General features: G+C 63.6%; 100 protein-coding genes, 1 tRNA gene and 1 other RNA gene (1 of these 102 cut by a window edge). 51 read left to right on the top strand and 51 right to left on the bottom strand.

Annotated elements, in window-relative coordinates:
* A partial coding sequence (locus C5L14_RS30550; RefSeq protein ID WP_210203226.1) for a hypothetical protein occupies nucleotides 1-184 on the top strand: 184 nt, incomplete at its 5' end.
* Nucleotides 185-605: 421 nt separating this feature from the next.
* Complete coding sequence (locus tag C5L14_RS10385; RefSeq protein ID WP_146126882.1) at nucleotides 606-1,316, top strand: hypothetical protein; 711 nt, start codon at nucleotides 606-608, stop codon at nucleotides 1,314-1,316.
* 68 nt (nucleotides 1,317-1,384) lie between these two features.
* Here the strand turns inward: C5L14_RS10385 and C5L14_RS10390 are convergent.
* Nucleotides 1,385-1,460, bottom strand: a tRNA-Thr gene (locus C5L14_RS10390).
* Nucleotides 1,461-1,607: 147 nt separating this feature from the next.
* On the opposite strand from C5L14_RS10390, the gene C5L14_RS10395 reads away from it, so the two are divergent.
* From C5L14_RS10395 to C5L14_RS10430, 8 genes are all read left to right on the top strand, one after another.
* Complete coding sequence (locus tag C5L14_RS10395) at nucleotides 1,608-2,972, top strand: L-serine ammonia-lyase (protein ID WP_105862001.1); 1,365 nt, start codon at nucleotides 1,608-1,610, stop codon at nucleotides 2,970-2,972.
* A 118-nt stretch (nucleotides 2,973-3,090) separates the two neighbouring features.
* A complete protein-coding gene (locus C5L14_RS10400) occupies nucleotides 3,091-3,900 on the top strand; it encodes a site-2 protease family protein (protein WP_181161115.1) in 810 nt (269 codons plus the stop codon).
* Nucleotides 3,900-4,439, top strand: a complete 540-nt coding sequence (locus tag C5L14_RS10405; RefSeq protein ID WP_105862003.1) for an AAA family ATPase — start codon at nucleotides 3,900-3,902, stop codon at nucleotides 4,437-4,439. The genes C5L14_RS10400 and C5L14_RS10405 overlap by 1 nt, the downstream gene beginning before the upstream one ends.
* 245 nt (nucleotides 4,440-4,684) lie before the next feature.
* A complete protein-coding gene (plsX, locus tag C5L14_RS10410) occupies nucleotides 4,685-5,758 on the top strand; it encodes a phosphate acyltransferase PlsX (protein WP_105862004.1) in 1,074 nt (357 codons plus the stop codon).
* The gene (locus C5L14_RS10415) at nucleotides 5,758-6,735 is read left to right on the top strand and encodes a beta-ketoacyl-ACP synthase III (protein ID WP_105862005.1); all 978 of its coding nucleotides are present in this window, start codon (nucleotides 5,758-5,760) and stop codon (nucleotides 6,733-6,735) included. Before plsX ends, C5L14_RS10415 begins: the two co-directional genes overlap by 1 nt.
* 255 nt (nucleotides 6,736-6,990) lie before the next feature.
* Complete coding sequence (locus C5L14_RS10420; RefSeq protein WP_105862006.1) at nucleotides 6,991-7,308, top strand: integration host factor subunit alpha; 318 nt, start codon at nucleotides 6,991-6,993, stop codon at nucleotides 7,306-7,308.
* A 304-nt stretch (nucleotides 7,309-7,612) separates the two neighbouring features.
* Nucleotides 7,613-8,269 carry a MerR family transcriptional regulator gene (locus tag C5L14_RS10425; RefSeq protein ID WP_105862007.1) on the top strand — a complete coding sequence of 219 codons (657 nt, stop codon included), beginning with the start codon at nucleotides 7,613-7,615 and terminating at the stop codon, nucleotides 8,267-8,269.
* Nucleotides 8,270-8,412: 143 nt separating this feature from the next.
* Nucleotides 8,413-10,044 carry a phytoene desaturase family protein gene (locus tag C5L14_RS10430; protein ID WP_105862008.1) on the top strand — a complete coding sequence of 544 codons (1,632 nt, stop codon included), beginning with the start codon at nucleotides 8,413-8,415 and terminating at the stop codon, nucleotides 10,042-10,044.
* A gap of 141 nt (nucleotides 10,045-10,185) precedes the next feature.
* Here the strand turns inward: C5L14_RS10430 and C5L14_RS10435 are convergent, their stop codons facing one another.
* Genes C5L14_RS10435 through C5L14_RS10445 form a run of 3 tightly spaced genes read right to left on the bottom strand, consistent with a single transcriptional unit; the run spans nucleotide 10,186 to nucleotide 13,995 of the window.
* Complete coding sequence (locus tag C5L14_RS10435; protein ID WP_105862009.1) at nucleotides 10,186-12,450, bottom strand: xanthine dehydrogenase family protein molybdopterin-binding subunit; 2,265 nt, start codon at nucleotides 12,448-12,450, stop codon at nucleotides 10,186-10,188.
* Complete coding sequence (locus C5L14_RS10440) at nucleotides 12,443-13,501, bottom strand: FAD binding domain-containing protein (protein ID WP_105862010.1); 1,059 nt, start codon at nucleotides 13,499-13,501, stop codon at nucleotides 12,443-12,445. Before C5L14_RS10440 ends, C5L14_RS10435 begins: the two co-directional genes overlap by 8 nt.
* Nucleotides 13,498-13,995, bottom strand: a complete 498-nt coding sequence (locus C5L14_RS10445) for a (2Fe-2S)-binding protein (RefSeq protein WP_105862011.1) — start codon at nucleotides 13,993-13,995, stop codon at nucleotides 13,498-13,500. The genes C5L14_RS10440 and C5L14_RS10445 overlap by 4 nt, the downstream gene beginning before the upstream one ends.
* Before the next feature lie 308 nt (nucleotides 13,996-14,303).
* On the opposite strand from C5L14_RS10445, the gene C5L14_RS10450 reads away from it, so the two are divergent.
* Nucleotides 14,304-14,897 carry a TetR/AcrR family transcriptional regulator gene (locus C5L14_RS10450; protein WP_105862012.1) on the top strand — a complete coding sequence of 198 codons (594 nt, stop codon included), beginning with the start codon at nucleotides 14,304-14,306 and terminating at the stop codon, nucleotides 14,895-14,897.
* A 24-nt stretch (nucleotides 14,898-14,921) separates the two neighbouring features.
* On the opposite strand, the gene C5L14_RS10455 is transcribed toward C5L14_RS10450, so the two are convergent.
* The 4 genes from C5L14_RS10455 to C5L14_RS10470 all read right to left on the bottom strand — a co-directional run bounded on the left by C5L14_RS10455 (nucleotide 14,922) and on the right by C5L14_RS10470 (nucleotide 21,216).
* A complete protein-coding gene (locus C5L14_RS10455) occupies nucleotides 14,922-17,195 on the bottom strand; it encodes an FdhF/YdeP family oxidoreductase (RefSeq protein ID WP_105862013.1) in 2,274 nt (757 codons plus the stop codon).
* 344 nt (nucleotides 17,196-17,539) lie between these two features.
* The gene (locus tag C5L14_RS10460) at nucleotides 17,540-17,866 is read right to left on the bottom strand and encodes an NIPSNAP family protein (RefSeq protein ID WP_105862014.1); all 327 of its coding nucleotides are present in this window, start codon (nucleotides 17,864-17,866) and stop codon (nucleotides 17,540-17,542) included.
* A gap of 196 nt (nucleotides 17,867-18,062) precedes the next feature.
* Nucleotides 18,063-18,974, bottom strand: coding sequence for a LysR substrate-binding domain-containing protein (locus C5L14_RS10465; protein ID WP_105862015.1), 912 nt, complete (start codon nucleotides 18,972-18,974; stop codon nucleotides 18,063-18,065).
* 91 nt (nucleotides 18,975-19,065) lie between these two features.
* Complete coding sequence (locus C5L14_RS10470; protein WP_105862016.1) at nucleotides 19,066-21,216, bottom strand: sodium-translocating pyrophosphatase; 2,151 nt, start codon at nucleotides 21,214-21,216, stop codon at nucleotides 19,066-19,068.
* Between the two features lie 409 nt (nucleotides 21,217-21,625).
* Here C5L14_RS10470 and C5L14_RS10475 point away from each other — a divergent pair, with 409 nt between their 5' ends.
* Nucleotides 21,626-23,173, top strand: coding sequence for an esterase-like activity of phytase family protein (locus C5L14_RS10475; protein ID WP_105862017.1), 1,548 nt, complete (start codon nucleotides 21,626-21,628; stop codon nucleotides 23,171-23,173).
* Nucleotides 23,174-23,247: 74 nt separating this feature from the next.
* Here the strand turns inward: C5L14_RS10475 and thiL are convergent, their stop codons facing one another.
* From thiL to C5L14_RS10520, 9 genes are all read right to left on the bottom strand, one after another.
* Nucleotides 23,248-24,234, bottom strand: coding sequence for a thiamine-phosphate kinase (gene thiL / locus C5L14_RS10480; RefSeq protein WP_105862018.1), 987 nt, complete (start codon nucleotides 24,232-24,234; stop codon nucleotides 23,248-23,250).
* A gap of 14 nt (nucleotides 24,235-24,248) precedes the next feature.
* Nucleotides 24,249-24,710 carry a transcription antitermination factor NusB gene (gene nusB, locus C5L14_RS10485; protein WP_105862019.1) on the bottom strand — a complete coding sequence of 154 codons (462 nt, stop codon included), beginning with the start codon at nucleotides 24,708-24,710 and terminating at the stop codon, nucleotides 24,249-24,251.
* Nucleotides 24,707-25,234: a 6,7-dimethyl-8-ribityllumazine synthase gene (locus tag C5L14_RS10490; protein ID WP_105862020.1), complete on the bottom strand. Its 528-nt coding sequence runs from the start codon at nucleotides 25,232-25,234 to the stop codon at nucleotides 24,707-24,709. Before C5L14_RS10490 ends, nusB begins: the two co-directional genes overlap by 4 nt.
* 157 nt (nucleotides 25,235-25,391) lie before the next feature.
* On the bottom strand, nucleotides 25,392-26,021 hold the full coding sequence (locus C5L14_RS10495) for a riboflavin synthase (RefSeq protein WP_105862021.1): 630 nt from the start codon (nucleotides 26,019-26,021) through the stop codon (nucleotides 25,392-25,394).
* A gap of 10 nt (nucleotides 26,022-26,031) precedes the next feature.
* The gene (gene ribD, locus C5L14_RS10500) at nucleotides 26,032-27,171 is read right to left on the bottom strand and encodes a bifunctional diaminohydroxyphosphoribosylaminopyrimidine deaminase/5-amino-6-(5-phosphoribosylamino)uracil reductase RibD (RefSeq protein ID WP_105862022.1); all 1,140 of its coding nucleotides are present in this window, start codon (nucleotides 27,169-27,171) and stop codon (nucleotides 26,032-26,034) included.
* Nucleotides 27,172-27,290: 119 nt separating this feature from the next.
* On the bottom strand, nucleotides 27,291-27,767 hold the full coding sequence (nrdR, locus tag C5L14_RS10505; RefSeq protein ID WP_105862023.1) for a transcriptional regulator NrdR: 477 nt from the start codon (nucleotides 27,765-27,767) through the stop codon (nucleotides 27,291-27,293).
* A gap of 97 nt (nucleotides 27,768-27,864) precedes the next feature.
* Nucleotides 27,865-29,160: a serine hydroxymethyltransferase gene (gene glyA / locus C5L14_RS10510; protein WP_105862024.1), complete on the bottom strand. Its 1,296-nt coding sequence runs from the start codon at nucleotides 29,158-29,160 to the stop codon at nucleotides 27,865-27,867.
* Nucleotides 29,161-29,342: 182 nt separating this feature from the next.
* Nucleotides 29,343-30,587: a L,D-transpeptidase family protein gene (locus C5L14_RS10515; protein ID WP_105862553.1), complete on the bottom strand. Its 1,245-nt coding sequence runs from the start codon at nucleotides 30,585-30,587 to the stop codon at nucleotides 29,343-29,345.
* A 293-nt stretch (nucleotides 30,588-30,880) separates the two neighbouring features.
* A complete protein-coding gene (locus C5L14_RS10520; RefSeq protein ID WP_105862025.1) occupies nucleotides 30,881-31,288 on the bottom strand; it encodes a DUF6163 family protein in 408 nt (135 codons plus the stop codon).
* 247 nt (nucleotides 31,289-31,535) lie between these two features.
* Here C5L14_RS10520 and hemB point away from each other — a divergent pair, with 247 nt between their 5' ends.
* Nucleotides 31,536-32,573 (top strand): porphobilinogen synthase, encoded by a 1,038-nt coding sequence (gene hemB, locus C5L14_RS10525; protein WP_105862026.1) that lies wholly within the window; start codon nucleotides 31,536-31,538, stop codon nucleotides 32,571-32,573.
* Nucleotides 32,574-32,592: 19 nt separating this feature from the next.
* Here the strand turns inward: hemB and C5L14_RS10530 are convergent, their stop codons facing one another.
* A complete protein-coding gene (locus tag C5L14_RS10530; RefSeq protein ID WP_068298899.1) occupies nucleotides 32,593-32,874 on the bottom strand; it encodes a SelT/SelW/SelH family protein in 282 nt (93 codons plus the stop codon).
* Between the two features lie 196 nt (nucleotides 32,875-33,070).
* On the opposite strand from C5L14_RS10530, the gene C5L14_RS10535 reads away from it, so the two are divergent.
* The 3 genes from C5L14_RS10535 (at nucleotide 33,071) to C5L14_RS10545 (ending at nucleotide 35,808) form a co-directional block, all read left to right on the top strand.
* Nucleotides 33,071-34,408, top strand: coding sequence for a branched-chain amino acid ABC transporter permease (locus C5L14_RS10535; RefSeq protein WP_105862027.1), 1,338 nt, complete (start codon nucleotides 33,071-33,073; stop codon nucleotides 34,406-34,408).
* A gap of 114 nt (nucleotides 34,409-34,522) precedes the next feature.
* Nucleotides 34,523-35,272 carry an arginyltransferase gene (locus tag C5L14_RS10540; RefSeq protein WP_105862028.1) on the top strand — a complete coding sequence of 250 codons (750 nt, stop codon included), beginning with the start codon at nucleotides 34,523-34,525 and terminating at the stop codon, nucleotides 35,270-35,272.
* Between the two features lie 194 nt (nucleotides 35,273-35,466).
* Nucleotides 35,467-35,808 carry a GCG_CRPN prefix-to-repeats domain-containing protein gene (locus C5L14_RS10545; RefSeq protein ID WP_342588405.1) on the top strand — a complete coding sequence of 114 codons (342 nt, stop codon included), beginning with the start codon at nucleotides 35,467-35,469 and terminating at the stop codon, nucleotides 35,806-35,808.
* A gap of 270 nt (nucleotides 35,809-36,078) precedes the next feature.
* On the opposite strand, the gene C5L14_RS10550 is transcribed toward C5L14_RS10545, so the two are convergent.
* Nucleotides 36,079-37,005 (bottom strand): PfkB family carbohydrate kinase, encoded by a 927-nt coding sequence (locus C5L14_RS10550; RefSeq protein ID WP_181161116.1) that lies wholly within the window; start codon nucleotides 37,003-37,005, stop codon nucleotides 36,079-36,081.
* Between the two features lie 479 nt (nucleotides 37,006-37,484).
* Between C5L14_RS10550 and C5L14_RS29965 the strand changes: the two genes are divergently transcribed.
* The 3 genes from C5L14_RS29965 (at nucleotide 37,485) to C5L14_RS10560 (ending at nucleotide 39,147) form a co-directional block, all read left to right on the top strand.
* Complete coding sequence (locus tag C5L14_RS29965; RefSeq protein ID WP_146126883.1) at nucleotides 37,485-37,670, top strand: hypothetical protein; 186 nt, start codon at nucleotides 37,485-37,487, stop codon at nucleotides 37,668-37,670.
* A gap of 95 nt (nucleotides 37,671-37,765) precedes the next feature.
* On the top strand, nucleotides 37,766-38,404 hold the full coding sequence (locus tag C5L14_RS10555; RefSeq protein WP_181161117.1) for a GNAT family N-acetyltransferase: 639 nt from the start codon (nucleotides 37,766-37,768) through the stop codon (nucleotides 38,402-38,404).
* Between the two features lie 287 nt (nucleotides 38,405-38,691).
* Entirely contained in the window at nucleotides 38,692-39,147 is a 456-nt protein-coding gene (locus tag C5L14_RS10560) for a hypothetical protein (protein WP_428832616.1), read from the top strand.
* 70 nt (nucleotides 39,148-39,217) lie between these two features.
* Here C5L14_RS10560 and C5L14_RS10565 read toward each other — a convergent pair whose 3' ends face one another.
* Entirely contained in the window at nucleotides 39,218-40,360 is a 1,143-nt protein-coding gene (locus tag C5L14_RS10565; protein WP_105862556.1) for a Gfo/Idh/MocA family protein, read from the bottom strand.
* A 173-nt stretch (nucleotides 40,361-40,533) separates the two neighbouring features.
* On the opposite strand from C5L14_RS10565, the gene C5L14_RS10570 reads away from it, so the two are divergent.
* Both C5L14_RS10570 and C5L14_RS10575 read left to right on the top strand, forming a co-directional pair.
* Nucleotides 40,534-40,731, top strand: coding sequence for a hypothetical protein (locus tag C5L14_RS10570; protein ID WP_105862031.1), 198 nt, complete (start codon nucleotides 40,534-40,536; stop codon nucleotides 40,729-40,731).
* Between the two features lie 180 nt (nucleotides 40,732-40,911).
* Entirely contained in the window at nucleotides 40,912-41,739 is an 828-nt protein-coding gene (locus C5L14_RS10575; protein ID WP_181161118.1) for a MurR/RpiR family transcriptional regulator, read from the top strand.
* A gap of 137 nt (nucleotides 41,740-41,876) precedes the next feature.
* On the opposite strand, the gene iolG is transcribed toward C5L14_RS10575, so the two are convergent.
* Entirely contained in the window at nucleotides 41,877-42,863 is a 987-nt protein-coding gene (gene iolG, locus C5L14_RS10580) for an inositol 2-dehydrogenase (RefSeq protein WP_105862033.1), read from the bottom strand.
* A gap of 375 nt (nucleotides 42,864-43,238) precedes the next feature.
* On the opposite strand from iolG, the gene C5L14_RS10585 reads away from it, so the two are divergent.
* From C5L14_RS10585 to C5L14_RS10615, 7 genes are all read left to right on the top strand, one after another.
* A complete protein-coding gene (locus C5L14_RS10585; protein WP_105862034.1) occupies nucleotides 43,239-45,158 on the top strand; it encodes a bifunctional 5-dehydro-2-deoxygluconokinase/5-dehydro-2-deoxyphosphogluconate aldolase in 1,920 nt (639 codons plus the stop codon).
* A gap of 166 nt (nucleotides 45,159-45,324) precedes the next feature.
* Nucleotides 45,325-47,151 carry a 3D-(3,5/4)-trihydroxycyclohexane-1,2-dione acylhydrolase (decyclizing) gene (gene iolD / locus C5L14_RS10590; protein WP_105862035.1) on the top strand — a complete coding sequence of 609 codons (1,827 nt, stop codon included), beginning with the start codon at nucleotides 45,325-45,327 and terminating at the stop codon, nucleotides 47,149-47,151.
* Between the two features lie 115 nt (nucleotides 47,152-47,266).
* A complete protein-coding gene (gene iolE, locus C5L14_RS10595) occupies nucleotides 47,267-48,157 on the top strand; it encodes a myo-inosose-2 dehydratase (protein ID WP_105862036.1) in 891 nt (296 codons plus the stop codon).
* Between the two features lie 305 nt (nucleotides 48,158-48,462).
* Nucleotides 48,463-49,257 carry a 5-deoxy-glucuronate isomerase gene (gene iolB, locus C5L14_RS10600; RefSeq protein WP_105862037.1) on the top strand — a complete coding sequence of 265 codons (795 nt, stop codon included), beginning with the start codon at nucleotides 48,463-48,465 and terminating at the stop codon, nucleotides 49,255-49,257.
* A 416-nt stretch (nucleotides 49,258-49,673) separates the two neighbouring features.
* Complete coding sequence (locus C5L14_RS10605) at nucleotides 49,674-50,417, top strand: outer membrane protein (RefSeq protein WP_181161119.1); 744 nt, start codon at nucleotides 49,674-49,676, stop codon at nucleotides 50,415-50,417.
* Nucleotides 50,418-50,742: 325 nt separating this feature from the next.
* Nucleotides 50,743-51,579 (top strand): methyltransferase, TIGR04325 family, encoded by an 837-nt coding sequence (locus C5L14_RS10610; protein ID WP_105862039.1) that lies wholly within the window; start codon nucleotides 50,743-50,745, stop codon nucleotides 51,577-51,579.
* Between the two features lie 390 nt (nucleotides 51,580-51,969).
* Nucleotides 51,970-52,866, top strand: a complete 897-nt coding sequence (locus C5L14_RS10615) for a hypothetical protein (RefSeq protein ID WP_105862040.1) — start codon at nucleotides 51,970-51,972, stop codon at nucleotides 52,864-52,866.
* A gap of 27 nt (nucleotides 52,867-52,893) precedes the next feature.
* Here C5L14_RS10615 and C5L14_RS10620 read toward each other — a convergent pair whose 3' ends face one another.
* Nucleotides 52,894-53,904, bottom strand: a complete 1,011-nt coding sequence (locus C5L14_RS10620; RefSeq protein ID WP_428832621.1) for a S1C family serine protease — start codon at nucleotides 53,902-53,904, stop codon at nucleotides 52,894-52,896.
* A gap of 237 nt (nucleotides 53,905-54,141) precedes the next feature.
* Between C5L14_RS10620 and pdxY the strand changes: the two genes are divergently transcribed.
* From pdxY to C5L14_RS10635, 3 genes are all read left to right on the top strand, one after another.
* On the top strand, nucleotides 54,142-54,990 hold the full coding sequence (gene pdxY / locus C5L14_RS10625) for a pyridoxal kinase PdxY (protein WP_105862042.1): 849 nt from the start codon (nucleotides 54,142-54,144) through the stop codon (nucleotides 54,988-54,990).
* An 80-nt stretch (nucleotides 54,991-55,070) separates the two neighbouring features.
* Nucleotides 55,071-55,973, top strand: a complete 903-nt coding sequence (locus tag C5L14_RS10630) for a PhzF family phenazine biosynthesis protein (RefSeq protein WP_105862043.1) — start codon at nucleotides 55,071-55,073, stop codon at nucleotides 55,971-55,973.
* Nucleotides 55,966-56,694, top strand: a complete 729-nt coding sequence (locus tag C5L14_RS10635) for an NUDIX hydrolase (protein ID WP_105862044.1) — start codon at nucleotides 55,966-55,968, stop codon at nucleotides 56,692-56,694. The genes C5L14_RS10630 and C5L14_RS10635 overlap by 8 nt, the downstream gene beginning before the upstream one ends.
* Here the strand turns inward: C5L14_RS10635 and C5L14_RS10640 are convergent.
* Nucleotides 56,679-56,936: a hypothetical protein gene (locus C5L14_RS10640; protein ID WP_105862045.1), complete on the bottom strand. Its 258-nt coding sequence runs from the start codon at nucleotides 56,934-56,936 to the stop codon at nucleotides 56,679-56,681. The genes C5L14_RS10635 and C5L14_RS10640 overlap by 16 nt on opposite strands.
* Before the next feature lie 457 nt (nucleotides 56,937-57,393).
* Here C5L14_RS10640 and leuA point away from each other — a divergent pair, with 457 nt between their 5' ends.
* Nucleotides 57,394-59,100 carry a 2-isopropylmalate synthase gene (gene leuA / locus C5L14_RS10645; protein WP_105862046.1) on the top strand — a complete coding sequence of 569 codons (1,707 nt, stop codon included), beginning with the start codon at nucleotides 57,394-57,396 and terminating at the stop codon, nucleotides 59,098-59,100.
* Nucleotides 59,101-59,178: 78 nt separating this feature from the next.
* Here leuA and C5L14_RS10650 read toward each other — a convergent pair whose 3' ends face one another.
* From C5L14_RS10650 to C5L14_RS10665, 4 genes are all read right to left on the bottom strand, one after another.
* Complete coding sequence (locus tag C5L14_RS10650; protein ID WP_280870024.1) at nucleotides 59,179-59,397, bottom strand: putative hemolysin; 219 nt, start codon at nucleotides 59,395-59,397, stop codon at nucleotides 59,179-59,181.
* Nucleotides 59,398-59,770: 373 nt separating this feature from the next.
* Nucleotides 59,771-60,814 carry an ABC transporter permease gene (locus tag C5L14_RS10655; RefSeq protein WP_105862047.1) on the bottom strand — a complete coding sequence of 348 codons (1,044 nt, stop codon included), beginning with the start codon at nucleotides 60,812-60,814 and terminating at the stop codon, nucleotides 59,771-59,773.
* A 41-nt stretch (nucleotides 60,815-60,855) separates the two neighbouring features.
* The gene (locus tag C5L14_RS10660) at nucleotides 60,856-62,382 is read right to left on the bottom strand and encodes a sugar ABC transporter ATP-binding protein (RefSeq protein WP_428832617.1); all 1,527 of its coding nucleotides are present in this window, start codon (nucleotides 62,380-62,382) and stop codon (nucleotides 60,856-60,858) included.
* A 378-nt stretch (nucleotides 62,383-62,760) separates the two neighbouring features.
* Nucleotides 62,761-63,798 (bottom strand): sugar ABC transporter substrate-binding protein, encoded by a 1,038-nt coding sequence (locus C5L14_RS10665; RefSeq protein WP_105862048.1) that lies wholly within the window; start codon nucleotides 63,796-63,798, stop codon nucleotides 62,761-62,763.
* A 321-nt stretch (nucleotides 63,799-64,119) separates the two neighbouring features.
* Here C5L14_RS10665 and C5L14_RS10670 point away from each other — a divergent pair, with 321 nt between their 5' ends.
* Nucleotides 64,120-65,346 (top strand): FAD-dependent oxidoreductase, encoded by a 1,227-nt coding sequence (locus tag C5L14_RS10670; RefSeq protein ID WP_181161120.1) that lies wholly within the window; start codon nucleotides 64,120-64,122, stop codon nucleotides 65,344-65,346.
* 174 nt (nucleotides 65,347-65,520) lie between these two features.
* Here the strand turns inward: C5L14_RS10670 and C5L14_RS10675 are convergent, their stop codons facing one another.
* From C5L14_RS10675 to serB, 10 genes are all read right to left on the bottom strand, one after another.
* The gene (locus tag C5L14_RS10675; protein ID WP_105862050.1) at nucleotides 65,521-66,828 is read right to left on the bottom strand and encodes a class I SAM-dependent methyltransferase; all 1,308 of its coding nucleotides are present in this window, start codon (nucleotides 66,826-66,828) and stop codon (nucleotides 65,521-65,523) included.
* A 57-nt stretch (nucleotides 66,829-66,885) separates the two neighbouring features.
* Complete coding sequence (locus C5L14_RS10680; protein ID WP_105862051.1) at nucleotides 66,886-67,155, bottom strand: usg protein; 270 nt, start codon at nucleotides 67,153-67,155, stop codon at nucleotides 66,886-66,888.
* A gap of 305 nt (nucleotides 67,156-67,460) precedes the next feature.
* Entirely contained in the window at nucleotides 67,461-68,756 is a 1,296-nt protein-coding gene (locus C5L14_RS10685) for an MFS transporter (RefSeq protein ID WP_105862052.1), read from the bottom strand.
* 213 nt (nucleotides 68,757-68,969) lie between these two features.
* Complete coding sequence (gene ilvC, locus C5L14_RS10690; protein WP_105862053.1) at nucleotides 68,970-69,989, bottom strand: ketol-acid reductoisomerase; 1,020 nt, start codon at nucleotides 69,987-69,989, stop codon at nucleotides 68,970-68,972.
* A gap of 149 nt (nucleotides 69,990-70,138) precedes the next feature.
* Nucleotides 70,139-70,675: an acetolactate synthase small subunit gene (gene ilvN, locus C5L14_RS10695; RefSeq protein ID WP_105862559.1), complete on the bottom strand. Its 537-nt coding sequence runs from the start codon at nucleotides 70,673-70,675 to the stop codon at nucleotides 70,139-70,141.
* Between the two features lie 117 nt (nucleotides 70,676-70,792).
* Nucleotides 70,793-72,556 carry an acetolactate synthase 3 large subunit gene (locus C5L14_RS10700; protein ID WP_105862054.1) on the bottom strand — a complete coding sequence of 588 codons (1,764 nt, stop codon included), beginning with the start codon at nucleotides 72,554-72,556 and terminating at the stop codon, nucleotides 70,793-70,795.
* 278 nt (nucleotides 72,557-72,834) lie between these two features.
* Nucleotides 72,835-73,344 carry a dihydrofolate reductase gene (locus C5L14_RS10705; protein WP_105862055.1) on the bottom strand — a complete coding sequence of 170 codons (510 nt, stop codon included), beginning with the start codon at nucleotides 73,342-73,344 and terminating at the stop codon, nucleotides 72,835-72,837.
* Between the two features lie 30 nt (nucleotides 73,345-73,374).
* Nucleotides 73,375-74,328, bottom strand: coding sequence for a thymidylate synthase (locus tag C5L14_RS10710; RefSeq protein WP_105862056.1), 954 nt, complete (start codon nucleotides 74,326-74,328; stop codon nucleotides 73,375-73,377).
* Nucleotides 74,329-74,468: 140 nt separating this feature from the next.
* Entirely contained in the window at nucleotides 74,469-75,017 is a 549-nt protein-coding gene (locus C5L14_RS10715) for a DUF4256 domain-containing protein (protein ID WP_105862057.1), read from the bottom strand.
* Nucleotides 75,018-75,066: 49 nt separating this feature from the next.
* On the bottom strand, nucleotides 75,067-75,957 hold the full coding sequence (serB, locus tag C5L14_RS10720) for a phosphoserine phosphatase SerB (protein WP_105862058.1): 891 nt from the start codon (nucleotides 75,955-75,957) through the stop codon (nucleotides 75,067-75,069).
* 17 nt (nucleotides 75,958-75,974) lie between these two features.
* Here serB and miaA point away from each other — a divergent pair, with 17 nt between their 5' ends.
* The 5 genes from miaA to C5L14_RS10745 all read left to right on the top strand — a co-directional run bounded on the left by miaA (nucleotide 75,975) and on the right by C5L14_RS10745 (nucleotide 81,278).
* Nucleotides 75,975-76,907, top strand: a complete 933-nt coding sequence (gene miaA / locus C5L14_RS10725) for a tRNA (adenosine(37)-N6)-dimethylallyltransferase MiaA (protein WP_105862059.1) — start codon at nucleotides 75,975-75,977, stop codon at nucleotides 76,905-76,907.
* A gap of 270 nt (nucleotides 76,908-77,177) precedes the next feature.
* Entirely contained in the window at nucleotides 77,178-78,308 is a 1,131-nt protein-coding gene (hflK, locus tag C5L14_RS10730; RefSeq protein WP_105862560.1) for an FtsH protease activity modulator HflK, read from the top strand.
* On the top strand, nucleotides 78,305-79,225 hold the full coding sequence (gene hflC, locus C5L14_RS10735; protein ID WP_105862060.1) for a protease modulator HflC: 921 nt from the start codon (nucleotides 78,305-78,307) through the stop codon (nucleotides 79,223-79,225). The genes hflK and hflC overlap by 4 nt, the downstream gene beginning before the upstream one ends.
* 155 nt (nucleotides 79,226-79,380) lie before the next feature.
* Nucleotides 79,381-79,584, top strand: a complete 204-nt coding sequence (locus C5L14_RS10740) for a DUF2065 domain-containing protein (RefSeq protein ID WP_105862061.1) — start codon at nucleotides 79,381-79,383, stop codon at nucleotides 79,582-79,584.
* Nucleotides 79,585-79,772: 188 nt separating this feature from the next.
* Nucleotides 79,773-81,278, top strand: a complete 1,506-nt coding sequence (locus tag C5L14_RS10745; protein ID WP_105862062.1) for a Do family serine endopeptidase — start codon at nucleotides 79,773-79,775, stop codon at nucleotides 81,276-81,278.
* Between the two features lie 217 nt (nucleotides 81,279-81,495).
* Here the strand turns inward: C5L14_RS10745 and C5L14_RS10750 are convergent, their stop codons facing one another.
* Together C5L14_RS10750 and ssrA are read right to left on the bottom strand one after the other, a co-directional pair.
* On the bottom strand, nucleotides 81,496-82,110 hold the full coding sequence (locus tag C5L14_RS10750) for an SspB family protein (RefSeq protein WP_105862063.1): 615 nt from the start codon (nucleotides 82,108-82,110) through the stop codon (nucleotides 81,496-81,498).
* A gap of 101 nt (nucleotides 82,111-82,211) precedes the next feature.
* Nucleotides 82,212-82,562: a transfer-messenger RNA gene (gene ssrA, locus C5L14_RS10755) on the bottom strand.
* A 197-nt stretch (nucleotides 82,563-82,759) separates the two neighbouring features.
* On the opposite strand from ssrA, the gene fumC reads away from it, so the two are divergent.
* The 3 genes from fumC to C5L14_RS10770 all read left to right on the top strand — a co-directional run bounded on the left by fumC (nucleotide 82,760) and on the right by C5L14_RS10770 (nucleotide 84,691).
* Entirely contained in the window at nucleotides 82,760-84,166 is a 1,407-nt protein-coding gene (fumC, locus tag C5L14_RS10760) for a class II fumarate hydratase (protein WP_105862064.1), read from the top strand.
* 111 nt (nucleotides 84,167-84,277) lie between these two features.
* On the top strand, nucleotides 84,278-84,466 hold the full coding sequence (locus C5L14_RS10765) for a DUF4169 family protein (protein WP_105862561.1): 189 nt from the start codon (nucleotides 84,278-84,280) through the stop codon (nucleotides 84,464-84,466).
* Between the two features lie 9 nt (nucleotides 84,467-84,475).
* Nucleotides 84,476-84,691, top strand: a complete 216-nt coding sequence (locus tag C5L14_RS10770; protein ID WP_068282176.1) for a ribbon-helix-helix domain-containing protein — start codon at nucleotides 84,476-84,478, stop codon at nucleotides 84,689-84,691.
* 307 nt (nucleotides 84,692-84,998) lie between these two features.
* Here the strand turns inward: C5L14_RS10770 and C5L14_RS10775 are convergent, their stop codons facing one another.
* A complete protein-coding gene (locus C5L14_RS10775) occupies nucleotides 84,999-88,664 on the bottom strand; it encodes an AsmA family protein (RefSeq protein ID WP_105862065.1) in 3,666 nt (1,221 codons plus the stop codon).
* A gap of 730 nt (nucleotides 88,665-89,394) precedes the next feature.
* Here C5L14_RS10775 and C5L14_RS30320 point away from each other — a divergent pair.
* Nucleotides 89,395-89,556: a hypothetical protein gene (locus C5L14_RS30320; RefSeq protein WP_156771335.1), complete on the top strand. Its 162-nt coding sequence runs from the start codon at nucleotides 89,395-89,397 to the stop codon at nucleotides 89,554-89,556.
* Nucleotides 89,557-89,876: 320 nt separating this feature from the next.
* On the opposite strand, the gene C5L14_RS10785 is transcribed toward C5L14_RS30320, so the two are convergent.
* Entirely contained in the window at nucleotides 89,877-91,289 is a 1,413-nt protein-coding gene (locus tag C5L14_RS10785) for an FAD-binding oxidoreductase (protein ID WP_105862066.1), read from the bottom strand.
* A 313-nt stretch (nucleotides 91,290-91,602) separates the two neighbouring features.
* On the opposite strand from C5L14_RS10785, the gene C5L14_RS10790 reads away from it, so the two are divergent.
* Nucleotides 91,603-92,121 (top strand): thioesterase family protein, encoded by a 519-nt coding sequence (locus C5L14_RS10790; protein ID WP_105862067.1) that lies wholly within the window; start codon nucleotides 91,603-91,605, stop codon nucleotides 92,119-92,121.
* Here C5L14_RS10790 and C5L14_RS10795 read toward each other — a convergent pair.
* Nucleotides 92,108-92,920 carry a DUF817 domain-containing protein gene (locus C5L14_RS10795; protein WP_105862068.1) on the bottom strand — a complete coding sequence of 271 codons (813 nt, stop codon included), beginning with the start codon at nucleotides 92,918-92,920 and terminating at the stop codon, nucleotides 92,108-92,110. The genes C5L14_RS10790 and C5L14_RS10795 overlap by 14 nt on opposite strands.
* A gap of 318 nt (nucleotides 92,921-93,238) precedes the next feature.
* Here C5L14_RS10795 and C5L14_RS10800 point away from each other — a divergent pair, with 318 nt between their 5' ends.
* The 3 genes from C5L14_RS10800 (at nucleotide 93,239) to C5L14_RS10810 (ending at nucleotide 97,378) form a co-directional block, all read left to right on the top strand.
* Nucleotides 93,239-94,210 carry an ABC transporter substrate-binding protein gene (locus C5L14_RS10800; RefSeq protein ID WP_105862069.1) on the top strand — a complete coding sequence of 324 codons (972 nt, stop codon included), beginning with the start codon at nucleotides 93,239-93,241 and terminating at the stop codon, nucleotides 94,208-94,210.
* Between the two features lie 115 nt (nucleotides 94,211-94,325).
* Nucleotides 94,326-95,402, top strand: a complete 1,077-nt coding sequence (locus tag C5L14_RS10805; RefSeq protein ID WP_105862070.1) for a quaternary amine ABC transporter ATP-binding protein — start codon at nucleotides 94,326-94,328, stop codon at nucleotides 95,400-95,402.
* Nucleotides 95,399-97,378, top strand: coding sequence for an ABC transporter permease (locus C5L14_RS10810; RefSeq protein ID WP_245443342.1), 1,980 nt, complete (start codon nucleotides 95,399-95,401; stop codon nucleotides 97,376-97,378). The genes C5L14_RS10805 and C5L14_RS10810 overlap by 4 nt, the downstream gene beginning before the upstream one ends.
* A 206-nt stretch (nucleotides 97,379-97,584) precedes the next feature.
* On the opposite strand, the gene C5L14_RS10815 is transcribed toward C5L14_RS10810, so the two are convergent.
* Complete coding sequence (locus C5L14_RS10815) at nucleotides 97,585-98,226, bottom strand: LysE family translocator (protein ID WP_105862071.1); 642 nt, start codon at nucleotides 98,224-98,226, stop codon at nucleotides 97,585-97,587.
* Between the two features lie 104 nt (nucleotides 98,227-98,330).
* Between C5L14_RS10815 and C5L14_RS10820 the strand changes: the two genes are divergently transcribed.
* Complete coding sequence (locus tag C5L14_RS10820) at nucleotides 98,331-99,224, top strand: DMT family transporter (RefSeq protein WP_105862072.1); 894 nt, start codon at nucleotides 98,331-98,333, stop codon at nucleotides 99,222-99,224.
* Between the two features lie 118 nt (nucleotides 99,225-99,342).
* On the top strand, nucleotides 99,343-101,703 hold the full coding sequence (locus C5L14_RS10825) for an ATP-dependent helicase (protein ID WP_245443343.1): 2,361 nt from the start codon (nucleotides 99,343-99,345) through the stop codon (nucleotides 101,701-101,703).
* 178 nt (nucleotides 101,704-101,881) lie between these two features.
* Here the strand turns inward: C5L14_RS10825 and C5L14_RS10830 are convergent, their stop codons facing one another.
* Nucleotides 101,882-103,243, bottom strand: coding sequence for a dicarboxylate/amino acid:cation symporter (locus tag C5L14_RS10830; RefSeq protein ID WP_181161121.1), 1,362 nt, complete (start codon nucleotides 103,241-103,243; stop codon nucleotides 101,882-101,884).
* 230 nt (nucleotides 103,244-103,473) lie between these two features.
* Nucleotides 103,474-104,709 carry a cytochrome P450 gene (locus C5L14_RS10835; protein ID WP_105862073.1) on the bottom strand — a complete coding sequence of 412 codons (1,236 nt, stop codon included), beginning with the start codon at nucleotides 104,707-104,709 and terminating at the stop codon, nucleotides 103,474-103,476.
* A gap of 94 nt (nucleotides 104,710-104,803) precedes the next feature.
* Between C5L14_RS10835 and C5L14_RS10840 the strand changes: the two genes are divergently transcribed.
* The 3 genes from C5L14_RS10840 (at nucleotide 104,804) to C5L14_RS10850 (ending at nucleotide 109,059) form a co-directional block, all read left to right on the top strand.
* The gene (locus C5L14_RS10840) at nucleotides 104,804-105,973 is read left to right on the top strand and encodes an aminotransferase (protein ID WP_105862074.1); all 1,170 of its coding nucleotides are present in this window, start codon (nucleotides 104,804-104,806) and stop codon (nucleotides 105,971-105,973) included.
* 164 nt (nucleotides 105,974-106,137) lie between these two features.
* Nucleotides 106,138-107,061 carry a 50S ribosomal protein L11 methyltransferase gene (locus tag C5L14_RS10845; RefSeq protein ID WP_105862075.1) on the top strand — a complete coding sequence of 308 codons (924 nt, stop codon included), beginning with the start codon at nucleotides 106,138-106,140 and terminating at the stop codon, nucleotides 107,059-107,061.
* A gap of 186 nt (nucleotides 107,062-107,247) precedes the next feature.
* Nucleotides 107,248-109,059 carry an aminopeptidase P family protein gene (locus C5L14_RS10850; RefSeq protein ID WP_105862076.1) on the top strand — a complete coding sequence of 604 codons (1,812 nt, stop codon included), beginning with the start codon at nucleotides 107,248-107,250 and terminating at the stop codon, nucleotides 109,057-109,059.
* Between the two features lie 266 nt (nucleotides 109,060-109,325).
* On the opposite strand, the gene C5L14_RS10855 is transcribed toward C5L14_RS10850, so the two are convergent.
* The 6 genes from C5L14_RS10855 to C5L14_RS10880 all read right to left on the bottom strand — a co-directional run.
* The gene (locus C5L14_RS10855) at nucleotides 109,326-109,628 is read right to left on the bottom strand and encodes an AzlD family protein (protein ID WP_105862077.1); all 303 of its coding nucleotides are present in this window, start codon (nucleotides 109,626-109,628) and stop codon (nucleotides 109,326-109,328) included.
* Nucleotides 109,618-110,337 (bottom strand): AzlC family ABC transporter permease, encoded by a 720-nt coding sequence (locus C5L14_RS10860; protein ID WP_245443344.1) that lies wholly within the window; start codon nucleotides 110,335-110,337, stop codon nucleotides 109,618-109,620. The genes C5L14_RS10855 and C5L14_RS10860 overlap by 11 nt, the downstream gene beginning before the upstream one ends.
* Before the next feature lie 76 nt (nucleotides 110,338-110,413).
* Nucleotides 110,414-111,313 carry an AraC family transcriptional regulator gene (locus C5L14_RS10865; RefSeq protein ID WP_105862079.1) on the bottom strand — a complete coding sequence of 300 codons (900 nt, stop codon included), beginning with the start codon at nucleotides 111,311-111,313 and terminating at the stop codon, nucleotides 110,414-110,416.
* 67 nt (nucleotides 111,314-111,380) lie between these two features.
* On the bottom strand, nucleotides 111,381-111,887 hold the full coding sequence (locus tag C5L14_RS10870) for a DUF3828 domain-containing protein (RefSeq protein WP_105862080.1): 507 nt from the start codon (nucleotides 111,885-111,887) through the stop codon (nucleotides 111,381-111,383).
* Complete coding sequence (gene ligA / locus C5L14_RS10875; protein WP_105862081.1) at nucleotides 111,853-113,988, bottom strand: NAD-dependent DNA ligase LigA; 2,136 nt, start codon at nucleotides 113,986-113,988, stop codon at nucleotides 111,853-111,855. Before ligA ends, C5L14_RS10870 begins: the two co-directional genes overlap by 35 nt.
* A gap of 102 nt (nucleotides 113,989-114,090) precedes the next feature.
* Nucleotides 114,091-114,205, bottom strand: the end of a protein-coding gene (locus C5L14_RS10880) for an REP-associated tyrosine transposase (protein ID WP_181161122.1). It continues 518 nt past the right edge of the window; only the last 115 of its 633 coding nucleotides appear in the window; its start codon lies beyond the right edge, outside the window; the stop codon is at nucleotides 114,091-114,093.

A 114,205-nucleotide genomic window follows, 5' to 3' on the forward strand; every position in this document is an offset into this window, starting at 1 on the left:
GGGGGGGGCGCTCAGTAACGTCGTGAACGAGAGCAATCAGCGGGATAACATTCAAATTCTCCCCAAGATAGGTTCCATCAGCCGCCAAAGGAAAGGCTCGGCATATCTCTGTTGTTTCCGCAACCCGACACAAAAAGGTTTAGCCCAAAATTTTACGGACCTGATGTCGGATCGTGATGGCTGAAGAAGGACGAAATCTTTGTTATAGCATATTGTTCTATCAGGCGGAATGATAGGTCTTCAACTCCGCCATCCGAATTATGAAGAGCTTAAATATTCTCACGTCCATAAAGGAGTTTTTCTCCCGCTCATCTTATCGCAGCCGCCAGGGTCAGTCTGCGAAGGGGTAAGCGTAAGCCCAGGCCTTGGCGAATAGTGGCTGCTGCCTAGTCAAAATAAGAGGCAGTCCAAAGTTCGCCCAAACCGGCCAAATTCACTCGGTCGAGAACCAGTCAGCTGGCCGTTCGGGGCCCGAACAGCGGCCGACGGCAGGCGCTTGCTTTGATTTTCCATGACTCCCGCAGAGCTTCGACACTCCTGGTACTACAAGCTTGCTCATCGTCGCGATATCTCCCGACTGACACGGCCTCAACGCGTCCGAGATCTTGGTAACGGTCGATAGGAGACTTCCGGCACTGCTCGCGCTTATCGCCCTCGTCACGGTCATCGCTCTCGTCGGCCTGCTGCCGACAAGCCTTGCTTGCTTTCTGATGTATGTCGCCTGTCGTGCCTGGCGAAAGCCTCCGCGGGGGCGGACGGCCAGGCGCGTTACGGTCGCGATATCGGCCGTTGTTCTAATTGGTCTACCCATCCTCGCCATCGAGGCCTGCGACCGCCAGATGCTGCTCGATCGCGTACCTCAGCCACTCCAGGTCGCCGCGGTGGAATATCGGCTCGAGGAGTCGTGGGGCCTGGGTTTCATGCCCGGCGACAATGAAACCGGCTTCGTCGTCTACCGTCTGACCGGACAAAGTGCGAAATGGGCAAGAGACCAAGGCAGCCGGCTCGGCGGCAGGCTTCCGGGCGGCACCGCCCAGTGGCACCGGACACCCGTCGGCGATACCGGCGACGAGCGCTGGTATCCCCATGACGACACCCTTCAAATGAAGGGAGCCGCCCCGGGGTCCCTTCATTCTCCCAGCATCGCGGAATATCTGGGACGATACGGCTTTTTCATATCCATCGAGAAAAAACGCGCTACAGAAGCCGACCAAGCCATTCAGGCGGGAGGCTCATTCTATGCCTATGCCCGCGGCGGGCGCGTCACGATCGTCGATCCGGCACGGGGAAAGGTCTATTTCGCCTATGCGGGTTGATGTCCGGATCCCGGGAACGGCCATCGCCCCGCCCAGGTGGTCAACAAACATTCAAGTTTGAAGGCGTTTGGTGCCGGTTGCGGGACTTGAACTCGCGACCTACCGCTTACAAGGCGGTTGCTCTACCAGCTGAGCTAAACCGGCGTCGGTTTTGGGGTAGCAATTCGGGCCCCATCGCGCAAGTTTCCTGTGCAATGAAAGTTGGTGTAACATCCGTTACGCTCCACTGAGTGGTGGCGTGTTTCGATTGTGAGGGTCCAGCTGCGACACTTTGATGGGAACTCAGAGCCGATGATCAGTGTCTTCGACATCTTCAAAATCGGCATCGGCCCCTCGTCTTCGCACACTGTCGGCCCCATGCGTGCCGCCAATCGTTTCGTGCAGTCGCTCCGCAAGCAAGGCCGTTTCATCCACACCCACCGGGTCGAAACCGTGCTTTACGGTTCGCTGGCCTGGACCGGCCACGGGCATGCCAGCGATATCGCCGTGATCCTGGGTCTCGCGGGCGAGGAACCCGAGACCGTCGATCCCGAAACCGTCGCCGCAATCGTCGAAGACGCCACCAGCAAGGGGATGCTCGCGCTGGGCGGACGCCGCGCCATGAGCTTCGAGCGCAACCGCGACATCGTCTTCGATCGCAAAACGCAGCCCAAAGGCCATCCCAATACCCTCTCCTTCACGGCCTGGCACGAGGATGGCACCGCCCTCGCCACGGAATTCTACTATTCCGTCGGCGGCGGCTTCGTGCTGGCGGAGGGGGAAAACGCCGCGGCCCGAGCGACGGCGAACGTCCCCTACCCGTTCCGCAGCAGCGCCGACCTGCTGCGCCTGGGGAGCGAGCACAGTCTGAGCATCGGCGGCATCGTGCTCGCCAATGAGACCGCGAGCCAGCCCGAAGCCGCCGTCCGCGAGCGGCTCGCCGGCATCCGCTCGGTGATGAATGCCGCCATCGACCGCGGCATCAGCCAGGAGGGCGAATTGCCGGGCGGTCTGCGGGTGAAGCGCCGGGCCAAGGCCCTGCATGACCGCCTGCTCAGCGATATCGGCCGCAATGTCCGCGCCCCGCATGAGGTGATGGACTGGGTCTCCCTCTTCGCCATCGCCGTGAACGAGGAGAACGCCGCCGGCGGCCGCGTGGTGACGGCTCCCACGAACGGTGCGGCGGGCATCGTGCCGGCGGTACTAAGATACTACCATGATTTTTGCGACTATTCGGAAGCCGGCGCCGACGAGTTCCTGCTCACGGCTGCGGCAATCGGCATGCTGTTCAAGATGAACGCCTCGATCTCGGGCGCGGAGGTCGGCTGCCAGGGCGAGGTCGGCGTTGCCGCCTCGATGGCGGCGGGCGGGCTCGCAGCGGCGCTCGGCGGCAGCATTGGCCAGGTCGAGAACGCGGCCGAGATCGGCATGGAGCATCACCTCGGCATGACCTGCGACCCGATCGGCGGCCTGGTGCAGATCCCCTGCATCGAGCGCAACGCCTTCGGCGCCAACAAGGCGATCGCCGCCGCCTCTCTCGCCCTGCGGGGGGACGGCACCCACAAGGTCAGCCTCGACCAGGTGATCACCACGATGCGCGTCACCGGCGCGGACATGCAGTCCAAATACAAGGAAACCTCGCAAGGCGGCCTCGCCGTGAATGCGGTGGAATGCTGACGCTCTGCGCGCAATCTTTACTTCGGCATCTTTGATCAAGGGCAAGGCGAAGGCAACCGTTCCTCTTGCCAGTACGACAGGCCCATCGCATCTTACGCCTCCGATGGCGGATGGGCGGATGCGGTTGAGGCACAAGATCTATGGTGGCGGCGATGAGATTCACCTGCCCGGCCTACCTCCGATCTGGGTTCAGGCTTGGCTAATTCTTCCGATACTGGCACTGATCTCGCCCTTTCTCAGAAAGGCAACCCTATCCGGCTTGATCGAGAGCGTCTTCATTGCCCTCGGTATCATGCTCTCCATCCTCGCCCACGAATTGGGCCATGCTCGAATGGGGCAGCGCTTCGGCTTGAGACCAACACTGATCCGCCTGCATGCCGGCGGCGGGGAAGTTGAGTTCGACGAAGGCGCACCGACCCGGCGCGAATATCGTCTGGTTATTCTCGCCGGACCGGCAGTTAACCTCCTGATTTTCATCCTATGTCTTTCCAGCTGCGAATTGGTGAAGACATTCTTGGCTTCTCCCCCTCCGCCCGACAGCGAATCGTTCTTGTTCATACGCGAACTGTCCGCCGAGAGCCGCCAATTCTTGTTGTCGATGCGCCCTGACCCGGCACCTCTGGTCGTCTTGAGATGGCTTGGCTGGTTCAATCTCGCCTTGGCCTTTCTCAATCTCCTGCCCGCCTATCCACTCGACGGAGGCCATCTGTTCCATGATTACCTCGAAGCTCGCCTAGGACGAAGGCGAGCTCAATTGTGGACGGGCCTCATCGGCCTGGTACTGGCAATCCTCGTCAAAGGACTGATGATCGCTGCCCTCACCTTCGGCATGTTGATATGGTCACCCCCCTATCTTACGCCCAACTGGCGCGCATTCCGCCAAGCTTTGAATAAGCGCGCCTCCCTTTCGCATCCCGACAGGCCCTAATGCCCGACCTTGCAGGCCATATCCTCATTCTCACCGGCCCTCCGGGTTCGGGAAAGACGACGACGGCACAGGCCCTCGCCCCCGAGCCCGGTGCGCCGGCCGTGCATCTGCACGCCGACGATTTCTGGCATTTCATCAAGAATGGCGCGATCGCGCCCTATCTGCCTGAAGCCCATCATCAGAATGCGGTCGTGATCGATGTCCTCGTCGGTGCCGCTCGGGCCTATGCCCGTGGCGGCTATTTCGTGATCCTGGACGGCATTGTCGGTCCCTGGTTCCTCTCGCCATTCAAGACGCTCGCCATGCCCGTCCATTATGTGGTGCTGCGCCCTCCTCTGGCGGCGGCGATCGAACGCTGCCGCCTGCGCGGCGGCGACACTCTCAGCGATCCCGGGCCGATCACGGCGCTGCACCAGCAATTCTCCGATTTGGGGCCACTCGAACATCATGCCATCGCAACGGAAGGGCAGGCTCCTGCGGCCACGCTGGCGGCCGTCCGAAAGGCCGCCGCCCGCGGAAGCTTTTGGCTGAAGCCCTGATGTGCCCGAGAAAGCATCCGCCAAGGTGTCGCGAGGCAGCTATGCATTTTCTTGCAATCGCGCCTTTCCTCACCATGATTTTGACGTGAGAATCGGCCAATCGACGGCTTCTACATCCTGGCCGTGCCTAAATTCCGGCCATCAACCTTCGCTACACTCTTGTGGTGCATGGTCTTTTGCTGCAAAACGCAGCGCCTCCCCCGCCGTACGCAGCGGCCAGACGCAACAGGGCAACCGAACACTTCATGGCTTCCGACAATCGGGCTTCGAAAATTCGTATCGCTCTCGACGCGATGGGGGGCGACCACGGCCCCACGGTCGTGATTCCGGCCGCCGAGTTGGCCCTCACCCGCCATCCCGATCTGAGCTTTTCCTTCTATGGCGATGAGGCGGTCATCGCCCCGCTGCTCGCCACCCGCCCGCGCCTTCAGGCCGTTTCCAGCGTCCATCACACCGATGTCGCCATCCGCATGGACGACAAGCCGAGCCATGCCCTGCGCTATGGTCGCAAGAAATCCTCGATGTGGCTGGCCATCGACGCCATCAACAAGGGCGAGGCGGATGCCACTGTTTCGGCCGGCAACACAGGCGCGCTGATGGCGATGGCGCGCTTTTGCCTGCGCACGCTCGCCGAGATCGACCGCCCTGCCATCGCCGCCCTGTGGCCGACCCTGCGAGGCGAATCGATCGTGCTCGATGTCGGTGCCTCAATCGGTGCCGATTCCAATGCCCTGATCGACATGGCGGTCATGGGCGCGGCCATGGCCCGCATCGTGCTGGGGGTGGAAAGGCCCACCGTCGGCCTGCTCAATGTCGGCGTCGAGGAGGTCAAGGGTCTCGAAATGGTGCGCGAGGCCGGCCGTATCCTGCGCGAGACCAGCCTGCCCGACCTGACCTACCATGGATTCGTCGAGGGCGACGATCTCGGCAAGGGCACCGTCGACGTGGTGGTGACGGAGGGTTTTGCCGGAAATATCGCGCTCAAGACCGCCGAAGGCACGGCCAAGCAGATTGCTTCCTATTTGCGTTCGGCCATGTCGCGCACCCTGATGGCGCGCATCGGTTACCTCTTCGCCCGCGGCGCCTTCCAGGCTTTGCGCGAAAAGCTCGATCCCAACCGGGTCAATGGCGGCGTCTTCCTCGGCCTCAACGGCATCGTGATCAAGAGCCATGGGGGCGCCAATGCCGAAGGCTACGCTGCCGCCATCGATTTGGCCTATGATATGGTTAAACAAGAACTCATGACGAAAATCACCGAAAGCCTGAGCTTCGACCACCGCGCCGTGATGGCCGCCGCCAGCAATCCGGACGCTGCATAATGGCGACAATTCGTTCTGTCATCAGGGGCATCGGCTCCTATCTGCCGGAAAAGCGCGTCACCAATGACGATCTGTCCAAGCTCGTCGACACCTCTGACGAGTGGATCGTGCAGCGTACCGGCATCCGTGCCCGCCACCAGGCGGCGGAGGGCGAATTCACCTCGGATCTCGCCACCAAAGCGGCCGAACGCGCTTTGGCGGATGCCGGTCTGAAAGGTTCCGACATCGATCTGATTGTGCTGGCGACCTCGACGCCCGACAACACCTTCCCAGCAACGGCCACCACCGTGCAGGCCAATATCGGCATGACCGGCGGCGCCGCCTTTGACGTCCAGGCCGTGTGTACCGGTTTCGTCTATGGCCTTTCCATTGCCGATAATTTCCTGCGCTCGGGCTCGGCCAAGCATGCGCTCGTCATCGGCGCCGAGACCTATTCGCGCATTCTGGACTGGTCGGATCGTACCACCTGCGTGCTGTTCGGCGACGGTGCCGGCGCGGTGGTGGTCGAAGCCACGATGAACGACGGTTCCATCCACGATCAGGGCGTCCTGGCCACCAAGCTGCGCTCGGACGGGCGCCATAAGTCGAAGCTGTATGTGGATGGCGGTGCCTCCACCACGGGCACTGTCGGCAAGCTGCGCATGGACGGCAAGGAAGTCTTCAAGCTGGCGGTCGGCATGGTGCCGCAGATCATCATCGACACCATGGATGATCTCGGTTTGCCCTATGACGCAGTGGATTGGTTCGTGCCGCACCAGGCCAATGCCCGCATCATCCACGCCACCGCCGAAAAGCTCGGCCTGCCGCCGGAGAAGGTGGTGCTCACTGTTTCCGAGCATGCCAACACCTCCTCGGCCTCGATTCCCCTGGCGCTCGACACCGCCGTCAAGGACGGACGCATCAAGCGGGGAGACCTCGTCCTGCTGGAGGCCATGGGCGGTGGCTTCACCTGGGGCGCGTCCCTGATCCGCTGGTAGTCTGACGAATTTGACGGTTGCCTGACCGAGGCGGAAGCGAACACCGGTTTCGATTGGTGGTTGACCTTGACCGATTTCGTCAATAGCTTCGCGTTTTCAGTGACATAGAGTCGGGACTTCAGTGCCGGCCCTGCTGGGATGATTTGCGGGGCGGATTCGTGGCGGGACAGGCTTCCCGCGGTTCCGGGCTGCATCGAACGGATAACAGACAGGTGGCCTCTTCATGGAGCCTGTCCAACGTGGGGCATGAAAGCGATGGCGGGAAATACCGTCACAAGAGCAGATCTTTGCGAAGCGGTTTACCAAAAAGTGGGCCTGTCGCGGACCGAGTCCTCGGAACTGGTCGAGATGGTCCTGCATGAAATCTCCAGTTGCCTCGAGCGGGGCGAGACGGTGAAGCTGTCGTCCTTTGGCTCCTTCGTGGTGCGCTCCAAGGGCGAGCGTATCGGCCGCAATCCCAAGACCGGCAAGGAAGTGCCGATCTCCCCTCGCCGCGTCATGGTCTTCAAGCCTTCCAACATTCTCAAGGCCCAGATCAACGGCGAGAATGTCGATGGCGTCACCGACGACTAGTCGGACTTCGGCCTTGCTGGCAAATTCATAATTGATTGATCAGTCCAAGTTTGCGCGAGAGAGGGCAATTCCGGTGAATTCGCGCCATCCGTGCGCATGACGAGCATCTCCCAAACCATCCGTCGTTGCGGCCGCCCCCACCCGCCGGGAATGGCCATTTCCTTTCCCTCCAACGGTTTCAAGCTACCATCCGATGATGTTTTGGGTTGGAAACAAGTGATAAACGCTTGTCTTTCATTACAGAATCGGACGAGTGATAGGGGAAAGGCACGATTCGCCGCTTTCCGCTCGGGAGTCCGGCAGCATGGAAAAAGCACCTGACGCGTTTCGCACGATCAGCGAGGTCGCCGAGGATCTCGACCTGCCCCAGCATGTCCTGCGCTTCTGGGAAACACGCTTCAGCCAAATCAAGCCGCTGAAGCGCGGTGGCGGGCGCCGCTATTATCGCCCTGACGACATCGACCTGCTCAAGGGCATTCGCTACTATCTCTATGGCGAGGGCTACACCATCAAGGGTGTGCAGCGCATCCTCAAGGAGCGTGGCAATCGGCATGTCATCGAGATCGGCCGGGCTCAGAACGAGGACTATGTGCCGCCTGTCGCGGTGATCCCACGGGCCGACGAGGAAGAGCGCCGCCGTGAGCGGGCCGAGTGGCCCGAGGCAGAGGCCCCTGCGCCGGGTGGTCGCGCGAGCGACTACGACGAGGGCGATGATCGGATCGAGCCGGTCTTCGACGAAGAGCCCGAAACCTATGAGCCGCCGCCGGCGCAGGCTTCGCTGCCGCTGTCATCCCTGGCAGGCCCGCCCATGCGCAGCGAGCCGCGCCCGGCGCCGCATCCGGTCGCGCAGACCGAAAGCGGCAGCGGCTTGTCGCTGAGCGAGGAGCGGCGCAGGCGGCTGCAGACGGTTCTACTGGAACTCGGCGAGTGCAAGCACATCCTGGAAGCTGCCCGCGGCTAATGGATCGTTCGACGGGAAACTGCCGCGGCTGGGACCGCGGACGTCCCGCCCGCTCTGCCTAGGCAGCCGGCGGAGCGTTCCGGGAAGCGGACCAGACGTTCGTGGTTCCAGGCGCACCGCCATAACGAAAAGGCTTCGGCGAATTGGCCAGCGCATCTTCACCGGCGGTTCATACCGCGACCACTCCCTATGACGCGGTCATTATCGGCGGTGGCCATAACGGCCTGACCTGCGCCTATTATCTCGCCCGGGCTGGCCGGCGGGTGAAGGTGCTCGAGCGCCGCTCCGTCGTCGGCGGCGCCGCGGTGACTGAAGAGTTCCATCCTGGCTTCCGCAATTCCGTAGCCTCCTACACGGTGAGCCTGCTCAATCCCAAGGTCATCAGGGATATGGAGCTGGAGCGTCACGGCCTCAGGGTGGTCGAACGCCAGGCCTCCAATTTCTTCCCCTTCCCCGACGGGCGCTACATCCTTTCCGGCGAGGGCCGCACACAGGATGAGATCGCCAAGTTCAGCCAGAAGGATGCTGCTCGCTTTCCGGCCTATTGCGACGAGATCGACACCATCGCCGACGTGCTGCGCGATCTCATCCTGGAGACCCCGCCCAACGTCTCCGACGAAGGCTGGTTCGGCTCGCTGCCGGAATTGCTGCGCGCCGGCAAGCTGGGGCATCGGCTATCCAAGCTCGACATGCATCATCGCCGCGTGCTGCTCGACCTCTTCACCAAATCGGCGAGCGACTATCTCGACGGTTGGTTCGAAAGTCTGGAGGCGAAGGTCCTGTTCGGCTTCGACTCCATCGTCGGCTCCTATGCCGCCCCCTCGACGCCGGGCTCGGCCTATGTGCTGCTGCACCACGTCTTCGGCGAGGTAAACGGCAAGAAGGGCGCCTGGGGCCATGCCATCGGCGGCATGGGTGCGATCACGCAGGCCATGGCCAATGCCGCCCGCGAGGCCGGCGCCGAGATCGAGACGCAGGCCCCCGTCCGTCGCCTCATCGTGGAGAAGGGCGTCACGGCCGGCGTGGAACTGGAGGATGGCCGCGTCATCCGCGCCAAGGCCGTCGCCGCCAATATCGGCCCGCGCCTGCTCTTCGACAGGATCGTGCCGGAAGATGCCGTGCCGGCCGATTTCCTGCAGCGCATCCGCCGTTTCAAATGCGGCTCGGGCGTGCTGCGCATGAATGTGGCACTCTCCGAATTGCCCAGCTTTACCGCCCTGCCCGGCAAAGAACAGGGCATCCACCACACCGCCGGCATCATCATCGGGCCGAGCCTCGACTATATGGAAGAGGCCTTCCTGGAGGCCCGTCGTCACGGCTGGAGCCGGCAGCCGATCGTGGAGATGCTGATCCCCTCCACGCTCGACGACACGCTCGCACCCAAGGGCCAACACGTCGCCAGCCTGTTCTGTCAATATGTGGCGCCGCAACTGCCGAATGGCGCGAGTTGGGACGCCCATCGCGAGGAAGTCGCCGACCTGATGATCGACACGGTCGAGCGCTACGCCCCCGGCTTCAGGCAGAGCGTGCTCGGACGCCAGGTGCTGACGCCCCTCGATCTCGAACGGGTGTTCGGCCTGGTCGGCGGCGACATCTTCCACGGCGCGCTGTCGCTCGACCAGCTCTTCTCGGCCCGGCCCATGCTCGGCTATGGCGATTACCGCACACCGGTAAAGGGGCTCTATATCTGCGGCTCCGGCACGCATCCCGGCGGCGGCGTCACCGGGGCGCCTGGCCATAACGCCGCACGGGAGATGCTCTGCGACCGGGTCTAGGCCGTCATCCCGCGCGCGGTGCAGCACGAAGTGGTGCGCCGCCGACGCGGGACCGCGATGAAAATGAGATCCATCCGGTGGGCGATCCCGGATCTGCGCCGCACCACTTCGTGTTGCTGCGCGTCCGGGATGACCGCTACCTCACAGCAATTCCTCGATGGCAATCGGGAAATGCCTCACGCGCTTGCCGGTCGCGTGCCAGACGGCGTTGGCCACGGCACCAGCCGTGCCGGTGATGCCGATCTCGCCGACGCCCTTGATGCCGAGCGCGTTCACATGCGGATCGTGCTCCTCGACCAGGATGGCCTCCAGTGACGGTACGTCGGCATTGACGGGCACATGGTATTCGGCGAGATCCGCATTCATGATCCGGCCGGAACGGTGATCGATCACCGCATGCTCGTGCAAGGCGAAGGACACGCCCCAGATCATGCCACCGAGATACTGGCTGCGAACCAGATGGGGGTTGATGATCCGCCCGGCCGCAAAGGCGCCGACGAGCCGGCTGACACGCACCTGCCCGAGATCGGGATCGACCTTGACCTCGGCGAACACCGCGCCATGGGCATGCATGGCATAGCTCGCCTGCGACGCGGGGTCGGCGCTGCCGCGCCCCCGGGCCTCGATTTCCGCCAGGCCTGCGCGGCCGAGAATATCGGCATAGCTCTCGCTGCGGCTTTCATCGTCGCGTCGGTGGAGACGGCCGTCGCGGGCGATCACGCCGGCATTGCCGGCGCCGAACAGCGGCGAGCGCTCGTCGCCCACAGCCAGGTCCGCCAGCTTGGCGATCACCGCCGCACCGGCTTCATGGATCGCCGCACCGGCCGTTGCCGTATGCGCCGAACCACCGGCGATGCCGGCATCCGGCAGGTCGGAGGTACCTGCCCGGAATTCCACGCGGTCGATGTCGAGCCCCAGGCCGTCGGCAGCGATCTGGGCCAAGGCTGTCCAGGCCCCCTGTCCCATGTCATGGGCGCCGGTTTCCATCAGGCCGGAACCGTCGCGCCGGATCACGGCCCGCGCCTCGGCCTGGAACATCAGAGCCGGGAAGATGGCCGTGCCCATGCCCCAGCCGACGAGAAAGCCGGCTTCGTCGCGCATCTGGCGGGGGGCGAGCGGCCGGCCGGCCCAGCCGAAACGCTTGGCACCTTCCGCATAGCATTCGCGCAGGGCTTTCGAAGAGAAGGGCTTGCCGGTGGTCGGTTCGATTTCGGCATAGTTCCTGAGCCGGAACTCGAGCGGATCGATGCCACTTGCCCAGGCCGCTTCGTCCATAGCGCTTTCCAGCGCGATGGAACCGGAGGCCTCGCCGGGCGCCCGCATGAACAGCGGGGTTCCCGTATCGGTGCGCACGGCGTCATAGGTGGTGGCGATGGCAGGGCTGGCATAGAGCGCATGCGAAGCGCTGGCGGCAGGCTCGAAGAAGTCGTCGAAGGTCGAGGAAGCCGTTCTGGCGTGATGGACGAGCGCCCTCAGCGCCCCGTCTGCGGCAACGCCGAGCTGCAAAGTTTGCCGGGTAGGCGCGCGATGGCCCACCGGCCCGTACATCTGATCGCGCCGAAGCACGAGCTTCACCGGCCGGCCGACGAGGCGGGCCGCCATGATGCCCAGGATCTGGGGCCCCGAAACCAGCCCCTTGCAGCCGAAGCCGCCGCCGAGAAACGGGCTGCGGATATGGATCTTGTCCGGTGCGATGCCGAAGAGGGCGGCAATGCGGCCCTGCGCCATCGCCATGCCCTGGCTGGGCGTATCGATCGAAAGGCTGTCGCCCTGCCAGCTTGCGACGATGGCATGCGGCTCGATCGGGTTGTGATATTGGGTAGGCGTCTCGTAGACGGCTTCAATCCGCTTGTCCGCCTCGGCGAAACCGGCCTCGATGTCGCCATGCACGGCTTGCGAGGGGTTGCCGACGCCCACAGCCGCCGGCACGAAGCTGTCGCCATCGAGGCCGACCCTGGTTGTTTCCATCTCGTAGCGTGGGGCCAGCAGGGCGGCGCCCTCCGTCGCGGCTTCCAGTGACTGCGCGATCACCACGGCGATGGGCTGCCCCGCATAGCGCACGCGGTCGTTCTGCAGGACATCGAGCCGGAACATGAAGGGATGGTCCTTGGCATCCGGATCCTGCGCCAGCGCCGGCTTGTGATCCGGTGTCATCACCTCCACCACGCCCGGATGGGCCTTGGCCGCCTCGACGTCGAGGGCGGCAACCCGGCCACGGGCAATCTGCGCCGCGGCGATCACGGCGTAGAGCATGCCAGCAGGATGATTGTCGGCCGCGTAGCGTGCGGCGCCGGTAACCTTGAGCACGCCGTCGCGGCGCGTCAAAGGCTGGCCGATATTGGAGCCGTGCCGGACATGAGCGGGAGACCGGTTCGGCTTGAGGTCGGGCGTGACGAGTTCAGGCATCTCGGCGTGCTCCGGGCAGGGTTGAGAAAGGAGAACCCGGCAAAGCGGGGATACGATCCGGCGTGCCGGCGGCCGCTTCGGCCAGGGCGCGCGCGAGCGTGCGGCGCGCCAGTTCAATCTTGAATTCATTGTCGCCCGAGGGCTTCGCCCCGGCGAGAGCGGCCTGCGCCGCGCGCCGGAAGACGGCTTCGTCCGGCACGGCGCCGGTCAGGGTCGCTTCCGCTTCGAGCGGCCGCCAGGGCTTGGCCGCGACGCCGCCAAGCGCCAGCCGCGCCTCCTCGATCACCCCATCCCTGAGGCGCAGGGCAGCGGTCGCCGAGACCACGGCAAAGGCATAGGATGTCCGCTCGCGAACCTTGAGATACCGGGCATTCGCCGCAAAGCCGGCGGCATCGGCGGGCAATCTCACGGCCACGATCAGTTCGCCCGGTTCCAGAGCCGTATCGTGCTCCGGCGCATCGCCCGGAAGACGATGCAGATCGCCGAACGGGATTTCACGACGCCCTGCCCTGCCCTCGATTTCCACCATGGCGCCGAAAGCCGCCAGCGGCACGCAGAAATCCGAGGGATGGGTTGCGATGCAGGCCTCGCTCCAGCCCAATATGGCATGCAGGCGGTTCTCGCCGCCCCGGGCATCGCAGCCCGAGCCCGGGGCACGCTTGTTGCAAGCGCCGGTGACGTCGAAGAAATAGGCACAGCGTGTACGCTGCATCAGATTGCCACCAACGGTCGCCGCATTGCGCAGCTGGCCGGACGCACCCGACAGCAGCGCCTCGGCAATCGCGGGATAGGCTTTCGAGAAAACCGGATCATGGGCGAGATCCGCATTGCGCACTAGCGCACCGATCCTGACGCTGCCATCGGGCTGCCATTCGACCGCACCGAGATCCGGCAGACGGGTGACATCCACGAGCCGGTCGGGACGGCTCACGCCGGTCTTCATCAGATCGAGGAGGTTGGTGCCGGCCGCGAGAAAGGCAGAGCCGGGCTGGGACGCCGCCGCGACGGCTTCGGCGATGGTGGCGGGCCTCACATAATCGAAGCTCTTCATGCCGATTTCCTCCGGTCGCCCTCGGCGAGGACATGATGAGCCTCCAGCACGGCCTCGGTGATGCCGGCATAGGCGGAGCAGCGGCACAGATTGCCGCTCATCCCCTCGCGAATACGCTCGGGATCGTCGCCCGCCTGGCCTTCACGGAGAAGGCCGATGGCGCTCATGATCTGGCCGGGCGTACAGAAGCCGCACTGGAAACCGTCATGGGCGATGAAGGCCGCCTGCATGGGGTGGAGATTCTCGCCCTGGGCGATGCCCTCGATGGTTTCGATCGACGCGCCATCATGGCTGACGGCAAGCGCCAGGCAGGAATTGATGCGGCGGCCGTCGACCAGAATGGTGCAGGCGCCGCATTGACCGCGGTCGCATCCCTTCTTGGTGCCGGTGAGGTCGAGGCGCTCCCGCAGGAGATCGAGAAGCGTCACCCTGGGATCGTCGAGTTCAACATGGCGTTGCTCGCCGTTGACGGTGAGGCTGATGGAGAAAGTCATGCACTGCTCCAATCGACTGATTTTTTGAACTGTCGAGGCTGCGGAGAGCGAAGCGCTTTTTGGGGTGTGGCCGATTCTCTCGGAACGAAAAGCGCCCGTGTCTTCAGAGTCTCCTGGGAGCACGACCCGGAGGGACCGAGCTCCCGGCTTCGGGTCGCCGGACATAATCTCGGCGCCCCGCTGCAAACGCATCGCCCGGCAAGGCCGGGCTTCGATTTGATTGAAAAGCATCTGTCTGTTTTGATGCTCATGCAGTATTTATACGGAGGGTCCCTCCGTTTTGCAAGGGGCAGGCTGACTGAATTCAGATGGTGGAGCGAAACGGGAAAACAAGCCGCAAGCCGCGCGCCGATGCGATCCGCAATCGGGAACGGCTGCTGGCGGCCGCCAAGACCGTCTTCAGCAGGGGTGGCTCCGAGGCGAGCCTGGAGGCCGTCGCAAGGCAGGCGGAAGTCGGCATCGGCACGCTCTACCGCCACTTTCCCACCCGCGAATCACTGTTCGAGGCGGTCTATCGGCAGGAAGTGGATCATCTCAGCGAATTGGCGGAGCAACTGAAGGACGGCATGGAGCCGGTCGATGCCGTCCGTCGCTGGCTGCATGCCAATGTGCAATTGGTCGCGACCAAGAAAGGCATGCTGACGGCATTAGCGCTCGCCGCCTATGCTCCGTCCGAACTCTATGCCTATTCCTTCGACCGTCTGACCACGGCACTGGGCATCCTGCTGGCCCGGGCCGTTGCCGCCGGACAGATGCGGGCTGATATCACGCCGGAGGACCTGCTGCGGGCCCTGGTAGGCATGTGCTACATGCGCGACCATCCCGGCTGGCTGGAAGCCGTACAAAGGCTCGTCGACGTTTTCGTCGACGGCCTGTGTGTCGGAGCTGCCAAGGCAGGTTGAATCTCCGATCGCCGCGCCTTCCGGTCACCCTGCTTTGCGGATGCGCACCGGCACGGATTTGTAGGAAGGCGTGCCGCTTTCCTCATCCTTGTGGTCGAGGGGCACCAGCCCATTGGCTTCGGGATAATAGGCCGCGACCGAGCCACGGGCGATGTCATAGGCGATGGCGGTGAGGCTGAGGCGCCGGGGTTCGCCCGACGGCAGCGCCGTCTCGATCTCGACGAGATCGCCATGCTCCAGTCCCAGACGGGATAGATCCGCCTCGTTCACGAACAACACGTCGCGGCGGCCGAACACGCCGCGATAGCGGTCGTTCAACCCGTAGATCGTGGTGTTGTACTGGTCATGGCTGCGGATGGTCGCCAGCTTGAGCAGGCTGGCATCGGCCATCATCGCGTCCTCCTCAAGTCCCTTGAAGGGCAGGAACTCGGCCTTGCCCGAGGGAGTCGGCCAGATGCGCTCCGTCGGCGGCAGCGGCAGGCGGAAGCCGCCGGGGATGCGAATCCGCCGGTTGTAATCCTTGAAGTCCGGCAGGACGCTCTCGATCGCATCGCGGATGAGATCGTAATCGGCGACCATTTCCGCCCAATACACCTTGCTGTTCGGCAGCGTCGCCATCGCCATGCCGGCGACGATGGCCGTCTCGGAGCGCAGGTGCTCGGAGGCCGGCGGCAGCTTGCCGCGCGAGGCGTGCACCATGGACATGGAGTCCTCCACCGTCACCGCCTGGGGCCCGCTCGCCTGCATGTCGCGCTCGGTCCGCCCCAGCACCGGCAGGATGATCGACTGCTTGCCGATGAGCAGTTGCGAGCGGTTCAGCTTGGTGTCGAGATGCACCGCAAGGTCGAGCTTGCGCATGGCGGCTTGGCAGCGTTCGGGGTCGGGCATGGCGACGGCGAAATTACCCCCCAGGCAGATCAAGACCTTCGAGCTGCCCGCGTCGATCGCTTCCATGGTGGCCACCGCGTCATGGCCGTGATGGCTCGGCGGCTTGAAGCCGAAGGTGCGCTCGATCCCCTCGAACAGGACAGCGTTGGGTTTTTCGGTAATGCCGACCGTCCGGTTGCCCTGTACGTTGGAATGGCCGCGCAAGGGGCAGATGCCCGCACCCGGCTTGCCGAAATTGCCCTTCAGCAACAGGAGATTGGCAATCTGCTGCACATTGGCGGTTCCCCGGTTGTGCTGCGTGATGCCCATGCCGTAGGCGACGATGGTGGCATTGGAACGGGCATAGGCTTCCGCGACTTCGCCGAGCTGGGCCTTGCTGAAGCCGCTGATGGCCTCGATGGCCTGCCAGGAGGTGGCGCCGAGATCGGCTGCGAACTCGGCAAAGCCGTGGGTGTGGGTGGTGATGAAATCGTGGTCGAGTATCTTGTTGCCCGACGCCTCGTCCATCTCGACCAAAGCCTTCATCACGCCCTTGAGGGCGGCGGCGTCCGCGCCGACCTTGACCTGATAGTAGGACGAGGCGATCCGCGTGGAACCGAAGGTCCCCATCTCGATGGGATTCTGCGGATCGGCGAAACGTTCGAGCGCCCGCTCCTTCAGGGGGTTGAACACGATGATCGGCACGCCGCGCCGCGAACATTCATGCAGCGTGCCCATCATGCGCGGATGGTTGGTGCCCGGATTGTGCCCCAGCGAGAGGATCAGCTCGCAATGGTCGAAATCCTCCAGCGAGACGGTGCCCTTGCCGATGCCGATCGATTGCGGCAGGCCGACGCTGGTGGCCTCGTGGCACATGTTCGAACAATCGGGAAAATTGTTGCTGCCGAATTCGCGCGCGAAGAGCTGGAACAGGAAAGCCGCCTCATTGGAGGCGCGGCCGGAGGTATAGAATTCGGCCATGCTCGGATCGGGCAGGCTATGCAAGGCGGCGGCGATGCGGGCGAAAGCATCATCCCACTCGATCGGCTGATAGGTGTCCGTCTGCGAATCATAGGCCATCGGATGGGTGAGACGGCCCTCGTTCTCGAGGTGATAGTCACTCCAGCCCAGGAGCTCGGTGACGGTGTGTTCGGCGAAGAATTCCGGCGTGACGCGCCTGCTCGTCGCCTCCCAGGTCACGGCCTTGGCACCGTTCTCGCAAAACTGGAACGTCGAGCTGTGCTCCTTGTCCGGCCAGGCACAGCCAGGGCAGTCGAAACCATCCGGCTTGTTCATCCGCAGCAAGGTCAGCGGTGCCTCGAGCACTTCCATCTGCGTGCGCACGGCCGCCGCCGTCGCCTTGAGAGCCCCCCAACCACCGGCCGGGCTACCATATGGCCTGATGCCAGGAACGTCGCGCTTGCGGGCCATATGTCCCTCTGCTCCCCTATGTCACATGTGGATCGTCACGGATCGCGGCCAGCCCGGCAGCCCTCGCATATCGAGGAGCATGTCGGATCATTGAGGCTTGCCCCTCGGCCAGCTTGCTTGTTCTCCCTCTCCTGTCAACCGGCATGGGAATGCCGGTGAGCTCGATCGGCCGGCGCCGTACCGCGGTTTGCTGGACCTGTTCGTCGGCGGCCAATCCGGCTCGCCCATAGGCGCTAACATTGCAGAGGCATGCACCCGATACGCCGTGTTCTGCAAAATGCATCGTTTCCAAGAATGCCGATCTGAAGATCGGCACTCCAGGGTTGCGGGGCGATTTCCGCCTCTCAGATCACGGGCGCATAGTCGACCGCCTGCATGGTGCGATCTTCGATCGCGCCGACCATCTTGCCGTCGCGGGCCACGGTCTCGTTCTTGATGCGCTGCCATTCCTCGTCGGCCATGAAGCGGTCCCAGGCCGCCTTCATGGTCTCTGCATCCGGCCAGCGTAGCAGGTAGACGAATTCCGTCCTCTCCGGCGTGGCCGTCTCCCACAGCGAGACGAAGTCGAAACCGTAGGTCTTCATGATGCGAACGGCATGGTCGCGAAAACGGGCGTGGAAAGCCGCCTTGTTGTGCTCGAATATCTCATAGATGCGCAATTGATAGATCATCGAATTCCTGCTCCTTCGGGCATGACTGGAGCCGGCCTGGAAGCCAGAAGTCATGGTCGCGGCAGCTGCCGCAAACTTCAGGAGATCACGTCGATCCATCGGGCGAAGGCTCATGACAACCGCTCCAGCTCAGCTCGCAGCGATTTTGGCCACCCAGGCACCAATGTAAAATATATTATAGGAGATCGATTGATATCTATCGTGTATCGGCTTTTGCCACCTGCCTGACGACATCGATGAAACTGTCGCGGATCGAAGAGGACATATCGGCCCGCCAGCCCAGCACCATGTCCATATGGCTCAGTTCATCCGGCGCCGTGGTGATGATCGGGCAAAAGACTGCGCCCTTGCGGTTTTCCTGGCCGGCCGAGGCCGGCACCAGCGCCACGCCGATGCCGCCTGCCACCAGGCCGACGACGGTTTGCATCTCACAGGCTTGCTGGGTGACGCGCGGCTCGAACCCGGCATGCCGGCACAGGGCGATCAGCTGGTCGTGGAAGCTCACCCCCTCGTCCCGAGGGGTCATGATGAAATCCTCACCGGCCAGCTGCTCCAGCCTGATCGCTGCACCGGTGGCGAGGGGATGATCGTCGGGCAAGGCGGCCAGGACCGGCTCACGCTCGATGCGCTCGAAACGGATATCGGCTGCCGGAATGCCCGGCCAGCGCATGAAGCCGATATCGGCCTGCTTGCCTCGCAGAGCCTCGATCTGCTTGGCCGTGGTCGCCTCGCGCAGCACGAGCTCCACCTCCGGAAAACGGGAGCGGAATGTCCGCAGCGCCAACGGCACCAGATCACGACGGGCCGTGCCGACAAAGGTGATGGCAAGCCGGCCTGCCAGGCCCGCCTCGATCCGGCGAGCCCGCAAGGCCCCCTGCTCCAGGCTTGCCAGGCAGGCCTTCGCCGTATCGAGAAAGGCAACGCCCGCCTCCGTCAGGGCGACATGCCGATTGCTGCGCGTGAACAGGCGCGCGCCGACCTTCTCCTCGAGCTTGCGCACGGCCTGGCTCAGGGGCGGCTGGGCCATATGCAGCCGCTCGGCGGCGCGATGGAAATGCAGTTCCTCGGCGAGGACCACGAACTGGTGCAGAAGACGTGTCTCGATCATCGGCCAGGACCATTGCGGCCCTTCCGGCCGCCTCAAAACGAATGAGGGAGGGCAATGCCCTCCCTCACCCACCATAGACTATCGCGAAAGCTCAGTGATGGGCCAGGATGGCCAGCAGGAGCAGCGCCACGATGTTGGTGATCTTGATCGCCGGATTGACGGCCGGACCGGCCGTGTCCTTGTAGGGATCGCCAACCGTGTCGCCGGTCACCGAGGCCTTGTGAGCCTCCGAGCCCTTGAGATGCTTGGTGCCGTTGGCGTCGATGAAGCCGTCCTCGAAGGATTTCTTGGCGTTGTCCCAGGCACCGCCGCCCGCCGTCATCGAGATGGCGACGAACAGGCCGGTGACGATCACGCCGAGCAGCATGGCGCCGACGGCGGCGAAAGCGTCCGACTTCGAGCCGGTGATCCACAGCACCAGGAAATAGATCACGATCGGCGACAGGACCGGCAGCAGCGAGGGGACCAGCATCTCCTTGATGGCGGCGCGGGTCAGAAGGTCCACCGCCTTGCCGTAGTCCGGCTTGTCGGTGCCCTGCATGATGCCGGGCTTCTCGCGGAACTGGCGCCGGACCTCCTCGACGATGGCCGATGCCGCCTTGCCCACCGCGGTCATCGCGATGCCGCCGAAGAGATAGGGGATGAGGCCGCCAAGCAGCAGGCCGACCACCACGAAGGGATTGGCCAGCGAGAAGTTCGGCTGCACCCCGGCGAAATAGGGATACTGGGCCGAATTCGAAGAGAAATAGGCCAGGTCCGAGGTATAGGCGGCGAACAGCACCAGAGCGCCGAGGCCGGCCGAGCCGATGGCGTAGCCCTTGGTGACGGCCTTGGTGGTATTGCCGACGGCGTCGAGCGCGTCCGTCGACTTGCGGACCTCCTTGGGCAGGCCGGCCATTTCGGCAATGCCGCCGGCGTTGTCGGTGACCGGGCCGAAGGCGTCGAGTGCCACCACCATGCCGGCAAGGCCCAGCATGGTCGTCACGGCGATCGCCGTGCCGAACAGGCCGGCCAGCGTATAGGTGGCGATGATACCCGCCACGATCACAATGGTCGGCAGCGCCGTCGCCTCGAGCGAGACGGCGAGGCCCTGGATGACGTTGGTGCCATGTCCCGTGACCGAGGCCTGCGAGATCTGGCGCACCGGCCGATAGCCGATGCCGGTATAATATTCGGTGATCCAAACGATCAGGCCCGTCACCACCAGACCGACGATGCCGCAGGCGAACAGGGCGGTACCGGTGACGTCATGGCCGCCGATAGTGCCGATCGAGTTCCAGCCGATGAGGAAATGCGTGGCGACGGCCAGGCCCGCTACCGACAGGACCGCCGAAGCGATGAAGCCCTTGTAGAGCGCGCCCATGATCGACTGATTGGCGCCCAGCTTGACGAAAAAGGTGCCGACGATCGAGGTGACGATGCAGGCCGCCCCGATGCCGAGCGGATAGAGCAGCACATTGGAGAGCACTGGCGTGCCGGCGAACAGGATCGCCGCCAGCACCATGGTGGCGACCACGGTGACTGCATAGGTTTCGAACAGGTCGGCTGCCATGCCGGCGCAATCGCCGACATTGTCGCCGACATTGTCGGCGATGGTGGCGGGGTTGCGCGGATCATCCTCGGGAATGCCGGCCTCGACCTTGCCGACGAGGTCGCCGCCGACATCGGCGCCCTTGGTGAAGATGCCGCCGCCCAGACGCGCGAAGATCGAGATCAGCGAGGCGCCGAAGCCCAGAGCCACCAGCGAATCGATGATCTCACGCGCCTGCTTGGGATCGGCGAAGGAAAGCTGCATCGGGCCGGTCAGCACATAGTAGTAGACGGCCACCCCGAGAAGAGCCAGGCCCGCCACCAGCAGGCCGGTGACCGCACCGGCCTTGAAGGCGACTTCGAGGCCCTGCCCCAGCGAGTTCATCGCGGCCTGCGCCGTGCGGACATTGGCCCTGACCGACATGTTCATGCCGATGAAGCCGGCGAGACCCGAGAGCACGGCCCCGATCAGGAAGCCGATGGCGCTCGGGATCGAAAGGAAATAGGCGACCAGGGCGAAGATGATGATGCCGACGCCGGCAATGGTGATGTATTGGCGCCTGAGATAAGCCTGCGCGCCTTCGCGCACGAAACCGGCGATTTCCTGCATCCGGGCGTTGCCGGCGGGCTGCGCCATCACCGACTGGAATGCCCAGATTCCGTAAACGAGGGAAAGCGCCCCGCACGCAATAATGACCCACAGAGAAAGCATGGACTAAATGTTCCTTGTTCTTTACTCGCACAAGCCACTGAACAAATCGCACGAACGAACGACCCCTGCCCTTCGTATCGAAGGTCAGGATATTGCAGGTGCGGCGAATCCTCCCACCGGAGCCGTCTGATTGTCCGGATTGCCGCGATGCTGCCAAAATCATACGGGCAGCGCAACCGACGCAGTGCGTTCACGGCAAGTTCTTTCGAAGATCCTCTTGGTGCGTCACTCGTCGGAAAACTGTCACGCCTCTGTCATCGGCTCTTGCCAAGGAAGTTGGCGCTGACGCGTCTTGCGATCCGGCCGTGCCGCCAGAAATCGCGAAGACTCATCGAAACAACAAAGACCGGGAGCAAAGACGCGTTTTCGCTGAGGCGCGCCTCTGTTCTGGCCACCGAGCGAGATTTCCATGCGCCTTCTTCGTACCGTCCTTCTTACCACCCTTTCGGTTCTGCCGACGCTGGCAAGTGCCGAGCCCCTGGCCATCAAGGAGCCTTTCGTTTCTTCCGCCCCGGGCGAGGAGAAGATCGATTTCGCCGGCGGCAGCTTAGTCAATCACGGTCTGGTCGGCGTCGGCCGGCTGAGCGCCGACCTCAAGGACGAGAGGGGCGACACACTCGGCTCCTTCTCCTCCATGGCGATCGATCCCAAGAGCTGGAGCAAGACGGCCAACGGCTATAAGGGCCAGCTCCGCTCTTTGCCCGACCGCGGCTACAATAATCCCGACAAGGGCCTGTTCTTCGACTATCAGGGCCGCGTCCTCGCCTTCGACTTCGCCTTCACACCCTATTCCGGCCCCGCCCTGCCTGCCGCCGTGACCTCGCAATCGCAGATCGAATTGAAACCGCTCGACGGCAAGGGCGTTTTCCTCACCGGCCTCGACGGCAAGCCGACGACGGGCGCCGATCCCGGTGACAACACCGCCGGGATGGACGGCTACACCCTGCCCGTGCCGCCGGCCGGCGCGCTTGGCGCCGGCTCCCTCTCCTTCGACGCCGAGTCGATCGCCTATCGCGCCGACGGCAGCTTCTATGTCGGCGACGAATATGCCGCCGCCGTCTACCTGTTCGGGCCCGACGGCAAGCTGAAGGGCCTCATCCGGCCCAGCCCGGCACTCGTTCCCACCAAGAAGGGCAAGATCAACTTCACCTCGATGGAAGCGCCCGATACTGGCCGGCGCAACAATCAGGGTCTGGAGGCGATCTCGCTGACGCCCGATGGCAAGACCCTCTACGCCGTGCTGCAGAGCGGCACGCTGCAGGACAGCTCCGCCGGCAAGAACCAGGCGAACCGCGCCACCACCCGCATTTATGTCTATGACGTCGCCTCGGACCCGCTGCCCAAGACCCCCAAGGCGGTCTATGCGATCGAACTGCCGGTCTATTCCAAGAAGGGCGACGGCAAGATCGACAGCACGGCCGCCCAGAGCGAGATGGTGGCGCTCGACGACCATCGCTTCCTTCTGCTCGCCCGCGACGGCGCCGGCCATGGCTGCGAGTGCAAGAATCCGGAAATGTTCAAGGCCGTCCTGGTGGTCGACACCAGCGGTGCCACCAATCTGGCGGGCACGGATTATGAAACCGGCACCAAGCCGATCGCACCCGCCAAGGACGACCGCAACGTCCTCGATCCGGCCATCACCCCGGCCCGCTCGCAGGTGCTGGTCAACCTGTTGAACGGCACCCAGCTCGGCAAGTTCGGCCTCAACATCGACAATGCCAAGGCCAACGACCTCACCCTGTCGGAAAAATGGGAAGCCATGACATTGGTCCCCGCCCTCGATCCGGCCGCGCCGAACGATGCCTTCCTGTTCGTCGGCAACGACAACGACTTCCTTACCAGGAAGGGCGTGATGAAGGGCCAGAGCTACGACGCCGGCCTCACCAACGATACGCTGGTGCTGGCCTATCGCCTGACTCTGCCAGAAGACCTGGCCAAGGGCCTGGCGGGGAAGTGAGAAAGCCAACAAGACAAAGCAGGTTTTCCTTCTCCCCTTGAGGGAGAAGGTTTGCTGCGTCTTTTCCGTCTTGCTCAGAAATGGCTGAAGCTGCCTCGGGCGAATGGGACTTCGTTGCCCTCGCCATCGAGCCATCGAGGCGCGTGGTTCCCTGAGGTTACCGTACCGATCGGGCTGACTTGCACGCCTCCGTGCTGTGCCGCCGCCTCGAAGGCCACGCGCCGGCTGGGTGGTACCGCACAAAGGATCTCATAATCGTCCCCTCCCGTGAGGGCGGTTTCCAGCAATGTCGCGTCGAGCCTGCAGGCCGCCCGTGCGGCCGATGAAAGCGGCACGTCATCGCGTTCGAGATCGGCCGACGCGCCGGACGCCCGCAGCAGCTTGGCGAGATCGCCGACGAGGCCATCCGAGATATCCATAGAGGCCGAGGCGTGGGCCAGCACCCCCGGCGCCAGCTTGATGCGCGGCTGCGGCAGGAGATAGCGCCTGGCCAGGTAATCGCGTTCCACCTCCGCAAGCCCGGCCAGGCCGTCCGCCCCACGACGCGCCAAAAGGCCTAGCGCCCCGTCACCGATGGAGCCGCTGACATAAAGAATGTCGCCCGGCTGCGCGCCGTCCCGGCGCGGAATGCGATCGGAGGGCACCAGGCCGAAGGCATTGACGGCGATCGTCAGCGGCCCCGTGGTCTTGACGGTATCGCCGCCGAGAAGGGCGAAAGCGAATTCCTTGCCGTCGACTGCCAGGCCCTCGGCGAAACGCTGCAGCCAGTCCTCGCGCCAGCCGGGCGGCAGGGCCAGGCAGAGCGTATAGGCATGCGGACGCGCACCCTTGGCGGCAAGGTCCGACAGGTTCACGCGCAAGGCCTTGCGCGCGATGAGATCGGGATCGTCGTCGGCGAGGAAATGAATGTCGGCGACCAGCGCATCGGTGGTCACCACCAGATGCTCTCCAGGCGGCACACTCAGGGTCGCCGCGTCATCCGTCAGCCCGCGCGCACCAGGATGGGTCGCGAGCGGGGCGAAGAAACGGCTGATCAGCTGGTCTTCGGTGAGCCGCGCCATGCGTGCACCGGAAATCAGGAGGCCTGAAGGTGATCGCTGCGTTCGGCCTTGGCGATCTTGTCGAGCACAGCATTGACCATGCCGGATTCCTCGCGGTCGAGGAAAGCATGCGCAACACTGACATATTCGGAAATCGTCACCTTCGGCGGGATGTCCTTGCGATGCAGCAATTCATAGACGCCGGCCCGCAGGATGGCGCGCAGGATGGCATCCACCCGCTTGAGCGGCCAGCCGTCGGCGAGCGCCTGGTCGACCTTGGGGTCGATGCTGCGCTGTTCGCGCACGACCCCGCCGACGATGTCGCGGAAGAAGCTCTCCTCGGCCGGCGAATATTCCACGCCGTCGATTTCCTGGCCGATCCAATGGTTCTCGAATTCCGCCAGCACCTCGACGACATTGGTGCCGCGGATGTCCATCTGATAGAGCGCCTGCACACTGGCAAGGCGCGCAGCGGAACGCTTCTGGGCGCGGCTCATGCCTCGACCCCATGCAGGCGGCGTTTGAGGGCAATCATGTGCAGGGCGGCATCGGCCGCGCCGCCGCCCTTATTCATTTCCGAAATGCTGGCGCGAACCCGGGCCTGCTCGTCATTCTCGACGGTGAGGATGCCGTTGCCGAGCGGCAGAGCCCTCTGCACCGAGATGTCCATCAAAGCGCGCGAACTTTCGCCAGCCACGATGTCATAGTGGGTGGTCTCGCCACGCACCACGCAGCCGAGGGCCACGGCACCGTCATAGGACCGGCCGCGCTGCGTGGCGGCATCGAGAGCCATCACGATGGCCGAGGGGATCTCGAGGGCGCCCGGCACGGTAAGCACGTCGAAGCTGCCGCCGGCTGCCTTGATGGCGCCGGTCGCGCCGGTAAGCAGACCATCGGCGATCTCCTCGTAATAACGGGCTTCAACGATCAGGATATGCGGCGGCAGAGGCCCGCCGAAACCTGACTCGGTGCTTTCGAAGGTAGGGGTAGAGGAACTGGATACACGCCTGGGACCGGCCATGGGACTTCTCGTTTCGGAGGAAAAGGCAGCCTCTGCACGGGCCGCCTGAATGCTGGTGGATTGAGGGCGTTCCTAGAGCATTGGGCCGGAAAGGGGAAGCCGTTTTGAGCAGGCGCGATGCGACCATAAAGCATGGCAGAACAGACGCGGCCCGGCTTCAGGGACGGTCGCTCCAGCGCTCGGCGCCGACCTCCGCCAAACGTGCGGCATAGCGCGCCATGGTATCGATCTCGATGTTGATCCTGGCCCCCACGGCCGTCTGGCCCCAGGTGGTGACGCACAGGGTATGGGGGATCATCATCACGCTGAAATCCTGGCCCTCCACCTTGTTGACGGTCAGTGAAGTGCCGTCGAGCGCCAGGGATCCCTTCTGGGCGATGAAGCGCGACAGGTCTGCGGGTGCGCGGAAGGTAAATTGCGATGTGCCGTCCTGGTCCTTGCGGTCCAGCACGGTCGCCACCCCGTCGACATGTCCGGAGACGATATGTCCGCCGAGTTCGTCCCCGATCCGCAGCGCCCGCTCGAGATTGAGCTTGTGCCCCACGTCCCAGGAGCCGAGCGTCGTGCGCCCGATCGTCTCGGAAGAGGCATCGACGGTGAAGAGAGCGTCGCCACCCGGCCGCAGGGCGAGGCTGGTGAGGGTGAAGCAGATGCCGGCCACCGCCATGGAAGCGCCCACCGTCATGGTGTCGGCGGGGTAGGAACAGGCGATGGTGATGCGCTTGGCGGAGCCGTGGTCCTCCAGCGCGACGATCTCGCCAATGTCGGTGATGATGCCGGTAAACATGATAGGCCCTTCAATTCCTGCGCTGAATGGTCATGGTATCATGTCCGATCATGCGCGCAGCCAGATTGGGCAATTGGGTGTCGATTTTCGCCTGAAGCAACGGCGTCAGGGCCGTCACCCCCTCCCCGATCGGTTCGGGCGAGGTGAACTGCACGAACTCCTCGACGAGATCGGCCTCGACCAGCCCGGCCGCAAGCCGGGGGCCGGCCTCGACCAGGAGGCGCGTAACGCCCCGCGTGCCCAGCAGACGCAAGGCCTCGCCGAGATCGAGGGACGCTCCCTCGCCGGGAGACAAGGCGGAGCAACCGATCCGCATCACTTCAACGCCCGCATCGACCAGCCTCTGTTCCGGATCGACCGGCGCATCGGCGCGGGCCATGACCCATACCGGCACCTCGCGCGCCGTCTCGACCAGCCGCGAGGAGAGCGGGAGCCTGAGCCTTGAATCGAAGACGATCCGCAGCGGAGACTGCGCAGCCATGCCGGGCAATCGTACGGTGAGCAACGGGTCGTCATTCAGCACGGTGCCGATCCCGACCGCGATCGCGTCGCTCTGGGCCCGCATCAGGTGCACATGGGCGCTCGCCTCCTCGCCGGTGATGCGCACCGGCCGTCCGCCGGGACCGGCCAGCTTGCCATCCGCGGAGACCGCGATCTTCACCGTCACGCCCGGGCGCCCGAAGGTCACGCGGGTGATATGCCCGACATGGGCCTGGAAGGCCTCGTCGGCCAGTACGCCCTCGCGGACCTCGAGGCCATAGCGCCGGAGCATGTCGAAGCCGCGTCCGCCCACGCGAGGATCGGGATCGCGCAGGGCGCCGACCACGCGCGCTATGCCTCCCCGGGCCAAGGCATCGGCGCAGGGGCCGGTGCGTCCATAATGCGAGCAGGGCTCGAGGGTGACATAGGCCGTGGCGCCCTTGGCCAGCGATCCCGCCCCGGCCAGTGCCTGGGTCTCCGCATGAGGACGCCCGCCCGGCTGTGTCCAGCCCCGGCCGACGATGACGTCGGCATCGCCGACCCGCCGGACGATTACGCAGCCGACCGCCGGATTGGGCCAGGTATTGCCAAGCCCCCGCCGCCCCAGCGCCAACGCCGCCCGCATGAAGCGTTCGTCGCGCCGCAGGGCGTCGATGGCGGAGACAGGCATCGCGAAAGTCACAGGAGGAAATCAAACCGGCATTGGAAGCTCGAAGCAGCAAATAGGCTTGCCGCATGTGTCATGCAAGCGCGGCACAGTCATGTCACGCCCATGCGGGCCGGAATAGCCTACTCCTCGTCCGCCCGCGTCTCGTCCTCGATGCTCAATTCATCCAGAACGGCCGTGAAATCCTTGGCTTCGCTGAAATTGCGGTAGACCGAGGCAAAGCGCACATAGGCGACGTCGTCGAGGGCCTTGAGCCCCTTCATGACGATGCGGCCGATCTGCTCGGAGGTGATCTCGCTCTCTCCCAGGCTCTCGATCTGCCGAACCAGGCCGTTGACCAGCCGTTCGACCCGCTCCTCGTCGACGGGCCGCTTGCGTAGCGCCGTACTGATCGAGCGCGAGAGCTTGTCGCGATCGAAGGCGACCTTGCGGCCGGAACGCTTCACCACCGTCAGTTCGCGCAACTGCACGCGCTCGAAAGTGGTGAAGCGTCCGCCACAATCGGAACAGACGCGGCGGCGGCGGATCGAGGTTCCGTCATCGGTGGGACGGCTGTCCTTCACCTGCGTGTCGGGCGCGCCGCAATAAGGGCATTTCATGGACTATTCCTGGGAGCGCGGACGTCCTCGTCCGCTCCTGGAAACCGCTTGCTCGGAGGTAAGGAGAGCAGACGAGGACGTCCGCTCTCCCAGGGACTCAATAGATGGGGAAACGGCCCGTCAACTTGTTGACCTTGGCGCGTACCGCCTCCTCGACCGCGCCATTGTTGTCAGCACCGTTCTTGGCCAGGCCTTCCAGCGCCTCGGTGATGAGATCGCCGACTTCCTGGAACTCCTTGACGCCGAAGCCGCGCGAAGTGGCGGCGGGGGTGCCGAGGCGGATGCCCGAGGTCACCATCGGCTTCTGCGGGTCATAGGGAATGCCGTTCTTGTTGCAGGTGATATGGGCGCGCTCCAACGCCTTCTCGGCGAAATTGCCGGTCAGGTTCTTGGGACGCAGGTCCACCAGCATCAGGTGGTTGTCGGTGCCGTCGGTGACGATGTCGAAGCCATTGCCCTTGAGATTGGCCGCCAGGGCGGCGGCATTTTCCACGACTTGGCTTGCATAGGCCTTGAACTCGGGCCGCAGCGCCTCGCCGAAGGCCACGGCCTTGGCGGCGATGACATGCATCAGAGGCCCGCCCTGCAGGCCCGGGAACACGGCCGAATTCACCTTCTTGGCGATCTCCTCGTCATTGGTGAGGATGATGCCGCCACGCGGCCCACGCAGGGTCTTGTGTGTGGTCGAGGTCGCCACATGCGCGTGCGGGAACGGGGAAGGATGGGCCCCGCCGGCAACCAAGCCGGCGAAATGGGCCATGTCCACGAAGAAGTAGGCGCCGACCGCATCGGCGATCTCACGGAAGCGAGCGAAATCCCAGTGGCGGGCATAGCCCGAACCGCCGGCGATGATCAGCTTGGGCTTGTGCTCATGGGCGAGACGCTCGACCTCGTCCATGTCGACGCGCTGGTCGTCGGGACGCACATTATAAGGAACCACGTTGAACCAGCGGCCGGACATATTGACAGCCGAGCCATGGGTGAGATGGCCGCCGGCATTGAGGTTCAGGCCCATGAAGGTGTCGCCCGGCTTCATCAGCGCCAGGAACACGCCCTGATTGGCCTGGCTGCCGGAATTGGGCTGGACATTGGCATAGGAGCAGCCGAACAGCTTCTTGACGCGTTCGATCGCCAGGTTCTCGGCCATGTCGACGAATTCGCAGCCGCCATAATAGCGGCGGCCCGGATAGCCTTCCGCATATTTGTTGGTCATGATCGAACCCTGGGCCTCCAGGACCGCCTTGGAGACGATGTTCTCGGAGGCGATCAGCTCGATATGGTCGCGCAGGCGGCCCAATTCGAGATCGATGGTGCGCGCCAGCTCCGGATCGGCGGAATGCAGATCGGCGGCGAAGAAGCTGTTCGACAGGGCGGCGGAGCGAGCGTCATTCATCGTGGCAGGGCCTCGTTGGAGAAGAGGCAGACGACATAACGGAGTTGCACCGCAAAGTCATGTCTGCAAGCGACCAAAGTTGCGCCATGACTGGGAAGCAGCCCCGAAACGCAACAGCGCCGCAGACGAGGCTGCGGCGCTGCCGATCTTCTTCAGGTTGAACGAGGGCGCGCTGCCCTGCCTCAGCCCTGCTCTTCCTTGGTGACCACCGAGAGCGAGGCGAAACCGTCCTTGTTGTAGACATCGTCGCGGAATTCGACCAGGCCTTCCGGCGTCGCCCAGGCTGTGACATAGGCCCAGAACACCGGCACCTTGGCGACCGGGTTCACCGTCGTCTGGGCGCCAGAGCGGATCACCTCGTCGATACGGTCGCGGGTATATTCCGTTCCCTGCAGGATCCAGGCGACCAACTCGCGTACATCCTGCACACGGGCGCAGCCGGAGGAATCGAAGCGGTAGTCCGAGCCGAACACAGACTTGTAAGGCGTGTCGTGCATGTAGACGCCATACTGGTTGGCGATGTTGATGCGCACCTGACCGAGCGAATTGCCGAAGCCCGGATCCTGCCGGAAGCGCATTTTGGTCGCTTCGTCGGTGTTCCAGTTGATCTGCTCGGGCGTGATCTCCTGGCCCTGCGGCGTGAAGATGCGGATGTGATGGTCGGCCAGATAGCTCGGCTCCTTCTGCATCAGAGGGATCAGGTCCTTCTTGATGATGGAGAGCGGCACCGTCCAGTAAGGATTGAAATTGACGTTCTGCACCACGGTCGACAGGATCGGCGAGGGCCGGTCCGGCTTGCCGATCACGGTGGAGTGGCGCTGCTCGACCACGCCGTTGTTCACCGCTTCCAGCTCGGTCGCCGGAATGTTCATCATGATGTAGCGGTTGCCCAGATTGCCCATCGAGCGCAGGCGCACGATGTTCATCTGCAGCTGCTTGATGCGCACGTCGATCGGGATGGCGAGAGCGGCACGCGAGGTGTCGCCGACGACACCGCTCGCCAGGATGCCATGACGCGACTGGAAGCGCTTCACGGCGCCGTCGAGATAGGAATCGAAGACGGGCGAGCCGCCCAGGGAGGGCGCCAGATCGCCGGAGGCGATCAGGCGCTGCCGCAGCGAGACGACGTCGGGGCTGCGCGAACCGAGCTGCAGGCGGCCCTTGCCGGTCACCTCCGGCCAGCCGCCCTGGGCGGCGATTTCGCTATATTTCTGCAGGGCGTTCTGCGTGGCCTGCAAGGTATAGGCCGAGAAAGTGGGCGAGGAACTGCTGGCCTGCCCGATGGGGCTGGCTACTGAATCGTAGCGTTCCTTCATCTCCATCTGACCCAGGCCGTAGTCCTGTGCCAATGCCGGCCGCGCCAGCGCGGTGGCGGCGGCCCCCAAGGCCAAAGTGGAGAGAAAACCACGACGAGAATAGTCAGACATCTTGTTCCAATCCTGCAGCAAAGCCCGCTTGCGACACGCACCTACCGTACCGGTAATTCCCTGCGGTCATGAATTAACCGAGCCCTATACACGGGATAGGTAAACGAACCGAGACCAAAAATTGGAACCCGTCATCGGCCCTTCACTATCCCGCTATACGAAACTTGCGTGGATCCCTATCGCCAGAAAGCGGCAAAACCGGGACAAATGTGGCAAGTGGCGTCACGATCACCGCGATGTGAGCGCGAAGCCCGACGCGCGTGACATAGTTGCAACAGCCCGCTGATCGCCTCTCACGGATGGCGCCGCTCGCGGGAAGCCAAAAAAGCAAGACCGACATAGAGCACGATCAGGACGCCGATCGTCGTCATCATTGCATATTGGCGTCCGAAGATCTCCGGACGGAACAGCGAGATGACAAAATAGCTGCCGGACGCGATCAGCCAGATCACCCCGCCCCAGGTCGCCGCCATCCACAGGCCGACGGCCGCGACCAGATCGAACACAGCGAACACGATCACGGCACTCTGGGTGAGGACGGGCATATCGAGGAAACGGTCCGGATCGGCCTGCCCGATCCCCAGGATCAGGCACCAATGGATGATGCCCTTGGCCATCCACAGCACGGCTACGGCACGCATGAACCACAACAGATAGGCGCCGTAGGGCGGGCCGTCGCGGTCAAACTCGATATCGCTCATCTCGTGCCTCGTTGCTGCCGATCCTTCTAACCGCGCCAGGAGCCAAGGGCAAATCACCCCGCCGCATGGCGGTGAATGAAATTCGGCCAATGAACGGGACGAACTATATCCCGCCGTCTCTCCGGTACGTTCCAGGTCTGGCAATCCGGCCCCTGCATTTGCCGCTACCGGGGTGTGACATGACGGCATGCCTGCACTCCGCCGGATGTGATAGAACCTTTCCAAAGTTCATTTCGAAGAGACTGCCATGCCTTCCTCCGTAACCCCGCTCAAGCCCGCCCTCGCCTCTGCCTCGGACCGCCTCGACCTCATCGAGCGCCCGCGCCGCAACCGCAAGAGCGAGTGGGCCCGCCGGCTGGTGAAGGAGAATGTGCTCACCACCAACGACCTGATCTGGCCGATCTTCGTGCAGGAGGGCGAGAATCTGAGAAGCCCCGTTGCGGCGATGCCGGGCGTCGACCGCGTCAGCGTCGACATCGCCGTCGAGGAGGCACAGCGCGCCGCCGCCCTCGACATTCCGGTGGTGGCGATCTTTCCCTACACCGACCCTTCCCTGCGCGATCCCACTGGGAGCGAGGCTCTGAACGCGCAGAATCTGACCTGCCGGGCCTGCCGCGCCATCAAAGCCAAGGTGCCGGAAATCGGCCTGCTGACCGACGTCGCGCTCGACCCCTACACCTCGCACGGTCATGACGGGCTGTTGGAAGGCGGACGCATTCTCAATGACGAAACCGTGGCGCTGCTGGTGCGACAGGCCCTGGTCCAGGCTGAATCCGGTTCGGACATCATCGCACCCTCCGACATGATGGACGGCCGCGTCGGCGCCATCCGCGCCGCGCTCGATGCCGCCGGTTTCCTGGACGTGCAGATCATGGCCTATTCGGCCAAATATGCCTCGGCCTTCTACGGCCCGTTCCGCGAGGCGGTGGGCTCCTCCGGCGCACTCAAGGGGGACAAGCGCACCTATCAGATGGACTATGCCAATTCGGATGAAGCCCTGCGTGAGGCCGAGCTCGACATCGCCGAAGGTGCCGACATGATCATGGTCAAGCCCGGCCTGCCCTATCTCGACATCGTCGCCCGCCTCAAGCAGAGCTTCGGTCGCCCGACCTTCGCCTATCAGGTCTCCGGCGAATATGCGATGATCATGGCCGCCGCCCAGAATGGCTGGATCGACGGCGAGAAGGCCATGATCGAAAGCCTCACCGCCTTCAAGCGCGCCGGGGCCGACGGCATCCTGACCTATTTCGCGCCGAGGGTTGCCGAATACCTGCGCGGCAAATAGCGGGCCGCGCCGTCCATCCCTACCGGTCGATATGGCCGAGGTCGCGATCGGGATCGAGCCGGTCGCGCACCAGCTGCTTGAGGGCCTTCACATCGGGAAAGCCGCCGTCGCGCTTGCGCTCCCAGATCTCCTGGCCTTCATATTCGATGCGGAAGGCGCCGCCGGTGGCCGGCACCAGCGTGACCTCGCCCAAATCCTCTGAAAAGGTCGAGAGCAGTTCCTGGGCCATCCAGGCGGCCCGGAGCAGCCATTGGCATTGCCGACAATAAACGATGGTCACACTGGGCTTGCCGTCACGCATCACGAGTCTCGAACCAGGAAAGGGAGTCGAGGATATCCTCGCCGGCGCCTCAGGAAAAGCACGCGGTTGAGCAAGTCCTTGTTCTGACCGGCGAGGTTGCTGTCCGAATCGCGGCGAGCCTGTACTCTGACCTGCAGACAGCGCCGATATCAAAATTCGGGTCAACCGGTCTGGCGCGAAGATTCAGGCGGCACCCTTGATCCATCGTGTCATCGCCTTGGTTCTCGTCACCTTGTGCCTGGCTTCCTGTCGCGACAGCCTCGACCCGCAGGAAATCCGCATCTGCCGGCAGACATTGCCCGCCGTGACGCTCGATGCGGAGAGACTTACCGTTACCGCCATTGCTCCAGCCTCCGCACCGTTCAAGATGCGCATCGACTACCGGGCGCTGTACCAGGGGCGCAGCAGCAACCACAGCGTATTCTGCGCCTTCGAACCGAGCTCCCCCGATAACCGGTTCGCCGAGCTGAGCGCCCTGACCGCCGACGGTGGAGCCCTTGCTCCCTGGAAACTCCATCTTCTCAAGCGCTATTGGCTCGAGCGCCCCGAAGCCGTCCTTGCCGATCCGGGCCCGGGCGAAACCGTGGCCGACGTCCCCGAGGTCCCCGGCGGCGTCGCCTTCCTGGTGCAGAGCCTGGGCAATGGTGTGCCGACCACGGCGATGACCATGCTGATCGCGGTGGCCTATGCCCTCGTCTTCGGCCTGGTCCAGCGCATCAACCTGGCCTTCGGGGACTTTGCCACGCTCGGCGGGGTGATGAGCGTTTCCATCATGCTGGTGATGCTGGCGCTCGGCTCCCGGTCCCCGGCCGTGGATCTCGTCGTCGTCTTCACCGCCGCCGTGGGCCTGGTGGTCGTGGCCGGTCACATGGTCGAGAAGCTGGTCTTTGCTCCCCTTGCCTTCCGCCGCGGCCAGACCATCCTGATCGCCACGGTAGCCGTGGCTTCGGTCATGCGCGAAGCGATGCGCGTCGCCCAAGGGCCCAACGATCGCTGGGCGCCGCCGATCACCAGCCCCTATCTGCCCGTGGTGCGATCGGGCAATTTCGTCGTGCACATCACCGTCATGCAGATGTCGATCGGTGCGGGGGCCGCCCTCGTCGCCCTCGCCGTCGTCCTGCTGATGCGCCGGAGCGAGTTTGGCCGGCGCTGGCGCGCGATATCGGATGATGCCCTGATGGCCAATCTCGTCGGAATATCGAGCCGCGGCATGCTGGCCCTGACCTTCGGCCTCGCCTCCGCGCTGGCCGGTTTCGCCGGCTTCATCATGACGGTCTATTATGGTGGGGGTGACGCCTATGGCGGAGCCATGATCGGCCTCAAAGGCTTGGTCGCAGCCGTCATCGGCGGCATCGGTTCGATCGAAGGGGCCTTGCTCGGCGGACTGGTGCTCGGCCTGTTCGAGGTCATATGGCAGGCCTATTTTCCGATCGAACATCGCGACGTGGCCGTAATGACCTTTCTCGTCCTCATGCTGATTTTCCGCCCGGGCGGACTGTTCGGCTTCGCCGATGCCACCCCCCGGCAGGTCTGAGGAGTGGCTTCAAAAACGGCGCCGGGCGCGATAATTTGATGTCGCCCGGCAGCGGGACTCTGGCGGGACGCGGCGCCCGGTGGTAGCTTTCGCCTTCATGCATGGAGAATGGCGTTGAGCATTGAAATACGCGACTCACCGCAATTCTATCTGACCGCGCCGTCGCCCTGTCCCTATCTGAAGGGCAAGCAGGAACGCAAAGTGTTCACCCACCTGATCGGTGAACGGGCTGCGCGCCTCAACGACGTGCTCAGCCATGGTGGTTTCCGCCGTTCGCAAACCATCGCCTACCGCCCGGCCTGCGAGAATTGCAAGGCTTGCGTTTCGGTGCGCGTGCCGGTTGCCGATTTCATCAGGACGAAGTCCTTCCGCCGCGTGCTGGCCGACAATCGCGACGTGGTTTCGCAAATGCGCGGCGCCGCGCCGACCTCGGAACAATATTCCACCTTTCGGGCCTATCTCGACCAGCGCCATGCCGATGGCGGCATGGCCGACATGACGGTGCTCGACTATGCGATGATGGTCGAGGACACCCATGTGAACACGCAATTGGTCGAGTACCGCCTATCCGGCGCCGGCTTGCCGTTGAACCGGCAAGGTGAGGGTCCGCTGATCGGAGTTTCGCTCACCGACGTGCTGGCCGACGGCCTGTCCATGGTCTACTCGTTCTATGAGCCCGCCATGGCGGGACGCAGCGTCGGCACTTTCATGATCCTGGACCATATTGCCCGTACGCAGGCGATGGGGCTGCCCTATCTCTATCTGGGCTACTGGGTCGAGGGATCGCGCAAGATGGCCTATAAGGGGCGCTTCCTGCCGCAGGAGCGGCTTGGTCCCAATGGCTGGGATCGCGTCGAGAAATAGGCGCCCGGCTCATCGCCTGTCATCTTTTCTGAAAAACGTTCAGGCCCCTCCGGCACGGCCCCTCGCCCCCTTCACCCATGTTTCTGAACGCCAGATGACCAGAGCGTTCGCGCCTCGTTCAGGCAGCTGATGGCATCGTGTCCTCATTGCTCCTCGAGTTCCCATGAGCTCGAGACCCCTCAATGAGGTAACCGATGAATATTCTCGGCAAGACCATGATTGCGGCCTCCTTCGCGCTGACGGGCCTTGTGGCCAGTGTCGGCACGTCGTCGGCCATGAACGTCGCTCCCGTGGCACCGGGCGCCTCGCCGCTGGTTCAGGATGTCCGTTGGGGCTGCGGCCCCGGCTGGCAACCCAATCGCTGGGGCCGCTGCGTCCCGATCCGCCGTCCCTACTATGGCTATGGCGGCGGGTATGGGTATGGCCGCGGCTGGGGTCCTCCTCATCCCCGCTGGGGCTGGCGCGATGGCTACCGTCCCCGCTATGGCGGCTGGGATCGCCCCTACTACCGTGAGCGCCGCTGGGACAATTATTGAGCCTATCAAACGAGTTCCTGGGGGCGGTAGCGTATAGCCGCCCCCCTCCTCCTACCCGGCCGAGCCACCGGTGTCTTGCGTAATTGGCTCACATTCGGAAACGGTGCCCCAGGCAAGCGCCCTTATCGCGTAGGCAAGACGCTGTACGGGTGCTTTCGCGGACACTCGGCCAAACGCGGCTTGTCAGGCTGCAATGCCGCGCCAGACCGGTGTCCGTGCCTGACGGCACCGTTTTGATTCCAAGCTCCGCTGGTGCTCCCGCGCTTTGCTTCAAGAGACCGCGAGCGGATCCAGCCGGGCTGCCGCTTCCACGACGGCTTGCCTTTCGGGCATGCCATCCCAGCCATTGCCGAGTTCGCATTTGAGGCTTGCGGCCGCACTGGCAAAGCGGGCGGCATCGATCACAGGCCGCCCCTCTGCCAGTCCGGCGGCCAGCGCGCCGTGAAACACATCTCCTGCCCCGGTGGTGTCGAGCACGTTGACCGGCAGGGCGGGAACCAGGGTCAGAACGTCGTCAACCCACCATAGCGATCCGCGGGCGCCCAATGTGACGCCGAATGTACCGCCGAGGCGCCGGGACAGCGCGTCGCAGCCCTTCGCATCCGGTTGCCCCCCGTCACTGGCGAGCGCAAACCCCTCCTCGGAGAACACCGGCAGGCTCGCCCGTCGCGCCAATTCCAACAGGAGAACCGGATCGGTGACCTCCGCATCGAGCACCGAAGGGACTCCCGCCGCAGCCGCCGCATCCAGCGCCGCAAGAGAAGCCTCGTGCCAATTGATGTCGGCAAGCACCGCGCCGGCCCTGGCGATGTCCTGCAGCGGCAGGTGGGCCGCCGAGGCTGGCAGGTCGGTATGGTCATGCCCGACGATGAACCGTTCGCCCTGGCGGTCGACGATCACCACGGCGGTGATCGTGTTCATCTCCCCGCTGCATTTGACGCCTTCGATCCCGACTCCGTGACGGCGCAGGCGCTCGCACAGAAAAGCCGCTTCGGCATCATTGCCCAGACGGCTCCACAATTCGGCCGGCTGCAGCAGACGCGCACAGGCAACGGCAGCCGTCGCCGCCGGCCCACCCCCACGCTTGAAATGATGGCGTGCCGTAACCTTGACCGCCTGCCGTGGCATTTCGTCGATTTCCAGCACCTGGTCCACCGTGGTGGCGCCGACACAGATGACCGGTCGTCCGGTTTTCATAGGCTCTTGCATGATCGCCCTGCCTTCGCCGCCGGAGCGTGCCGCCAGCTGCTCTTTTTCGGGATGTTTCCTCACGGCGATATTAAGGGCAGTTTGTCAGACAAAACAATGTGACAATCCACCCTCCAGCGTGGCCGAGACGGCGCGAAGCGGCATTGAAACGGCTTGGCAAGCCTGACCAAACGTAAGCTTCCCTATCGATATAACACCCGCGTCACGCTCGTGCTGGTGTTGTCGAGCCAACATTCGGGAAGATCGAGGAAGCGCGCATGTTGCACCTATGGACAAGAGCGCTCGCCTCGTACTGCCGTAATAAATTACCAGTGGACTTGGTCGCTCACGCTCATCGAGGCACGATGAAAAGCCCGGTCCGCACAAACGCAGCCGCGCCTTCTGATATCAGGCAAGCGGGTGGCTCGAATTGGGCACCCGACCTCCGGATCCGGTCAATCGTGAGGGGGCGGATTCGGAATGTCATCATGGCTGAAACCGATTTCGGCTCGATTCTTTCGGGTCGACATCCGATGGGCCTGCTGGCGCTATTCACAGGCCCGGTACGCCTGACGGCGAATGCGCAAATTGGCAATGAGGCTGACAGGCACCATCGTCACCGACAGAGATTCATCGGCTGTTGCGATGCAAGATTGGACCAGACCGCCCGGTAGCGATGCAAGCGCGTGGCTACCAGGCGGACCTTTCGCGACCGCCCAACCCAGGAGCTAGGACTATCGCCTATCTGACTAACCATCCCCCCTCCGAGTTGTCGAAGGGAACCAAGACGCATTTTGCACCTATCAATACGACCGATCGCACGGATGAGATCGAGGAAAGTTCGCCTATGCCCCTTCTGTCGGCATTCACCGTCGCTCCCACCATCGAGACATCACGCTTGATTTTGCGTGCGCACAAACCCGGCGATCTGGAGAGCCTCACGGCCATGTGGGCAGAGCCCGCGGTGCTTCGTTATGTACGCAAATCCCCTTATCCGCGGGAAGAAGTGTGGACTCGCATGCTGCGCTATGCCGGCCATTGGCTCTGGATGGGGTTCGGCTTCTGGATCGTGTCCGACAAGACCGATGGCCGCTTCCTTGGTGAGGTCGGCATTCATAATTTCGAGCGCGACATGGAGCCGGAATTTTCAGGTACGCCCGAACTCGGCTACTCCCTGATCGGGGCGGCCCACGGCAAGGGCTATGCCACCGAGGCGGCCAAGGCGGTTCTGAGCTGGTTCGACAGTCATATCGATCTGCCGTACACCAACTGCATGACGAGCCCCGACAACATCCACTCCCAGCGGGTCGCGCTCAAATGCGGCTATGAATATCTGCGCCAATCCATTCATCTGGGCTCCCCGGTTGCGATCTTTCGCAGGCGCAGAGTCGTCGCCTCGTCGCCATGATTCCGATGTGAAGGCACGGCTCGATTGGCTCGATGACGTTAGGGACGGTAAAACCTTGACTGAAATTCGGACAAAAAAGCTTGCCGGCGGGAAGCGCCGGCAAGCTTTTGCCAGAATGGAAACTGATCCGAGCTGATGAAAGTTCCTCTTTTTTCTTTGGCAGACTCGGTCTATCACCGGGGTGTGCCGTACCTTCGCCGTATTCATGATCACACAAATAGGCATTCCGGCTGAGGAATATCCAGAGTCGGCGGCGGGCGATATCCGCCGAAAATGAGGGAGTTAGAATGATGCTTCGTTCCGCCATCATTGGTACCGGACTACTGATCGCCAGTGCGGTCGCGCTGGCTGCGCCGGCGCAAGCGCTCACCATGAAGGAGTGCAGCGACAAATATCAGGCGGCCAAGACCGCGAATACGCTCAACGGCGCCACCTGGAACGATTTCCGCAAGGCACAATGCGGCACGGAAGCGACGCCGGCTGCCACGGCGCCGGCAGCACCTGCGGCTCCGGCCGCGACGACGGCCGCCAAGCCGGCTCCGACCGCCGCTCCTTCGGGCAGCGCCGTGTTCCCGTCGGCCGTCGATCCCAAATATGCCAAGGAGTCGGCCGGCAAGCAGCGCATGCACACCTGCCTCGACCAGTACAATGCCAACAAGGCCAACAACGGCAATGGCGGCCTGAAATGGATTCAGAAGGGCGGCGGCTATTACAGCGAATGCAACAAGAAGCTGAAGGGCTAATTCTCTTCTTCATGTTCATGCGGCCGCGGACCTTCTCCGCGGCCGTTTTCTTTGCATCAATGCGAGGCGGTCAAGCCTTCACAGTCACCCAACGGCCTTTTGTGAAACTGTCCGCAATGGCGTGGACGGTGCGTTCGATGGCAAGGCCGTCGTCGAAATCGAACACTGAAGCCTTCTCACCCTGGATGCGGGCGATCAGTTCGCGGCATTCGATTACCTTCAGGTCGTTGAAGCCAAGCCCGTGGCCAGGCGCCGGAATGAAGCGATCATAGGGCTTGTGTACGGGCGCGCTGAGAATGGTCCGGAATCCCTGGGTTTCCTCGGCGCCTTCGCGGCGGAAGAGCTGCACCTCGTTGAAGCGCTCCTGGTCGAATACGATGGCACCGCCGTCGCCGAAGATCTGCAACTGGATGCGCCCCTTCCGTCCCCAGGCGGCGCGATTGACGGTAAGCACCCCTGAAGCGCCGCTCTCCAGGCGCAACAGCGCCGTGGCGATGTCGTAATTCTCGATCGCACGCCTGCCGCCATCGGGGTGGGGGCGGTCCGCATAAGGCCTCGCCATCTCCCCGAACACTTCGGCAACCCCGCCGAGAACGAAACGCAGCAGGCTGAGAGGATGCACAGCAAAGTCGTCGAGAGCACCATAGCCCGCGCTCGCTTCATTGCGTATGGCAAAGGGCGTCTCACGGTCCGCCATGAAATCTTCGTCCATCTCCAAGCGGACATGATTGACGATGCCGATCGCGCCTTCGCCGATCAGCTTGCGGATCAGGCGCATGGCAGGGTTCTGGATGTAGTTATAGCCGAGCACGGCCACCTTGCCGCTGCGGCGCCAGGCGGCATGCATCGCTTGCGCATCGGCAAATGCGGTCGCCATCGGCTTTTCGCACCAGACATGCTTGCCTGCTTCCAGCGCCGCGATCGCGATTTCGGCGTGGAAGCGGTTGGGCGTGGTAATCGAGATCACGTCGATCTCAGGGTCAGCCAGGAGCTCGCGCCAGTCGCCGGTCGATGTCGCAAAGCCGAGTTCCGTCGCCTTGGTGCGGGCCAGCTCGGCGGAAGCCTCGGCCAGCGCGAGCAAACGGGGCCGGGCAACATCCCCGAACGTCGAGGCGACCGCATTCCACGCCAATGCATGACATTTGCCCATGTAGCCCGTGCCGATCAGGCCGACTCCGAGCCCCCCGCCGTCCGATTTGGCCGATGTGTTCATCATCGCTCTCCCTTCATTTTCGTTCGCCATGCCGCCATGGTATGGCCGTCATTCCATTTCATTGTGCGACGCAGCACAGATTTGCTGTATGCTGCAGCGCATCAAAATCGGCGTAGATCGATTCGACTCATCCGTGAGCGCCCGTGCGGCCTCCCGGAGAAAGAAAGGTATCCATGCTGGCTCCGCGGTTCGCCGTCGCAGCCAAGGGGACAACTGCCATGCTGTTTACTGGCATCATCGCGGCTTTGATTGCCCGCATCATCGACGACCCGGCCCGGCGCCTGCCGCCGCCCTCCTCCGAGGCTACCCGCGACCGGGACGAGGAGAAGCCGACAACCGACGGTGTTGATCCGCTCACGCGCCGGTGCTGAGCCGATCCACATCCCCGATTGCCAAACGGGTTTCGCTGCCTTTCCAGTTGCACTAACCTTCCGCGGGGCGAGCCTTTGCGGCACGATCCGGCATCGCGGCCGCGTGACAGGACCGGCGGTGGTGTCAATGATAGGGAGGGCAGCGATCACACTGCCCCGCTTCTGGAACGGGACATGATCATGGCTGAGGATGAGACGCGCGATTTTGCCGATTTTTCCGCGCGCCTCGCCGATCGGATGGACCAATTGCCCAAACGCCTGCGGCAGGTGGCTCATTTCGCCAACGACCATCCCGACGAGATTGCGCTCGGCACCGCTGCCGCGGTGGCCGAAAATGCCGGCGTGCAGGCCTCCACCCTGGTTCGCTTTGCCAAGACCCTCGGTTATTCCGGCTTTTCCGACCTGCAGCAGGTCTTTCTCGCCCGCCTGAAGCAACGCTTTCCCGACTACCGCCAGAGAGTGGCGCTGCTGCGGACGGAGCCGAACGAGGGCTCGCTGTCGGCGCCGTTGCTCAACGGCTTTGCCGACGCAGCCACGCTTTCGATCGAGCGGCTGCGCGCATCCGCCGATCCCGGAAAGATCGACGAGGCGATCGAATTGCTCGCTGGTGCCGACATCATCCATCTGGTCGCGGCCCGACGGCTTTTCTCGGTCGCCGCCTACCTCGCCTACGCCTTCGGCAATCTCGGCCAGCGCTGTGCGCTGGTCGATCATGTCGGTCAACTCGGCAAGGAACAGATTTCGCTGGCGGGGCCCAGGGATGTGGTGCTGGCGATCTCCTACACCCCCTACTCGCCCGACACCATCGAACTGGCGACGATCGCGCATCAGCGCGGCAATGCCATCCTGGCCATTACCGACAGCCCGGCGAGCCCTCTCGCCCGCCTCGCCCGCATTCGCCTGGACGTGGAAGAGGCCGATCATGGTGCCTTCCGTTCGCTGGCGGCGACATTCGCCCTGGCCATGACACTTGCCGTCGGTACGGCCGAACACAAGGGACGCGACTGAGGCACAGACCCCGGGGAGTACGGGCTGCGGCCAAACCGGAGAGTGTCGATCGCAGACCGACACTCTTGGAAACGTCGTGTTTGGCGATAGGAAGATGTCGATCTGCAGATCGACATTCCGTATCTCCCGCGTCTATCCTACAGCTTGATGGTGTTGCCTGTCTGGGCCGCCTCCGTCGCGGCATCCGCCAGGATCTGCGCCTTCAGGCCGTCCTCGCCCGAGGGATTGGGCGCCTTGCCTGCCAGAATGGCGTCGAGAAAGGCGGTCATCTCCAGGCGATAGGCCTCGGCATAGCGCTCCAGGAAGAAGTCCTGCACGGGATCTGCCAGGAAACCGGCACCCGTCGCCACCTCCACCGTGGTCTTCGGCACATTGTGGGCACGAATCAGCCCTTTGGAGCCGTGCACCTCGATGCGCTGGTCGTAGCCATAGGTGGCACGGCGCGAGTTGGAAATTTGGGCGATCTTGCCGGACGCCGTCTTCAGCAGGACTGCGGCGGTATCGACGTCTCCGGCCTTGCCGATCGCCGGATCGACGAGTGCGGAGGCGACGGCATGCACCTCGACCGGCTCTTCGGCCAGCAGGAAACGGGCCAGATCGAGATCATGGATCATCATGTCGCGGAAGAGACCACCCGAGCTCTCGATATAGGAAACAGGCGGCGGCGCGGGGTCACGCGAAATGATGGTGACCAGTTCCACCTCTCCCACCGATCCGTCCAGAATGCGCTGCTTGAGCGTGGCGAAATTGGGATCGAAGCGGCGATTGAAACCGATCATCAGCGGCTTGCCGGCCTTGCCGACCTCGGCGAGGCAGCGGCGGATCCTGTCGGATGATAGATCGACCGGTTTCTCACAGAACACCGCCTTGCCCGCCTGCACCGCCCGTTCGATCAGGTCGGCATGAGTGGTCGTCGGGGTGCAGATCAGCACGGCGTCGACGTCGGAGGCTGCGATGGCCTCATCGATGGTGCTGACGCGCGCACCGGTCTCGGCTGCAAGCGCCTCGGCGGAGGGTTGGTGCGGATCGGAAACCGAGATCAGCCTGGCTTGCGGATGCGACGCCGCGTTGCGGCCATGGATCTTGCCGATGCGGCCGGCGCCGAGAACTGCGAGACGAACCATTTCTCTCCCCAATCTTTCTTCGATTTGACCCGAGCCCGGGCCTCTTTGCTGTAAGACATTGAGCGGCAATCGCGCCACGCCGTAGAATCGCAATCTTGGCGCAGAAGCGGCGGCAACGCTTGCTTCGTTCCAAAATATGGCATTTTTATTCTATATTGACAACACAATAGAATATATGTTTCATTTTTGGAGTGCTGGCCGAAGGGCGCGGCAGCCGCCGCGAGGCCCGCGGAAAACGGCGACAAAAACAAGGCGGCGGCTCCGCATGGCGTCGCCAAGAGGAAGCGTTATGCGCCGGCCATTCCTGTCCAACGAAGCTGCAGCAGTGCGGCCAGGATCGAGGAAAAGGCCGGTACGCCTGTCTGGAGGTCAAGGATGAGCACGCCCGCACTCGATGTCATCACGATCGGCCGCGCTTCGGTGGATCTTTATGGCCAGCAGGTCGGCGGCAGGCTGGAGGACATGTCCTCCTTCACCAAGGCCGTGGGTGGCTGCCCCGCCAATATCGCGATCGGCACTGCCCGCCTCGGCCTGAAATCGGGCCTGATCACCCGGGTCGGCGACGAAGCCATGGGCCGATTCATCCGCGAACAGATGCAGCGCGAGGGTGTCGCCACCGACGGCATCCACACCGATCCCGCCCGCCTCACCGCCCTGGTCATTCTCGGAGTGCGCGACGAGAAGCAATTCCCGCTCATCTTCTATCGCGACAATTGCGCCGACATGGCCCTCGACGAAGGCGACATAGACGAGGCCCTGATCGCCTCGGCGGCTGCCATCGTCGTCACCGGTACGCATTTTTCCAAGCCCAACACCGATGCGGCCCAACGCAAGGCGATCCGCCTGGCCAAGAAACACGGCCGCAAGGTGGTTTTCGACGTCGACTACCGGCCCAATCTCTGGGGCCTCGCCGGGCACGGGGCGGGCGAGGAGCGCTACATCAAGGCCGACCACGTTACCGCGCATCTGCAGACCATCCTGCCCGATTGCGACCTGATCGTCGGCACGGAGGAGGAACTCGCCATCGCCGGGGGTTCTGAAGATACGCTCCAGACGCTGCGGCGCATCCGGGCCGTCTCCGACGCCACCATCGTCTGCAAGCGCGGCCCCATGGGCTGCGTCGTCTTTCCCGATGCCATTCCGGCCAGCCTCGACGACGGCATTCGCGGGCCGGGCTTCCCGGTCGAGGTCTATAACGTCCTCGGCGCGGGCGACGCCTTCCTGTCGGGTTTTCTGCGTGGCTGGCTGCGCAATGAGCCGCTCGAGACGGCCTGCGCTTACGCCAACGCCAGCGGCGCTTTCGCGGTCTCCCGCCTGCTCTGCTCGCCGGAAATCCCGACCTTTACCGAATTGAGCTATTTCCTCGAACATGGCAGCAAGGAACGCGCCCTGCGCAAGGACGTGGCCATCAACCACATCCATTGGGCGACCACCCGCCGCCCCGCCGCCGAGGGGCTGATGGCGCTCGCCGTCGACCACCGCGCCCAGATGGAAGCGATGGCGGATGAAATCGGCGTGCCCCGGGAGCGCATCTCCGCCTTCAAGGCCCTGGCGGTCAAGGCGGCCGCCAGGATCGCAGCCGGGCGCCCTGGCTTCGGCATGCTGATCGACGGCATCTATGGCCGCGAAGCCCTGTTCCGTGCGGCCGATCATCCCTTCTGGATCGGCCGGCCGGTCGAGCTTCCCGGTTCCCGCCCCCTCGAATTCGAGGGCGGTCCCGATGTCGGCACCAGTCTGATCGAATGGCCGGTCGGACACACGATCAAATGCCTGTGCTTCTATCACCCGAGCGACCCTCCTGCCCTCAGGGAGCAGCAGGAGCGCCAGTTGCTGCGCCTGCACGCGGCCGCACGCACGGTCGGGCGCGAATTGCTAATCGAGATCATCGCCGGCAAGCATGGCCCGCTCGAAGACGACACGGTGTCGAGCGTGGTGCAGCGCCTCTACGATCTCGGCATCAAGCCCGACTGGTGGAAGCTGGAGCCGTTGAAGACCGCAGCGGCCTGGCGCGCCGTCGCCGAGGTGATCGAGCGCAACGATCCGCTCTGCCGTGGCATCGTGCTGCTCGGCCTCGAGGCGCCGGAGGAAGATCTCGAAGCCGCCTTCGCAGTGGCGGCAAGTGAGCCGATGGTGAAGGGCTTCGCCGTCGGACGCACCATCTTCAACGAACCGGCCCGGGCCTGGTTGCGCGGAGCTCTGAGCGACGACGATGCCGTCGATGCCATGGCAACGCGCTTTGCCCGGCTGGTTCAGGCTTGGCAGAGCGCCTCGGGACAGGCCGCGGCGGCCCAATAGGTCTCGCGAAGCAGCTTCGCGCAGGCTATGGTCCGGCATTCCAGGCGAGGACCCAAAAGGGCCTCCGCTTCTCGATAGAAGACATTCGGAGCAGGCAGCTCAACCATTTTGACAGTTGAGTCCAATACGCTCAGGGAGAGATTTCGTGGCTACCATCCGTCTCACAATGGCCCAGGCCCTGGTCCGCTTCCTTACCGCCCAGAAGACGATCGTCGATGGCGAGACGGTGCCGATTTTCGCCGGTGTCTTCGCCATTTTCGGCCATGGCAATGTCGCCGGCATGGGCGAAGCCCTCTACCAGGCACGTGAGACACTGCCGACCTACCGCGCCCATAACGAACAGTCGATGGCCCATGCCGCCACCGCCTATGCCAAGGCCATGCGCCGCCGCCGCATGATGGCCTGCACCACCTCCATCGGGCCCGGTGCCACCAATCTGGTCACGGCCGCCGCCGTCGCTCATGTCAATCGCCTGCCGCTCCTGTTGCTGCCGGGCGACGTCTTCGCCAATCGCCGGCCTGATCCCGTCCTGCAGCAGTTGGAGGATTTCGGTGACGGTACCGCGACCCCCAACGACGCCTTCCGGCCCGTCTCGCGCTATTTCGACCGCATCACCCGTCCCGAGCAGATCATCCCGGCCCTGGCGCGGGCGATGACCGTGCTGACCGACCCGGCCGATTGCGGACCGGTAACGCTTGCGCTGTGCCAGGACGTGCAGGCCGAGGCCTATGACTACCCCGCCTCCTTCTTCGAGGAGCGGGTCTGGACCAGCCGGCGGCCCCGGCCCGACGAGGACGAACTCGCCGCCGCCGTCGCCGCCCTCAAGGCCGCCCGCAAGCCCGTCATCGTCACCGGCGGCGGCACGCTCTATTCACAGGCCGAAGATGCCCTCGCCGCCTTCGCCGGCAAGCACGGCATTCCGGTCGGCGAGACCCAGGCCGGCAAGAGCGCCATCGCGGTAGACAATCCTCTCGGCATGGGCGCCATCGGTGTCACCGGTACCGCTGCCGCCAATAACATGGCGGAAGAGGCGGACCTCGTGCTGGCCGTAGGCACGCGCCTCCAGGATTTCACCACCGGTTCCTGGGCCCTGTTCAAGGCCGATACACACCGTATCGTCGGCCTCAACACGCAACCCTTCGACGCGGCCAAGCACCGCGCCCTGCCGCTGGTCTGCGACGCCAGGGTCGGCCTCGAATTGCTGTCGAGCGCGCTCGGCGACTGGAAAGCTCCGGCGGAATGGACGCAAAAGGCGGTGTCCGGCCGCCAAGACTGGCTGAAGACGGCCGCCCGCTACACAGACGCCAGCAATGCCGAGCTGCCCTCCGACGCCCAGGTGATCGGCGCCGTGCAGCGTGCCGGCAAGCCCAGCGATATCGTGGTCTGCGCGGCCGGCGGCCTGCCGGGCGAGCTCCACAAGCTCTGGCAGGCGGGCGCGCCGGGTGGCTATCATATGGAATATGGCTATTCCTGCATGGGCTACGAGATCGCCGGCGGGCTGGGCGTGAAGATGGCCGAGCCCGACCGCGAGGTGATCGTGATGGTCGGCGACGGCTCCTACCTGATGGCCAATTCGGAGATCGCCACCTCGATCATGGCCGGCGCCAAGCTGACCATCGTGGTGCTCGACAACAGGGGTTATGGCTGCATCAACCGCCTGCAGCGCGCGACGGGCGGGGAGAGCTTCAACAACCTCCTGCGGGACACGCGCCACGACGTGCTGCCTGACATCGATTTCGCGGCGCATGCCGCCAGCCTTGGTGCGCACGCCGTCAAGGTGAAGAGCCTGGCCGAGTTGGAGGCTGCCGTCACCGCCGCACGCGGCCATAGCCGGACCTCCGTGGTGGTGATCGACACCGATCCCCTCGAATCCACCGATGCAGGCGGGGCCTGGTGGGACGTCGCGGTCCCCGAGGTTTCCCAGCGCCGCGAGGTCGAGGCTGCTCATGCCGCCTATGTGCAGAAGAAGACGCTGCAGCGCGTGGGCGACTGAGCCTCGATCGGAGGGGCGGGTCTTCGAACCCGCCTTCTGTTGCCACACTCCCGTTCAGCCAAAATACCGGGTCTGAAGACCCGCCCCCCGGACCCCATATTTCTGGAGTTTTTCCATGCCTATCCGCATCGGCGCCAACCCCATCGGCTGGTCGAATGACGACATGCCGGAGATCGGTGGCGATACACCGCTGGAAACCTGTCTGGCCGAGGCCAAGGAAGTCGGCTTCGAGGGCATGGAACTCGGCAACAAGTTCCCCCGCGAGGCGAATACGCTCAAGGCTGCGCTTGCCCCCTTCGGCCTCGCCTGCGTCGGGGGCTGGCACTCGATCGAATTGCTGACCCGGGACGAACATGCCGAGTTCGCGGCGGCCCGCGCTCATATCGAGTTGCTCAAAGCGATGGGCACCAGTGTCTTCATCGTGGCCGAGACCTCCAACGCCATCCATGGCAACAAGGCCAAACCGCTGTCGCAGCGTCCCCTCATGGCCTCGGCTGATTGGGCCGAGTATGGCCGCCGCATCACCGCCTATGCCGAAATGATCAAGGCCGAGGGGCTGCAACTCGACTATCACCATCACATGGGCACCATCGTCCAGTCGCAGGCCGACATCGATGCCTTCATGGCGGCGACCGGCCCTGCCGTACATCTCCTGCTCGACACCGGCCATGCCACCTGGGGTGGTTCGGATCCGGCCGATCTTGCCCGCCGCTATCGCAGCCGCATCAGCCATGTCCACACCAAGGACGTGCGGGCCGATGTCAGGGCCCGCGCCGATGCCGAAGATTGGAGCTTCCTCGATAGCGTGCTGGCCGGGGTCTATACGGTTCCCGGGGACGGCATGATCGACTTCGCCAGCGTGTTCCGCGAACTGCAGGGCTATTCCGGGTGGGTCATCGTCGAGGCCGAACAGGACCCGGAGAAGGCCAATCCGCTGACCTATGCCAAGGCCGGCTACGCCCATCTGCGCAAGGTGCTGAGCGAAACGGGATTGAAAGCAGCCTGACTACCTAGAGCAAAGCGCGTTCAAGTATGAACGCTTATTTGCTCTAACTCGTTGTTCTGACGCGTCTTTGCGATTCTAGAGCAAAGTGCGATTTCTCCGAATCGGACTTTGCTCTCTAATTCCTTGTTTGACGTGTTTTCTTAATCGAAAAGTCTATCAACTTTTCTGGAAAACGCTCTAGGTGACTCCGTCAAATCGCAAAACGCTATAACGCGCATTCGGAGTGTCGATCGCCAGATCGGCATTCTCGAAATTGCCATGCCGGCTTGCGGCGACATCCGCAACTGGGAACAAGAGGAGCCCTCATGTCGAAACTTCTGCTTAAGCCCGGCAAGTCCGGCTCCCTTATTCATCAGGTGACGCCGCAATCGGCCGGCTGGACCTATGTCGGTTTCGAAGTGCATGATCTGGCGGCCGGTGAAAGCCTGAACGCGGCGACCGGCGCCAGCGAAGTCTGCCTCGTGCTGGTGGCCGGCAAGGCCTCGGTCAAGGCCGGCAGCCAGGATTTCGGCCTATTGGGCGAACGCAACGATCCTTTCGAAGGCGCGCCCTGGTCGGTCTATGTTCCCGCCAGCTCGAGCTACGAAGTCAGGGCCGAAACGCCGGTCGAACTGGCCGTGTGCGCGGCGCCGGGCACCGGCGCCCTGCCTGCCCGCGTGATCGGTCCGGACAAGGTCGGCCAGGAAACCCGCGGCAAGGGCTCGAACACGCGTTATGTCCGCAACATTCTGCCCGAATGGGAACCGGCCGAGAGCCTGCTGGTGGTGGAGGTGATCACCCCGTCCGGCAATTGGTCGAGCTATCCGCCCCACAAGCACGACCAGGACAACCTGCCTGCCGAGAGCCTGCTGGAGGAAACCTATTATCACCGTTTCAAGCCCGCCCAGGGCTACGGCGTCCAGCGCGTCTATACGGATGATCGATCGCTCGACGAGGTGATCGCTTTCTCCGATCGCGACGTCGTCCTCGTGCCCAAGGGTTATCATCCGGTCGGCGCCGCGCATGGCTATGACCTCTATTATCTCAACGTCATGGCTGGGCCCAAACGCGTGTGGAAATTCCACAACGACCCCGACCATGCCTGGCTCGTCCAGACCTGAGGTTCACCCGACCGATACGGGCCAACAGACCATCCGTTCTTCAAAGGCCTGCGAGCGCAAAGCTCGCGGGCCTTTCGTCATTCAGAAAGGACGTACAAAAAGACATGGATATAATACTTTAGGAGTAAATTCATTGTCCGCCTGGACTCAAAAACCCTCTCCCATCCACAGCAAGACCTACATCTTTGTAGGTCATTTGGAACCAGGAGAAGGTTAATATTTCCAAATAATGAGCTTCATTTAACCTAAAGCTAGGACATGCTCTCCAAATTTTCAATTGCAACAGCAGCGGAATGGCAATTATATACCGCCATCTCCAAGGCATCTATAAAAATGAACCAGATGTGGCTTTCTTGTTACAGACTCAACGTCCGAGAAACGTCACTATATGAAAAATGTTGTTAGGACATGTAGCCATGAAAATTTCCGCCGCAGCTCTGGCAATCCTGCTTTCCTCAACGGCCGCCTACGCCGCCGATCTCGCTCCGCAGCCCGTCGAGCCAATCGCTCCGGTCGCCGCCCCCTATTCCTGGACCGGCTTCTACGGCGGCGTTCAGGCCGGCTATACTTGGGGTAAGTCGGACTATTCGGACTATTGGATTGCCAGCGGCGAATGGGACTACAGGGGCAAGTTGACCGCCAATGGGTTCACCGCCGGCGTCTATGCGGGCTACAATTATCAGTTCCAGAACAATTTGGTGCTCGGTCTCGAAGGCGACATCAATTATGATTCCTTGAAGGGAAGCGCGAGGGCCCGAGGCAACCTCAACTTCTCTCACGGAGACCCAGACCCGATCACGACCTATAAGCAGCGAGCGGAGCTGAAATGGGATGGCTCGGTCCGTCTGCGGGTCGGCTATGCCATCGATCGCTTCCTGCCCTACATCACGGGCGGCGTTGCCTTTGGGAAATATGATTTCGCGCCCATCTGGAATATCGACGGCCCGCTTCATTATTCCAGCACTCATGTGGGCTGGACCATTGGTGCCGGCCTTGAATACGCGGTTACCGACAACCTGATCGCGCGCGTCGAATATCGTTATGCCGATTACGGCAAGAAGGATTACTTCAACTACTCGACAACGGCAGCCGGAAACTACAACGATCGGATCGACTTGAAGACCCACACCATCCGCGCGGGTATTTCCTACAAATTCTGATCGATTCTCCGATCTCCCAACCATCTGGCCATGGCGAGGGCCAGGAAGAATTGACGCGCTGGCCACGCCGGCGCGTTTCTCTTTGCGCGCGGATGATCCGGCTACCGCACCACGTTCCGCTGGGCCCTGGGCGACATCGGGCTGCCCGTGACCGGCAGCGAACCACGTTCATTGCGCGCAATTAATCTTCATGTCCGCGTTGAAATGAAGCCAATCGGACGTCACTACAGTATGAAGGTGAGCTTCGTTCCTGAAGACGCCGCCCCCGCTACTCCGCTTCGCCCGCTTAATCCTCCACACCGCCCACGACTTCCCCAGGACTTCCATGAAACAGCTCTTCAAGGCCCTGATGATGCACAGCGCCATTGGCGCTTGGCTGGGGAAACTCCCTTTCGTGAAGAGCCTCTATATCCGCCATGTCTGGGCCGGAAGGATGGATCTGTTCTACGGGCTTTTTGGCAGCTACGCCGAAGCCGAGCGCTTTTCGGCGAGTATCGGAAAGGTCGGCTGGCATGACGATACGCTCGCCGAGCTGCTGGTTCGCGACGCTGACGTCGAAGCTCCCGACCTGTTCCAAACCTCGCAGTATGCCGTCATGCTGTGGTTGTCGAAACTTCTCCAGCCGGGCGGCACTGTCGTCGATTTCGGCGGCGCCGGAGGCATCTTCTATGAACTGTGCGAGCGCTATGGCCTCCTGAAGCCACCGCTGCGCTGGCATGTCGTCGACATGCCCGACATGGTCGAGCGTGGGCGGCAGCGCCATGCAACGCTGGGATCCTCCATGATCAGCTTCGGGTCCGAGCTGGCGGAGGCGCCGGCTCCCGACATCATGCTCATGCTCGGCATGATCCAATATCTGCCGGATCCCTTCGGCGAGCACGGCCCGGGTATTCTCGACACGGTCCCGGCCTTGCCCGATCATATCCTGATCAACAAGATCCCCATCTCCGACGCCCCCGACGCCTGGACAGCCCAGAACCACGTATCGTCCGTCATCCCGTGCCGGCTGTTCAACCGCGCCAAGTTCCTGGCCTATTTCGAGGCGCGCGGCTATCACCTACAGGATCGTTGGCTGGTGCCCGAACTCCTGGCCGAAATACCGTTCCATCCCGAGCGAACGCTGACCTATTTCGAAGGCTTTTATCTGCGGCGGCAGGCCTGAGCAGACGTCCGGATCCCGCGGATTCCTTCAGGTCGATCCCCTGGCTCGACTGGGAAGAATCGGCATGTGCCAAGCGACGATTTCGCAGCGCCCGGGAGGCACATCCACCACCTTGCGAGCGGCAAGCCTCACCTTTGTGAGATCATTCCTGCCTCCATCGTCAAAAGTAGTAGGCAGCACGCCTGCAAGTGAGCCCGCCAACCGACCAAATAAGGGTTATCTTACGTTCGGATAGGGTTATCCATACAATTGGGAGTACCTTCAGTATATCCTCACCTATCCACTAAGGCTGCGGCACTTCACATTTTTCCCAGCTTGTAACCGCCTGCTGCAGCAAGCAAGATACTTTCAAAATTAGAGCATGTCTTCTTTTCATGAACGGTCCTGGCCATGAGCTTTTCCGTCGACGAACTCGTCACCATCGATGCAGATGACTATCGCGCCGCCTATGATCGCGTGCCCTTCGCCTTCGAACATGCTCTCCATCGCCTACCGATGTTCCAGCCCGAGGCGCTGGCGGCGCTGGCCGAGCGTTACGCCGACAGCCCTCAGGATTATTTCATCGCAGGATCGGCACCGACGCCGGGCACGAAATTCTACGACGTCGAGCAGAACAGGGCCAGGCCGCACGAGGTTCTGGCGCGGCTGGGCGATACCCCTGCCCGTGTCCTGCTGAAGCGCCTGGAGAACCACGATTCAGGCTTCCGGGACCTGCTCGACACCCTCTTTCGCAAGTTCACCGCGCTGCGGGGAGGCCCGGGCGAGGAAAAGATCGCGCGGCTCGAATCCGCCATCTTCATTTCCTCGGCCGCATCCACCACCCCGTTCCACTTCGACCCGGAAATCACGCATTTCTTCCAGATCGAGGGTCCGAAATACTACCACGTCTTCCCGCCCGACGTGGTGGAGGAGAGTGATCTCGAGCGCTTCTATGTCAGAGGCACGGTGAATATCGGCCAGCTCGACCTCGAAGGCTGCGATCCCCGGCAGGAGCATGTCTTCGACCTGGAGCCGGGCCGCGGCTTCCATCAGCCGCAGGATGCGCCCCATTGGGTGCGGACCGGCCAGGTGCGCAGCATCTCCTACGCCTTCTCCTTCGAGACCGATGCCAGCCGCGGGCGCGGGCGTGTCCGCGCCGCCAATCGCTATCTGCGCGCCATCGGCATGCAGCCGCAGCGCCCGGGCCCAAATCCGAGCGCCGACCGAGCCAAGGCTGCCGTCATGCAGGTGGTCACGCCGACATTGCGGGGCGTGCGCAAGGTCGTCAGGCAGGTCTCCGGACGCTGATCCGGATCAGCGCAGACGGCTCCGCCCTCACGAACCCCGCCGCTCCCGCGGCGTCACGTCGAGGGAGCGGGGCTTGCCATTGCGCAGCACGTCGAAGCGCGTCGGCCTGCCGATGCGATCCTCGTCGAGCAGCCGGATGAGATCGTCCACCGCGACGACACGGCGTCCGTCGAGAGCGATGATGATGTCGCCCATCAGCAGTCCGGCACTGTCTGCCGGGCCACCGGCCTCGGCCGTGGCAATCATCACGCCTACGCCCTGATCGATGCCGGCTGCCATCTGCACGCGGCGGGCAATCACTGCCTGCTGGGCCGCAATGCCGATGGAAGCACGCCGCACGCGGCCGTGCCGAATGAGCTGGCCCATCACGAAACTTGCCGTGTTGGACGCAACCGCAAAGCAGATCCCCTGCGCTCCCATGATCACTGCCGTGTTGATGCCGACGACCTCGCCGAGCGTGGAGACCAGGGGGCCGCCTGAATTGCCCGGGTTGAGCGCCGCATCGGTCTGGATCACATCGTCGATCAGCCGCCCGCTCTTGGCGCGCAGCGAGCGCCCGAGTGCGGAGATCACACCTGTCGTCACCGTGGCCTCGAAGCCGAGAGGATTGCCGATGGCGATCGCCACCTGCCCGCGCTTCAGCAGGCTGGAATTGCCGAGCCGCGCCGAGGGCAGGCTGACCGGCTGCTCGATGTGAACGAGCGCCAAATCGGTATCGGGATCATCGCCGATCAGGCGCGCATCGAAGCGGCGGCCATCCTGCGTCTGCACCGAAACCCGGGCGGTGCCCTGCGCCACATGGCTGTTGGTGAGTACAAGGCCGTCCGGCGAGAGGATGACGCCGGAGCCCGAACCCGCGGGCTTGCCACCCTTGCGGATGTCGAGCTTCACGACGGCGGGACCCACGCGCTCGGCGACATCGATGACGGTGTTCGAATAGGCGTCAAGCAACAACCCGTCTGCGGGGGTGGAAAGGGATGAGGTCTGTTGGGGATGCGTATCTTCATCCAAAATCATGGACGGTGTATCGTCGAGCAACATGGTATCGGCCCAAGATAAGAAGGAACAATATTGATCACCGATATGGGAATGCCGCGGCTCCCGGGGAAGCCCCCTTCCCTGTCATGGCGGAAAGGCGGGATCCCTCGGCTTTGCATAGCTGCGCTTGATCGAAACAATCAAAAATGATCATGACTGACGATATCGACGGACCGTTGCGCCCGGCTCGAATTTCGTTTGTTGTGCTGCTCCCTCAGTGTGATTGCCCGAGTCGCCATGAACATCCTGTCCATTCAGTCCTGGGTCGCCTATGGCCATGTCGGCAATGCTTCGGCGGTTTTCCCGATGCAGCGCCTCGGCTGCGAGGTCTGGGCCATCCATACCGTGCAGTTTTCCAATCACACCGGCTATGGCGCCTGGAAAGGCCGCGTCTATGACGGCACCATGGTTGACGAACTGGTCGAGGGCTTGGCCGAGCGCGGCGTTCTGCCCCGCTGCGACGGCGTGATCTCCGGCTATATGGGCTCTTCCGACATCGGCAATGCCATTCTTGCCGCTGTCGACAAGGTGCGTAGCGCCAATCCGGCGGCGACCTATTGCTGCGATCCGGTGATCGGCGATATCGGCCGCGGTGTCTTCGTAAGGCCGGGCATTCCCGAATTCATGCGCGACCAGGCCGTTCCGGCCGCCGACGTCATCACCCCCAATCGGTTCGAGCTCGAATATCTGGCCGGTCGGGAGGTCCGCAGGCTCGCCGATGCCAAGGCGGCCGTGACGGCCCTGCATGCCGCCGGCCCCAAAGTGGTGCTGGTGACCTCCCTCGACACCGACGATACGCCGGATGACGCCATCGACCTCCTGGCTTCGGACGGCAGCGGCTTTTTCCGGGTGCGCACGCCTCGCCTCGGGCTCGACATCAACGGAGCGGGCGATGCGATCGCCGCTCTCTTCAATCTACATTGGAAGCGCTCGGGCTCGGCGGCGGAGGCTTTGGATTTGGCCAGCGCCTCGATCTACGGCCTGCTCAAGCGCACCGCCGAGGCCGGCTCACGGGAAATCCTCACCGTGGCGGCCCAGGATGAATTCGTGACGCCGAGCCGCCGCTTCGAGGTCGTCGCGGTATAGTTTTTCCCGGATCGTCCGCTCGCAGAACCCTGCCCTGCAGACACGGTCCTTTGTCCCTTTGCCTTGCGAGGAGCCTTCCGATGCCCCGTCGTTTCTATACGCTCGATGTCTTCGCCGACCGCACGCTGGCCGGCAACCCTCTGGCGGTGGTGCTCGATTGCGAGGGGCTCGACGCCCCGGCCATGCAGAAGATCGCGCGCGAATTCAACCTGTCGGAGACCGTCTTCGTCCTGCCGCCGGACGACGGCCGCCACCGGGCCCGCATCCGTATCTTCACGCCGGGCCTCGAAATGCCCTTTGCCGGCCATCCCACCGTCGGCACGGCCGTGCTCCTGGCGCTGCTCGACCATGACAGCAAGCCGGGTGACTATCTCTTCGGGCTGGAGGAGCAGATCGGCATCGTGCCCTGCGCGGTCTCGCTCAAGGACGGCAGCGCCTATGCCCGGTTCGACATCCCGGCTCTGCCAACCGAGCGCGGCGGACCAGCGGCCACGAACCTGATCGCCGAAGCACTCGGCCTGAGTGAACATCAGATCGGTTTCGAGAACCACCACCCCACCGTGTTCGGCACAGGCTTTCCCTACACATTCGTGCCCGTGCGATCGTTGGAAGCGATCGGAAACATCCGCATCAACACCAGCCTGTGGCCCAAGGCTTTCGGCCAGGAGGGCCTCGGCGCGGCCTATGCCTATACCCGCCAGACCGCTGAGCCCGGATCGAGCTTCCATGCGCGCATGTTCTCGCCCGGCGACGGCATCCCCGAGGATCCCGCCACCGGCTCGGCCGTGGCCGGGCTCTCCGGCGTGATCGCCCGTTTCGACGACCTCGCTGATGGCATACGCCATTTCCGCATCGAGCAGGGCTTCGAAATGGGCCGCCCTTCCCTGATCGACCTGAGCATGACCATCAAGGGCACGCGTCTGGCCAGCGCCTCGATCGGCGGCTCTGCCGTGATCGTCAGCGAAGGAAGCCTGCATGTCTGAGCCGGAGATCGTCGAGCTCGATGCCATCGACTGCCGCCTCGAGCATCAGCCCTGGCGGTTTGCCGAAGAGAATGCCGACGCGATAAGAGCGCATTGGCAAAAGGTGATTGAGGCCAAGCCGGCGAGCTTCAACGGCAAGATCCTGCTGCTGCACCGCTGGCAGATCGTGGAGCGCCGGTTTCATGGCGCCTATCTGATGACGGATTACGCCAGCTTTCTAGCTTGGCGGGATTTCGGAGCGCCGGGTGAGCCCCGCTGGAATTGTTTCGCCATGGCCGCGCTCGAGGCTGCGGACGGCGCCTTCCTGCTCGGCGAGATGGCCGAGCATACCTCCAATGCCGGCGCGATCTATTTCGCCGCCGGCACGCCGGACCCTTCCGACATCGATGGCGACATCGTCAATCTCGCCGGCAGCGTGACCCGCGAGCTCGAAGAGGAGACCGGCGTCTCGATCGCCGACGTCGAAATCGCTTCGGGCTGGACCGCGGTTTTCCACGGCCCGCGCATTGCCTTGATGAAATCGGTGCGATCGCCCCTGCCGTCGGCCGAGCTCAAGGGTGGGATCGAGCGTTTCCTGGCCGAAGACGAGAGGCCGGAACTCGAACGCATGCATGTCGTGGCATCGCACGCCGACATCCGTGCCGATCGCATGCCGGCCTTCCAATGCGCCTATCTCGCGCATCGGCTCGATACCTGGAACCGGTCTCAGCGAACCGGATAGCCGTGGCGGCGCTGCGTCGAGGAAATCAACGCCTGTGCCTTAGCGTCATCGCCGGCCCGGCAGGCCTGGCCCGCATCGGCCAGATCCTTGCTCATCGCATCGTGAACCTTCTTGTCGGCAAAACCGGTCTTGACGTCGTCGTCGATCACGCGTTGTACGAAGGCAATGCGCTCGGAGCAGGAAGCGGCAAAGGCCGACGAAGACGAAACCGCCAGAAGAGCGAAACAGATCAGGAAGCGCATCGGACACGTCCATTGAGGAATGTCCTGTGATCGCAGGCAACCGTATCGTTCTCAAGTCCCCGCGTTCCTCTCTCCACCGCAAAGGCGTCTTCGATATCGTCTTGCGGTCCCGTGTCTGCGGCGCAGCATTCCATGCTGCGTCGCGTTCGGGACGACACGAAAGCCCCATATGCGGCTGTACCCGGCATTTCCCCTTGCCCCCTCCATCGCGGCACTGTACAAGCCCTTGCACTTGGTGGCTCCGGGCCATCACAGGAAAGGGATCGAGCCGTGGCGATATCGCCCGCCAAATTCGAGACGCTTGCGCATCCGGCGCCGGCCCTCGCGCTCGCCCTCCTTTCCGGCCTCCTCCTTAGCCGCCCCTGAGGGCCGGCCGGGCTTCAGCCTGGGCGCTCAGGGGACTTGACCGCGGTCGACTAGCCTCGCCGCCCCTTTCCTTTGGCTAAAGAGTTTCACAATGACATATGCAGGCAAGGTTTCTCAGTTCTCCGCTCCTAAGGTTGATATCGCCGCCAAATACAAACCCTGGCCGCCGATCGACCTGCCGGATCGCCAATGGCCCTCGCGCACCATCAGCACGGCACCGACCTGGTGCGCGGTGGACCTGCGCGACGGCAACCAGGCGCTGATCGAACCGATGGGCCACGAGCGCAAATTGCGCATGTGGGATACGCTCGTCGGCATGGGCTTCAAGGAGATCGAGGTCGGTTTCCCCTCCGCCTCGCAGACCGATTTCGATTTCGTCCGCTTCCTGATCGAGTCGGGGCGCATTCCCGATGGCGTCGCCATCCAGGTGCTGACCCAGGCCCGCGAGGAATTGATCCGCCGCACCTTCGAGAGCCTGAAGGGCGTGAAATGCGCCATCGTGCATCTCTACAACTCGACCTCCGAGCTGCAGCGCCGCATCGTCTTCCGTCAGGATCGCGCCGGCATCCGCGATATCGCCGTCAACGGCGCGAAGCTGATCATGCAGCTCACCAAGGAGCTGGGCATGGAGGCGAATATTCGCCACCAATATTCGCCCGAGAGTTTCATGGGCACCGAACTCGATTTCTCCAAGGAGATCTGCGAGGCGGTGATGGACGTCTACCAGCCGACCCCCGACAACAAGCTGATCCTCAACCTGCCGCTCACCGTCGAGATGTCGACGCCCAACATCTATGCCGACCAGATCGAGTGGATGTCGCGCAATATCAAGAATCGCGACAGCGTCATCATTTCCCTGCACCCGCACAATGACCGCGGCACCGGCGTCGCGGCAGCCGAACTCGGCCTGATGGCCGGCGCCGACCGTGTCGAGGGCACGCTGTTCGGCAATGGCGAGCGTACCGGCAATGTCGATCTCGTCATCCTGGCGGGCAACCTGATGATGTCGGGCGTCGACCCCCAGGTCGACATCTCGGACGTCAATGGCCTGGTGCGCGTGGCCGAGTATTGCAACCAGCTGCCGATCCATCCGCGCCATCCCTATGCCGGCGAATTGGTGTTCACCGCCTTCTCCGGCTCGCACCAGGATGCGATCAACAAGGGCTTCAAGGCGATCGAAACGGCGACCTCGCCGGTGTGGGAAGTGCCTTATCTGCCGATCGATCCGAAGGATCTCGGCCGTTCCTATGAAGCGGTGATCCGTATCAACTCGCAATCCGGCAAGGGTGGCATCGCCTATATCCTGGAAAAGGAGCACGGCATCGAATTGCCGCGCCTTCTGCAGGTCGAGTTCTCCAAGGCTGTGCAGGGGATCGCCGATGGCGAAGGCGTCGAGCTAAGCGCCGACCGTCTGTGGGATGCCTTCACCCGCGAATATCTGGACAATGGCCGTTACACCTTCACCTCCCACCAAATCGTCAGCGACGGTGAAGGAGAGGAGCGGACCATCACCGCCCGCATTCGCGACGAGGGCGTCGAAAAGACCATTACCGGTGTCGGCAACGGCCCGATCGATGCCTTCGTAGCGGCGATGCGGGCCGAGAGCGGCCTCGACTTCGATGTCGCCAATTATCGCGAGCATGCCATGGGCTCGGGTGCCAATGCGGCGGCCGTGTCCTATGTCGAATTGCGCATTGCCGACGGCTCCACCTTGTTCGGTGTCGGCATCGACAAGGACACCACCAAATCGGCACTCAAGGCCGTGACTTCCGGCGTGAACCGTATCCTCAAGCGCTGATCGGCAATTTGTTTGCCTCAAAAAGGAAGCCGGCCTGATGAGGCCGGCTTCTTTCTTGCTGAAGTCAGGAAATAGCCCCTATTGGGGCAGCGTCGCCTGCGACTGCCGGTTGGCGCTGCGATAGAGCTTCCATTCGTCCACGCGCCGGCCATCCGGCAGCTGGCAATCGGCCCGCTGGCCTCTCGCGGTCTGCACGGGAATGGACCTGCCGCCCTGCTGCGCACAATAGGTCGAGGCCGGATTCGCCATGCCGGCCGCCTGTGGCGTCGCCATGCCGGGCGTTGGCGGCGCTGTCATGCCAGTCGCCTGCGGATCCGCCATCGGATCTTGTTGGTTAGAGACACACCCCGTCACGATGAGGCAGGCGAATACCAGCGGATAGAACATCTTCTGCATGGTACCTCCAGTGCTTTTTCGGTTGGATGGATTGAGGAGCGTATCCGTGCCGCATGAGGAGCAGCGCACGATGCGAACAGCGTCCGCATCATTCAGGGACGCTCCGGTCAGGGGACAGTGTCTGAAGCGCCCCCTCGCTACCTATATCCTATTTCTCCCGATCTTGAACCCCGAATATCCGCATTGCCCACAGATCTGCCCTAGAGACAATATAATAGGCTATTGTCCGCCGATGGCGGGCCATAGCGGAATTACTGTGCTATTCGGAAATCCTCTATCCCGCTGCAGCACTCTCATCGCGCAGGCGCTGGGCATAGACATTGATGATCAGTGCGATCAACAGAATGACACCACGAATCAGGATCTTGAGGAAACTGTCGATCTCGACGTGATCGAGGCCGTTGTTGAGCACGCCGAGCACGCACAGGCCCACGATGGTATTGCCGATGCCGCCGCGCCCGCCGAACAGGCTGGTGCCGCCGACGACGACCGCGGCAATGGCGTCGAGCAGATAGCCGGTGAACTCATTCTGCTGCGCGCTGCCGAAATGGGCGACGCCCACCATGCCGGCCACGCCTGAGCATAAGGCCGCGATCACCATCACGCTGGCCAGGATCATCTTGACGTTGATGCCAGAAAATTCCGCGGCTTCGCGGTTGCCGCCTACCATGTAGATGTAGCGGCCGAAGCGCGTATAGGTCAGCACGATGTGGCCGACGCCGAGGAAGACCGCCAGCACGATCACGATCCAGGGCATGCCGCCGACAGTGCCCGAGCCCAGTGTCGACACCAGATCTGGCACCGCATAGGCGATCTGGCCGCGCAGCAGCAGCGCGCAGATGCCGTCGGCGATCTGCATCATCGCCAGCGTCATGATGAAGGAGGGAATGCCGATCCGCGTCAGGCCGAAGGCGTTGACCAGTCCGAGCGCCGCACACGCCACCAAGGCCAAGACGATCGCCACGCCGCCGGGCATGATGAAATTGGCATTGGCGATGTTCACATAGGATTCCTGCGCCGTGAAGAACGCCACCGCCACGCCGGTCACGTTGGCAACCGAGGCGACCGACAGGTCGATTTCGCCACACAGAATCACGAAAGTCAGTCCAACCGCGATGATGCCCGTCACCGAGATCTGCACCAGGATATTGGCGAGGTTGTCGAGCGAAAGGAAGGACGGGCTCGCCACCGCGAAGAAGATCACCAATGCCAGCAAGGTGGCGAAAGGCGCGATGTTGCGCATCTGGTTGCGCAAGATCGCGCCCAGGCCTTGGCGCGCTAACTGCGCCTGGCTGCCATCTTGAACCGGTGTGCTCATTCCTCAAAACTCCCAGGCTGAAGACCGGCGGGTTTGCCGCCTCAGGCCGCTTCCAGCAATTTGTCCTTCGAGATCGTCTCGCCGGCGAACTCCCGCACGATCCGTCCCTTCTTCATCACCACGACTCGGTCGGCCAGTGAGAGCACGGTCTCGGGCTCCGCCGAAACCACGATCACCGCGAGCCCCTTGTCGCGCAGGTCGCGCACGATCTTCACCACATCGTCCTTGGCGCCGACATCCATGCCGCGCGTCGGCTCCGACAGGATCAGCACCTTGGGCATGTGGGTCAGCCATTTGGCCAGTGCGACCTTCTGCTGATTGCCGCCCGAGAGCGAGCCGAGCAAGGCATTCACCTGGGGCGGGCGGATATGCAGGGCCTCGATATGCCGCTGCGCGGTCTTGCGCTCCACGCCCGGCTTCAGCCACAGGCGCGAAATCCTCTCGAGAATGCTGATCGAAATGTTGCGATAGAGCGGCTGATGGTGGAACAGCATCGAGCGCCGGCTCTCCGGCACGAAGGCGATGCCCGCCTCGCGCGCCTGTGCCGTATTGCGCAGGCTCCTTGCCCTGCCCTCCAGCTCGATATGTCCCTGCGCCGGCCTGAGCTTGCCGAAGAGCGCGCGGGCGAATTCGAGCTGGCCGCAGCCCATGAAGCCGTAGACGCCGAGCACCTCGCCGGCCCGTACGTCCAGCGTTACGTCGGCAAAGGCGCGCCCATAGCTGAGGCCCTGCGTCGCCAGCACGGGGGTGCCTTCGGGCCTGGCCGGCAAGGTGATCGAACCTGAATAACTCTCCTCCAGTCCCTCATGGCCACGGCCGATCATGTGTTCGATCAGCCAGTTCTTGTCGATGCCCTCGGTCGAATGGGAGATCACATGGCGGCCATTGCGGAAGATCGTCACCGCGTCGGAAATGCTGAGGATGTCGTCGAGGAAATGCGAGATGAAGACGATGCTGCGGCCATCGGCCCGCACCTTGCGCAACACCTCGAACAGGCGCTGCACCTCCGGAGGCGACAGCGCCGATGTCGGCTCGTCCAGGATGATGATACGCGCACCGGAGAAGAGCACGCGGGCGAGTTCGATCAATTGCTGCAGGCCGATCGGCAAGGCCCCGATGCGCATGCGCGGATCGACGTCGATGCCGAGATTGCGCAATTGCTCGCGCGCGCCCTTCACCATGGCCGGCCAGTCGACAAGGCCGAGGGCATTGAGCGGCTGCTTGCCGAGATAGACATTCTCGGCGACGGTGAGATCGGGAACGATGCTGAGTTCCTGATGCACCATCGAGATGCCGGCGGCGAGGGAATCATGGGCGGAGCGGAAATGCACCAGCCTGCCATCGATCTCCAGGCTGCCCTGATATTCGGTATGCACGCCGGCGATGATCTTCATCATCGTCGACTTGCCCGCTCCGTTCTCGCCGACCAGGCCGTGAATCTCGCCGGCCCGCAAGGTGAAATCCACCCCCTTGAGAGCAGCCACGCCGCCGAAGGATTTGGAGATGTCGGTCATCCTCAGGCGCGGAGGCGCATCGGCCGTCGATTGCTTGTCGTCTACCGCCATCATGCCTCTCGGAACGCGAAATAGGGTGCCGGTGTTCGGGCACCCCCTTCAAGGAATCTGGGACCAACCGGGGGAAGCTGCGATAGGGCGGCGTGCCCCCTTATCCGGCGCTTCGCGCCACCCAAGGCACTTCCAGAGGAAGTGCCAGGTCCCGCAAGGGGAGAAGGCGATAGGCGAGCCCTGCGCCCAGCAAAAGCAGACTCCTTCTCCTCTTGCGGGAGAAGGTGCCGGCAAGCGGATGAGGGGTGGCACCGTCCTATCAGGACCTTCAAACTTCAACACCTTGAAAAGGGCAGTCTTCACACCGGCACGATTTCTTGATGAGCTGCCGGTCTTCCTCCATCGGCAGGCCGATCGCTTGGAGAGACCGGCACACCGATCTCAGATCAGATAGTGCTTTTCCATCCAGAGCATGCCGGCGGCATTATCCTTGGTGACCACGGGCCCGTCGGTGACGACATGCTTGGGAATGCCGCCTTCGCCGCTCTTTTCGCCGCCGACCACGGCCGCGACGCCGGCCACGATCGCCCCGCCATGGATGCGGCAGGACGGATTGCGCACCGTGGCGAACATGCGGCCGTCCGCGACCGCCGAAATGGCGGGCGGCATCGCGTCGACGCCGCCGATCTTGATGTCGGTACGGTTGCGGGCCTTCATGATGTTGTAGGCGGCAAGCGCCATGTCGTCATTGTGGAAGAAGGCCGCGTCGATCTGCGGATATTTGGTCAGGTAGGTCTCCCACAGGCGGGCCGCCTTGGTGACGTCCCAATCGGCCGGCTGCGTGTCCAGCACCTCGATATTGGGGAACTGCTTCACCACGCTCTCGAAGCCCTTGGCCCGGCCCTGCGCGCCGGTGTGGCCGAGGGCGCCCTGCGTCATGATGATCTTGCCCTTGCCGCCGATGGCATTGCACAGGGCCTGCGTGACCGACGCGCCCATGAACTCGTTGTTGGGCGCCAGGAAGCTGTGCACGTTGATCTTGTCGAGCGGCGCGATCAACGTATCCATGTCGATCACGGGAATGCCGGCATCGATCATCTTCTGCACCGGCTGGGTCAAGGTGCCGATGCCGAAAGCCTGGATGGCGACGAAATCCCATTTCTGGGAGGCCATGTTGTCGATGGCGGCCCGTTGCTTGACCGCATCGAGCTGGCCGTCGAACCAGGTCACCTCGACATTGAAGAGCTTGCCCCAATATTCGGCCGCTTCCTTGCCCTGGGCACACCAGGTCGCCTGCAGTCCGGCATTGGAGAAGGCCGCCTTGAGCGGCTTTTCGGAGCGACCGGCCACTTTCGCGGCTTCGGCGGCGAAAGCCGGATCGAGGCCGAATCCCCCCAACAGGGCTGCGGCAGCGCCGGCGGAAAACGAGGCAGAACGAATAAAATCGCGCCGCGTATGCGGCGTCCTGTCCTTAGGCATCCATTTCCTCCCTCGAGCAAAACGCGTTCTGAACGCCCGTTTGCTCTCACCCTTTGTTTCGGCGCGTCCTTGCGATTCCCGGCGATACCGCCAAATCGCAAAGCACTCCGGCATGTTGCTTTCGGTGTGCAGTACCGATGCGGCTCTTTGTGAGCCTGGCGCAGACGGTTGAATCCGCTGCGCTGACACCATCTTATGTTTGTTCCGACAATTGACAACCGCTATTCTTTTGCGGGGATCGTTTCTTCAAACGGACATGCGCTGTGGACCAGTACGAGACCCGAGTGGCGAGACCCTGCGGGTCACGGTAGCGTCACCGGCATGGTCAAGCTTTCCATTGCCATCGTCGGCGCGGGGGTCGCCGGCCTGGCGGTCGCCTCCTGCCTTGCCGATGCAGGCCATCGCGTGGTGGTGTTCGAGCGCTTCGAGCAGGCCAAACCGGTGGGCGCTGGGCTTTTGCTGCAGCCGACGGGCCTGGCGGTGCTCGACCGCCTCGGCCTGCGCGAGGGCGCCGCCACCCTGGGCAGCCGGATCGAGCGCCTGTACGGGCGTTGTGGTCCGACGGGCCCGCTGATCTTCGATCGGCGTTATGACGAGCTTCTGCCCGGGCTGCACGGTGTCGGCATTCACAGGGCGAGCCTGTTCCACCTGCTGATGACGGCAGCCGAAACGCGCGGCATCGCCCTGGAGCAGGCCGCCGATATCACCGGCATCGAGAACATCGAGAACCGGCCCGTGCTGGGGGACTCAGCCGGACGGCACCATGGTCCCTTCGATCTGGTGGTCGATGCCGGCGGTGCGCGCTCGAGTCTCCGCGACAGGCTCGGCGCCTTGCAGCGGCGGCCTTATCGGCATGGCGCGGTCTGGGGCGTGGCCGCGGATACGGGCTTTGGCCGCGATGCCCTGCAGCAGCGTTACCGAACGGCGCGTTTCATGATCGGCGTGCTGCCGGTGGGACACCTGCCTCATGACCCCACGCCGCTCGATGCCTTCTTCTGGAGCATGCCGGTCGAGGATCTCGATCGCTGGACCGAGGCCGACCTTGCGGCCTGGCGGGCCGAGGTCGCGGCAATCTGGCCGGAGACGGCGGCACTGACGCGGCAATTCACTCGGCATGAGCAATTGACGCCGGCCCGTTACGCTCAGTTGACCGTTGCCGATCCGATAAAAGGACGCCTCGTCCTGATCGGCGATGCCTGGCACCAGACCAGCCCGCAACTCGGCCAGGGCGCCAACATGGCCTTGCTCGACGCCGCCGCCCTGGCGGATGCGCTCGCCCTGCATGCGGATGTCAGCACCGCCCTGCCCGCTTTCGCGGCGCAGCGCCGCGGTCACATCCGCTTCTATCAGATGGCGAGCACTGTGCTGACCCAGTTCTTCCAGTCGCATTCGCGGCTGACCGGACCGGTGCGGAACCTTGCCTTCGGCCCGATGGGCCGGCTGCCCTGGCTGCGCACGGAGATGGTCAAGACGCTGGCCGGCCTGAAGACCGGCCCGTTTTCGTGGCGAAAACCGGAAGAGCTCGCCGGGCTGGTTTCTCCGACCTGACCGGCCCGCCAGGTATCGACAAGCAAATGAAGCGCCGTCTTTGTCATGTCCGGGCCTGACCCGGGCATCCAGCGGTCCCGACTTCAATGCCCGCAAGGAAGGCTGGATTTGCCGGACCAAGCCCGGCAATGACAAAGGTCGAGTCAATCCGCTTCGTCTATTGTGGACGATCCCTCAGCGGTAGAGATCCTCGCGCGTCGGCGGCAGGCCGGAAGGTCCCTTGGCCTTGCGCGAGGCAAGCGTCTGAAAGATGCCGACAGCAGATCGCTCGAAGGCCAGCGAGCAGCCGGCAAGATAAAGCAGCCAGATCCTGGTCTTGGCCTCGCCGACTTCAGCCGCTGCCTGGTCGCGCCTTGCATAGAGATTTTCGGCCCAGGCCTTGGTTGTGCGCGCATAATGTTCGCGCCAGGCCTCGATGTCATGCACTTCGAAGCCATTGCCCTCCAGGCCGTTGGCCGACATGCCGATGGTGTCGAGTTCGCCGCCGGGGAAGATGTAGCGGGTGAGAGCAGCGAATTCCGGCCGCTTCTTGCGGAACTTCTTCATGTCGCGCTTGGCCGGCCTGGCGATGGCGTGGTGCAGGTAGAGCCCCCGCGGCCGCAGCAGGCTGTGGATCTTCTTGAAATAGGCCTCGTGATTGTCGAGCCCGACATGTTCGAACATGCCGATGGAGGCGACCTTGTCATAGCTGCCGGTCAGGTCGCGGTAATCCTTGAGCTCGACGGTGACGCGATCCTGGAGGCCGAGGCGGGCAATGCGTTCCTGGGCGAAATCGAACTGCTCCTGCGCCAGGGTGACGCCATGGGCGGTAACGCCATAATGCTGGGCGGCATGGCAGATCAGCCCGGCCCAACCCGAGCCGATGTCGAGGAAGCGGTCGCCCGGCTGCAGCCGCAGCTTGCGGCAGATCATGTCGAACTTCGCCGTCTGCGCTTCGTCGAGCGTGGTTTCCGGCTTCGGCCAATAGGCACAGGTATAGGCCATGGTCGGCCCAAGGAAGAGGCCGTAGAAATCGTTCGACAGGTCGTAGTGGAACTGGACGAGCGGCTTGTCGTCGCGTCCCTTTTCGACCTTGTCCTCGATCTTGCCCGCAAAGTCGTGCTTCTCGCCAGCGCCCTGTTTGGGCAACGAGCGGGTGACGAAGGGCCAAAGGCCGCGGGCGAGCTGCAGCTTGCTCAGGCGCTTGAACAGGCCCTTCGTGTTCATGCTGCCGCGTCGCTCTGCCACGTCGAGCAGCGTACCCCCCTCGATGGTGAGGCTGCCATCCGCGAGGAGCTGGATGAGCTGGTCGAACAGCGCATGTGGCCGCCGCACCAGCCGGGTGATCGCATCGGCATCGGCGATCTTCAGGCGCAGATCCGTGCGGGCGTTCGGGCCGAGCGGCACGACCTCGCCGTTCCACAATTCGACAGCAAGGTCGGCCTGCAGCTGATCGGCCAGATGCGAAATCAGCCGCTTGGCGGCATTGATATATTTGTCCACGGGGCCTCCGCACGATTGCGAGGCGTTATACCGTGATTTGCAAGCAGCGCCAGCGTCTCAATGGATGCGGAACTCCTGCCCGATCGCACGCAATTCTGCAGGCTTGATCAGGCCGCTATGTGACACGGTCACCGAATGCAGAGCGCCTTCGATCTTGTCGTGCCAGAATGCCAGGAACCTGTGCAATTCCGGAAAGGCAGGAGCCAGATCATAGTCCTGCCAGACATAGGCCTGCAGCAACGCCGGATGATCCGGCAGACGATAGAGAATATTGGCCGTGGTGAGGCCGTACCCTTCCAACTGACGCCGAAACGCAACAGACACCATTTCTGTCACCTCCATGGTGATTGGAGACAACACGATTGCACCGCAACCTTAAGGAAATGGCAACAGGAATTTCAAATTAACCCATAAGAATCAATATCTTATCACTCACTGGGCACGAGTGCTGCTAAAGCCTCGAAATGACGGCGAGCTCCACTCGCCGAGGCTGTCAGGCCTGCCGATCTTCCGGTCGGCACTTTGCCTCTCGGAAAGGCACATCGCCCTATCCGAAGATCGGCCCACCCAAGGCGCTGTGTTCTCGTTCGAAATTGCTGCCGGAGCGACCAAAAACTCCGGCACTGGGCCCATCAATCGATCGCCTGCCCCGTGCGGTCGCGCATGGCAGACAGGGTCAGAACGCTGACGAGCGCCGCCGCGGCCACATAGAAGGAAGGCGCGATGGTAAGCCCGGTCCTCTCGATCAGCAGCGTCACGATCAAGGCGGCAAAGCCGCCGAACAGTGCCACGGCGAAATTATAGGCAAGCGACAGGCCGGTCGAACGCAAGGCGGCCGGGAACTGCTCGGCCAGCAGCGCCGGCGCAGGGCCGGTGAAGGCGGCAAGCAGGAGGCCGAGCACGACCTGCACCGCGATGAGCACCGGCAACGTCGGATTGGCGTTGAGCCAGGCAAACAGCGGTATCACCACAATGCCGATGGCAATGGCGGCCGTGAGCAGGAGGGTCTTGCGGCCGATCCGGTCCGACAGCCTGCCGGCGACAGGACAGCCCAGCATCAGCACGATGCCGCCCAGCGTGGTGGAAATGAAGGCATCCTTGGCCGGAATTTTCAGGAACTTCTCGACATAGAGCGGCATGTAGAACAGCAGCACATAGGTGCAGACCGTCCACAGGATGGTGACGCCGAAACCGGAGGCGACGCCGCGGCCATGGGCGCTCAGCGTCTCGAACAAAGGGCTCGCACTCTTTCGGGTGGTCTCCGCCGAGAAGACCGGCGTCTCGTCGAGGCGGGCTCGGATATAGAGCCCCACCGGCCCGATAAGCAGGCCGAACCAGAACGGCACCCGCCAGCCCCAGCTTTCCACCGCTTCCTGCGGCAGGAACTGGGTGATGGCGACGCCGCACAAACCGCCCAGGACCACCGCGAGCGCCTGGCTGGTCTGCTGCCAGCTCGCCGCCAGGCCCCGCTCGGCGGGCCTGGCATATTCGACCAGATAGGAGGTGGCGCTACCCACTTCCCCGCCCGCCGAAAAACCCTGGATCAAGCGGGCAAGCATCAGCACCACCGCTCCGAACACGCCGGCCTGGGCATAGGTCGGCGCGAAGCCGAGCAAGGCTGTGCCGAGCGCCATTGTCAGGATGGTTATCGTGAGCGCCGCCTTGCGGCCATGGCGGTCGGCGTAGACCCCAAGGACGATGGCGCCCACCGGGCGCATGCAGAAACCCACGCCATAGACCGTGACGGTCAGAAGGATGGCTGTCAGCGGGTCTTCCTTGGGAAAGAACTGCCGCGAGATCAGGGCTGCGAAGAAACCGTAGACGGTGAAGTCGAACCATTCCAGGCCGTTGCCGATGGTCGCCGCGACAATGGCGTGCCGTCGCTTGCGATCGGAAACGGGCATTCCGGCGGATGATTCGACTGTCATACCAAATATCTCCGTTTAAGCGGTTTGGTATGACATTTGACAGTGTGATGACGGGGCTGTCCAGTATGCCCATCATCCCGGACAAGGCACGGCACGCAGTGCCGCGCCGCAGATCCGGGACCGCGCGAGGAGAAAGGCGCCTCACGCGGCTTGCGGTCCCGCATCTGCACCGCAACGCTTCGCGTTGCAGTGCGTGCGGGATGACCGTTTTTCTTAGTTGCGGGCCTTGTCGACCAGCTTGCCCTTGCTGATCCAGGGCATCATGCCGCGCAGCTTCTCGCCGACCACCTCGATCTGGTGGGCGTCGTTCATGCGGCGGATACCCTTGAAGCGCGAAGCGCCGGAACGGTATTCCTGCATCCACTCGGAGGTGAACTTGCCGGTCTGGATGTCCTTGAGGACGCGCTTCATCTCCGCCTTGGTCTCGTCGGTGATGATACGCGGGCCGGTGACATACTCGCCCCACTCGGCCGTGTTGGAAATCGAGTAGTTCATGTTGGCGATACCGCCCTCATAAATGAGGTCGACGATCAGCTTCACTTCATGCAGGCACTCGAAATAGGCCATTTCGGGAGCGTAGCCGGCTTCCACCAGCGTCTCGAAGCCGGCGCGGATCAGCTCGACCAGTCCGCCGCAGAGCACGGCCTGCTCGCCGAACAGGTCGGTCTCGCATTCTTCCTTGAAGTTGGTCTCGATCACGCCCGAGCGGCCGCCGCCGACGCCGCAGGCATAGGAGAGCGCGATGTCGTGCGCGTTGCCGGAGGCATCGTGATGGATGGCGATCAGGCAGGGCACGCCGCCGCCCTTCTCATATTCGCCGCGCACGGTGTGACCCGGGCCCTTGGGGGCGATCATAATGACGTCGACGGTTTTTTTCGGCTCGATCAGGCCGAAATGCACGTTGAGGCCGTGGGCGAAGGCGATCGCGGCGCCGTCCTTGATGTGGGGAGCGATCTCGTCGCGATAGATGTCGGCCTGCAGTTCGTCGGGGGTCGCCATCATCAGGAGGTCGCCCCACTTGGCGGCGTCCGGCACGGTCATGACCTTGAGGCCATCGGCTTCCACCTTCTTGGCGGTGGTCGAGCCAGGGCGCAGCGCGATCGCGATCTCCTTGACGCCCGAATCCTTGAGGTTCATCGCATGGGCACGGCCCTGCGAGCCGTAGCCGACGATCACCACCTTCTTGGTCTTGATCAGGTTCAGATCGGCGTCGCGATCATAGTAAACGCGCATGGTCCCTTGTCCTTCAGACAGTTCATGATGGGGAAATGATGCGGGCGAATAGCCCGACATCGGGTTTGAAGCAATGTTTGTGATGAGAAAAAGCGCGACGGGCTTCATTTCTTGCGCCCATCGAGCCGTTGGCGCATGGAAAGAAGGGGCTAGAGCGCCTCAGGACCGCGGGCGATCGCGGCAATGCCGGTACGTGAGACCTCGACCAGACCGATCGGGCGCATCAGTTCGATGAACTGGTCGAGCTTCTCACCCTTGCCGGTCAATTCGAACACGAAGCTCTCGACGGTGGCGTCTATCACCCGCGCCCGGAAGGCATCCGCGATGCGCAGCGCCTCGCTGCGTGCCTCGCCCCTGCCGCGCACCTTGATCAGCATGAGTTCCCGTTCCAGCGCCTTGCCGGTCAAGGTGAGGTCGACGACCTTGTGGACGGGAACGAGGCGGTCGAGCTGCGCCTTGATCTGCTCGATCACGCTGGCGGTGCCGGTGGTGACCACGGTGATACGCGAGACATGCTCGGCATGCTGGGTCTCGGACACGGTCAGGCTTTCGATGTTGTAGCCGCGGCCCGAGAACAGGCCGACGACGCGGGCAAGCACGCCCGGCTCGTTGTCGACCTCCACCACGAGGGTGTGGGTCACGATCGTCTCGGCCGTCGAGGCCATGAAATAGGCGGATCCGGTCATTTGATATTCCTGGAGCTCGGACATCTCAGCGACATGCTTGCATGTCGCGATGTCCGCATCGTCGAAGCGGTGAGCAAGAAAGGGAGAGCGGGCGAGACGCCCGCGCGCCCGGGGACTTCACACCAGTTGCTTGCCCTTGGCGTCGATCACGCTGCCGATGTCGACGGCCGCGTCGCCCAGGATCATCTCGTTATGCGCCTTGCCCGAGGGGATCATCGGGAAGCAGTTCTCGGACTTGTCGACATGGCAGTCGAAAATGACCGGATGCGGCGTATCGATCATTTCCTTGATCGCCGCATCGAGATCACCCGGCTTGCTGCACCGGATGCCGACAGCACCATAGGCTTCCGCCAGCTTGACGAAATCGGGCAAGGCCGCTGAATAGCTTTCCGAATAGCGTCCGCCATGCAGGAGTTCCTGCCACTGGCGCACCATGCCCATATATTCGTTGTTGAGGATGAAGATCTTCACCGGCAGGCGATACTGCACCGCCGTCGACATCTCCTGCAGCATCATCTGGATCGAGGCTTCGCCGGCAATGTCGATCACCAGTGCGTCGGGATGCGCCAGTTGCACGCCGATCGCCGCCGGAAAGCCATAGCCCATGGTGCCCAGGCCCCCCGAGGTCATCCAGCGGTTGGGATCCTGGAAGTGGAAATGCTGGGCCGCCCACATCTGGTGCTGCCCCACCTCGGTGGTGACATAGACGTCGCGGTCCTTGGTGAGCTGGTAGAGGCGCTCGATCGCATATTGAGGCTTGATCGTCTCGTCGGAGGCCCGATAGGCGAGCGACTTGCGGGCTCGCCATCCGGCGATCTCGTCCCACCAGCTCTTGAGGGCCGCCTTGTCGATTTCCGGCTTGGCCTCGCGCCAGGCCGCCAGCATCTGCTCCAGCACATGGGCGCTGTCGCCGACGATGCCGATATCGACCTTGACGTTCTTGTTGATCGAGGAGGGATCGATATCCACGTGGATCTTGCGGCTATGCGGCGAGAACGCATCGATACGCCCAGTGATGCGGTCGTCGAAGCGGGCACCGATATTGATCAGCACGTCGCAATCATGCATCGCCAGGTTGGCCTCGTAGGTGCCGTGCATGCCCAGCATGCCGAGCCATTGCGGATCCGCCGCCGGGAAGGCGCCCAGGCCCATCAGGGTCGAGGTCACGGGATAGCCGGTGAGCTTGGCGAACTCGCGCAGCAGCGCCGTAGCCCGCGGGCCGGCATTGACCACGCCGCCACCGGTGTAGAACACCGGCTTCTTGGCGCCGGCGATCAGGGCCACCGCTGCCTTGATCTTGTCCTGGTCGCCCTCCAGGCGCGGGCGATAGGTCTTGTGGATGTTGTCGGTCGGCTTGAAATACTCGCCCACCTTGAACTGCACGTCCTTGGGGATGTCGATCAGCACCGGGCCGGGACGGCCGGATGCGGCGATCAGGAAGGCCTCGTGCAGGATACGCGGCAAGTCCTCGATGCGCTTCACCAGGTAATTATGCTTGGTGCAATGACGCGTGATGCCGATCGTATCAGCCTCCTGGAAGGCATCCGAGCCGATCAGATGGGTCGGCACCTGGCCGGTGATGCACACCAGCGGGATCGAGTCCATCAAAGCGTCGGTCAGGCCGGTCACGGCATTGGTGGCGCCGGGACCGGATGTCACCAGCACGCAGCCCACCTTGCCGGTGGAACGCGCATAGCCTTCGGCGGCATGGACGGCGGCCTGCTCGTGCCGGACGAGGATGTGACGAAGCTGCTCCTGCTGGAAGATTGCGTCATAAATCGGCAGGACCGCACCGCCGGGATAGCCGAACAGGGTGTCCACACCCTGGTCGATCATGGCTTGCACCACCATTTCCGCGCCGGTCATTTGCTTCGTCGACATCGCCTTTTTCCTTGGCTTTTTCGAGCTTCGAATATCGTTCGCTTGTGTTTCGGGCAATAAAAAAGGCCCTCGAGGGGCCCATGTGCGTCATCGTAGGAGATTCGGGCTAACCCCGCTCCACCGACAACGCCAAACCTACGATAAGGATGTTGCGCAAGATCGCGCTCCCATTTTTCGAAAGTTACCGGGTTGTAAGGGTTGAAAAACAGGCGGTCAAGCGCTGATTTGCGGAAAATGATGAAATCCGCGGCCAGTCTGAAGATCGGTACACCGAAATCTCACACCCGTTCCCAGGCCACCACCTCGAAACTGGCGTCGTCCCCCTCCCCCCGGGGGTGGGGGGTGCGCGACACCTCACGCCATTCTCCGGCCGGCAAAGCGGGGAAGACGGCGTCGCCCTCGGCTTCCAGCTCGAGTTCCGTGAGCAGCAGGCGGCTCGCCCGCGGCAGGGCCTGGGCATAGATGGCGGCCCCGCCCGCAATGACGACCTCGTCGGCCTTCATCTCGGTGGCGACGGCCTGCCCGCGCTCGAGAGCGGCCTCCAGGCTGGTGGCCACCTCCACGCCCTCGGCGTGAAATGCGGGGTCGCGTGTCACCACGATGGTGCGCCGCCCCGGCAAGGGACGCCCGATCGACTGGTAGGTCTTGCGCCCCATGATCAGGGGCTTGCCCATGGTGGCGGCCCTGAATTGCTTGAGATCCGAGCGCATATGCCACGGCAGCCCATTGTCGACACCGATGACGCGGTTGCGGGCCATCGCGGCAACCATGATGACGGGAACAGGCATAACTACTCCTGGGAACGCCGACCTCACGGGCTAAACTGCGATCGGTGCGGAGATCGCCGGATGGGCCTGGTAGCCTTCCACGATGAAATCCTCGAACTTGTAGTCGAGAATCGAGGCAGGCTTGCGGGCAAAGCGCAGCTTGGGCCAGGGCAGCGGCGTGCGGCTCAACTGCTCGGCGACGAGATCGCCATGGTTCTGGTAGACGTGGACGTCGCCGCCGAACCAGACGAACTCGCCGGGCTCGAGGTCGCATTGCTGGGCCAGCATGCGGATCAGCAGCGAGGCCGTCACCAGATTATAGGGCACACCCAGGCCTACATCGCAGGAACGCTGGTGCAACAGGCCGGACAGCCGGCCCTCGGCGACGAAATATTGATAGGTGGTATGGCAGGGAGGCAGCGCCATGCCGTCGAGTTCGGCCACGTTCCAGCCGGTGAAGATCAGGCGCCGCGAGGTCGGGTTGTGCCTGATGTCATGCACCAGCCGAGCGATCTGGTCGATTCCCTGGGGGTCCCGGCGATAGAGCTTCTCCTCGCCCTCGGCATCCGTTGGCACGAAAAGCGGCCAATGGCGCCATTGCGCCCCATAGACAGGTCCGAGATCGCCCCACTGCTCGGCGAAGGCCTCGTCGGCCACGATCCGAGCCTCGAAATCCTCCTGGCTGATCTGCTCGCCGGTTACCTTGCGATATTTGGCGAGCGGCCAATCAGTCCAGATCGTCACCTTGTTCTGGAGCAGCGGCCTGATATTGGTGCCGCCTTCCAGGAACCACAGCAGCTCGCGCACGATCGTCTTCCAGGACACCCGCTTGGTGGTGAGCAGCGGCAGCGTGCCGTCGGAAAGATCGATACGCAGGCTCTGCCCGAACAGCGCGCGCGTGCCGACGCCGGTGCGGTCGACCCGCGGCGTGCCCTCGCGCCAGACGCGGTCGAGGAGGTCGAGATAGCCCTGTTCGGGATGCGGCTTATGGGTGCGGTCGAGCATGGCCTGATCTTAGCCGCGGCATGCGATTCCGCGACTCCCAAAAAAAGATTGTGCACCAGTCTTTGAAAGCCTAACGCGGATTTCCTGCCAAACCATGACGGAGATGGTGCTCCGGCCTCGGTATTCGGCCACTCACCGGATCACACCTTCAAACGTCCTCGAAATCCCCGAACGGCATAATAGGAGGATGCGCCGTTGTGATAGGTAAAGACATGGTCGTAGCGGCGATCACAAAACAGGGCACCACCCCTTTTTCTGATTTCGGCCGGTGTCTTCACCCAGCTCGAGGTTTTCAGGTCGAATTCGCCGAGTTCCTGCAGCGCGCGATATTGTTCTTCCGTCAAAAGCTCGATGCCGATGGCGGCGGCCGCATCGACCGCGCTGCCCTCCGGCTTGTGCTCCTTGCGCTCATCGAGGGCCTGCCGGTCATAGCAGAGGCTCCGGCGGCCCTTGGGCGTTTCCGCCGAGCAGTCGCAGAAGATAATTTCACTCGTCGCTGCATCCTGGCCGATCACGTCCGGTTCGCCGCCCGTCCGTTCCATTTCGCCGAGGGCACGCAATTTTTCCGGGTTTGCTTCCAGGCGCGCCTGCACCTTGGCCCATTCGAGGCCCTTGTGGCGCTTCATATTGGCTTCGAAGCGAGCCTTCAGCACTTCCAACAAGCCCTGGTTGGCGTCCTTGCTCATCATGGCGGTCCTGCTTCCCCTCGAGGTATGGCCTCGTCCTGGCGCCGGATATCTAACGCACGAAATCCTGGCTGCGATATCCCTGCGCATAGAGCAGCGCGGTCAGATCGCCGTGCTCCACGCGCATCCGCGCCGCGGCGGCGACAGCCGGCTTGGCGCGGTAGGCGACGCCGAGGCCCGCTTCGCCCAGCATGGCCAGATCATTGGCGCCATCGCCCACCGCCATGGTGTCGGAAGCCGCCAGCCCCCTCGCCTGCCTCAGACGTTCGAGATTGGCTCGCTTGGCCTCCTTGCCGAGAATCGGCTCGGCGACCTCGCCGGTGAGATAGCCATCCTTGACCACCAGGAGATTGGAATGATGCTCGTCAAAGCCGACCATCGCGCCGATCTTGGCGGTAAACAAGGTGAAGCCACCGGAAACCAGCGCCGTATAGGCCCCGTTCGCCCTGATGGTGCGCACCAGTTCGGGTCCGCCGGAGGTAAGTGTCAGGCGTTCCCGGATGACCTCGTCGGCGATGCTCTCCGGCAGTCCCTTCAGCAGGGCCACGCGCTCGCGCAGAGCGGGTTCGAAGGCGATCTCGCCGCGCATGGCACGCTCGGTAATTTCGGCCACCATCGCCTTGGCGCCGACGAAATCGGCCAGTTCGTCGATGCATTCCTGGCCGATCATGGTGGAGTCCATGTCGGCGAGGAAAAGATGCTTGCGTCGTCCCGCCGCTTCCTGCACCACCAGATCGACGACGATCCCCGCCAGGGCCTCGCGCAGGCGAGCCTCGATCTCGACGATCGGCGCGTCGGCGGCGCAGGCGATGTCGACGGCCACGTCGGCGGCCAGCACCGTAGGGGTACCGGGCGAGGCCAGCGCCTCGGCCGCGCGCGACAGGGCGTCGCCGTCGACGGCGGGGTGGTCCGGATGGGAGATCAGCGTGGCAACGAGGGACATGAGGACGGATATCCGGAGTGACGACCATTCGATATGACGCCGTGCTTCTCGCAGGTCCGACGGCGAGCGGCAAGTCGGCTCTGGCCCTGGCGCTCGCCGAGCGCTTCGCCGGCAGCGTCATCAATGCCGATTCCATGCAGGTCTATCGCGACCTTCATATACTCAGCGCCCGCCCCGACGCCGGTGAGACGGCGCGTGCGCCCCATTTGCTCTATGGCCATGTCGATGGCGCCATCAACTATTCGGTGGGGCGCTGGCGCGAGGACGCAGCCGCCGCGCTGGACGGCGTCCGGAGGCAGGAGCGCCTGCCCATCGTGATCGGCGGCACCGGTCTCTATTTCAAGGCGCTGGAGCGGGGGCTGGCCGAGATGCCGGCCGTTCCCGACCACATCCGCGACGCCGTACGCGGCAAGGCCGAAGGCATGGAAACCGAGGCCCTGCATGCCTGGCTGAACCAGAAGGATCCGGCCATGGCGAATCGCCTGCGGCCCAGCGATCGCCAGCGCCTGATCCGCGCCCTCGAAATTTTCGAGGCAACCGGCCGCTCACTGTCAGAATGGCAGAGCGAGCCGCACACGCCGCCCCTGTTCGATGCCGGCAAATGCCTGCGCCTCTTTCTCAGCCCGGAGCGTACCGAACTCTACGCCAGGATCGATCGCCGCTTCGACCTGATGGTCGGGCATGGTGCGATGGAAGAGGTTCGCGCGCTCGCCCAGCGCGGGCTCGATCCGGCCCTGCCCGTGATGCGCGCCCATGGCGTGCCGGGGCTCTGCCGCTATCTTGCCGGCGAGATCAGCCTCGATGAAGCCATTGCCGGTGCCAAGGCCGACACGCGCCATTACGCCAAGCGGCAATTCACCTGGTTCCGTCACCAGATGCCGGGCTGGCGCTTCGTCGAGCCTGCTCAGGCACTTGCGATTGCTTCTGACGCGCTGATGAACGAAATTTAACACGTGCCGCCGCAATCTTCGCCCGCCCCAGCCCGGCACCGGGTTTACATAGGAATTTCAAGGGGCTGCATATGAGCTTCCGCAGCCTGGCCATGTGAAAACGGCTTCGTTGGAACACCGCTCCGGTGATTTAGAGGCTTGTTTTCAAACATGGTTTCGGATTGATCGGGGGGGTTGCATTCCTATATGCAGCTTCTCTCCAGCTTATTCCGTTCTCTGGAATGGGCTTTCGTCCTGCTTTGGGCAGACGAACAATCAAAGGACCAAGACATGCCTTGGAGTAACCAGAGCGGCGGTGGTGGCCCCTGGGGTAGCGGTGGCGGCAACAGCGGGGGCGGGCGTCCGGGGGGCGGCGGCCCCTGGGGTGGTGGTCCATCCGGCGGTTCGCAGCCCCCCGATCTCGAAGACTGGCTTCGCCGCAGCAAGGACGGCCTCAAAAATCTCCAGGGCGGCGGTGGCTTCACGCCGCGCAACATCGCCATCGGCGCGGTGGCGCTGATCGGCCTTTGGCTCCTCACCGGTTTCTATCGCGTGCAGCCCAACGAGGTCGGCCTCAATCTCGTCTTCGGCAAATATGTTTCGTTGAGCCCGCCGGGCCTGCGCTACAACGTGCCCTATCCGATCGGCACGGTCGAAAAGCCCACCGTGACCAATGTCGAGACGATCAATATCGGCACGCGCGGCGACAGCGACAGCGCCAATGAAATGCTGACCGGCGACGAGAACCTCGTCAATATCGGCTTCACCGTGCAGTGGCAGATCAACCCGGCTGCCCCGCAGGATTACGCCTTCAACCTGTCCAACCCCCGCGGCACGATCCGCGCCGTGGCGGAGAGCGCCATGCGCGAAGCCATCGGCCAGCGCAACATCACGCCGATCCTGACCGGCGATCGCCAGGCGATCGAGCAGCAGGTGCAGAGCGAGATGCAGCGGGCCCTCGACAGCTACAGGGCCGGCGTACTGGTTCGCCTGGTGCAGTTGCAGAATGTCGATCCGCCGCCCCAGGTGATCGATGCCTTCCGTGACGTCCAGGCCGCACGCGCCGACCAGGAAAACACCATCAACCAGGCGCAGGTCTATGCCAACAAGGTGATCCCGGAAGCAGGCGGTGAAGCCGCCCGTATCACCCAGGCTGCCGAAGCCTATCGTGCGCGCACTGTCGCCGAAGCCACCGGTGAGGCATCACGCTTCAACGAAGTCTACAGTGCCTATCAGAAGGCTCCTGTGGTCACCCGCGAACGCATGTATCTGGAAGCCATGACCTCCATCCTCACCGATACGAACAAGGTGATCTTGGACAGCAAGACGCAAGGCCAGGGTGTGGTGCCCTATCTGCCGCTCGACCGCCTGCTCAATCGGCCGACCGGCACGGCACAACCCCAGCAGGGAGCGCCGCAATGAGATCTCCGCTTGGAACCATTGCCCTGATCGCGACCGGCGTCGTCCTGGTCCTGGTCTATCTGTCGGCCTATACGGTGACGCCGCGCGACTACGCCCTGCCCCTGCGCTTCGGCGAGCCGCAGCCGGCCAAGACCCAGCCCGGTCTTTACTGGAAGTGGCCCTTCATCGAGAACGTCGAGTACATCAACAAGCAGGTACTCGACCTCGACAGCCTGCCGCAGGAAGTCATCGCCAGCGATCAGAAGCGCCTGAAGGTCGATGCCTTCGCCCGCTATCGCGTCTCGGACCCTCTGCGCTTCTTCCAGACTTCGCGTTCGGAGAAGGGGGCGGAGCTGCAGCTTTCCTCGATCCTGTCCTCGGCGGTCCGCCGGGTTCTCGGCCAGTCGACCTTCGCCGCCGTCGTGCGTGACCAGCGTACCGCGCTGATGGAGAAGATCCGTGCCGAAGTGAATCGTGAAGCTGCCGGCCTCGGCATCGAGGTGGTCGACGTGCGCATCCGCGGCGCCGACCTGCCGCAGGCCAACTCCGAAGCCGTCTACAAGCGCATGCAGTCGCAGCGCCAGACGGAGGCGCAGCAGATTCGCTCGCAGGGCACGCAGCAGGCGCAGGTCATCCGCTCCGACGCCGACCGTCAGGTCGCCAAGATCCTCGGCGAGGCGCGCGGCAAGGCGGCGGAGACGACCGGCCAGGCCGACTCGGCCCGTATCAAGATCCTGGCCGACGCCTACAACAAGGATCCGGAATTCTTCCAGTTCTACCTGTCGATGCGGAACTATGTCGACGCGATGAAGCCTGACAACACACAGGTCTTCATCAGCCCGGACTGGGATTACTTCCGTTATCTGCGTTCGCCGGCGGCCCCTACGGGAACACCGGCGTCTCCGGCCCCGGCTCCTCAGGCGCCTCCGGCGCAATAGGCTTGACGCCGGCTCCATATAAAGCTCCATTGCGCCGGCCGCTTCGTTGCGGCCGGCGTTTTCATAGGACCGCCGCGAGCCTTCACCGGCCGGCTTTGCCCAGGATCGCAAACCGTCGGAGGGTTCGGGGGCGGTTCACATAATGTGTGGGGCGGATGGATAGTTTCTCTTTCGGTGATTTCATCACGGCGCTCGGACTGGCCTTTGCGATCGAAGGGTTGTTCTTCCTGGCCTTTCCCGATCCGGTACGGCGCATGATGGTCTCGGTCGCCAACTCTCCCAACGCGCAGCTCCGCCTCGCCGGTTTCATTTCCGCCATCATAGGTATCATCATCATCTGGGCCGTCAGAGGCATGTGAACGTGCCGGCTTGGTAGCGGGACACCATGGCGCCCAAAGCACGGCCCATCCTGTTGCAGACGAAACTGACAAGCCCCAACGTTGTGCGAACTTGCGAGTACGTCACGCTCACGCCGCATTCCGCGCTTGAAATTCAACCCGACCGCGCCCCACATCAACACCGATGCGGGTGACCATCCGAGGACTTGATGCCGATTCAACTCAACACCCTGATGCGCCGCAGCGGCGCCGTTGCCATCGCCGCACTCATTGCCGCCAGCCCGGCTACCTTGGTGGCGCCGCCGGCCATGGCCGCGGCAGGACCGCCCTCCGTTGCCGACCTCTCGGCCGAGTTGATCGATGCCGTGGTCAACATCTCGACGTCGCAGACGGTGGCCTCCGGCAACAATGACGAGGAAGGCGAGGACGAGCCGCGGGCACCGATGCCGAAGCTGCCGCCGGGATCGCCTTTCGAGGAGTTCTTCAACCAGTTCTTCAACAACAAGGACGGCAGGGGCCCTCAGCGTCCGAGAAAGACCGAGGCGCTCGGCTCGGGCTTCGTCATCGACCCCAGCGGTATCATCGTCACCAACAACCACGTCATCGACGATGCCGACGACATCGAGGTCAATTTCAACGACGGCTCCAAGCTCAAAGCCAAGCTGCTCGGACGCGACAAGAAGGTCGATGTGGCCGTGCTCAAGGTCGACCCGCCCAAGCCGCTGAAGGCGGTAAAGTTCGCCGATAGCGACAAGGTCCGCGTCGGCGACTGGGCCATGGCGATCGGCAATCCCTTCGGCCTGTCGAGCACGGTGACGCTGGGCATCATCTCGGCCCGCAACCGCGATATCAATTCAGGCCCTTACGACAATTACCTGCAGACGGACGCTGCCATCAACAAGGGTAACTCCGGCGGGCCGCTCTTCGACATGGATGGCGGGGTCATCGGCATCAACACCGCCATCATTTCGCCGACGGGCGGCTCGATCGGCCTCGGCTTCTCCATGCCGTCGGCGACGGTGCAGCCGGTGATCGAGCAGCTTCGGCTCTATGGCGAGACGCGGCGCGGCTGGCTGGGCGTGCGCATCCAGGCCGTGAGCGACGACATTGCCGAAAGTCTCGGCATGCAGAAGGCCCAGGGTGCGTTGATCGCCGGCGTCGACGACAAGGGACCGGCCAAGCCGGCCGGTATCGAGCCAGGTGACGTGATCCTGAAATTCGACGGCCACGACATCAAGGAAATGCGGGACCTGCCCCGTCTCGTCGCCGACACGCCGGTGGACAAGAAGGTCGAGGTGGTGATCCTGCGCAAGGGCCAGACCCTGACCAAGACCGTGACCGTCGCCCGCCTCGACGAGAGCGATACGGCCATCAAGGCGTCCACCCGCGGCACCGAAACGCCCGAAAAGCCGAAGATCACCAAGGCCCTCGGCCTCGAAATGTCCGGCATCACCAAGGAGCTGCGCGACAAATACAAGCTTGCCAACGACGCCAAGGGCGTGGTGGTGACCAAAGTGGAGAATGGCTCTTCGGCCGAGGACAAGCAGGTCAGGGTCGGCGACGTCATCCTGCAGGTCGGTCAGCAGGCCGTCTCCAACCCCGAGGATGTGAGCAAGCGCATCGAGGAGTTGAAGAAATCCGGCACCAAGCAGGCTCTGCTGCTGCTGTCGAATGCCCAGGGCGAACTGCGCTTCGTGGCACTGGCGCTGAACTGAGCCGATTCACCTCGGCGAAAGTAAAAGGGTCCTCCGCTCGGAAGGACCCTTTTCTCATTCGAAGGCCGGCTGGGCGCCAAGGCCATTGAGCCGCCGCGCCTCGCCCGCTTTCAATACAGAACTTGGGGCAACACGAAAGTGGGCTGGGCCGCAGTCCCAGCCGACAGCAAGCCTGGGGCGATGCGGAGCCAAAGTGCAGCCGCCCTCGCCGCGCCGCCTACTTTTTCTTGCGGAAATGATCGAGGCTGATGATCTTCTCGCTTTCGGCGGGGCGTTCGTCCTCGCCGCCCGCGTCTGCCGTCGCCGGCTCCTCCGCGGGAGGGCTGGCCTTCTTGCGGGAAGGCTTGGCCGCAGCTTCTTTGGTTCCCGTCTCCTTGGCCGGCGCACCCTTGCTCGCCTCGCCCTCGTCACCACGCGGAACCGCGCGGATCGCAGCCGGTGCCGATGCGGGTGCAACTTCCTCTTCCGCCTCGCCCTCGTCGACCTCGAACTTAACGCCGAAATCCACCGACGGATCGAAGAAGGCCGTCATGGCGGCGAAAGGCACGACCAGCCGCTCGGGAGCGTTGCCGAAAGACAGCCCCACCTCGAAGCCGTAGTCACTGACGGTCAAGTCCCAGAACTGGTGCTGGAGAACAATGGTGATCTCCTCCGGAAACTTTTCCGCCAGGCGGGCCGGAATGCTGACACCGGGGAACTGGGTCTTGAAGGAGATGAAGAAATGATGGTCGCCCGGCAGTCCGACGCGCGCAGCATCGGCCAATACGCGGCGAACCATGCCGCGCAGCGCATCCTGAGTGAGAAGATCATAACGGATATGGTCAATACTCATCGCGCAATTTCTTACCAGGCCAGCTCTATTACGTCAGCCCGCTGGCACATGCACACCCCGCAGACCGCATCTTCGGATGGCCTGCAGGCAGACCGGAATGAAGTGGAGGCTTCTGTTGCCAGGTGCCTCCGGACCCCGCCTGCCGGTGCTACCCGTCAGGACTTGATTTCGGTCTAGTTACCGCTTACGCGGCAACCGCAACCGGAGCATAGTTGTCGTTGGCAACTATTGAAACGGCCCGATATCGGCGGAACCATGCCGAGCGAAAGCACACCCTTTACACCCTCGTCGATCCTGTTTCGCCCCCGCCGCAGCCCGCCCTGACGGGCTCTGGTGGAGGCGCCGGGTACTGCCCCCGGGTCCGATAGGTTTATTACGATGACCATTTATCGCCATAGCCGGCGCGAGCCGGCAAAGTGAATATAGGCTGCCTGTTCGGCAGAAAAAAGAGGCGATTGCGGTTTGACGGAGCTTTCCTCAGGCTTGGCATGCCTTATTTGAAGGAGAAGGGCATCTCGCCCTGCCGTTGCCGTCCATGTCCAGCGCGTCACTGCGGCCATGGACGGCCAATCGAAATGCCGAGTACGCACCGCCATGCGCGCCCCGAATCGAGGGCCTGATCGCATGAGGCCAGTCGCAGGAGACCATCATGACCGAAGCTGCCCCCACCCGCCAGGAGAGCGACTCCTTCGGGCCGATCGACGTTCCCGCCGCGCATTACTGGGGCGCCCAGACCCAGCGTTCGCTCGAGAATTTCCGCATCGGTGCCGAAAAGATGCCGCGCCCCCTGATCCATGCCCTCGGGCTGATCAAACTGGCGGCGGCTCGCGCCAACCGCGACCTCGGTGTGCTTGATTCCGCTCTGGCCGAGGCCATCGAGCGGGCCGCCCGCGAGGTGGCCGACGGCAAGCTGGACGATGAATTTCCCCTGATCGTCTGGCAGACGGGCTCCGGCACGCAGACCAACATGAACGCCAATGAGGTGATCTCGAACCGCGCCATCGAAATGCTCGGCGGCACCATGGGCTCCAAGAAGCCCGTGCATCCGAATGACCACGTCAATCGCGGCCAGTCTTCCAACGACACCTTTCCCACCGCCATGCATGTGGCCGCCGCCCGCGAGATCCATGACCGCCTGCTGCCGGCACTGCGTCATCTTGCCTCCGCCCTTGAGCAGAAGGCCGAGGCCTTCAAGGACATCATCAAGATCGGGCGGACCCATCTGCAGGACGCGACCCCGCTCTCGCTCGGCCAGGAATTCTCGGGCTATGCCACGCAATTGCAGCACGGCATCCGGCGGGTCGAGGCAGGCCTGGCGGAGTTGATGCCCCTGGCACAGGGAGGTACCGCAGTCGGTACCGGCCTCAACACCCGCGAGGGCTTCGCCGAACGGATCGCGGAAGAGCTTGCCGCCCTAACGGGCCTGCCCTTCGTTACCGCTCCCAACAAGTTCGAGGCCCTCGCCACGCATGACGCCCTGGTCTCGGCCCATGGCGCCCTGAATACCGTTGCGGTCAGCCTATTCAAGATCGCCAGCGACATCCGCCTGCTCGGCTCGGGCCCCAGGGCCGGCCTCGGCGAATTGATTCTGCCCGAAAACGAGCCGGGCTCCTCCATCATGCCGGGCAAGGTCAACCCCACACAATGCGAGGCGATGACCATGGTCTGCACCCGGGTGTTCGGCAATCAGAGCACCGTCACCTTTGCGGGCAGCCAGGGACATCTGGAACTGAACGTATTCAAGCCGGTGATTGCCGACGCCGTGCTGCAATCGATCCGGTTGCTTGCCGACGCGGCCAACAGCTTTACCGATCACTGCGTCAGCGGGATCGAAGCCGACACCTCCCGAATCAGCGATCTCGTGGCGCGTTCCCTGATGCTGGTGACCGCGCTAACGCCTGTCATCGGTTACGACAAGGCAGCTTATATTGCCAAAGCGGCGCACCGTAACGGTACCACTCTACTTCAGGAAATATTAGCCGCAAAAATAATGGACGAAAGAGCTTTTGAAAGTGCGATGAGCCTTGCACGGATGATAGCGCCCGATAAAGAATGACGGGACGTTGTTTTCTAATCAACGTATATGTCTTACAAGATGCGCCTCAATCGAGCTTCAAGTCGATATTGAAGTTGTTCACTTGAGAGAATGTTCCTTTCCGGTAAGCTGATGGCTGAGATCGTGAATTTGAGGAGAGTACGCAAGGCTCGGGCCAAGGCCGAAGCCGAGCAGGAAGCTGCTCGGAAACGCTCGATCCATGGCCTCTCGCGCATCGATAGAAAAAGGCTGCAGGCGGACAAGCAGGAGGCCGAAAGGCACCTCGACAGACACCGCCTGGAGCCCAATAATGTAGAGTGATGGGCTGTCATGAAAAGCAAAGTCGTTAAACGTTCGATCGTCATTGCCGGCCACAAGACGAGCGTGTCCCTTGAGGATGCCTTTTGGGAAACGTTGAAGGAACTGGCCGCCAAGCGCGATCTCACGCTTTCGGACGTCGTTGCCGAAATCGATGCCACGCGCGCCCAGGGAAATCTGTCTTCCGCAATTCGGCTCTTCGTCCTGGAAAATGTTCGCCGAGGATGAGGAGCGACTTGATTTAATACGCCCTGCGATCGTTTCCGCTCGATTGCGCGGGAAGCATGGATATTCGCCGGGATCGGCTTAACCCCTGCCCGATGCTTATCATCTCGGTGTAAGGGGCGGTCCTTACGGCAGGGGCGTCTTTCCTTTCAAACAAGAGAACGAGGGCCTTTTCGGGGCTCGGCCGTCATCGTGGCCGGATCAGCCGTCTTATTCATACTCGGCAACTATCGGTGTTATCGTACCTCTACTGATGTTGGAGCGTCCGTCGCAACCCGGCCTGCTGGGAAGACGGGCCTTCAGCCTCGTCTCAGGGACTCACGGGCGGTGACACGACGGGTGGCTGCGGCAGAGCCGGCCCGGCATTTGGCAGAAGCGGGGCCGGTACCACGGTGGTATGCCCGGGCGTCAGCGGCGAGGCCGGCAGGTTTTCCAGCGAAGGCAGTTTCACCGGCGGCACGCCGGGAAGGCCGGACGACGGCGCGAGCGGCATCCCCGCCCCGCCAGGTGCCGGCGTGACCGGCCCCAATTGCAGGGGCGGCAGGGTCTTTCGGCGGGCCTCCTCGATTGCCTTCTGCATCTTCAGGGCTTCCGCGCGTCGCGCGTCCTCCTGCGCCTTCTCCTCGATCCGCCGCTGCGCCTCCAATGCTTCGAGTTTGCGGGCCTGCTGCTCGACGCCGCGAATGCTGAGCCAGGCGACGAGGCTCGAAACGTCTACCTGCTTTCGCAACGCATCGAGGGTGCCGCGCAATTGCACCGGGATGGTTGGAGCCGGGCCGCCGAAGCCATCGGCGGGATTGGCGGGTGAAAGGGCGATATCGGCCTTCATCGTCAGATCCGAGAGATCCAGCAGGCCGGACAGGCTGACGCTGCCCTGGGCCGAAGTCGCCCTCGTCGAAGAGAGACGGAGGACGCCCCCTGCGAGCGTGAGATTGCCGGTGATCGTTCCTGTCTTCAGCGGGGCTTCGTCCAGACTGCGTTCGAAGGTCTCCCGAACGTGGCCGGCATCGCCGGAGAGCCCGCCATCCACCGCCGCCACCGTTTGACCGAAAGCATTTTCGGAGAGTCCAGCCAGCGATGCCTGGGCGATCTCGACAGTTCCCCCACCGGTCAGTGAGGACATCACGGCGTCGGGCGAACGGCCATTGCCTTGAAATTCGACGCCCATGGCCAGCTCACCAGAGAGCTGCCGCCCCTGCAGCGCGACCTTGCGCAGCGAGAAACGCCCGCTCGCGGCGGTATCGAGGGCTGCGTGGGAAAGCTGGAGGGCGCCGGTGACGTCGCCGCCGGCGAGTTTTGCTGCAAAATCGTCTACGGCAACCTTGCCATTGCCGAAATTCACCACCGCGCGCGCATCATCGAGGTCGGGCAGGCGCCGCGACAGACGCAGCGTCTTGGCCGAAACCGAGAGCCGGCCGGCCAGGGCATCGAAGGTTCCCGCGCCAAAGGCCTCGTCGGAAAAAGCATTGCCATTGGCGTTCCCGGCGCTCAGATCCGCTCCCGAGAACAGCGAACCGAGCAATTGCCCGTCTGCCTTGAGAAAATTCAGCCGCCCGTCGAGGCGTGCCGGCATGCCGGCATTGAGGGTGAGAGCGCCGCTGACCGGCATGCCGAGCACCGTTCCCGTCAGATCGTCGAAGACGTAGCGCCCTGCCCTGGCCCGAAAGCCGGTGTCGAGCGTGGCGCTCTGGGAGGGGACCACACCCGGAAGCGGCAGGTTCACCAGCTGGGCCGGCACCAGCGCATCGTCGGTGCTGGCGGTCAGGCGTCCGTCAAAGGCCGGTGCCTCGAAAGAGCCGGTCATCTTGCCGGTGCCGGACAGCTGTAGCCCAGCTCCTTCGAAACTGGCGTTCCAGCGCATCGCGCCATTGAGCGGCCCCGAAAGGGCCATCTCCAGCGAGGCGCGCCCCGGCACGGAACCCACCGTATAGTCGAGCCCGGCCTGGCGCATCAGCGTGGCAACGTCGAGACTGTCCGCCTTCACCCGGATATCGGCACTCTCTCCCGCCCCCTTGCCCGCGAATTGCGTATCGAGTTGCAGGACGCTGCCGCCGAATTTGCCGTCGACCGAATAACGCCGGGCCGCCCCGAAGGCGATGGAAAGGCTGGCATTGGCCGGTGAAAGCGCGGCCGCGCGGGCCGCGAAGGCATTGACCCAGAAAGCCGGCAGCGTGCTGCGCTTGAGCGTGGTCGCCAGGCCCGACAGGTCCTTGCCGTTCAGGACGATGCGGATCTCGCCCTGCGGCTCGGCGCCGATATTGTCGATGCGGCCATTGGCGGTGAGATTGGCGCCGCCGAGATCGCTGACGACCACGTCTTCCAATGCGATCAGCTTGCCGCCGGCCTTGATATGTCCGCTGACCGATTTGGCCTCGATTCCGGAGAGAGCCAAAGCCTCGGCCTTCAGGCGGATATCGGCTTCGCTGAACAGGTCGCTGCTACCGGGTAGAAGAGCGGCCACAGAGGGCAGCACGTCGAGATCGATGCGTTGGGCGGCGAGATTGGCTTCCACCCGGCCGGCGGAACGGCCATGCGCCAGACGGTTCCAGGCCAGCCTGCCCTTGACCGCGGCATCGTCGATGGCAAGCGTCAGCTGCGAAAAATCCACCTTGTCGGCGTCGGCGTCGAGGGCCGCCTTCAGGGATAGTTTGCGCGCGGCATCCGGCCGCCCCAGCACGGGCTGACCCTGCAGCCAGCCGATCAGGCCGGTGGCCCGATCCGATTTGAGGTCGAGATTGCCCCTGAAGCCGCCATCTTCGTCATTGACGTCACCAGCCAGCAAGAGATGGCTGCTGCCCGGCAGGTCCGCCTCGAGCCGATCGACCTGCAACTTCCCCTCGGTCACCCGGATGCTGGCCCGGGCCTTCTGGGTCAACTCGCCGCCCAGCATGAGGCCATCGGCGGCAAGATCGATCTGCGCGTTGGTGGCAGCTCCGGCAAGCGCCGGCATCGCCTTGGCGAGCCTGGCCAGCACGGCGGCCGGCGGCTGGCGTTTGTCGGGGCCGATACCGACGAAACGATCGAGTTCGAGCTGCTTGCCGGTCAAATTCGCTTCCAGGACCGGGGTGGCGCCGAAAGCCAGGTTGACGCTGCCGGCAAGCTTGAGGGCGCGCTCGTCCGGCCCAAGCTGGATCGCCACCTTGTCGGAGACCACGCCGGCCGGCGTTGCCGTTACCGGCCCCGACAAGCTCCAGGCCAGTTGCTCGCCGCTCGCCGGATCATCGGCGGCCCCCTCTCCTCCCGCCCGCGCCGAGAAAGTCGGACGCAACAGCGTTGCCATGCCGACAAAGGTCGGCTTGCCGCCCTGAAGCTTGACCTGACCATCGAGATCAAGCGTTACCGGCTTGTCCGCCGGCACGGCCGTGATACGCAGATTGAGGCTGCCCTTTTCGGCAACACCCGTGGCGATTTTCACCGTATGGGGCACGCCGGCGATCTTGATCCCGCCCTCGGCCTTGTAGGGACCGAGCACCGAGCCGGATTCACCGACCAGATTGATGCCTGTGAGGCTGATGTCCTGACCGTCGACCTTGTTGACATAGTGAAGCGAGCCGCCGCTGACCTCGAAGCTCTCGACCGCCGCCCCGAGCGACACCGGATATTTCGAGAGAGGCGCAATGGTTCCCTCATCGTCGGCCGTCACGGACAAGGCGGGATTGCGCACCACGACATTGGAAAGATCGACATCGCCCCGCAGCAGGCCACCCAGGCTGACATCACCGTCGATGCGGGCAACGTTCAGCTTGGTGGTGCCATAGGGGTCGCCGATGCTGACATCCGAGAGAGACAGCCAGGGCTGGGGCAGGAGGCGCGCCTCGATCGGACCCCGAATGATCACGGGCGTGCCGAAATGCTGCGTAAGGCGATTTCCGATGTCCTCGCGCCAGGCATTCCAGTCGACGTAGAGGGGCGCGGTGAACACGGCCGCGAACGCCACGATCAACAAAAAACCAATAACGGTGAGCGCCTCGCGCACGCCGCACGTCCTTTCCTACGCTTTTTGCGATCGGCCCTATCGTCGAGCATCGCAAAAATGCTTCCAAACAAGTGTTCGAGCAAATGTGTTCTCTCAGAACACGCCTTGCTCCCGAGCCGGAAACCCATCTCGTCCTAGCCGTCGGTCAGGTAATTCCGGTTTCGAGGCCCCTCCCCCACCAATCTCCGACCATACGCGAAAACCAAGGCGAGACGAAACCGGGAACGGGGAGAAACTATGGTCCCAGGTCACCGCGCGAGGCAGCAAACGGGCGGTCGCCGAGGCAGGATTCATGCCTACAAAATCTGAATATGAGCGGATTCGCGGGCAATTGTCTTACGAACGACTCGGCGTGTTCACATTTTCACCATTTCTTTAGATTTCATTAAGACCCGTACGAAATGTGTGATATGACATCCTCCGCCGGGATAAATGCGAAAGCATGAGCCGGTTGTGCTGTGCCTGGATGCTCCCCATACAAAAGAATGAGCAGCAGGCAAAAAGAGGGCGGTCGAATTCCTGGCCGTTCGTCACAACAGCGTCGCGTCAATAGAGGAACGGTATCTCTCGCTTTCAGTGAGGTGGGTACACAATGTTACGCTTGATCAGCTCCGTCGGAGTCGTATTGGCGTTAGGTGTCTTCGGCGCAGGCTTCTATACGGTTGGGACGAGTACGGGGCAGTCTCCGTTGGCCCGTAGCGAACCGACGAGCCGTGTAGCAGCCGCGAACATGCTGGTATTTCTTTCGGTGGACAAGCAAACACAGCAGGCAGGCTATCTCGACGGCCGGCCCGTCCCTTCCGGTTTGACGATGCCGATCATCGTCCGTGTCAAACCCAAGGACGCTACTGAAGGAAAGGCCGCTGGTCAGCCGGTGGTGGTGACGCCATAGGAGAGGATGGGTTTCACGGCTAAAGCGCTTTGCGATTGGACGGGATTGCCAAGAATCGCAAAGACGCGCTGAAACAGGAGCCAGAGCAGGAAAGCGTTCAACCATGAACGCACTTTGCTCAGGGAGGGACCCGGGCCGGAACCGTCTTCGAGCAACAGAGCTTGGCCTGATCGCAGGCAAGGCTCGACAGGCCCCCAAGCGGGTGCCCAAGATGAATGAAAACGACAGGCGGATGTTTCCAGAAGAAGCATCCGCCTGTTGCTTTTTGCAGCGGCGACCGGAGCCCACGGCTCGAAGGGGCATCCGGCTTCGTCATGCGCTCAATCCGGAAAGATCTTGCCTGGATTCATGATGCCGGCCGGGTCCAAGGCCCGCTTGATCGCCTGCATCGCCGCCAGAGCTGGAGCACCATGTTCGGCTTTGAGATATTTGCGCTTGCCCTGCCCCACGCCATGTTCGCCGGTACAGGTGCCTTCCATGGCAAGCGCCCGCTCCACCAGCCGTTCAAGGAAGCCCTCGCAGGCGGCGATCTCACTGGGATCGCTCATGTCGATCATCGGCTGCACGTGGAAATTGCCATCGCCGACATGGCCGACGATCGGGGCGATCAGGCCGGTGGCATCGATGTCCAGGCGGGTTTGCGCCACGCATTCGGCCAACCGCGACAGCGGCACGCAGACATCGGTGGCGACGATCTCGGCGCCTTGCCACATGGACTTGACCGCCCAATAGGCATTGTGACGCGCGGCCCAGAGCTTGGTTCGTTCCTCCGGCTTGGTGGCCCAGGTGAAGGGTCCGCCTCCGAACTCGGCCGCAATTTCCCCGAAGCGCTCGGCCTGCTCGGCCACGCCGGCGTCGCTGCCGTGGAACTCCAGGAACAGCATCGGCGTCTCGGGCAGGCCGAGGCCGGAATAGGCATTGGCCGCCTTCACCATCAAAGTATCGAGCAGTTCGATGCGCGCCACGGCAAGGCCGGACTGGATGGTGGCGATCACCGCATCGCAGGCGGCCTTCTCGCTGCCGAAGGGGCAGACGCCCGCGCTGATGGCCTCGGGTATGCCGTGCAGGCGCAGGGTCACTTCGGTGATGACGCCGAGCGTTCCCTCCGAACCGACGAGCAGGCGCGTGAGGTCATAGCCGGCCGAGCTCTTCTTGGCGCGGCTTGCGGTCGAGATGATCTCGCCATTGGCCAGCACCGCGCGCAGCGAAAGAACATTGTCTTTCATGGTGCCGTAGCGCACGGCGTTGGTGCCCGAAGCGCGCGTCGCCGCCATGCCGCCCAGCGAAGCGTCGGCGCCGGGATCGATGGGAAAGAACAGCCCCTGGTCGCGCAGATAGTCGTTGAGCTGCTTGCGCGTCACCCCCGGCTGCACCACGGCATCGAGGTCCTCGGCATGCACGGCGACGATGGCGTTCATGCGGCTGGTGTCGACGGAGATGCCGCCTTCCGGCGCATTGACATGTCCCTCCAAGCCCGTGCCGGTGCCATAGGGAATGATGGGCACGCCATGACGGGCACACAGCCGCACGATATCGGCCACTTCGCCTTCATTCTCCGGAAAGACCACGGCATCCGGCGCCTGGGCAGGCAGCCAGGTCAGCGTGCTCGCATGCTGGTCGCGCAGGGCCTGGCCCGCCGAAAAGCGCGGACCGAATTGGCTGGCGAGGGCATCGCAGACGGCAGCGAGGTCTTCGGGCTGGTAGCGCCGGGAATTTGCGCCGGAATTGACCATAATATGCTACTTTTTCTTGAGGTATGAGCCATTTGGCATACACTGACTGGGAAGGCCTGCGCCAGAGGGTATCGCGATCGTGATCGATCGCGCCCCGTATTCGGCGCGGACCGACCTGAAACGAAGCTGAATATCCGAGCCTGCCCAACAGGTTCGGATATTCAGTTTGAAGTGGGTGAGAGGAAACAAGATCTAAAGCGTTTGCGGCTAGAAGGAAGCCTGAAGGATCGCAAAGCGCTTTCGAAACAAGGAGTTAGAAGCCAAGGCGCGTTTTCGTCATGACGCGCTTTGCTCTAGTGGCGTGGGAGTGGAGATGTTTGACACCAGCAAATTGCCGGCATTGTTCTTCGCGCCCTTCGTGTCCTCGCCGATGCGCATCGAACCGCATTGGATCGACTATAACGGCCATCTGAACATGGCCTATTATCACGTGCTGTTCGACAATGCCCTCGGCGAAGCCTTGTCGCTCGTCGGCCTGGGAGAGGACTACATTCGCGAGCGCGGCATGTCGTTCTTTACCGGCGAAGTGCACGTCATCTACAAGCGTGAACTTCATCTCGACGACCCCGTGCGGGTACGCCTGCAGCTGGTCGGCTATGACGAAAAGCGCCTGCACATCTATGAAGAACTCTGCCACGCCACCGAGGGCTGGGTGTCGGCGACCTGCGAACTGATCTCCCTCAACGTCGACATGGCGACCCGGCGGGTGGCCCCCTTCCCGTGCGATATCATCGACAATCTCGCCGAGATGCGTTCCTCGCACGGCTATCTGCCCACGCCGGAAATCGTCGGCCGGGCGATCCGCACCCCTGCCCCGGTCAGCCGGCAATAGGCGCCGGGCGGCCAGGACTGCGCACCAGCAGCACCGGCCGATGCACCAGCGACACCAGCACGAAGCTGACGATCATCAGCAAATACCAGGCCCCGAGCTTGCCGGCGGACACCAGGGCAAAGCCGTGGCGCTGATTGGGGTAGATCCAGACCTGGCCGAAGCTGCCGATGTTCTCGGCGATCCAGATAAAGAAAGCCACGAGGAGGAAACCGAGCAGCAGCGGCATGGAACGCGGCTCGCGGTCCACCGTGAAATAGATCTGCGTGCGCCGGAACAGGACGGCGATGGCGGCAAACAGGCCGAGGCGGATGTCCGGCAGGAAATGGTGGGTAAAGAAATTCACATAGATCAGCGCGGCCAATAGGATGGTCCAGCGCATGCGCGGGTAGGAATTGTAGCGGAAATCGAACAGGCGGGCCGCGCGGGCGATGTAGCTGCCGACGGCTGAATACATGAAGCCTGAGAACAGCGGTACCTCACCGATCCTGAGCAGGCTCGGCTCGGGATAGGCCCAGGAACCGGCCTGCGTCTTGTAGATCTCCATGATGGTGCCGACGACATGAAAGACCGCGATCACGGCGGCCTCTTCCCAGGTCTCGAGCTTGAGCGCGAGCAACAGGCCTTGGATGCCCAACGCCGCAAAGCAGAGGAAATCGTAGCGGCTGAGCCAGGCGCCCTCGGGATAATACAGGCGGGTCGCCAGGATCAGGGCGAGAAAGGATCCGCCGAATAGGCAGGCCCAGGCCTGCTTGAGGCCGAAGAGCCAGAATTCGCGAAGGAAGAGCCTGAGCATTGCCATGGCCGATCCTTACATGGCTGTTTGCAGCCGCGATGCAGGCGCATTGATGCCCGCGTGAAATCGAGGTGCAGGATCGGCTGCTGCCGGGAGGAAATGGTATGCCGCCGCGCCGCCTTTTCCAGCAAAACGCCCAAATAATCACCACCAACGCCTTGAAACATAACCAATATTCTTGGCACGAAAATAACTTGCCTAAGGGCTTTGTCTGGGCGACACTTCCGGGATCGGCATTGGCGACAGACCTTGGGCGACAAGCCTCGCCCCCATAAAAGGCATAAGCGCCGGCCGGCCATTCAGAGAGACGGAAGGGTGCCAATCATGGACTGCCTGAAAGTATTTCAACGCGGCGGCCTTGCGGCCGCGGCGTTTGCTTTGCTCGTGGGAACCGCACCGGCTTCGGCGGCTCCACCGGAATCCTCGGATCCCATCAAGATCGCCCTGTTCGACTGGACCAGCGTCAATCTCAACGCCAAGATCCTGGGCGGCATCCTCGAGAAGCTCGGATACACCGTCGAATATCCGACTGCCGACTATCTCTCCAGCCTGACCACCGGCCTCACCAATGGAGACCTGACGCTCGGCGTCGAATTCTGGGACACTACGGCCGGCGAGGCCATGAAGGCCTCGGATGCCACCAAGCAGACCGAGCGGCTGGGCAAGCTCGGCCCCAAGGCCAAGGAGGAGTGGTGGTACCCGCTCTACATGAAGGAGAAATGCCCCGGCCTGCCCGACTGGAAGGCCCTGCTGGACCCCAAATGCGCCGAAGCCTTCTCCACGCCCGACACGGCTCCGAAGGGCCGCTATCTCGGCGGCCCTGTGACCTGGGAAGGCTTCGATGACGAGCGTGTCGCGGCCCTGAAGCTGCCCTTCACCGTCATTCATGCCGGCACCGATGGCGCCATGTTCGCCGAACTCGATTCCGCCTATCAGCGCAAGGCGCCGATCATGCTGTGGATCTATTCGCCGCATTGGGCCACGGCGAAATACCAGGGCGAATGGGTGAAATTTCCCGAATACGAACCTGCCTGCTACTCGGACCCGAAATGGGGCAGCAATCCGGATGCCAAATATGATTGCGGCAAGCCGCATGGCGAGATCTGGAAATATGCCTGGGCCGGCATGAAGGACAAATGGCCCGTGGCCTACAAGGTCGCCAAGGCCTACGCGATCGAAACCGACGAGCTCAACAAGCTGAGCGGCCAGGTGGATCTCGAAGGCAAGAGCCTTGACGAGGTCGCCGCCAAGTGGGTCACCGATCACGAGGCGACCTGGAAGGCCTGGGCGCAGTGAATCCCGTGGGCGGGCGGTGACGGACCTGCCGTGCCATGCCGCGCCGCTGCCGCCGTCTTTGCGGGCGGATCCGAAGATCCGCCCGTCGGCCACCCGATGCATTCAAGAGGTATCGATGCAAGGCGCGACCCCTTCGCCGGGCTCGGACGCCGCCACGCGAGCCGTGAAGCTCGCCTGCCGTGACGTCTGGAAGGTCTTCGGCCCCAATGCCGCCCGTGAGTTGGCACGGCACGGCCACCGACCGACGGATGAGGACCTCGCCAAGGCGAGCCTGGTCGCCGCCGTGCGCGAGGCCAGCCTGACCGTGCATGAGGGGGAGATCTTCATCATCATGGGATTGTCCGGCTCGGGCAAATCCACATTGCTGCGCTGCCTGGCCCGGTTGATCGAGCCGACCGCCGGCACGGTCGAGTTCGATGGCAGGGACCTGCTCAAGGCCAGCGAAGCGGAGATGATCGAGCTTCGCCGCCACAAGATGGGGATGGTGTTCCAGAACTTCGCGCTGCTGCCGCATCTGAGCGTGATCGAGAACGTCGCCTTCCCCCTTGCGGTCCAGGGCATTGCCAAGGCCGAGCGGCTGAAACGGGCCCAGGACATGGTGGACCTCGTCGGCCTGCGCGGCCGCGAAGGCTTCTATCCGCGCGAGCTCTCGGGCGGCCAGCAGCAGCGTGTCGGCATCGCCCGCAGCCTCGCCACCAAGCCCGAACTCTGGTTCCTCGATGAACCCTTTTCCGCGCTCGACCCGCTGATCCGCCGGGAGATGCAGGACGAACTCGTCCGGCTGCAGAAGGTGCTGCACAAGACCATCGTCTTCATCACGCACGACTTCGACGAGGCGATCCGCCTCGCCGATCGCGTCGCCATCATGAAGGATGGCGCCATCATCCAGACCGGCACCCCGGAGGAACTCGTCACCCGGCCGGCAACCGATTATGTGGCCGAGTTCACCCGCGACGTCCAACGGGCGAAAGTGGTCTCGGCGCGTGGCCTCATGCGGCCGCCCCGGCAGGGCTCCGCCTATGCCGGTCATCTCGCCCCGACGGACAAGGTTTCCTCTTTCGCCGCCGACGTCATCGCTGCCGCTGCTCCCTTCGCAGTCCGCGATCCCGCGGGCGTCCTGCTCGGCGAGGTCATGCCCGATGCCGTGCTCGACATCCTGACCGGTAACGACCAGCGCAGGAACGCCGCTTGAGCAAGCCAGCCCCCCTTTCCCTCGCTCAGCCGCAGGCATCGCCCGGCGGCTGGGTAACGGCCTGGGCCGCGATCTGGGGTCTCGGCTTCCTGTTCGCCATCACGCTGTATCTCACGAGGTCGGGTACCGGCTGGCTCGCCGCCTGGCCGGACGACTGGATCGTGCCCTTCGCGAGCTGGATGTCGGCCCTCATGGCCTGGATGAAAGGCAATCTGAGTTGGCTGACGCGGGCAATCGCCTCCATCCTCGACCTTCCTCTCCAGATCGCTTTCGGATTGCTGGCCAAGCCTTTGAAACTGTGGGGGATACCGCTACCGACACTGTCCTGGCTCGGTGTGATTTCGGCCGCGATCCTTGCCGGCCATGCAGCGGGAGGATTTCGGCTCGCGGCGCTGATGGCCGCCTGCTTTGGCTATATCGCCCTGTTCGGGCAATGGCAGGGAGCCATGCTCACCCTCGCCTTGATCCTGATTTCCGTGCCGCTCTGCGTGCTGACGGGCCTGCTTCTGGGCATCGCTGCCTGGCGTTTTCCGAAGCTGGAGAAACTGGCTGTTACGCCGGCGCTCGATCTGATGCAGACGATCCCGACCTTCGCCTATCTCATCCCCATGCTGATCCTGTTCGGCAACAGCCCGGTCTCGGCGATGATCGCCACCTCGATCTTCGCTACGCCGCCGATGGTGCGGGCCACCATGGTGGCCCTGTCGCGGATCCCGCCCGAAATCGCCGATTTTGCCGTAATGGCAGGCTGTACGCCGCGCCAGAAGCTCTGGCGCGTGTTGATCCCCACGGCGCGTCCCCTGCTGATGGTCGGCGTGAACCAGGTGATCATGCTGGCGCTCAACATGGTGATCATCTCCTCGATGATCGGCGCGGGCGGGCTCGGCTATGACGTGCTGCTGGCCCTGCGTGCCCTCAAGATCGGCCAGGGCATGGAGGCGGGCTTCGCCATCGTGGTGCTGGCCATCGCTCTCGACCGCCTTTCGCAGGCCTTCGCCCATCGTGGCGGACGGCCCGTGCATCATGAGGGCAGCGGGTTCGTCGCCCGCCATTCCCATCTCATCCTTGCCCTGGCGTTGCTGGCGGCAACCACGCTGGCGAGCCTCGTCCTGCCCGCTCTCGCCAAGATTCCGGCGAGCTGGACCTTGTCGACCGCGCCCTGGTGGAAGGCCGGCGTCGACTGGATCACCGTGCATTTCTTCGACGTGATCGAGACCCTGCGCGTCGGGCTGCTGGTCTATGTGCTCAACCCTGTCAGGGCCTTCTGCGAAGCCATTCCCTGGCTCGCCGCGCTGGTGCTGCTGGTGCTCGGCGGATACCGCCTGGCAGGCTGGCGCCTCGCCCTCCTCATCGGGGTGCTCATATTGTTCTGCGCCTCGTCCGGCCTGTGGCAGAAGACGATGTCGACCGTCTATCTCTGCGGGGTCTCGGCCATCCTCGCCATGCTGATCGGCATGCCGATCGGCGTCTGGGCCTCGCGCAGCGATCGGGTGTATCGCATCATCGAACCTGTCGTCGACACCCTGCAGACCCTGCCGTCCTTCTGCTTCATCATCCCGATCGTCATGCTGTTCCGGGTCGGCGATGTCACCGCCCTGATCGCAACGGTCTCCTTCGCCATCGTGCCGGCCATCCGCTATACCAATCACGGCCTGCGCCAGGTACCGCCCACCCTGATCGAGGCAGCCAAGACGGCCGGCTGCACGCGCTGGCAGACCTTCCGCCTGGTGCAATTGCCGATGGCGCTGCCGGAGATCATGCTCGGCATCAACCAGACCATCCTGCTCTCGCTCAGCATGATCATCATCTGCGCGATGATCGGCACCCGCGATCTCGGCCAGGAGGTCTTCATCGCCCTCGCCAAGGCGGATGCCGGTCGCGGCATCGTCGCGGGCCTCGCCATCGCCTTCATCGGCATCGTCGCCGACCGCCTGATCGGCGGCGCCAGCGCCAAGGCCCGCCAGCGCCTGGGGTGATGCTGCTGCCGCGATTGGGACTTCGATAAACGAGTGGCGCTGTCATCCCCGGCCGAGCGGCTTACGAGCATGGCGAGGAAGAGCGAGGGGAAGGGGATCCAGGGGATATAGCTCGAGGATTTGTCCCTGGATCCCCTTCCCTCGCCCCTGCGTGGCTCGCCGGGGATGACAACCCCATAGCGATTTACCTGCTCCTCAGGGTCTTCTTACCCACGTGCGGAACTCGCCAGGCCCCGCGCGCCGTCGAGCAGCGATTTCAGGCCGAAGCCGATGAAGACGACGCCGACGATCCTGGTCACCCACAGGCCATAACGCGCAAAGAAGGCCCGGACCGGCCCGAGGCCGATGGCGACATAGAGGATGAAGTCCGCCGCCACGAAGCCGAGAAAGGCGGCAGCGATCAGGCCTGGCGTCGCGGCCCAGGTGATGTGATCGCCATAGGGCGCCACCAGCGCCCCGAAGGTGGCGAGCGCCACCGGATAGGATTTCGGATTGGTGATGCCGAAGATCACGCCGTTGACCAGAGGCCGGTCGGCCCCGATCACGGCCGCCTTGCCGTCCCGGCGGGTCATCACGGCCCTTGCGCCCATATAGATCAGATAGAGCCCGCAGCAGATGCCGAGGATGTCGAACAGGGTCGGGCCGATCTGGCTCACGCCGACGATCGCCGCCAGAGCCGCCACCGACCACAGGATGTCGCCGACGAGATGCCCGGTCATGAACCAGGCGCCGGGCGTCCGGCCCTTGGCGGCGCCGAGCGCAAACAAAGCGAGGAAGGCCGGCCCGGGCGAAATCGTGTAGAGGAAGCCGGCAAAAAAGGTTGCGGCGAGCAGGGGAACATCGAACATGGGAATCGGCCTGGCGGGCTATAGGATTTGCCATTGCTGCACGGCCTGCGTCCCGGCGCAAGCGGCATGCGTTCCGTTCCCATCAAGCCCGCACAAGCCCCGTCATGTCCGCTTCCAACACCTCGGCACCTGTCTTTCTCCTCCTCGCGACCGGCACCTTTCTCGGCCTCTATTTTCCGCTCGGAAAATTATCCGGCGCAGCAGGAATACCGCCGGCCGTATGGACGCTGCTGATTTCAGCGGGCAGCGCCCTGGTCATCGGCGCCGTGCTGGCACTGCGCCGCGAGGCCCTGCCCCTGACGCCGCCCTTTCTGCGCTTCTACGCGATAGGCGGCATCATTTCCTACGCCCTGCCCAATTTCCTGGTCTATCTGATCATTCCGCATCTGGGCTCGGGCTACACGTCGATCATGTACACGCTGTCGCCGATCATCACCACGATCCTGGCGACGGCCCTGAATGCACGGCGCCCCAATCTGCTCGGCGTCTGCGGCATCCTGATCGGCTTCATCGGCGCCATGCTGATCGTGCTGGGCAAGGGCCGGGTGGGCGAAGTCAATGTCCTCTGGATCGGCATAGGTTTCCTCATCCCGCTGACGCTCGCCAGCGGCAATGTCTACCGCACTCTGGATTGGCCGCGGGGTGCCCGGCCCCTGGCCCTCGCAGCGGGCAGCAACCTCGCCGCCGCTTTGGTGATGTCGGCCGCCTTGCTCGCCACCAGCGGAGAGCTTGGCCTCGGCACGCTTGCCAACGCCCCGCTGGTCAGCCTGGCTCAGGTCGCGGTGAGTGCCGCCATGCTTGCCTTCTTCTTCCGGCTGCAGATGGCGGGCGGGCCGGTCTATCTCTCCCAGATCGGCTATGTCGCCGCCGCCCTGGGCCTCGGTGTCGGAACCTTCCTCCTGGGAGAACATTACGATTGGCTGACCTGGCTCGGTGCCGTGGTGATCACCGCCGGCGTGATCATCACCACCATCGCCCAGCGTGCTCCGGGGCAATGAGGGCCGCGACCGGATGGCCTCGCCTGTTGACGCAAAGCGCCGCGGACCGCTCGCAATCTCGACGCGGCTCCCCATCTAAGCCATTATCCGGCAATCCAGAATCACGCGAAAGCCCGACTTGTCCGATCCACGCCCCCCTTCCCTGGCCCATCAGCCGGCCGCCGGCGGCATTGCCGCGCGCGCCATGGCGGCAGCAAGGCCTGCCGCCTATCTCACCGGCCTGAATCCGGAACAACGCGCTGCAGTGGAAACGCTGGACGGCCCCGTGCTCGTACTGGCGGGCGCCGGAACCGGCAAGACGCGTGTGCTGACCACCCGCATCGCCCATATTCTCGCCACCGGCCGCGCCGCCCCCCACCAGATCCTCGCCGTCACCTTCACCAACAAGGCGGCGCGGGAGATGCGCGAGCGCATCGGCGTGCTGATCGGGCAGAGCGTGGAAGGCATGCCCTGGCTCGGCACCTTCCATGCCATCGGCGTGAAGATCCTGCGCCGCCATGCCGAACTGGTCGACCTCAAATCCAATTTCACCATTCTCGACACCGACGACCAGATCCGCCTGATGAAGCAGGTGATCGAGGCGGCGGGAATCGATGAAAAGCGCTGGCCCGCGCGCCAGCTCGCCAATGCCATCGACGGCTGGAAGAACCGCGGCCTGACACCGGCGCAGGTGCCTTCCGGCGAGGCCATGTCCTTCGCCAATGGCAAGGGCGGCGAGCTCTATGCCGCCTACCAGGCCCGCCTCAAGACCCTGAACGCCGCCGATTTCGGCGATCTCCTGCTCGAAACCATTCGCCTGTTCCGCGAGAATCCGGGCGTCCTGGCCGAATATCATCGCCGCTTCCGCTTCATGCTGGTGGACGAGTATCAAGATACCAATGTCGCCCAATATCTGTGGCTGCGTCTGCTGGCCCAGACACCGGCCGGCGAAAAGCCGAATTTGTGCTGCGTCGGCGACGACGACCAGTCGATCTATGGCTGGCGCGGCGCGGAGGTCGACAACATCCTGCGCTTCGAGAAGGATTTTCCGGGCGCGACCGTGATCCGGCTCGAGCGCAATTATCGTTCCACCGGACATATTCTCGGCGCAGCCGGCCACCTTATCGCCAACAACGAGGGGCGGCTCGGCAAGACCCTGTTCACCGACGACGAGGAAGGCGAGCGGGTCACCGTGGCCGGCGCCTGGGATTCCGGCGAGGAAGCCCGCGCCATCGGCGACGAGATCGAAGCGCTGCAGCACAAGGGCCACGCCCTCAACGACATCGCCATCCTGGTGCGCGCCTCCTTCCAGATGCGCGAATTCGAGGATCGCTTCGTCACGCTCGGCCTGCCCTATCGCGTCATCGGCGGTCCACGCTTCTATGAGCGCGCCGAGATCCGCGACGCCCTCGCTTATTTCCGCGCCACCATGCAGCCGGCGGACGATCTTGCCTTCGAGCGCATCGTCAACGTGCCCAAGCGCGGCCTCGGCGATGCCACCGTACAGATCCTGCACGACTATGCCCGCCACAACGGCGTGCCGATGATGCAGGCCGCGCGGGTGCTGGTGGAGACCGAAGAGCTCAAGCCCAAGCCGCGCCAGACGCTCGGCGCGCTGATGGCCTCCTTCTCGCGCTGGGCCGCCCAGAGCGAGGTGCTCGGGCACCAGGAGCTGGCGGAACTGATCCTGGAGGAATCCGGCTACACCGACATGTGGCAGAAGGATCGCACAGCCGAGGCCGCGGGCCGGCTGGAAAACCTCAAGGAACTCGTGCGCTCGATGGAAGGCTTCGAGAACATGGCCGGCTTCCTCGAGCACATCTCGCTGGTGATGGATGCCAGCGAGGAAGGCGCCAGCGAGGACAAGGTCTCGATCCTGACGCTCCACGGCGCCAAGGGCCTTGAATACGAAACCGTGTTCCTGCCCGGCTGGGAGGAAGGCCTGTTCCCGCACCAGCGCTCGCTCGACGAGAATGGCCGTGCCGGCCTGGAGGAGGAACGGCGCCTCGCTTATGTCGGCCTGACCCGCGCCCGTCGCCGCGCCAAGGTGTGGTTCGCCTCCAACCGCCGCATCCACGGCCTGTGGCAGTCGACCATGCCGTCGCGTTTCGTCGACGAACTTCCGGCCGCCCATGTCGACGTGGTGGAGGCTTCCAATTCCTATGGCTCCGGCGGCTCGCTCGGCATGAGCCGCTTCGACAAGGCCCAGCCCTTCGCCGGCTCGAACTATTCGACGCCAGGCTGGCAGCGCGCCCAGAGCAACATGGCCTCGGGATTCAGAACCACCCAGGCCCCGCTCCGCCGCGAGCCCCTGACCATCGAAGGCGAACTGGTGGCCCGCTCCACCGGCACGGCCTCGGCCTACAAGGTCGGCGCTCGGGTCTTCCACCTGAAGTTCGGCTATGGCGAAGTGGCCGAAGTCGACGGCAACAAGCTCACCGTCGATTTCGACAAGGCCGGCCGCAAGCGCGTGGTCGACAGCTTCGTCGAGGCGGCTTGAGGTCGAGGTCATCCCGCACGCATTGCAGCACGAAGTGATGCGATGCAGATGCAGGACCGCGTGCCAGTTGCTACGCCTTTTCCATCCTGCGGTCCCGTGTCTGCGAGGCAGCATTGCATGCTGCATCACGCACTCGCCACGACTTACAATGTAAGTCGTGGCTGAAGATGACCGGAGTTTACCCCTTGGCGGGGACGCCGGCGTCGAGATTGTCGATGCCGCCGGCCTGGTTGTAGCGGGCTTCGTCCAGGATGCCCTGGCGCTTGGAGACCAGCAGCGGCACCAGCGCCTGGCCGGCGACGTTGACCGCCGTGCGGCCCATGTCGAGGATCGGATCAATGGCGAGCAGCAGGCCGACGCCGGAGAGCGGCAGGCCTAGGGTCGACAGTGTCAGGGTCAGCATCACGGTGGCACCGGTGAGGCCGGCGGTGGCAGCCGAGCCGATCACCGAGACGAACACGATCAGGGCGTAATGCTCGATGCCGAGCGGTATCTGGTAGAACTGGGCCACGAAGATCGCCGAAATGGCCGGATAGATCGCCGCGCAGCCATCCATCTTGGTGGTCGATCCCAGGGGCACGGCGAAAGCCGCATATTCCCGAGGCACGCCGAGGCTGCGCTCCGTCACCGCCTCGGTCACCGGCATGGTGCCGACCGAGGAGCGTGAGACGAAGGCGAGCTGGATCGCCGGCCAGGCGCCAGCAAAAAAGCGGGCGGGGCTCAGTCCATGCAGGACCAGGAGCAGCGGGTATACGACGAGCAGAACGATGGCGAGGCCGATATAAATGGCGAGGGCATACCAGGAAAGCTGCCCCAGCGTCTGCCAGCCATATTGCGCCACGGCCTTGCCGAGCAGGCCGATCGTGCCGATCGGGGTCAGCCGGATGACCCACCACAGGATCTTGCGCACGATTGATAGCAGCGACTCGTTGAAGGTGAGGAAGGGGTTGGCCCGCTCGCCGACACTCAACGCAGCCACGCCGACCGCAATGGCGATCACCAGGATCTGCAGCACGTTGAATTGCAGCGAGGTCGAGGCGGCACCATCGGTAAGCTTGGTCGAGGCCTGGATGCCGAAGACATTGGCGGGTACCAGGCCCTTGAGGAAATCGAGCCAGGAGCCGGTGGTGGCCGGCGCCTTGGCGGTCTCGGCCAGCACGGTCGAATGCAGGCCCGGCTGGATGACCAGCCCGAGGGCGATGCCGATCAGCACGGCAATCAAGGCGGTGATCGCGAACCACTGCAGCGTCTGCCAGACCAGAGCGGCCGCATTCGACAATTTGCGCAGATTGCCGATCGAGGCGACGATGGCGGTAAAGACCAAAGGCGGCACCAAGGCGTAAAGCAGTTGGACGAAGATCGAGGCGATCGTCGTCAGCGTCTGCACCAGCCAATTGGGGTTGCCTGCCGCGTCCGGCCCGAGCGAGCGGGCATAAAGGCCGAGCATCAGACCCACCACCATGGCGGCGAGCACCTGGAAACCGAAGGAGGCATAGAAGGGCTTGGCTGCCGCCGCTTGAGGGCCGGAGGGAGTTGCCATGTTAATTTCTTCCGCTGCGCCGACGACAATATAACACAAAATGAATGTTATACATTTTCAATATCCATAACATGGGCGGATTTGAAAGAGAACCACAGCAAAGACAAGGCAGGGACGCCACTCGTGCAGGGCTTGCCCCCGGATGCACGGGCATCTTGCCCGTTCCGACCTGCCAGGAACGCCGCGCATCAGGAAAGGAAGATACGAGCAAGATGCCCGTGCGCCTGGAATTACCAACGCAAATCCAGCGTCTTCAGCCCGTGGAAATGGTAGGTATCGGCATAAACCGGCGTTCCTTCCAACCGCAGGCTAGGCATCCGTTCGAACAGGATCGGCACGGCGACTTCCAGTTCCAGCCGCGCGAGGGGGGCGCCGACACAGAAATGGATGCCGCCGCCGAAACTGACATGGGGCGGGCGTTGCCGCGTCATCAGGAAACGCTCCGGCTCCTCGAAACGATGCGGATCGTGGTTGGCGGCGCCGAGCAGCAGGCCGATCTGGTCGCCCTTGCGGAAGGTCGCCGGCCCCAGCGTGACGTCTTCCAGCGCATAGCGCTTGAACATGTGGAGCGGCGGGTCGAAGCGCAGCATTTCCTCAACCAGCGCCTCGCCCCCCGCCACCACTTCGTCACGGCCGAGGCCTGCCTGCAGCACCGACTTCACGCCATTGCCGATGGCGTGCACCGTCGCCTCGTGACCGGCATTGAGCAGGAGGATGCAGGTGGAGATCAGTTCCTCCTCGCTGAGCCGGTCGCCTTCGGCTTCGACGGCGATGAGATGGCTGATGAGGTCGTCGCGCGGCTCGGCCCGACGCCGCTCGACATAACCTCGCAGGAAGTGGGAGAAATCCTGAGCAGCCGCAACGGCTTGGTCCTCGATGCTGCGGCTTCGGCTGAACTGATACATCGCCACCATGCGATGCGACCAGTCGAGCAGTTGCGGGGCCATCTCGACCGGCACGCCCAGGAGTTCGGCGATCAGGATCACCGGGATGGGCGTGGCGAAAGCCTCGATCAGATCGACCCCGCCCTGCCCCTCGAAACCGTCGATCAGTTCGTTGGCGAGCGCCGCGATCCGCGGCCTCAGACGCTCGACCTGCCGGGTGACGAAGGCGCGATTGACCAGGGTGCGCAGCCTCGTATGAACCGGCGGCTCGCGCTCCAGCATGGAATGGGCATCGACCGCATCGAAGGGCGCCAGATGGGCCTGCGGCTCCGGCCAGCCGAGTTCGGCGCGGCTGGCCACATGCAGCACCTCGCGCCCGAAGCGCCTGTCGCGGAAGAGGTCGAACACGGTCTGATGCGAAGCCGCGCACCAGCAGCCATACTCCTCCCAGAAGAACAGCGGGCAGGCTTCGCGGATGGCCCGATAGGCAGGATAAGGATGCTGCACGAAGACGGCATCGGTGGGGCTGAGCGACACGGCCGCGCGGGCGGCATCGATCCTGAGGCTTGACGGCAGGGACATGTCAAAGGGGTAGGAGATTCCTGCGACAATGTCATCGCCGCGACGGCCGGAAATCCCCTTGTCAGAGCAGGATGCCACAGGCATTTAGGACCGCATGAGCACCCTGCCCGCCATCAATCCCAATCTCCTCGATACCGCCACCCCGCCGATTCCGGAGGCGCAGGGCTGGGCACGCGCCTATGACGGCGCGGCCGGCCCGCTGATCGATCTTTCCCAGGCGGTCCCGGGCTATCCGCCGCATGCGGAGCTGCTGGAGCGGCTCAGCCGCAATGCCGGCGCGGCGGCGAGCGCCAGCTATGGCCCGATCGAGGGTGACACGGTGCTGCGCCAAGCCTATGCCGCGCATGTTTCCAGCCTCTATGGCGGAGAAGTCGACTGGCAGACCGTCTCGATCACCACCGGCTGCAACCAGGCCTTTTTCGTCGCAGCCCTGGCCGTGGCCAAGGCCGGCGACTCCATCCTGCTGCCGAGCCCCTGGTACTTCAATCACAAGATGACGCTCGATATGCTCGGTATCGAGGCGCGGGCGCTCTCCTGCCCGCCCGAGAACGGCTTCGTGCCGGATGTCGAGAGCGCCGCCGAACTGATCGATCCCACCACGCGGGCGATCCTGCTCGTCACGCCCAACAACCCGACGGGCGCCGTCTACCCGCCCGAGACCATCGAAGCCTTCGCCCGACTTTGCCGGGAACGCGGCCTGTTCCTCATCCTCGATGAGACCTATCGCGACTTCGTCGCCGGCCGGCCGCACGGACTCATCGCTTCAGGCGAGTTCGCCAACACCTTGATCTATCTCTATTCCTTCTCGAAGAGCTACTGCATCCCGGGCCATCGCCTGGGTGCGCTGATTGCCGCTCCCGCCGTGGCAGCCGAGGTCGGCAAGGTTCTCGACACGCTGCAGATCTGCGCCCCCCGCGCCGCCCAGGCTCCCGTCGCCTGGGCCATCGAGGGGCTGACCGCGTGGCGCGAAGCCAACCGCCTGGAGATCGACAGGCGCGCCGCCAGCTTCCGTGCAGCCTTCGAAGGGATCAATGGCTGGCGGATCGACGCGATGGGCGCCTATTTCGCCTTCCTGCATCATCCCTTCCACGGCCATACCGCCGCGAGCGTCGTCAAGGACCTGGTGGAGAAGGCCGGCGTGCTCTGCCTGCCCGGCCCCTATTTCGGCCCGGGCCTCGAAGGGCATATGCGCGTCGCCTTCGCCAATGCCGGCGTGGAACAGTTGCAGGCCCTGCGCGAACGCTTCCAGCGTTTCGGCGGGTAGAGCTCGCAGGAGTTGGAGGGTCGATCTTCAGATCGACCACCTTCGCTCGCTATGGCGCTCAACGTCTCGGGAAGAACAGACTGGCAGCCGGCGATCCAGCAAACAACGTCGCGATTATCGCGATTTCCGTTGCCCTCCGGCGGCTGGCGCGATAGCCAAGCGACATGCTCGAAGGTCTTCATCCCAACAATCCCACCCATGTCGCGCGTATCGTCACCGACGAGATGCGCGCGCGTCGCATCGCCGATTTGCTCGGCGAGAGCTTCGATCCCACGGAAACGGCGATCGCCGCCTTCGAGAAGGAAGACGGCACGGCGAAGCCGCCTTGGCTGGTCGAGGTCTATTTCCGTACCGAACCGGACGAGGCTTCCGTCCGGGACCTGATCGCTCTGGCGGCCGGCCCCGATATCGAGGTGGTCTTCGACAGCTTCGGCGACAAGGACTGGGTAGCTGCCTCGCTGGAGGGCCTGGCGCCGGTGCGGGCGGGCCGCTTCACCGTCCATGGCAGCCATGATCGCCAGCATGTCCCGGCCAATACCATCGGCATCGAGATCGAGGCGGCGCTCGCCTTCGGCACCGGCCATCACGGCACCACGCGGGGCTGCCTCCTCGCTTTGGACGATCTCCTCAAGCGCAGGCGCCCCAACCGTCCGCTCGACATCGGCACCGGCACCGGCGTGCTCGCCATTGCGGCCGCGCGCGCCCTGCGCCTGCGCGTGCTGGCCTCCGACATCGATCCGATCGCCATCGCCACCGCGCGCAACAACATCCGCTTCAACAAGGCCGGGGCCTATGTCGAGAGCTTCGTGGCACGCGGCACCACCGCACGCGCCATGCAGACCAACAAGCCGTTCGACCTCGTCTTCGCCAATATCCTGATGGCCCCCCTGGTTCGCCTCGCGGCGCCGATGAGCCGCCTGCTGGCGCCCGGCGCCACGGTGATCCTTTCCGGCCTGCTACACGCCCATGCCAATGCGGCGCTGGCGGCCTATCGCGCCCAGGGCCTCCATCTCATCCGTCAGATCAAGATCGACGAGTGGACGACGCTGGTGCTGTCCTATGGCGGCGGCAAGCCGCGGAAACTGTAAACGAGCAAAATCATTCCCTTCTCCCCTTGCGGGAGAAGGTGGCGGCAGCCGGATGAGGGGTGCTGGCGCTAAACCTGCAAGAGGCACGTTTCTCCCCTCATCCCCCCTGCCGGGACCTCTAGTCAACTCAAGAGAGTTGACGACACCCCCAAGGGGAGAAGGCAACTATATTTCAAGGGTGATCAAATGGCTTTTCAGTCCTTCGACGAAATTTCCCAGCCCAGCCTCGGCCCGGCCCGCGCGGCGGCGTTGCGCAGCAAGCTCGCCGACCTGGGGCTCGACGGCTTCGTGGTCCCCCGCTCGGACGAGCACCAGAACGAATATTGCCCCCCCTCGGAGGAACGCCTTTCCTGGCTCACCGGCTTTGCCGGATCGGCGGGCATCGCCGTCGTCCTCAGGGACCAGGCCTCCATCTTCGTCGACGGCCGTTATACCGTGCAGGTGCGCGAGCAGGTGGACACCGCGACCTATACGCCGCGCCATCTCATCGAGGAGCCGCCGGAGAAATGGCTCGGCACCGTGCTCAAGCCCGGCATGAAGCTCGGCTACGACCCGCGTCTTCAATCGATGAACGAGGTCGAGCGACTTCGCGCCGCCTGCGAGAAGGCAGGCGCAAGTCTCGTTGCTGTCAGGGAAAACCCGGTCGACGCTATCTGGACCGACCGCCCCGCCCCGCCGCTTGCCCAGATCGTCCTGCACGACGTCGCGCTCGCCGGCGAGAGCGTGTCCTCCAAGGTCGAACGGCTGCAGGCCAAGCTGCGTGAGCAGAAGATCGACGCCGTCTTCACCAACGACGCCCATGCCTCGGCCTGGCTGTTCAATATCCGCGGCGGCGACGTCTCCCACACGCCCCTGCCGCTCTCCTATGCGCTGGTGCCGGCCGAGGGACAGCCGACGCTGTTCGCCGATGGGCGCAAATTCTCCAATGCCGTCCGCGACGACCTGGCCCAGCACATGGCGATTGCCGAACCGAGCCAGATCGAGGCCGTGCTGGCCGGAAGCGTGAAGGGCAAGACGGTACGGCTCGATCCCGCCATGGTGGTCGAGCATTTCGCCACCCTGGTCGAGAAGGCCGGCGGTAGGGTGCAGAAGGGGGGCGATCCCGTCGCCCTGCTGCGTGCCGTCAAGAACGAGGCCGAGCGCGCTGGCGCCAGGGCTGCCCATATTCGCGACGGCGTTGCCTTCGTGAACTTCCTCGCCTGGTTCGAGCGCACCGTACCGGACGGCAAGGAAACCGAGATCTCGGTAGCCGAGGCCCTGGAGCGCTTCCGCGAGGGCACGGGCGTGCTCAAGGATCTCTCCTTCCCCTCGATCTCCTCGGCCGGGCCGAACGCCGCCTTGCCGCATTACCGTGTCAGCCATGCCAGCAACCGGCCGGTGACGCCGGGCTTCTTCCTGATCGACTCCGGCGCGCAATATGTCGACGGCACGACCGACATCACCCGCACCATCGCGGTGGGCGAGGTCTCTCCCGAGATGAAGGACCGCTATACCCGCGTGCTCAAGGGCCATATCGCCATCGCCCTGGCGCGCTTTCCCAAGGGTGTTTCCGGTGCCCAGCTCGACAGCTTCGCCCGCGCCGCGTTGTGGGAGATCGGCACCGATTTCGACCACGGCACCGGCCATGGCGTCGGCTCCTATCTCTCCGTCCATGAGGGCCCGCAGCGCATCTCCAAGCTCGGCACCACGCCGCTGGAGCCGGGCATGCTTCTCTCCAACGAGCCCGGCTATTACCGCACCGGCGCCTTCGGCATCCGCATCGAGAACCTCATCCTGGTCGAACCCATCACGATCGAGGGTGCCGAACGCGAGATGTACGGCTTCGAGACGCTGACGCTGGCACCTATCGATGTGAGGCCGATCGAACTGTCGCTGCTCACCACCCGCGAGATCGACTGGCTCAACGCCTACCACGCCCAGGTGCGCGAGACGCTGGGCCCGCTGTTGGACGAACCGGAACGGGTATGGCTGGAGCAGGTGACGCAGGCGATCGGGTGATTGGAGGTTGGTCTGAGGCTGGCGTTTTCAAGATCTTTCGAACAGCCCGAGAAAAAGGCAGCGATGGGGCGGTGCAACCCCTCATCCGCCCCTTCGGGGCACCTTCTCCCGCAAGGGGAGAAGGAGATTAGCCAGCGCTATGCCCACAAGAAAGATTCCCTTCTCCCCTTGCGGGTATCGTCAACTCTCTTGAGTTGACTAGAGGTCCCGGCAGGGAGATGAGGGGTCGAGATAACCCATCCCAGCTTTTCCCACACTACCCGCCGTCACCCCATCATCATTCTCAGCAGCACCACGCTCACCACGCCAACCACGATGGTCACCAGCAGCGGCATGCGCGTGGCCGAAACCACGGTGACGCCGGCGGCGATGGTTTCGGCCGGTCCGGTCGCGAGCGCGACCGGTGCGATCACCGAGACCAGAACAGCCGCCGGAATGGCGTCGAAGGCGGCCTTGGTCCGGCCGGTCAGGGCGAGGCGGCCGTCGAGGAAGATGCCGGCCACGCGGGTGGCATAGGTCACCAGGGCCATGGTCAGGATCGCTGCTACCGTGTGGGGATCAAACGACATCGACGGCCTCCTTGACATCGAGCTTGCTGCGGCCGGGATGGCCGGTGAGGAAAGCGGCGAAAATGCCGGCCAGCGCCCCGGCGGGCACATGCCAGGGCGCCCCGATCTTGAGATAGACCAGGGCCGCCACCACGGCGCTGGTGACGATCGCCGCCGCCGAGCTGCGGCCTTCCCAGAAACCCGCGATCAGGCCGATGAACAGGGCGGTGAAAGCGAAATCGGCGCCATAGCGCGCGGGATCGCCCAGGAGCTGGCCAACGAAGCCGCCCGCCGTGCTCCACAGCACCCAGTTGAGATAGAAGAACACCGACATGGCGAAATAATAGGTCGGCGTCAGCTCGGCCTGGCCGGCCCGGCGCTCCGACATCGCCCAATTCTCGTCGGCCATCATGAAGAAGCCGAGAAAGCGCTGGGCGGGCGAGAAGAGCCGCGTCTTGGGGGTGAGCGAGGCCCCCATCAGGATATGGCGGCAATTGATCAGCAAGGTGCCGAAAGCCAGGGCCAGGATCGAGACCGGCTGCACCCATTGCTCGAGGGCGGCGAATTGCGCGCTGCCGGCGAACACGGTGATCGACATCAGGGCCGTCTCGAAAGGCGACAACCCCTTGGAGACGGCGATGGCGCCGAACAGGAAACCGATCGGCACCGCCGCCAGGGCTGGCGGGGCAATGTCGATCAACGCGGAACGGATTTCGGAACGGGCAGACAAGCGAGAGCTCCTGATGGAGCCGTCTCAATAGGCGCTGCACGACCGCCGGTCTTGGATAAAAGTTGCGTCGGGAGGGTCAGCCCATGGCTGACATTTGTCGGCCGGAGGCCGACACTCCATCACCCCGGAAGGCGCCCGGCGTCACGCCCATGCGGGCCTTGAACACCCGATTGAGGTGGCTCTGGTCGCAGAAGCCGCAGGCTGCCGCCACTTCCGCCGGCCCTTCGCCGGCCGCCAGCAGGCGCCGCGCCGCGCGGTAGCGCCGGTCGATGAGATAGGCATGCGGCGTGGTACCCATGGCCTTGCGGAAGGAACGCACGAGGTGGCTGCGGTTGAGCCCTGCTACCACGGCAAGCTCGTCGAGGCCGACATCGCGCTCGAAATGCTGGTCCAGATAGGCCCGGGCCTTGGCGAGCGGCCCGCTCTCGTCGCCGAGCCTGATCGGCTCGCCATGGCCGCCCCAGCGCCCGAGCAAGATCGAAAAGAAACGGCTGAGCCTGGCATCGCGTTCGAGCAGGGTCACGGCGGGGTCGCCGAGCGCGATCTGCAGTTTCACCAAATCGGCCGCCAGGGCAGGATCCTCGATGACCGAACGGTCGAACCAGAGCGTGCCGGCGGCCGGCCGGCCGAACGTATCCTCGGCGACCGAACGCATCAGATCGACGGTGGGATAGAGCACGCGGTAGACGAAACCCTCGCCTGCCGGCTCTCCATCATGCAGCTCGTCCGGGCAGACCATCGCGAAACTTCCCGGCGAGGCGTAATGCCTGACACCACGATGCGAGAAGGCCTCGCAGCCGTCGAGCACGGCGGCGATGGCATAGGTCTCATGGGTATGCGGCACATAGCGGTGCCGGCGAAAGATCGCGCTCAGGCATTCCAATCCGTCATAGCGCTGCTCGCGCCAGAACCGGACGGCATCGCCCCGCTCGGCGGCATCCTCGAGTGTCGTGAAGGCAGTGGAGTGCGACGGCATGGCGTCAAGATAGTGCCTTTGTCGGCAAATTGCTTGGATGAAAGTTGCATCCCCGCAGCGGCCGCCGCTATTTCAAGGACAGCATCTGACGCAGGGACCAGGCCTCCTGGGCATTGCCCTTCTTCGAGATGTTGGAAACGCGCCATTGCTCGTTTTCCTTCACCAGGTCGTAGACAAGCTCGTCGCGCTTGGGGTCACCACGATCGAAGCTCACACTGACCTGGGCGCGGTCACCCTGTACCGACGCTGGCTCGATCTTCAAATCCTTGATCATCGGGTCCTGGGAATCGCTCACCGGATCGAAATCAAGTGCTCCCACTTCGCCCGATTTGGCGGATTCATCGATGTCCTTCTTCACCGCGGCAGCCAAGTCCTTGCTGAGATATTTGGCCCGCAGTTTGGCATTGCCGATGATGTCGATGCCTTTCGTTTCAGGCGTCTTTCCCGAGTAGATCTGCTTTACCGTTGTTTCGGGCGAGATCTCGGCCGCAACGGCCGGCATCGACAGCCCCGATGCAAGCAGAAGCCCTAGACCCAGTTCACGCATCCTGATCATTCGTATTCCCTGCTCCATTCACCAGCTCGAACCATTCATCCTCATTGATGACTTTGACGCCGTGCTTTTGCGCATCCGCCAGTTTCGAGCCGGCGCCGGGGCCGGCGACCACCAGATCGGTCTTCTTGGAGACGGAACCCGAGACCTTGGCGCCCAGCCGGTCGGCCATGGCCTTGGCCTCGTCGCGGCTCATGCGCTCCAGCGCCCCGGTGAACACCACCGTCTTGCCGGCAACCGGGCTCTCGGAGCGCGGCTGTTCCGCATCGAGGATGCGGATTTCCGCTGTGAGCCGCTCGAGGATGGCGAGGTTGTGCTCTTCCGCGAAATAGGCGTCCACCGCCTCGACCACGGTTTCGCCGATCTGGTCGATCGCATCCATGTCCGCCCCGGCCTCTTCGTCCTTGGCGGCGATGCGCAGCGCCGCCTGCTCGAAAGCCGGCCAGGAGCCATAAGCGCGGGCAAGCTGGCGCGCGGTGGTCTCACCGACATGGCGGATGCCGAGGGCATAGAGAAAACGTTCCAGCGCGATCTCGCGGCGGGCATCGATGGCGGCGAACAGGTTCTTCGTCGAGGTCGCGCCAAAACCTTCGCGGTCCTTCAATTTCTTGAAGTTCTGCCCATCGCGGGCCGCGAGGGTGAAGATGTCGCCGGGCTCGCGGATCGGCAGATCCTCGTTCTCGAAGAAGAAGGCGATCTGTTTTTCGCCCAGCCCTTCGATGTCGAAGGCGCGGCGGGAGACGAAATGCCTGAGATGCTCGATCTTCTGGAAGGGACAGGCAAATTCCCCAGAACAGCGCCGCACTGCGCCCTCCCCCCCTGTCACGGTTTCCTCGCGCACGACCGGCGTCTTCAGCGAACAGGGACAGGTTTCGGGGAAGACATAGGGAACGGCATCCGCCGGCCGCTTCTCCAGCACCGCCCCGAGGATCTGCGGGATGACGTCGCCCGCCCGCTGCACGATCACCGTGTCGCCGATGCGCACATCCTTGCGGGCAATCTCGTCCTCATTGTGCAAAGTGGCATTGGAGACGACGACGCCGCCCACGGTGACCGGCTGCAGCTTGGCGACCGGCGTGAGGGCACCAGTGCGCCCGACTTGGATTTCGATGCCGTGCAGCAGCGTGGTCGCCTTCTCGGCCGGGAATTTATGCGCCGTCGCCCAGCGCGGCGAGCGCGAGACGAAGCCGAGGCGCTGCTGCAAATCGAGCCGGTCGACCTTGTAGACCACGCCGTCGATGTCGTAGCCGAGCGTGGCGCGCTGAGCCTCGATCTGACGGTAATGGGCGAGCAGGTCGGCGGCGCCATGGCAACGCACCATCAGGGGATTGACCGCAAAGCCCCACTCGGCGAAAGCCCGCACCACCTCGAATTGCGTGGCGGCCGGCAGGGCACTCGCCTCGCCCCAGGCATAGGCGAAGAAGCGCAGGGGGCGGCTGGCGGTGATGGAGGCGTCGAGCTGGCGCAGAGAGCCGGCCGCGGCATTGCGCGGATTGGCAAACAGAGGCTTGCCCGCCGCGGCCTGCCTTTCATTCATGGCATTGAAATCGGCATGGCTCATATAGACCTCGCCGCGCACCTCGAAAATCTCGGGGACATTGCCCTTGAGCACGTTGGGAATGTCGCCGATGGTGCGGACATTGGCGGTGACGTCCTCGCCCTCGGCGCCATCGCCTCGCGTGGCTGCCACCACCAGCTTGCCCTTTTCGTAACGCAGCGAGCAGGACAGACCATCGATCTTGGGTTCGGCCGTGATCACCAGATCGTCGCTCTCGCCAAGGCCGAGGAAGCGCCGGATACGGGCCACGAATTCCTCGACATCCTCGTCGGCAAAGCTGTTGGACAAGGAGAGCATCGGCACGCGGTGGCGCACCTTGGCGAATTTCTCGGATGGCGCCGCGCCGACCTTATCCGAGAGGCTCTCGGCCGATTTGAGCTCGGGAAAGCGCTCCTCGATTGCCGTATAGCGCCGCCGCAGAACATCGTAGTCCGCATCGCTGAGAACCGGCGCGTCCTCCTGATAATAGGCTTTATCGGCGTCGATCAACCGCGCCGCAAGTTCCTCGTAGTCGGCGCGAGCCTCCTCGAGCGAGAGGTCGGAAATGGGCTTGGGAGTGTTCATGACAGGCCAACCGATGCATTGCTTTGCTGTGGCTTAACACAACCATTCCAATCGGGGCAGAGGGGACGGCACGGGTTGGGGGGCGGGTCTTCAGACCCGCCACTATTGCTCAGCAATGAAGTCAGATGCCGGGTCTGAAGATCCGCCCCCCAATTTTCGGCGCGCGCTCGACCATCGCCATTCAGTGCTATAAGTGCAAAGGCCTGCCTTAACCGGA

Source organism: Labrys okinawensis, from assembly GCF_002982075.1.
GTDB classification, from domain to species: Bacteria; Pseudomonadota; Alphaproteobacteria; order Rhizobiales; family Labraceae; genus Labrys; species Labrys okinawensis_A.

Excerpts from the sequence above, each read along its gene's own strand:
- C5L14_RS10440 (WP_105862010.1), bottom strand. The coding sequence starts at position 13,501 with ATGAAGAGCTTCGATTATGTGAGGCCCGCCACCATCGCCGAAGCCGTC.
- C5L14_RS10605 (WP_181161119.1), top strand. The coding sequence starts at position 49,674 with ATGAAAATTTCCGCCGCAGCTCTGGCAATCCTGCTTTCCTCAACGGCC.
- C5L14_RS10610 (WP_105862039.1), top strand. The coding sequence starts at position 50,743 with ATGAAACAGCTCTTCAAGGCCCTGATGATGCACAGCGCCATTGGCGCT.
- iolB (WP_105862037.1), top strand. The coding sequence starts at position 48,463 with ATGTCGAAACTTCTGCTTAAGCCCGGCAAGTCCGGCTCCCTTATTCAT.
- C5L14_RS10585 (WP_105862034.1), top strand. The coding sequence starts at position 43,239 with ATGAGCACGCCCGCACTCGATGTCATCACGATCGGCCGCGCTTCGGTG.
- C5L14_RS10415 (WP_105862005.1), top strand. The coding sequence starts at position 5,758 with ATGGCGACAATTCGTTCTGTCATCAGGGGCATCGGCTCCTATCTGCCG.
- C5L14_RS10630 (WP_105862043.1), top strand. The coding sequence starts at position 55,071 with ATGCCCCGTCGTTTCTATACGCTCGATGTCTTCGCCGACCGCACGCTG.
- ilvN (WP_105862559.1), bottom strand. The coding sequence starts at position 70,675 with ATGACCGGATCCGCCTATTTCATGGCCTCGACGGCCGAGACGATCGTG.
- C5L14_RS10680 (WP_105862051.1), bottom strand. The coding sequence starts at position 67,155 with ATGGTGTCTGTTGCGTTTCGGCGTCAGTTGGAAGGGTACGGCCTCACC.
- C5L14_RS10870 (WP_105862080.1), bottom strand. The coding sequence starts at position 111,887 with ATGGAGCAGGGAATACGAATGATCAGGATGCGTGAACTGGGTCTAGGG.
- C5L14_RS10650 (WP_280870024.1), bottom strand. The coding sequence starts at position 59,397 with ATGACAGCGCCGCCAACGCCCGGCATGGCGACGCCACAGGCGGCCGGC.
- C5L14_RS10805 (WP_105862070.1), top strand. The coding sequence starts at position 94,326 with ATGCAAGGCGCGACCCCTTCGCCGGGCTCGGACGCCGCCACGCGAGCC.
- C5L14_RS10740 (WP_105862061.1), top strand. The coding sequence starts at position 79,381 with ATGGATAGTTTCTCTTTCGGTGATTTCATCACGGCGCTCGGACTGGCC.
- C5L14_RS10520 (WP_105862025.1), bottom strand. The coding sequence starts at position 31,288 with ATGAGCGATATCGAGTTTGACCGCGACGGCCCGCCCTACGGCGCCTAT.
- C5L14_RS10575 (WP_181161118.1), top strand. The coding sequence starts at position 40,912 with ATGGCTGAGGATGAGACGCGCGATTTTGCCGATTTTTCCGCGCGCCTC.
- C5L14_RS10700 (WP_105862054.1), bottom strand. The coding sequence starts at position 72,556 with ATGTCGACGAAGCAAATGACCGGCGCGGAAATGGTGGTGCAAGCCATG.
- glyA (WP_105862024.1), bottom strand. The coding sequence starts at position 29,160 with ATGAATGACGCTCGCTCCGCCGCCCTGTCGAACAGCTTCTTCGCCGCC.
- C5L14_RS10450 (WP_105862012.1), top strand. The coding sequence starts at position 14,304 with ATGGTGGAGCGAAACGGGAAAACAAGCCGCAAGCCGCGCGCCGATGCG.
- C5L14_RS10845 (WP_105862075.1), top strand. The coding sequence starts at position 106,138 with ATGCTCGAAGGTCTTCATCCCAACAATCCCACCCATGTCGCGCGTATC.
- hflK (WP_105862560.1), top strand. The coding sequence starts at position 77,178 with ATGCCTTGGAGTAACCAGAGCGGCGGTGGTGGCCCCTGGGGTAGCGGT.
- C5L14_RS10420 (WP_105862006.1), top strand. The coding sequence starts at position 6,991 with ATGGCGGGAAATACCGTCACAAGAGCAGATCTTTGCGAAGCGGTTTAC.
- nusB (WP_105862019.1), bottom strand. The coding sequence starts at position 24,710 with ATGAGCCGCGCCCAGAAGCGTTCCGCTGCGCGCCTTGCCAGTGTGCAG.
- C5L14_RS10490 (WP_105862020.1), bottom strand. The coding sequence starts at position 25,234 with ATGGCCGGTCCCAGGCGTGTATCCAGTTCCTCTACCCCTACCTTCGAA.
- C5L14_RS30320 (WP_156771335.1), top strand. The coding sequence starts at position 89,395 with ATGCTGGTATTTCTTTCGGTGGACAAGCAAACACAGCAGGCAGGCTAT.
- C5L14_RS10455 (WP_105862013.1), bottom strand. The coding sequence starts at position 17,195 with ATGGCCCGCAAGCGCGACGTTCCTGGCATCAGGCCATATGGTAGCCCG.
- C5L14_RS10790 (WP_105862067.1), top strand. The coding sequence starts at position 91,603 with ATGTTTGACACCAGCAAATTGCCGGCATTGTTCTTCGCGCCCTTCGTG.
- C5L14_RS29965 (WP_146126883.1), top strand. The coding sequence starts at position 37,485 with ATGGCTGAAACCGATTTCGGCTCGATTCTTTCGGGTCGACATCCGATG.
- thiL (WP_105862018.1), bottom strand. The coding sequence starts at position 24,234 with ATGGCGCGGCTCACCGAAGACCAGCTGATCAGCCGTTTCTTCGCCCCG.
- C5L14_RS10855 (WP_105862077.1), bottom strand. The coding sequence starts at position 109,628 with ATGTCGTTTGATCCCCACACGGTAGCAGCGATCCTGACCATGGCCCTG.
- C5L14_RS10865 (WP_105862079.1), bottom strand. The coding sequence starts at position 111,313 with ATGCCGTCGCACTCCACTGCCTTCACGACACTCGAGGATGCCGCCGAG.
- C5L14_RS10560 (WP_428832616.1), top strand. The coding sequence starts at position 38,692 with ATGATGCTTCGTTCCGCCATCATTGGTACCGGACTACTGATCGCCAGT.
- C5L14_RS10670 (WP_181161120.1), top strand. The coding sequence starts at position 64,120 with ATGGTCAAGCTTTCCATTGCCATCGTCGGCGCGGGGGTCGCCGGCCTG.
- C5L14_RS10830 (WP_181161121.1), bottom strand. The coding sequence starts at position 103,243 with ATGGCAACTCCCTCCGGCCCTCAAGCGGCGGCAGCCAAGCCCTTCTAT.
- C5L14_RS10660 (WP_428832617.1), bottom strand. The coding sequence starts at position 62,382 with ATGATGGCGGTAGACGACAAGCAATCGACGGCCGATGCGCCTCCGCGC.
- iolE (WP_105862036.1), top strand. The coding sequence starts at position 47,267 with ATGCCTATCCGCATCGGCGCCAACCCCATCGGCTGGTCGAATGACGAC.
- C5L14_RS10785 (WP_105862066.1), bottom strand. The coding sequence starts at position 91,289 with ATGGTCAATTCCGGCGCAAATTCCCGGCGCTACCAGCCCGAAGACCTC.
- C5L14_RS10745 (WP_105862062.1), top strand. The coding sequence starts at position 79,773 with ATGCCGATTCAACTCAACACCCTGATGCGCCGCAGCGGCGCCGTTGCC.
- C5L14_RS10685 (WP_105862052.1), bottom strand. The coding sequence starts at position 68,756 with ATGACAGTCGAATCATCCGCCGGAATGCCCGTTTCCGATCGCAAGCGA.
- C5L14_RS10640 (WP_105862045.1), bottom strand. The coding sequence starts at position 56,936 with ATGCGCTTCCTGATCTGTTTCGCTCTTCTGGCGGTTTCGTCTTCGTCG.
- C5L14_RS10795 (WP_105862068.1), bottom strand. The coding sequence starts at position 92,920 with ATGGCAATGCTCAGGCTCTTCCTTCGCGAATTCTGGCTCTTCGGCCTC.
- C5L14_RS10850 (WP_105862076.1), top strand. The coding sequence starts at position 107,248 with ATGGCTTTTCAGTCCTTCGACGAAATTTCCCAGCCCAGCCTCGGCCCG.
- C5L14_RS10545 (WP_342588405.1), top strand. The coding sequence starts at position 35,467 with ATGAATATTCTCGGCAAGACCATGATTGCGGCCTCCTTCGCGCTGACG.
- C5L14_RS10460 (WP_105862014.1), bottom strand. The coding sequence starts at position 17,866 with ATGATCTATCAATTGCGCATCTATGAGATATTCGAGCACAACAAGGCG.
- C5L14_RS10475 (WP_105862017.1), top strand. The coding sequence starts at position 21,626 with ATGCGCCTTCTTCGTACCGTCCTTCTTACCACCCTTTCGGTTCTGCCG.
- ilvC (WP_105862053.1), bottom strand. The coding sequence starts at position 69,989 with ATGCGCGTTTACTATGATCGCGACGCCGATCTGAACCTGATCAAGACC.
- serB (WP_105862058.1), bottom strand. The coding sequence starts at position 75,957 with ATGTCCCTCGTTGCCACGCTGATCTCCCATCCGGACCACCCCGCCGTC.
- C5L14_RS10405 (WP_105862003.1), top strand. The coding sequence starts at position 3,900 with ATGCCCGACCTTGCAGGCCATATCCTCATTCTCACCGGCCCTCCGGGT.
- C5L14_RS10395 (WP_105862001.1), top strand. The coding sequence starts at position 1,608 with ATGATCAGTGTCTTCGACATCTTCAAAATCGGCATCGGCCCCTCGTCT.
- C5L14_RS10615 (WP_105862040.1), top strand. The coding sequence starts at position 51,970 with ATGAGCTTTTCCGTCGACGAACTCGTCACCATCGATGCAGATGACTAT.
- C5L14_RS10445 (WP_105862011.1), bottom strand. The coding sequence starts at position 13,995 with ATGACTTTCTCCATCAGCCTCACCGTCAACGGCGAGCAACGCCATGTT.
- C5L14_RS10820 (WP_105862072.1), top strand. The coding sequence starts at position 98,331 with ATGTCCGCTTCCAACACCTCGGCACCTGTCTTTCTCCTCCTCGCGACC.
- C5L14_RS10665 (WP_105862048.1), bottom strand. The coding sequence starts at position 63,798 with ATGCCTAAGGACAGGACGCCGCATACGCGGCGCGATTTTATTCGTTCT.
- pdxY (WP_105862042.1), top strand. The coding sequence starts at position 54,142 with ATGAACATCCTGTCCATTCAGTCCTGGGTCGCCTATGGCCATGTCGGC.
- C5L14_RS10635 (WP_105862044.1), top strand. The coding sequence starts at position 55,966 with ATGTCTGAGCCGGAGATCGTCGAGCTCGATGCCATCGACTGCCGCCTC.
- C5L14_RS10565 (WP_105862556.1), bottom strand. The coding sequence starts at position 40,360 with ATGAACACATCGGCCAAATCGGACGGCGGGGGGCTCGGAGTCGGCCTG.
- C5L14_RS10495 (WP_105862021.1), bottom strand. The coding sequence starts at position 26,021 with ATGTTTACCGGCATCATCACCGACATTGGCGAGATCGTCGCGCTGGAG.
- C5L14_RS10425 (WP_105862007.1), top strand. The coding sequence starts at position 7,613 with ATGGAAAAAGCACCTGACGCGTTTCGCACGATCAGCGAGGTCGCCGAG.
- C5L14_RS10400 (WP_181161115.1), top strand. The coding sequence starts at position 3,091 with ATGCGGTTGAGGCACAAGATCTATGGTGGCGGCGATGAGATTCACCTG.
- hflC (WP_105862060.1), top strand. The coding sequence starts at position 78,305 with ATGAGATCTCCGCTTGGAACCATTGCCCTGATCGCGACCGGCGTCGTC.
- iolG (WP_105862033.1), bottom strand. The coding sequence starts at position 42,863 with ATGGTTCGTCTCGCAGTTCTCGGCGCCGGCCGCATCGGCAAGATCCAT.
- C5L14_RS10550 (WP_181161116.1), bottom strand. The coding sequence starts at position 37,005 with ATGAAAACCGGACGACCGGTCATCTGTGTCGGCGCCACCACGGTGGAC.
- C5L14_RS10800 (WP_105862069.1), top strand. The coding sequence starts at position 93,239 with ATGGACTGCCTGAAAGTATTTCAACGCGGCGGCCTTGCGGCCGCGGCG.
- hemB (WP_105862026.1), top strand. The coding sequence starts at position 31,536 with ATGCCTTCCTCCGTAACCCCGCTCAAGCCCGCCCTCGCCTCTGCCTCG.
- C5L14_RS10515 (WP_105862553.1), bottom strand. The coding sequence starts at position 30,587 with ATGTCTGACTATTCTCGTCGTGGTTTTCTCTCCACTTTGGCCTTGGGG.
- ligA (WP_105862081.1), bottom strand. The coding sequence starts at position 113,988 with ATGAACACTCCCAAGCCCATTTCCGACCTCTCGCTCGAGGAGGCTCGC.
- C5L14_RS10655 (WP_105862047.1), bottom strand. The coding sequence starts at position 60,814 with ATGAGCACACCGGTTCAAGATGGCAGCCAGGCGCAGTTAGCGCGCCAA.
- C5L14_RS10530 (WP_068298899.1), bottom strand. The coding sequence starts at position 32,874 with ATGCGTGACGGCAAGCCCAGTGTGACCATCGTTTATTGTCGGCAATGC.
- C5L14_RS10715 (WP_105862057.1), bottom strand. The coding sequence starts at position 75,017 with ATGATGAGCAAGGACGCCAACCAGGGCTTGTTGGAAGTGCTGAAGGCT.
- C5L14_RS10750 (WP_105862063.1), bottom strand. The coding sequence starts at position 82,110 with ATGAGTATTGACCATATCCGTTATGATCTTCTCACTCAGGATGCGCTG.
- iolD (WP_105862035.1), top strand. The coding sequence starts at position 45,325 with ATGGCCCAGGCCCTGGTCCGCTTCCTTACCGCCCAGAAGACGATCGTC.
- C5L14_RS10470 (WP_105862016.1), bottom strand. The coding sequence starts at position 21,216 with ATGCTTTCTCTGTGGGTCATTATTGCGTGCGGGGCGCTTTCCCTCGTT.
- C5L14_RS10435 (WP_105862009.1), bottom strand. The coding sequence starts at position 12,450 with ATGCCTGAACTCGTCACGCCCGACCTCAAGCCGAACCGGTCTCCCGCT.
- C5L14_RS10815 (WP_105862071.1), bottom strand. The coding sequence starts at position 98,226 with ATGTTCGATGTTCCCCTGCTCGCCGCAACCTTTTTTGCCGGCTTCCTC.
- C5L14_RS10835 (WP_105862073.1), bottom strand. The coding sequence starts at position 104,709 with ATGTCCCTGCCGTCAAGCCTCAGGATCGATGCCGCCCGCGCGGCCGTG.
- C5L14_RS10770 (WP_068282176.1), top strand. The coding sequence starts at position 84,476 with ATGAAAAGCAAAGTCGTTAAACGTTCGATCGTCATTGCCGGCCACAAG.
- C5L14_RS10465 (WP_105862015.1), bottom strand. The coding sequence starts at position 18,974 with ATGATCGAGACACGTCTTCTGCACCAGTTCGTGGTCCTCGCCGAGGAA.
- C5L14_RS10710 (WP_105862056.1), bottom strand. The coding sequence starts at position 74,328 with ATGCTCGACCGCACCCATAAGCCGCATCCCGAACAGGGCTATCTCGAC.
- C5L14_RS10705 (WP_105862055.1), bottom strand. The coding sequence starts at position 73,344 with ATGCCTGTTCCCGTCATCATGGTTGCCGCGATGGCCCGCAACCGCGTC.
- C5L14_RS10570 (WP_105862031.1), top strand. The coding sequence starts at position 40,534 with ATGCTGGCTCCGCGGTTCGCCGTCGCAGCCAAGGGGACAACTGCCATG.
- nrdR (WP_105862023.1), bottom strand. The coding sequence starts at position 27,767 with ATGAAATGCCCTTATTGCGGCGCGCCCGACACGCAGGTGAAGGACAGC.
- ribD (WP_105862022.1), bottom strand. The coding sequence starts at position 27,171 with ATGCCTGTCTCCGCCATCGACGCCCTGCGGCGCGACGAACGCTTCATG.
- leuA (WP_105862046.1), top strand. The coding sequence starts at position 57,394 with ATGACATATGCAGGCAAGGTTTCTCAGTTCTCCGCTCCTAAGGTTGAT.
- plsX (WP_105862004.1), top strand. The coding sequence starts at position 4,685 with ATGGCTTCCGACAATCGGGCTTCGAAAATTCGTATCGCTCTCGACGCG.
- fumC (WP_105862064.1), top strand. The coding sequence starts at position 82,760 with ATGACCGAAGCTGCCCCCACCCGCCAGGAGAGCGACTCCTTCGGGCCG.
- C5L14_RS10840 (WP_105862074.1), top strand. The coding sequence starts at position 104,804 with ATGAGCACCCTGCCCGCCATCAATCCCAATCTCCTCGATACCGCCACC.
- C5L14_RS10765 (WP_105862561.1), top strand. The coding sequence starts at position 84,278 with ATGGCTGAGATCGTGAATTTGAGGAGAGTACGCAAGGCTCGGGCCAAG.